Origin of the sequence: Pseudomonas monteilii NBRC 103158 = DSM 14164 (assembly GCF_000730605.1) — a bacterium.
GTDB classification, from domain to species: Bacteria; Pseudomonadota; Gammaproteobacteria; order Pseudomonadales; family Pseudomonadaceae; genus Aquipseudomonas; species Aquipseudomonas monteilii.
On the sequence record NZ_BBIS01000009.1, the window covers coordinates 112,818 to 221,566 of the forward strand.

General features: G+C 62.1%; 115 protein-coding genes and 10 pseudogenes (2 of these 125 cut by a window edge). 55 read left to right on the top strand and 70 right to left on the bottom strand.

All coding sequences use genetic code 11. From position 1 onward, the window contains the following. The 3 genes from PM2_RS04335 to ku form a co-directional block, all read left to right on the top strand. Positions 1-988 carry the 3' portion of a carboxylate-amine ligase gene (locus PM2_RS04335; protein WP_016714227.1) on the top strand. The gene continues 119 nt to the left of window position 1, outside the view, so the window shows 988 of its 1,107 coding nt (coding positions 120-1,107); the start codon falls outside the window, past its left edge; it ends in the stop codon at positions 986-988. A gap of 119 nt (positions 989-1,107) precedes the next feature. After that, a complete protein-coding gene (locus PM2_RS31860; RefSeq protein ID WP_182774216.1) occupies positions 1,108-1,245 on the top strand; it encodes a PSPA7_2676 family Cys-rich small protein in 138 nt (45 codons plus the stop codon). Between the two features lie 9 nt (positions 1,246-1,254). Then, on the top strand, positions 1,255-2,091 hold the full coding sequence (gene ku / locus PM2_RS04340; protein ID WP_016714226.1) for a non-homologous end joining protein Ku: 837 nt from the start codon (positions 1,255-1,257) through the stop codon (positions 2,089-2,091). Between the two features lies 1 nt (position 2,092). Here ku and PM2_RS04345 read toward each other — a convergent pair whose 3' ends face one another. Genes PM2_RS04345 through ligD form a run of 5 tightly spaced genes read right to left on the bottom strand, consistent with a single transcriptional unit; the run spans position 2,093 to position 7,605 of the window. Continuing rightward, positions 2,093-2,755 (bottom strand): glycosyltransferase family 2 protein, encoded by a 663-nt coding sequence (locus PM2_RS04345; protein ID WP_016714225.1) that lies wholly within the window; start codon positions 2,753-2,755, stop codon positions 2,093-2,095. After that, complete coding sequence (locus PM2_RS04350; RefSeq protein WP_019098226.1) at positions 2,752-3,351, bottom strand: class I SAM-dependent methyltransferase; 600 nt, start codon at positions 3,349-3,351, stop codon at positions 2,752-2,754. The genes PM2_RS04345 and PM2_RS04350 overlap by 4 nt, the downstream gene beginning before the upstream one ends. Further along, a complete protein-coding gene (locus PM2_RS04355; protein ID WP_019098227.1) occupies positions 3,348-4,118 on the bottom strand; it encodes a PIG-L deacetylase family protein in 771 nt (256 codons plus the stop codon). Before PM2_RS04355 ends, PM2_RS04350 begins: the two co-directional genes overlap by 4 nt. Further along, positions 4,115-5,140: an acyl-CoA dehydrogenase family protein gene (locus PM2_RS04360; protein WP_028698735.1), complete on the bottom strand. Its 1,026-nt coding sequence runs from the start codon at positions 5,138-5,140 to the stop codon at positions 4,115-4,117. Before PM2_RS04360 ends, PM2_RS04355 begins: the two co-directional genes overlap by 4 nt. Further along, positions 5,137-7,605, bottom strand: coding sequence for a DNA ligase D (gene ligD / locus PM2_RS04365; RefSeq protein WP_028698736.1), 2,469 nt, complete (start codon positions 7,603-7,605; stop codon positions 5,137-5,139). Before ligD ends, PM2_RS04360 begins: the two co-directional genes overlap by 4 nt. A gap of 153 nt (positions 7,606-7,758) precedes the next feature. Here ligD and PM2_RS04370 point away from each other — a divergent pair, with 153 nt between their 5' ends. Together PM2_RS04370 and PM2_RS29725 are read left to right on the top strand one after the other, a co-directional pair. Beyond that, positions 7,759-8,220: a hypothetical protein gene (locus tag PM2_RS04370; RefSeq protein WP_016714220.1), complete on the top strand. Its 462-nt coding sequence runs from the start codon at positions 7,759-7,761 to the stop codon at positions 8,218-8,220. Then, positions 8,217-8,447 carry a metallothionein gene (locus PM2_RS29725; protein ID WP_016714219.1) on the top strand — a complete coding sequence of 77 codons (231 nt, stop codon included), beginning with the start codon at positions 8,217-8,219 and terminating at the stop codon, positions 8,445-8,447. Before PM2_RS04370 ends, PM2_RS29725 begins: the two co-directional genes overlap by 4 nt. A gap of 97 nt (positions 8,448-8,544) precedes the next feature. Here PM2_RS29725 and PM2_RS04375 read toward each other — a convergent pair whose 3' ends face one another. Genes PM2_RS04375 through PM2_RS04395 form a run of 5 tightly spaced genes read right to left on the bottom strand, consistent with a single transcriptional unit; the run spans position 8,545 to position 12,848 of the window. Beyond that, positions 8,545-8,973 carry a hypothetical protein gene (locus PM2_RS04375; protein ID WP_028698737.1) on the bottom strand — a complete coding sequence of 143 codons (429 nt, stop codon included), beginning with the start codon at positions 8,971-8,973 and terminating at the stop codon, positions 8,545-8,547. Between the two features lie 26 nt (positions 8,974-8,999). Continuing rightward, positions 9,000-9,959: a lysylphosphatidylglycerol synthase domain-containing protein gene (locus PM2_RS04380; RefSeq protein WP_016714217.1), complete on the bottom strand. Its 960-nt coding sequence runs from the start codon at positions 9,957-9,959 to the stop codon at positions 9,000-9,002. Further along, a complete protein-coding gene (gene clsB, locus PM2_RS04385) occupies positions 9,959-11,161 on the bottom strand; it encodes a cardiolipin synthase ClsB (RefSeq protein WP_016714216.1) in 1,203 nt (400 codons plus the stop codon). The genes PM2_RS04380 and clsB overlap by 1 nt, the downstream gene beginning before the upstream one ends. Then, positions 11,158-11,931, bottom strand: coding sequence for an endonuclease/exonuclease/phosphatase family protein (locus PM2_RS04390; protein WP_028698738.1), 774 nt, complete (start codon positions 11,929-11,931; stop codon positions 11,158-11,160). The genes clsB and PM2_RS04390 overlap by 4 nt, the downstream gene beginning before the upstream one ends. After that, entirely contained in the window at positions 11,928-12,848 is a 921-nt protein-coding gene (locus tag PM2_RS04395) for a DUF72 domain-containing protein (RefSeq protein ID WP_033694580.1), read from the bottom strand. Before PM2_RS04395 ends, PM2_RS04390 begins: the two co-directional genes overlap by 4 nt. Positions 12,849-13,013: 165 nt before the next feature. On the opposite strand from PM2_RS04395, the gene PM2_RS04400 reads away from it, so the two are divergent. Both PM2_RS04400 and PM2_RS04405 read left to right on the top strand, forming a co-directional pair. After that, positions 13,014-13,394 carry a low affinity iron permease family protein gene (locus tag PM2_RS04400; RefSeq protein ID WP_016714213.1) on the top strand — a complete coding sequence of 127 codons (381 nt, stop codon included), beginning with the start codon at positions 13,014-13,016 and terminating at the stop codon, positions 13,392-13,394. 82 nt (positions 13,395-13,476) lie between these two features. After that, complete coding sequence (locus PM2_RS04405; RefSeq protein WP_219857509.1) at positions 13,477-13,641, top strand: DUF6021 family protein; 165 nt, start codon at positions 13,477-13,479, stop codon at positions 13,639-13,641. Positions 13,642-13,791: 150 nt separating this feature from the next. Here the strand turns inward: PM2_RS04405 and PM2_RS04410 are convergent, their stop codons facing one another. Beyond that, positions 13,792-14,331 carry a type 1 glutamine amidotransferase domain-containing protein gene (locus PM2_RS04410; protein ID WP_028698739.1) on the bottom strand — a complete coding sequence of 180 codons (540 nt, stop codon included), beginning with the start codon at positions 14,329-14,331 and terminating at the stop codon, positions 13,792-13,794. Between the two features lie 166 nt (positions 14,332-14,497). Between PM2_RS04410 and PM2_RS04415 the strand changes: the two genes are divergently transcribed. Beyond that, on the top strand, positions 14,498-14,740 hold the full coding sequence (locus PM2_RS04415) for a hypothetical protein (protein ID WP_016714210.1): 243 nt from the start codon (positions 14,498-14,500) through the stop codon (positions 14,738-14,740). After that, positions 14,737-15,534 carry an exodeoxyribonuclease III gene (gene xth, locus PM2_RS04420; protein WP_016714209.1) on the top strand — a complete coding sequence of 266 codons (798 nt, stop codon included), beginning with the start codon at positions 14,737-14,739 and terminating at the stop codon, positions 15,532-15,534. Before PM2_RS04415 ends, xth begins: the two co-directional genes overlap by 4 nt. Positions 15,535-15,579: 45 nt before the next feature. Here the strand turns inward: xth and PM2_RS29730 are convergent, their stop codons facing one another. The 4 genes and pseudogenes from PM2_RS29730 to PM2_RS04435 all read right to left on the bottom strand — a co-directional run bounded on the left by PM2_RS29730 (position 15,580) and on the right by PM2_RS04435 (position 18,323). Next, complete coding sequence (locus PM2_RS29730; RefSeq protein ID WP_080578119.1) at positions 15,580-15,828, bottom strand: hypothetical protein; 249 nt, start codon at positions 15,826-15,828, stop codon at positions 15,580-15,582. Between the two features lie 78 nt (positions 15,829-15,906). Continuing rightward, positions 15,907-16,371 carry a PA2171 family ribosome-binding persister protein gene (locus PM2_RS04425; protein ID WP_025753093.1) on the bottom strand — a complete coding sequence of 155 codons (465 nt, stop codon included), beginning with the start codon at positions 16,369-16,371 and terminating at the stop codon, positions 15,907-15,909. A 354-nt stretch (positions 16,372-16,725) separates the two neighbouring features. Beyond that, positions 16,726-17,073 (bottom strand): annotated as a pseudogene (locus PM2_RS04430) (SDR family oxidoreductase); the annotation flags it as partial. Continuing rightward, positions 17,070-18,323 (bottom strand): zinc-dependent alcohol dehydrogenase, encoded by a 1,254-nt coding sequence (locus tag PM2_RS04435; protein ID WP_016714206.1) that lies wholly within the window; start codon positions 18,321-18,323, stop codon positions 17,070-17,072. The gene PM2_RS04435 and the pseudogene PM2_RS04430, both read right to left, overlap by 4 nt. Positions 18,324-18,627: 304 nt before the next feature. On the opposite strand from PM2_RS04435, the gene PM2_RS04440 reads away from it, so the two are divergent. Further along, entirely contained in the window at positions 18,628-19,017 is a 390-nt protein-coding gene (locus tag PM2_RS04440) for an NUDIX domain-containing protein (protein WP_042131334.1), read from the top strand. Between the two features lie 15 nt (positions 19,018-19,032). Here PM2_RS04440 and PM2_RS04445 read toward each other — a convergent pair whose 3' ends face one another. The 4 genes and pseudogenes from PM2_RS04445 to PM2_RS04460 all read right to left on the bottom strand — a co-directional run. Then, positions 19,033-21,231 (bottom strand): xanthine dehydrogenase family protein molybdopterin-binding subunit, encoded by a 2,199-nt coding sequence (locus tag PM2_RS04445; RefSeq protein WP_028698742.1) that lies wholly within the window; start codon positions 21,229-21,231, stop codon positions 19,033-19,035. Continuing rightward, positions 21,228-22,229, bottom strand: coding sequence for an FAD binding domain-containing protein (locus PM2_RS04450; RefSeq protein WP_016714203.1), 1,002 nt, complete (start codon positions 22,227-22,229; stop codon positions 21,228-21,230). Before PM2_RS04450 ends, PM2_RS04445 begins: the two co-directional genes overlap by 4 nt. Next, complete coding sequence (locus PM2_RS04455) at positions 22,226-22,753, bottom strand: (2Fe-2S)-binding protein (RefSeq protein ID WP_016714202.1); 528 nt, start codon at positions 22,751-22,753, stop codon at positions 22,226-22,228. Before PM2_RS04455 ends, PM2_RS04450 begins: the two co-directional genes overlap by 4 nt. Before the next feature lie 117 nt (positions 22,754-22,870). Beyond that, positions 22,871-23,614, bottom strand: a pseudogene (locus PM2_RS04460) (thiamine pyrophosphate-requiring protein); the annotation flags it as partial. 273 nt (positions 23,615-23,887) lie between these two features. Between PM2_RS04460 and PM2_RS04465 the strand changes: the two are divergent. Further along, entirely contained in the window at positions 23,888-24,385 is a 498-nt protein-coding gene (locus tag PM2_RS04465; protein ID WP_016714200.1) for a hypothetical protein, read from the top strand. Between the two features lie 126 nt (positions 24,386-24,511). Here the strand turns inward: PM2_RS04465 and PM2_RS04470 are convergent, their stop codons facing one another. Genes PM2_RS04470 through PM2_RS04485 form a run of 4 tightly spaced genes read right to left on the bottom strand, consistent with a single transcriptional unit; the run spans position 24,512 to position 26,979 of the window. Beyond that, positions 24,512-25,750: an MgtC/SapB family protein gene (locus PM2_RS04470; protein ID WP_028698743.1), complete on the bottom strand. Its 1,239-nt coding sequence runs from the start codon at positions 25,748-25,750 to the stop codon at positions 24,512-24,514. Continuing rightward, complete coding sequence (locus PM2_RS04475) at positions 25,735-26,556, bottom strand: helix-turn-helix domain-containing protein (protein ID WP_016714198.1); 822 nt, start codon at positions 26,554-26,556, stop codon at positions 25,735-25,737. Before PM2_RS04475 ends, PM2_RS04470 begins: the two co-directional genes overlap by 16 nt. Before the next feature lie 2 nt (positions 26,557-26,558). After that, the gene (locus tag PM2_RS04480) at positions 26,559-26,807 is read right to left on the bottom strand and encodes a hypothetical protein (protein ID WP_033724122.1); all 249 of its coding nucleotides are present in this window, start codon (positions 26,805-26,807) and stop codon (positions 26,559-26,561) included. Further along, a complete protein-coding gene (locus PM2_RS04485) occupies positions 26,785-26,979 on the bottom strand; it encodes a hypothetical protein (protein WP_016714197.1) in 195 nt (64 codons plus the stop codon). Before PM2_RS04485 ends, PM2_RS04480 begins: the two co-directional genes overlap by 23 nt. Positions 26,980-27,182: 203 nt before the next feature. On the opposite strand from PM2_RS04485, the gene PM2_RS04490 reads away from it, so the two are divergent. After that, complete coding sequence (locus PM2_RS04490) at positions 27,183-28,109, top strand: universal stress protein (RefSeq protein WP_028698744.1); 927 nt, start codon at positions 27,183-27,185, stop codon at positions 28,107-28,109. A 27-nt stretch (positions 28,110-28,136) separates the two neighbouring features. On the opposite strand, the gene PM2_RS04495 is transcribed toward PM2_RS04490, so the two are convergent. Then, entirely contained in the window at positions 28,137-28,685 is a 549-nt protein-coding gene (locus PM2_RS04495) for a GNAT family N-acetyltransferase (protein WP_016714195.1), read from the bottom strand. A gap of 186 nt (positions 28,686-28,871) precedes the next feature. On the opposite strand from PM2_RS04495, the gene PM2_RS04500 reads away from it, so the two are divergent. Genes PM2_RS04500 through PM2_RS04510 form a run of 3 tightly spaced genes read left to right on the top strand, consistent with a single transcriptional unit; the run spans position 28,872 to position 31,820 of the window. Then, positions 28,872-29,786: a universal stress protein gene (locus PM2_RS04500; protein WP_016714194.1), complete on the top strand. Its 915-nt coding sequence runs from the start codon at positions 28,872-28,874 to the stop codon at positions 29,784-29,786. Between the two features lie 2 nt (positions 29,787-29,788). Next, positions 29,789-31,156: an MBL fold metallo-hydrolase RNA specificity domain-containing protein gene (locus tag PM2_RS04505; protein ID WP_016714193.1), complete on the top strand. Its 1,368-nt coding sequence runs from the start codon at positions 29,789-29,791 to the stop codon at positions 31,154-31,156. Positions 31,157-31,211: 55 nt separating this feature from the next. Beyond that, on the top strand, positions 31,212-31,820 hold the full coding sequence (locus PM2_RS04510) for a hypothetical protein (protein WP_016714192.1): 609 nt from the start codon (positions 31,212-31,214) through the stop codon (positions 31,818-31,820). A 176-nt stretch (positions 31,821-31,996) separates the two neighbouring features. Here the strand turns inward: PM2_RS04510 and PM2_RS04515 are convergent, their stop codons facing one another. Then, a complete protein-coding gene (locus PM2_RS04515) occupies positions 31,997-32,566 on the bottom strand; it encodes a GNAT family N-acetyltransferase (RefSeq protein ID WP_028698746.1) in 570 nt (189 codons plus the stop codon). A gap of 234 nt (positions 32,567-32,800) precedes the next feature. On the opposite strand from PM2_RS04515, the gene fnr reads away from it, so the two are divergent. Continuing rightward, positions 32,801-33,532: a fumarate/nitrate reduction transcriptional regulator Fnr gene (gene fnr, locus PM2_RS04520; protein WP_033740207.1), complete on the top strand. Its 732-nt coding sequence runs from the start codon at positions 32,801-32,803 to the stop codon at positions 33,530-33,532. Here the strand turns inward: fnr and PM2_RS31985 are convergent. Then, entirely contained in the window at positions 33,507-34,238 is a 732-nt protein-coding gene (locus PM2_RS31985) for a ferredoxin reductase domain-containing protein (RefSeq protein ID WP_028698748.1), read from the bottom strand. The genes fnr and PM2_RS31985 overlap by 26 nt on opposite strands. A gap of 194 nt (positions 34,239-34,432) precedes the next feature. Between PM2_RS31985 and PM2_RS04530 the strand changes: the two genes are divergently transcribed. Both PM2_RS04530 and PM2_RS04535 read left to right on the top strand, forming a co-directional pair. Continuing rightward, positions 34,433-34,993, top strand: a complete 561-nt coding sequence (locus PM2_RS04530; RefSeq protein WP_016714188.1) for an Hsp20/alpha crystallin family protein — start codon at positions 34,433-34,435, stop codon at positions 34,991-34,993. Between the two features lie 87 nt (positions 34,994-35,080). Then, a pseudogene (locus tag PM2_RS04535) lies at positions 35,081-35,413 on the top strand (phosphoketolase family protein); the annotation flags it as partial. An 89-nt stretch (positions 35,414-35,502) separates the two neighbouring features. Here PM2_RS04535 and PM2_RS04540 read toward each other — a convergent pair. Both PM2_RS04540 and PM2_RS29735 read right to left on the bottom strand, forming a co-directional pair. Further along, positions 35,503-35,928 (bottom strand): potassium channel family protein, encoded by a 426-nt coding sequence (locus tag PM2_RS04540; protein ID WP_016714186.1) that lies wholly within the window; start codon positions 35,926-35,928, stop codon positions 35,503-35,505. A gap of 27 nt (positions 35,929-35,955) precedes the next feature. Then, positions 35,956-36,411, bottom strand: a pseudogene (locus PM2_RS29735) (ATP-dependent zinc metalloprotease FtsH); the annotation flags it as partial. Positions 36,412-36,498: 87 nt separating this feature from the next. Here PM2_RS29735 and PM2_RS04555 point away from each other — a divergent pair. From PM2_RS04555 to PM2_RS04565, 4 genes and pseudogenes are all read left to right on the top strand, one after another. After that, entirely contained in the window at positions 36,499-36,753 is a 255-nt protein-coding gene (locus PM2_RS04555) for a hypothetical protein (protein ID WP_024086880.1), read from the top strand. Positions 36,754-36,758: 5 nt separating this feature from the next. After that, a complete protein-coding gene (locus tag PM2_RS04560; RefSeq protein WP_028698749.1) occupies positions 36,759-39,041 on the top strand; it encodes a heavy metal translocating P-type ATPase in 2,283 nt (760 codons plus the stop codon). 110 nt (positions 39,042-39,151) lie between these two features. Beyond that, a pseudogene (locus PM2_RS29740) lies at positions 39,152-39,421 on the top strand (TCP-1/cpn60 chaperonin family protein); the annotation flags it as partial. Between the two features lie 122 nt (positions 39,422-39,543). Next, on the top strand, positions 39,544-40,434 hold the full coding sequence (locus PM2_RS04565) for a universal stress protein (protein ID WP_016714180.1): 891 nt from the start codon (positions 39,544-39,546) through the stop codon (positions 40,432-40,434). A 15-nt stretch (positions 40,435-40,449) separates the two neighbouring features. Here PM2_RS04565 and PM2_RS04570 read toward each other — a convergent pair whose 3' ends face one another. Together PM2_RS04570 and PM2_RS04575 are read right to left on the bottom strand one after the other, a co-directional pair. Then, the gene (locus tag PM2_RS04570) at positions 40,450-41,409 is read right to left on the bottom strand and encodes a ribose-phosphate diphosphokinase (RefSeq protein WP_016714179.1); all 960 of its coding nucleotides are present in this window, start codon (positions 41,407-41,409) and stop codon (positions 40,450-40,452) included. 218 nt (positions 41,410-41,627) lie between these two features. Continuing rightward, the gene (locus PM2_RS04575) at positions 41,628-42,617 is read right to left on the bottom strand and encodes a universal stress protein (protein WP_028698750.1); all 990 of its coding nucleotides are present in this window, start codon (positions 42,615-42,617) and stop codon (positions 41,628-41,630) included. A 127-nt stretch (positions 42,618-42,744) separates the two neighbouring features. Between PM2_RS04575 and PM2_RS31870 the strand changes: the two genes are divergently transcribed. Continuing rightward, on the top strand, positions 42,745-42,867 hold the full coding sequence (locus tag PM2_RS31870; protein WP_371104868.1) for a universal stress protein: 123 nt from the start codon (positions 42,745-42,747) through the stop codon (positions 42,865-42,867). 34 nt (positions 42,868-42,901) lie between these two features. On the opposite strand, the pseudogene PM2_RS29745 reads toward PM2_RS31870, so the two are convergent. The 5 genes and pseudogenes from PM2_RS29745 to PM2_RS04595 form a co-directional block, all read right to left on the bottom strand. Next, positions 42,902-43,111 (bottom strand): annotated as a pseudogene (locus tag PM2_RS29745) (thiamine pyrophosphate-requiring protein); the annotation flags it as partial. A gap of 122 nt (positions 43,112-43,233) precedes the next feature. Then, complete coding sequence (locus PM2_RS04585) at positions 43,234-43,614, bottom strand: hypothetical protein (RefSeq protein WP_019098264.1); 381 nt, start codon at positions 43,612-43,614, stop codon at positions 43,234-43,236. Between the two features lie 91 nt (positions 43,615-43,705). Beyond that, a complete protein-coding gene (locus PM2_RS29750) occupies positions 43,706-44,056 on the bottom strand; it encodes a hypothetical protein (RefSeq protein WP_080693994.1) in 351 nt (116 codons plus the stop codon). A 213-nt stretch (positions 44,057-44,269) separates the two neighbouring features. Next, a complete protein-coding gene (gene chrA / locus PM2_RS04590) occupies positions 44,270-45,640 on the bottom strand; it encodes a chromate efflux transporter (RefSeq protein WP_028698752.1) in 1,371 nt (456 codons plus the stop codon). Then, positions 45,633-46,261 (bottom strand): annotated as a pseudogene (locus PM2_RS04595) (chromate resistance protein ChrB domain-containing protein). The gene chrA and the pseudogene PM2_RS04595 overlap by 8 nt, the downstream one beginning before the upstream one ends. Positions 46,262-46,444: 183 nt before the next feature. On the opposite strand from PM2_RS04595, the gene PM2_RS30650 reads away from it, so the two are divergent. Further along, entirely contained in the window at positions 46,445-46,621 is a 177-nt protein-coding gene (locus PM2_RS30650) for a hypothetical protein (protein ID WP_154670321.1), read from the top strand. A 35-nt stretch (positions 46,622-46,656) separates the two neighbouring features. Here the strand turns inward: PM2_RS30650 and PM2_RS30655 are convergent. The 3 genes and pseudogenes from PM2_RS30655 to PM2_RS04610 form a co-directional block, all read right to left on the bottom strand. Beyond that, a pseudogene (locus PM2_RS30655) lies at positions 46,657-46,815 on the bottom strand (YetF domain-containing protein); the annotation flags it as partial. Between the two features lie 110 nt (positions 46,816-46,925). Then, positions 46,926-47,429: a CinA family protein gene (locus tag PM2_RS04605; protein ID WP_025753052.1), complete on the bottom strand. Its 504-nt coding sequence runs from the start codon at positions 47,427-47,429 to the stop codon at positions 46,926-46,928. A 369-nt stretch (positions 47,430-47,798) separates the two neighbouring features. After that, a complete protein-coding gene (locus PM2_RS04610) occupies positions 47,799-48,656 on the bottom strand; it encodes an SDR family oxidoreductase (RefSeq protein ID WP_019098270.1) in 858 nt (285 codons plus the stop codon). Positions 48,657-48,852: 196 nt separating this feature from the next. Here PM2_RS04610 and PM2_RS04615 point away from each other — a divergent pair, with 196 nt between their 5' ends. Continuing rightward, positions 48,853-49,377, top strand: a complete 525-nt coding sequence (locus PM2_RS04615; RefSeq protein WP_016486361.1) for a hypothetical protein — start codon at positions 48,853-48,855, stop codon at positions 49,375-49,377. Positions 49,378-49,522: 145 nt separating this feature from the next. Here PM2_RS04615 and PM2_RS04620 read toward each other — a convergent pair whose 3' ends face one another. From PM2_RS04620 to PM2_RS04645, 6 genes are all read right to left on the bottom strand, one after another. Next, positions 49,523-50,017, bottom strand: a complete 495-nt coding sequence (locus PM2_RS04620; RefSeq protein ID WP_028698753.1) for a type II toxin-antitoxin system YhaV family toxin — start codon at positions 50,015-50,017, stop codon at positions 49,523-49,525. A gap of 608 nt (positions 50,018-50,625) precedes the next feature. After that, complete coding sequence (gene hxsA / locus PM2_RS04625) at positions 50,626-51,234, bottom strand: His-Xaa-Ser repeat protein HxsA (protein ID WP_019098273.1); 609 nt, start codon at positions 51,232-51,234, stop codon at positions 50,626-50,628. After that, positions 51,231-52,466 carry a His-Xaa-Ser system radical SAM maturase HxsC gene (gene hxsC, locus PM2_RS04630; protein WP_028698754.1) on the bottom strand — a complete coding sequence of 412 codons (1,236 nt, stop codon included), beginning with the start codon at positions 52,464-52,466 and terminating at the stop codon, positions 51,231-51,233. The genes hxsA and hxsC overlap by 4 nt, the downstream gene beginning before the upstream one ends. Then, positions 52,466-53,953 carry a His-Xaa-Ser system radical SAM maturase HxsB gene (gene hxsB / locus PM2_RS04635; protein WP_019098275.1) on the bottom strand — a complete coding sequence of 496 codons (1,488 nt, stop codon included), beginning with the start codon at positions 53,951-53,953 and terminating at the stop codon, positions 52,466-52,468. Before hxsB ends, hxsC begins: the two co-directional genes overlap by 1 nt. After that, positions 53,950-54,249, bottom strand: coding sequence for a His-Xaa-Ser system protein HxsD (gene hxsD, locus PM2_RS04640; RefSeq protein WP_019098276.1), 300 nt, complete (start codon positions 54,247-54,249; stop codon positions 53,950-53,952). The genes hxsB and hxsD overlap by 4 nt, the downstream gene beginning before the upstream one ends. A gap of 346 nt (positions 54,250-54,595) precedes the next feature. Further along, positions 54,596-55,510 carry a LysR family transcriptional regulator gene (locus PM2_RS04645; protein WP_014591302.1) on the bottom strand — a complete coding sequence of 305 codons (915 nt, stop codon included), beginning with the start codon at positions 55,508-55,510 and terminating at the stop codon, positions 54,596-54,598. Positions 55,511-55,716: 206 nt separating this feature from the next. Between PM2_RS04645 and PM2_RS04650 the strand changes: the two genes are divergently transcribed. The 3 genes from PM2_RS04650 (at position 55,717) to PM2_RS04660 (ending at position 59,987) form a co-directional block, all read left to right on the top strand. Further along, entirely contained in the window at positions 55,717-56,739 is a 1,023-nt protein-coding gene (locus PM2_RS04650) for a zinc-dependent alcohol dehydrogenase family protein (RefSeq protein ID WP_016714170.1), read from the top strand. 516 nt (positions 56,740-57,255) lie between these two features. Next, on the top strand, positions 57,256-58,635 hold the full coding sequence (locus tag PM2_RS04655) for a hypothetical protein (protein ID WP_016714169.1): 1,380 nt from the start codon (positions 57,256-57,258) through the stop codon (positions 58,633-58,635). Continuing rightward, complete coding sequence (locus PM2_RS04660) at positions 58,635-59,987, top strand: GntR family transcriptional regulator (protein ID WP_028698755.1); 1,353 nt, start codon at positions 58,635-58,637, stop codon at positions 59,985-59,987. Before PM2_RS04655 ends, PM2_RS04660 begins: the two co-directional genes overlap by 1 nt. Positions 59,988-60,051: 64 nt before the next feature. Here the strand turns inward: PM2_RS04660 and PM2_RS04665 are convergent, their stop codons facing one another. Together PM2_RS04665 and PM2_RS04670 are read right to left on the bottom strand one after the other, a co-directional pair. Further along, positions 60,052-61,353, bottom strand: a complete 1,302-nt coding sequence (locus PM2_RS04665) for an MFS transporter (protein ID WP_028698756.1) — start codon at positions 61,351-61,353, stop codon at positions 60,052-60,054. Positions 61,354-61,419: 66 nt separating this feature from the next. Further along, complete coding sequence (locus tag PM2_RS04670; protein ID WP_028698757.1) at positions 61,420-62,733, bottom strand: L-fuconate dehydratase; 1,314 nt, start codon at positions 62,731-62,733, stop codon at positions 61,420-61,422. A gap of 101 nt (positions 62,734-62,834) precedes the next feature. Here PM2_RS04670 and PM2_RS04675 point away from each other — a divergent pair, with 101 nt between their 5' ends. The 17 genes from PM2_RS04675 to ureG all read left to right on the top strand — a co-directional run bounded on the left by PM2_RS04675 (position 62,835) and on the right by ureG (position 81,190). Then, the gene (locus PM2_RS04675) at positions 62,835-63,782 is read left to right on the top strand and encodes a LysR family transcriptional regulator (RefSeq protein WP_028698758.1); all 948 of its coding nucleotides are present in this window, start codon (positions 62,835-62,837) and stop codon (positions 63,780-63,782) included. A 28-nt stretch (positions 63,783-63,810) separates the two neighbouring features. Beyond that, positions 63,811-64,758: a LysR family transcriptional regulator gene (locus PM2_RS04680; RefSeq protein ID WP_016714164.1), complete on the top strand. Its 948-nt coding sequence runs from the start codon at positions 63,811-63,813 to the stop codon at positions 64,756-64,758. Between the two features lie 191 nt (positions 64,759-64,949). Further along, the gene (locus tag PM2_RS04685; RefSeq protein WP_016714163.1) at positions 64,950-66,491 is read left to right on the top strand and encodes a UxaA family hydrolase; all 1,542 of its coding nucleotides are present in this window, start codon (positions 64,950-64,952) and stop codon (positions 66,489-66,491) included. Between the two features lie 35 nt (positions 66,492-66,526). After that, complete coding sequence (locus PM2_RS04690) at positions 66,527-67,585, top strand: Ldh family oxidoreductase (protein WP_028698759.1); 1,059 nt, start codon at positions 66,527-66,529, stop codon at positions 67,583-67,585. Then, the gene (locus PM2_RS04695) at positions 67,582-68,826 is read left to right on the top strand and encodes a fumarylacetoacetate hydrolase family protein (protein ID WP_371257718.1); all 1,245 of its coding nucleotides are present in this window, start codon (positions 67,582-67,584) and stop codon (positions 68,824-68,826) included. Before PM2_RS04690 ends, PM2_RS04695 begins: the two co-directional genes overlap by 4 nt. Before the next feature lie 99 nt (positions 68,827-68,925). After that, entirely contained in the window at positions 68,926-70,227 is a 1,302-nt protein-coding gene (locus PM2_RS04700; protein ID WP_019098283.1) for an MFS transporter, read from the top strand. A 73-nt stretch (positions 70,228-70,300) separates the two neighbouring features. After that, positions 70,301-71,950 (top strand): VRR-NUC domain-containing protein, encoded by a 1,650-nt coding sequence (locus PM2_RS04705; protein WP_028698760.1) that lies wholly within the window; start codon positions 70,301-70,303, stop codon positions 71,948-71,950. Next, positions 71,947-74,205 carry an ATP-dependent DNA helicase gene (locus PM2_RS04710; RefSeq protein WP_028698761.1) on the top strand — a complete coding sequence of 753 codons (2,259 nt, stop codon included), beginning with the start codon at positions 71,947-71,949 and terminating at the stop codon, positions 74,203-74,205. The genes PM2_RS04705 and PM2_RS04710 overlap by 4 nt, the downstream gene beginning before the upstream one ends. 227 nt (positions 74,206-74,432) lie before the next feature. After that, complete coding sequence (locus PM2_RS04715) at positions 74,433-75,347, top strand: site-specific integrase (RefSeq protein WP_016714157.1); 915 nt, start codon at positions 74,433-74,435, stop codon at positions 75,345-75,347. 279 nt (positions 75,348-75,626) lie between these two features. After that, positions 75,627-76,460: an urease accessory protein UreD gene (locus tag PM2_RS04720; RefSeq protein WP_028698762.1), complete on the top strand. Its 834-nt coding sequence runs from the start codon at positions 75,627-75,629 to the stop codon at positions 76,458-76,460. A gap of 9 nt (positions 76,461-76,469) precedes the next feature. Then, the gene (locus tag PM2_RS04725; RefSeq protein ID WP_003253929.1) at positions 76,470-76,772 is read left to right on the top strand and encodes an urease subunit gamma; all 303 of its coding nucleotides are present in this window, start codon (positions 76,470-76,472) and stop codon (positions 76,770-76,772) included. Between the two features lie 19 nt (positions 76,773-76,791). Beyond that, positions 76,792-77,109: an urease subunit beta gene (locus PM2_RS04730; RefSeq protein ID WP_016714155.1), complete on the top strand. Its 318-nt coding sequence runs from the start codon at positions 76,792-76,794 to the stop codon at positions 77,107-77,109. Beyond that, a complete protein-coding gene (ureC, locus tag PM2_RS04735) occupies positions 77,106-78,809 on the top strand; it encodes an urease subunit alpha (RefSeq protein ID WP_028698763.1) in 1,704 nt (567 codons plus the stop codon). The genes PM2_RS04730 and ureC overlap by 4 nt, the downstream gene beginning before the upstream one ends. Before the next feature lie 10 nt (positions 78,810-78,819). Next, positions 78,820-79,317 (top strand): urease accessory protein UreE, encoded by a 498-nt coding sequence (ureE, locus tag PM2_RS04740; protein ID WP_016714153.1) that lies wholly within the window; start codon positions 78,820-78,822, stop codon positions 79,315-79,317. An 18-nt stretch (positions 79,318-79,335) separates the two neighbouring features. Further along, positions 79,336-79,881, top strand: a complete 546-nt coding sequence (locus tag PM2_RS04745; RefSeq protein ID WP_016714152.1) for a HupE/UreJ family protein — start codon at positions 79,336-79,338, stop codon at positions 79,879-79,881. Beyond that, positions 79,881-80,555, top strand: a complete 675-nt coding sequence (locus PM2_RS04750; protein WP_028698764.1) for an urease accessory protein UreF — start codon at positions 79,881-79,883, stop codon at positions 80,553-80,555. The genes PM2_RS04745 and PM2_RS04750 overlap by 1 nt, the downstream gene beginning before the upstream one ends. An 11-nt stretch (positions 80,556-80,566) precedes the next feature. Continuing rightward, a complete protein-coding gene (gene ureG, locus PM2_RS04755) occupies positions 80,567-81,190 on the top strand; it encodes an urease accessory protein UreG (RefSeq protein ID WP_010953755.1) in 624 nt (207 codons plus the stop codon). 87 nt (positions 81,191-81,277) lie between these two features. Here ureG and PM2_RS04760 read toward each other — a convergent pair whose 3' ends face one another. The 12 genes and pseudogenes from PM2_RS04760 to mcpP all read right to left on the bottom strand — a co-directional run. Continuing rightward, a complete protein-coding gene (locus PM2_RS04760; protein WP_028698765.1) occupies positions 81,278-82,006 on the bottom strand; it encodes a DUF899 domain-containing protein in 729 nt (242 codons plus the stop codon). A 94-nt stretch (positions 82,007-82,100) separates the two neighbouring features. Next, positions 82,101-84,302, bottom strand: a complete 2,202-nt coding sequence (locus tag PM2_RS04765; RefSeq protein WP_028698766.1) for an LTA synthase family protein — start codon at positions 84,300-84,302, stop codon at positions 82,101-82,103. Between the two features lie 136 nt (positions 84,303-84,438). Further along, positions 84,439-85,719, bottom strand: a complete 1,281-nt coding sequence (gene fapF / locus PM2_RS04770; RefSeq protein WP_016714148.1) for a fibril amyloid transporter FapF — start codon at positions 85,717-85,719, stop codon at positions 84,439-84,441. A gap of 46 nt (positions 85,720-85,765) precedes the next feature. After that, on the bottom strand, positions 85,766-86,518 hold the full coding sequence (fapE, locus tag PM2_RS04775; RefSeq protein WP_016714147.1) for a fibril amyloid subunit FapE: 753 nt from the start codon (positions 86,516-86,518) through the stop codon (positions 85,766-85,768). A gap of 45 nt (positions 86,519-86,563) precedes the next feature. Beyond that, on the bottom strand, positions 86,564-87,244 hold the full coding sequence (gene fapD / locus PM2_RS04780; RefSeq protein WP_016714146.1) for a fibril amyloid maturation endopeptidase FapD: 681 nt from the start codon (positions 87,242-87,244) through the stop codon (positions 86,564-86,566). Positions 87,245-87,307: 63 nt separating this feature from the next. Continuing rightward, positions 87,308-88,759, bottom strand: a complete 1,452-nt coding sequence (gene fapC / locus PM2_RS04785; protein ID WP_016714145.1) for an amyloid-like fimbrin subunit FapC — start codon at positions 88,757-88,759, stop codon at positions 87,308-87,310. Between the two features lie 51 nt (positions 88,760-88,810). Further along, on the bottom strand, positions 88,811-89,389 hold the full coding sequence (gene fapB, locus PM2_RS04790) for a fibril amyloid subunit FapB (protein WP_016714144.1): 579 nt from the start codon (positions 89,387-89,389) through the stop codon (positions 88,811-88,813). A 1-nt stretch (position 89,390) separates the two neighbouring features. Continuing rightward, positions 89,391-89,831, bottom strand: a complete 441-nt coding sequence (fapA, locus tag PM2_RS04795; protein WP_028698767.1) for a functional amyloid chaperone FapA — start codon at positions 89,829-89,831, stop codon at positions 89,391-89,393. A 297-nt stretch (positions 89,832-90,128) separates the two neighbouring features. After that, complete coding sequence (locus PM2_RS04800) at positions 90,129-90,698, bottom strand: AAA family ATPase (protein WP_016714142.1); 570 nt, start codon at positions 90,696-90,698, stop codon at positions 90,129-90,131. Further along, positions 90,695-91,261 carry a nicotinamide riboside transporter PnuC gene (gene pnuC, locus PM2_RS04805; RefSeq protein ID WP_028698768.1) on the bottom strand — a complete coding sequence of 189 codons (567 nt, stop codon included), beginning with the start codon at positions 91,259-91,261 and terminating at the stop codon, positions 90,695-90,697. The genes PM2_RS04800 and pnuC overlap by 4 nt, the downstream gene beginning before the upstream one ends. Positions 91,262-91,354: 93 nt before the next feature. Next, positions 91,355-92,089: a methyl-accepting chemotaxis protein gene (locus PM2_RS31990; protein ID WP_411431212.1), complete on the bottom strand. Its 735-nt coding sequence runs from the start codon at positions 92,087-92,089 to the stop codon at positions 91,355-91,357. A gap of 138 nt (positions 92,090-92,227) precedes the next feature. Then, positions 92,228-92,989, bottom strand: a pseudogene (gene mcpP, locus PM2_RS31995) (methyl-accepting chemotaxis protein McpP); the annotation flags it as partial. A 300-nt stretch (positions 92,990-93,289) separates the two neighbouring features. On the opposite strand from mcpP, the gene PM2_RS04815 reads away from it, so the two are divergent. Further along, on the top strand, positions 93,290-94,120 hold the full coding sequence (locus tag PM2_RS04815; RefSeq protein ID WP_016714139.1) for an undecaprenyl-diphosphate phosphatase: 831 nt from the start codon (positions 93,290-93,292) through the stop codon (positions 94,118-94,120). Beyond that, positions 94,113-94,526 (top strand): DUF1294 domain-containing protein, encoded by a 414-nt coding sequence (locus PM2_RS04820; RefSeq protein WP_016714138.1) that lies wholly within the window; start codon positions 94,113-94,115, stop codon positions 94,524-94,526. The genes PM2_RS04815 and PM2_RS04820 overlap by 8 nt, the downstream gene beginning before the upstream one ends. 62 nt (positions 94,527-94,588) lie before the next feature. Here PM2_RS04820 and PM2_RS04825 read toward each other — a convergent pair whose 3' ends face one another. Both PM2_RS04825 and PM2_RS04830 read right to left on the bottom strand, forming a co-directional pair. After that, positions 94,589-94,948, bottom strand: coding sequence for an MmcQ/YjbR family DNA-binding protein (locus PM2_RS04825; RefSeq protein WP_028698770.1), 360 nt, complete (start codon positions 94,946-94,948; stop codon positions 94,589-94,591). After that, a complete protein-coding gene (locus PM2_RS04830) occupies positions 94,941-95,843 on the bottom strand; it encodes a LysR substrate-binding domain-containing protein (RefSeq protein WP_016714136.1) in 903 nt (300 codons plus the stop codon). The genes PM2_RS04825 and PM2_RS04830 overlap by 8 nt, the downstream gene beginning before the upstream one ends. A 133-nt stretch (positions 95,844-95,976) precedes the next feature. Here PM2_RS04830 and PM2_RS04835 point away from each other — a divergent pair, with 133 nt between their 5' ends. After that, on the top strand, positions 95,977-96,588 hold the full coding sequence (locus tag PM2_RS04835; protein WP_016714135.1) for an FMN-dependent NADH-azoreductase: 612 nt from the start codon (positions 95,977-95,979) through the stop codon (positions 96,586-96,588). Between the two features lie 45 nt (positions 96,589-96,633). On the opposite strand, the pseudogene PM2_RS04840 reads toward PM2_RS04835, so the two are convergent. Then, positions 96,634-97,503: pseudogene (locus PM2_RS04840) on the bottom strand (NAD(P)/FAD-dependent oxidoreductase); the annotation flags it as partial. 246 nt (positions 97,504-97,749) lie between these two features. Here PM2_RS04840 and PM2_RS04845 point away from each other — a divergent pair. The 4 genes from PM2_RS04845 to PM2_RS04860 all read left to right on the top strand — a co-directional run bounded on the left by PM2_RS04845 (position 97,750) and on the right by PM2_RS04860 (position 99,808). Beyond that, entirely contained in the window at positions 97,750-98,634 is an 885-nt protein-coding gene (locus PM2_RS04845) for an O-acetylserine/cysteine exporter (protein ID WP_016714133.1), read from the top strand. 69 nt (positions 98,635-98,703) lie between these two features. Continuing rightward, positions 98,704-99,024: a YbjQ family protein gene (locus PM2_RS04850; protein ID WP_016714132.1), complete on the top strand. Its 321-nt coding sequence runs from the start codon at positions 98,704-98,706 to the stop codon at positions 99,022-99,024. 138 nt (positions 99,025-99,162) lie between these two features. Further along, complete coding sequence (locus PM2_RS04855; RefSeq protein WP_003253897.1) at positions 99,163-99,351, top strand: hypothetical protein; 189 nt, start codon at positions 99,163-99,165, stop codon at positions 99,349-99,351. Between the two features lie 145 nt (positions 99,352-99,496). Continuing rightward, positions 99,497-99,808, top strand: coding sequence for a hypothetical protein (locus tag PM2_RS04860; RefSeq protein WP_016714131.1), 312 nt, complete (start codon positions 99,497-99,499; stop codon positions 99,806-99,808). 46 nt (positions 99,809-99,854) lie between these two features. On the opposite strand, the gene PM2_RS04865 is transcribed toward PM2_RS04860, so the two are convergent. Then, positions 99,855-100,187, bottom strand: a complete 333-nt coding sequence (locus PM2_RS04865; protein WP_003253895.1) for a hypothetical protein — start codon at positions 100,185-100,187, stop codon at positions 99,855-99,857. 301 nt (positions 100,188-100,488) lie between these two features. Then, the gene (gene ampC / locus PM2_RS04870; RefSeq protein WP_016714130.1) at positions 100,489-101,631 is read right to left on the bottom strand and encodes a class C beta-lactamase; all 1,143 of its coding nucleotides are present in this window, start codon (positions 101,629-101,631) and stop codon (positions 100,489-100,491) included. A gap of 119 nt (positions 101,632-101,750) precedes the next feature. Here ampC and PM2_RS04875 point away from each other — a divergent pair, with 119 nt between their 5' ends. Then, positions 101,751-102,743 (top strand): bile acid:sodium symporter family protein, encoded by a 993-nt coding sequence (locus tag PM2_RS04875; protein ID WP_372237738.1) that lies wholly within the window; start codon positions 101,751-101,753, stop codon positions 102,741-102,743. A gap of 47 nt (positions 102,744-102,790) precedes the next feature. On the opposite strand, the gene PM2_RS04880 is transcribed toward PM2_RS04875, so the two are convergent. Both PM2_RS04880 and PM2_RS04885 read right to left on the bottom strand, forming a co-directional pair. Then, positions 102,791-103,384 (bottom strand): eCIS core domain-containing protein, encoded by a 594-nt coding sequence (locus tag PM2_RS04880; RefSeq protein ID WP_016714128.1) that lies wholly within the window; start codon positions 103,382-103,384, stop codon positions 102,791-102,793. Continuing rightward, entirely contained in the window at positions 103,371-103,934 is a 564-nt protein-coding gene (locus tag PM2_RS04885) for a TetR/AcrR family transcriptional regulator (RefSeq protein WP_016714127.1), read from the bottom strand. The genes PM2_RS04880 and PM2_RS04885 overlap by 14 nt, the downstream gene beginning before the upstream one ends. Positions 103,935-104,023: 89 nt before the next feature. On the opposite strand from PM2_RS04885, the gene PM2_RS04890 reads away from it, so the two are divergent. Both PM2_RS04890 and PM2_RS04895 read left to right on the top strand, forming a co-directional pair. Continuing rightward, positions 104,024-104,755 carry an SDR family oxidoreductase gene (locus tag PM2_RS04890; RefSeq protein WP_016714126.1) on the top strand — a complete coding sequence of 244 codons (732 nt, stop codon included), beginning with the start codon at positions 104,024-104,026 and terminating at the stop codon, positions 104,753-104,755. 30 nt (positions 104,756-104,785) lie between these two features. After that, the gene (locus tag PM2_RS04895) at positions 104,786-105,400 is read left to right on the top strand and encodes a 2-hydroxychromene-2-carboxylate isomerase (protein WP_016714125.1); all 615 of its coding nucleotides are present in this window, start codon (positions 104,786-104,788) and stop codon (positions 105,398-105,400) included. On the opposite strand, the gene PM2_RS04900 is transcribed toward PM2_RS04895, so the two are convergent. The 5 genes from PM2_RS04900 to PM2_RS04920 all read right to left on the bottom strand — a co-directional run. Further along, positions 105,373-105,672 carry a DUF7693 family protein gene (locus PM2_RS04900; protein WP_016714124.1) on the bottom strand — a complete coding sequence of 100 codons (300 nt, stop codon included), beginning with the start codon at positions 105,670-105,672 and terminating at the stop codon, positions 105,373-105,375. The two genes, PM2_RS04895 and PM2_RS04900, sit on opposite strands and share 28 nt — an antisense overlap. A 2-nt stretch (positions 105,673-105,674) precedes the next feature. Further along, positions 105,675-106,220, bottom strand: coding sequence for a cupin domain-containing protein (locus PM2_RS04905; RefSeq protein ID WP_003248033.1), 546 nt, complete (start codon positions 106,218-106,220; stop codon positions 105,675-105,677). An 81-nt stretch (positions 106,221-106,301) separates the two neighbouring features. Further along, positions 106,302-107,507, bottom strand: a complete 1,206-nt coding sequence (locus PM2_RS04910) for an MFS transporter (protein WP_028698771.1) — start codon at positions 107,505-107,507, stop codon at positions 106,302-106,304. Positions 107,508-107,590: 83 nt separating this feature from the next. Continuing rightward, entirely contained in the window at positions 107,591-108,124 is a 534-nt protein-coding gene (locus PM2_RS04915) for a cytochrome b (protein ID WP_016714122.1), read from the bottom strand. Beyond that, positions 108,121-108,749: the 3' portion of a catalase family peroxidase gene (locus PM2_RS04920; RefSeq protein ID WP_028698772.1), read on the bottom strand. It continues 424 nt past the right edge of the window; only the last 629 of its 1,053 coding nucleotides appear in the window; its start codon lies off the right edge, out of view; the stop codon is at positions 108,121-108,123. Before PM2_RS04920 ends, PM2_RS04915 begins: the two co-directional genes overlap by 4 nt.

Below are 108,749 nucleotides of genomic sequence, written 5' to 3' on the forward strand. Positions count from 1 at the left end.
CCCGTGGTTCGCCGAGGAAATGTTCCACAGCCAGATAGAGGCCGCTTCGCCCATATTCGACGCACTGCATCAGGCGCGTGATTTCTTTGGCGAGCGGCGTCAGCGCCTGGCCCAGGCGCTGGCCGAGGAGGGCGCCGGCCTGTACGGCGCGGCGAGCCACCCCAGCGCCCGGTGGCTGCGCCAGCGTCCTCGTGGCACTGCGCACTATCGCCAGTTGTTCGACGATTACCAGCTGGTGGCCCGGCGCAGCCTGTTGAATGGTCTGCACGTGCACGTCGGCGTACCGGTGGGCATTGATCGGATACGAGTGATCAATCGGGTGCTGTACTGGCTGCCCTTGTTGTTGGCGCTCAGTACCTCGTCTGCGTATTGGGGCGGTGAGGATACAGGCTACATGAGCTACCGCCGCGCAGTGTGCGGGGAATGGCCGCACATGGGCCTGCCAGAGCCTTTGCCGGACTGGAGCGCGTACCAGCGCTACCGGGCATTGCTGCAACGGACCGGTAGCCTGGCCGAGGACGGTGATTTCTGGTGGGCGATCAGGCCCTCGCGGCGGTTTCCGACGGTCGAGCTGCGTATCTGCGATGGCTGCCCGCGGCTGGAAGATGCGCTGGCCGTCGCCGGCCTGTTTCGCCACCTGGTCGAGCAGGCGCTGGCCCGCCACGATGACCCCGCCAGCCGCGAGATGCGCTGGGTCACCCAGGAGAACTACTGGCGCGCCCTGCGTCAGGGCCGCCTGGCCACCTTCATCGGTGTCCACGAGCAACAGCCGGTCAGCGCCGAGGGCTGGCTGATGCAGTTGCAGCAGCAGTGCCCGGCTGACACCGCCGATACCGAGCGTTCATTCATTCAGGCCCGGCACATCCTGCGCGAGGGCAGCAGCGCCGATCGCCAGCGCCAAGCCTTCGCGCTGGCCAGTGAACAGGGCCTGGATAACCGCCAGGCGATGCGCGCAGTGGCCGGGCAGGTGATGCGCGACTATCGGTAGGGCCGGTGGCGAACCGCTGCCCTGATGGCCTGACTTGGAAATCCGGATAAACCTTTGCGGCGCTGCGCAGTCAGTTTCAGAAAGGGCCCGGATACTCAAGAGGGCTAGGGAGGTGGCTGATGAAACTCTTCTGTCTGCTGCGGGGCTGCCAATGGCGCAGCTTGGTGGTGTGTGAAGTCGCCGGGCTTCACTGCCAATGTTGCGAACGCTGTGGCGCGTTGCGCTACAGCCAGCCCGGTCAACCTTTCAATGTGTAGGAGCGGACCATGGCCCGGTCAATCTGGAAAGGCGCGATCAGCTTCGGCTTGGTGCACATCCCCGTCTCGCTGAATACCGCCGTGCGCAGCGAGCGTGTGGACTTCGACTGGCTGGACAAGCGCAGCATGGAGCCGGTTGGCTACAAGCGGGTGAACAAGGTGACCGGCAAGGACATCGACAAGGAGCACATCGTCAAAGGGGTGGAGTACGAAAAGGGCCGCTACGTGGTGATCAGCGAGGAAGAAATCCGCAAGGCCAGGCCCGAGGCGACCCAGACCATCGACATCTTCTCGTTCGTCGATGCCGGCGACATTCCGCTGCAACAGTTTGACACCCCCTACTACCTGAGCCCCGACCGTCGTGGCGGCAAGGTCTATGCCTTGCTGCGCGAGACCCTGCACAGCACCGGCAAGGTGGCCTTGGCCACCGTGGTGCTGCACACCCGCCAGCACCTGGCCCTGCTGCGCCCGCTGGAAGATGCACTGGTATTGATCACTCTGCGCTGGCCGGAAGAGGTGCGCGGGCTGGATACGCTGGAGCTGGACAAGAGCGTGACCGAGAGCAAGGTCGACAAGCGTGAGCTGGAGATGGCGCGGCGCCTGGTGGAGGACATGAGCGGGCAATGGACGCCGGATGATTACCATGATGCGTTTCGCCAGACCATCCTCGACCTGGTGGAGGAGAAGGCCAGTAAAGGCAAGATCGAGACCGTGGACAAAGGCGAAGGCGCGGCGGCGGAGAAGGGCGCCGACATCATCGACCTCACCGAACTGCTCAAACGCAGCCTCGGTGGCAAGACCAAGCCAAAGAAACCGGCGGCCAAGCGGCCACGCAAGGCCTCTTGAGCTACGGTAGCTGCCCCTCCAGCCCGCAGAGATAGTCCCCGAAGCCCTGCCGCGCGCGGCTGTCCACCCGGCTGCTGGTGGCCACGCTGTGCGCCGCGGTCCAGACGATCTGTGCGCCGCTGGCTTCAAGGGCCAGGACCAGTTGCACATCTTCATGCGCCGGCAATGGCTGGAAGCCGCCCACGCGTTCGTAGGCCTTGGCGCATACGCCGAGGTTGGCGCCATGGATATGCCGATGCCCTTCACGGGCCTGATAACGGCTGCGATACAACTGGCGTAACGCTGCGTTCTGCCACGGCTGCCAGCGTTCGATGTGCACCGTGCCGCACACCGCGTCCGCGTGCCATTGCAGCTGTGACACCAGCCAATGCGGGGGCACGCGACTGTCGGCGTCGGTGAAGGCCAGCCACTGTGCGCCGCGCTCGATCATCCACGCCGCGCCCAGGCGCCGGGCGATGCCGACGTTGCCGGCCTCCAGTTCCAGGGTATGCACGCCATGGCGGCGGGCGATGCGCGCGCTGGCGTCGACACAGCGGTCGAGCACCACCATTACCTCCACTGCCAAGCCCGCCGCTTTGGCTTGCGCCACAGCCAGCTTGACGGCGGCCAGGCAGTGCCCGAGGCGACGGGCTTCGTTGTGGGCGGGGATGATGACGGCGATCATGGGCAGGTCTCGTCAAGGTCCACCACGCTGGGTTGACACGACCAATATTCGAGCAGGAAGTCTGCCTCCTCGTGGCGCAGCAGTGGATAAAGTGGCAGATGCCGGGCGAGCAGGGCATGCACCTCGCGGCCATCCTGCGGGCAACCGGCGATGGGATGGCGCCAGTGGCAGGCCAGCAAACCACCGTCATACGCCAGGCTGGCCACCGACTGCTCGATCACCTGCAACCAGTCGGTGGGGTCCAGGTAGTAGCCGATCTCACTGAGCACGATCAGGTCAAACTGACCGCCCGGCCAGTCGCCCGGCAGGTGGCCCTGTTCGACATGGGCGTGGCTCACACCTGCAAGCCGCTGACGGGCCAGGGCCACGGCTGTCGCGTCGATGTCCTGGCACGACAGGCTGGCGCAGCGTTCGGCCAGCAGGATGCTCAGCTCGCCGTTGGCGCAGGCCGGCTCGAATACGCGCTCATAGCATTGGCGCGGCAGGCTGGCCAGGGTCAGCTCGCGCTTGCGCCGCTCGTACCAACGGGTACGAAAGGCCCAGGGGTCATCGCTGCCGGCGTACAAGTCGGCGAAGTACTGTGCGTCCAGGCTCATGTTGCCTCCGTTGACAGAAAGATCAGCTCGAATGGTTGCAACAGACAAGCCTGCAGCTGTTCTGGCACAACCGGGGGGCGATCACCATCGGGCTGCAACTGGCTGGCATGGGCGGCAAGGGCTTGGCGCTTGAGCGCCAGATGCTCATCGCACAGCTGCAGGCGGTGAGCCCGGGGCCAGGGCAGGCGCGGGTCATCGGGGCTTGCCCAGTGCCAGGCCCAGACCGGGGCCTCTGCGAGTTGTACACGCCTGGCCTGTGCCGCCTGGGCACAGGCGCGACCTGCTGCTTCGTGGTCGCAATGGCCGTCGCCGCGCCAAGTGGTCAGCAGCAGGTCGCCAGGTTTGAGCAACTGGTTCAGGTGGTTGACCAGGAAGGCTTCATCGTGGGGCAGCGCGCCATCCTTGAGGTTGAGTCGTCGCCAGTCGAGGCGGGTGAGATCCAACCCAAGCAATTGCAGGGCATGACGGCTTTCCAGTGGGCGCTGATGGCGCAGGCGGCGCTCTGGCCATTGTGAGGAATGCGGGTGGCTGCCTTCGCCATTGGTGGCAGAAACAAGCAGCACGTCCTGTTCTCGTCCCTGGAAGCTGGCCAGCAGCCCGCCGGCCATGAGGATTTCGTCGTCCGGGTGCGGAGCCAGCAGTACCAGGCGCCTTCCAGGTGGGCACAACTGCTCGGGCAGCGTCCAGCTGGCGCGGGCCAACTGAGCAGAATGCTGCCAGGCGCTCCATGGTGTGCCTTGCGCAGCCCGTATCAAGTTCTGGCTCATAGTTGCCATGCTCCCGCCGGCATGCCGGTCAGTTGCCGGCCCAACTCGGCCAGGTCGCGTTCGGCGTGGCTCTGGCGTATGTATACCGGCAGGTCGGCACTGAGCCGGGCGAAATGGCTGCTGCAACAGAACGGCGTGGCACCGAGCGCCCGGCCAGCATGCTGAATGACCTGCTCGACCGCCTGCTCGACCTGGGCGCGGGTGCGCCGCACCTGGAAGCTGGCGTCGTCCTGAGGGTGGAGGTCGATCCACGTGGCGCATTCGTGCAAGGCTGCGCGGGCACCGTACAAGGCTGCATCGACTGCGCCCAGATGCGCATCGGCATGCGGGTCGCGCCGGGGTTTGCGGCACTGTTCGCGAAGGTAGTCCGCCAGGGCCTCGGCGGCGCCATACCAGCAAGCGGCGATACCCGCGCCGCCTTGCCAGAAGCCAGGCCGGGACAGGTACTGGCCGGGCGAACCGATGGCCAGCCCTGGCGAGTCGTCGAATTCGATCACAACGCTGCTGGTGGCGGCCATGCCTACGGCCTGCCAATGCTCGGCCAGAATGCGCTGGCTGGAATGAGGTAATTCGATGGCCACCAACTGAGGCTGGTCGTCTTCCCAGGCAGTCAGCAGGGCACGGTCGATCTGCAACGCGCCCGAACACCAAGCCTTGCGGCCTTGCAGGCGTACGCGTTCACCGTCCCGCTCGACGATGTATGCCCGGGCATCCGGCGGCTCGGCGGCCCACACGCCCCAGATGCTGTTGCCGGCCTGCTGGGCGGCACCGCATTCGGCGAGGATCGCCAAGGCGTCGGTATGGCCTTCATAAAGTTTGGCCAGGCTCAGATCACACCCTGCGATCCGCGCCAAGGCCCGCCAGCGCTCCAGGGTGCAGCCCTGGCCAGGCAACGGAAGCACATCGAGCTGTTCGCCCTGCAAGGCCTGCATCAGTTCTATTAGCGAAGCGTCGCGTTCAATAGCCTGCGAACGGTGAGCAAAGCGGTGTAACAACGAATCGAAGTGGGTCAGTTCCATCATGCAATACCCAACTGCTTGCGCATACGCAACGTGATCGACTGGCGTGTCTTGCCCATTTCGGCCCACGGGTCTTCGACCTGTGCAAGCCGCGTGTGAAGGTTGCCGATGTTCCACTGGTTGGCACCCTTGAGCTGGCTCAGTTCCTCACGCCAGATCGGCACCGACACCGGCAGGCCCTCGCGGGCCCGCAGCGAGTAGGCGGCGACGGTGGTGGCACCCTTGCCGTTACGCAGATAATCGATAAAGATCCGCCCGACCCGGTTCTTCGGCCCGGACACGGCGCTGAGACGGTCAGGGAACAGCCCGGCCATGTGGTTGACCAAGGCATGGCTGAAGTCTTTCACCTCGTCCCAGCCAGTGCGTCGGGTCAACGGTACGACGAGGTGCATGCCTTTTCCGCCGCTAGTCTTGAGAAACACCTTCAGGCCCAGTTCGTCGAGCAAGGTAAGGGTCAGCTGGGTGGCCTCGAGCATGGCTTTCCAGGGCAGCGCCGGGTCAGGGTCCAGGTCGAGGACAAAGCGGTCGGGTTTATCGAAATCCTTGGTGGTGGCATTCCAGGTGTGCAGTTCAAGCGTGTTCATCTGCACCGCGCCCAGCAGGCTGTCGGCGCGGTTGAGCACCATGGCTGCCTGGCCGGCCTGGGCCTTGCTGTAGCTGAGCACCTTGGGAATGTGCAGCTGGCCGGCGTTTTTCTGGAAGAACAGTTCGCCGTCCAGACCATCCGGTGCCCGCACAAGGGCTACAGGCCGGTCCTTGAGCTGTGGCAGCAGCCAGTCGGCGACCTGAGCGTAGTACTGGGCGACCTCGCGCTTGGTGGCACCTGTGGTTGCGTCTACCACGCGGTCGGGGTGGGTCAGGCGCAGGGTGCCCAGGTTCTCGGGTTCTGTCTGTACTGCGCGCTTGGTGGGCATTGCTCGCTCCAGGTCGATGGCGGTGGCAGGTTTGTCGTCACGCAGGCCGTGGAACACCGAATGGCGAACGATGCCTTCGCGGGTCATCTGGGCATAGGCGACTTCTGCCAGTAGCTGTGGCTTGAGCCAATGCACGCCGCGGGCTTCGGCACCGGTGGGTGGTTTGGGCAAAGGCGATTTGTCTGTCTGCAACGGCTTGAGGCGGGCGTGAATGCTATCCAGGGTGGCCGCGCTGAAACCGGTGCCGACCTTGCCGGCATAGCGCAACGGGCCGCTTCCGTGGTCGTGCAGGGCCAGCAGCAGGGCGCCGAAGCCGTTGCGGCTGCCTTTGGGGTCGGTGTAGCCGACGATCACGAATTCCTGACGCTGCTTGCACTTGAGCTTGACCCAGTCGCTACTGCGCCGGCCAACGTAGGGGCTGTCGGCACGTTTACCGATCAAGCCTTCGAGTTCCAGCCGGCAGGCGCTGTCGAGCAATGACGCGACGGGCTCCTCAAAATCGGCGGAATACCTGATTACCTGCGACGCATGGCCTTCCAGCAACCGGGCGAGGGTTGCACGGCGCTGTTGCAGCGGCAGTGCTCGCAGGTCCTCACCGCCCAGCCAGGGCAGGTCGAACAGGTAGTAGGTGATGCGCTCGTCATGCTCGGTGTCGAAGGCATTCTGCAAGGCCTGGAAGTCGGCCACGCCGTTGTCGTCGACCACTACCATCTCGCCGTCCAGCCATGCCGAGTCGAGCCCCAGGGCCTTGAGCGCCTCGACCTGCCGGGGCATCTTCGCACTCCAGTCGTGGCCATTACGGGTAAACAGGCGTATATCGTCACCGTCGATACGCGCCAGGATGCGGTAGCCGTCGAACTTGACTTCGTAGCGCCAATCGCCGCTTGGCGGGGAAGCGACCAACGTGGCCAGTTGCGGCTGGAGCGCATCCGGCAGGGCTTTGGGGTCGGTTTTCCGCTTGTGCCTGACGGTGGTCGCCTTGCCCGGGCTGCGCGGGGGCAGGGTACGTTCGCTCAGCACGCTGTCCGGCAGGGCCTCGACAATGCTGTAGTCCGTTTCACTGCGCGCCTGCCCGTCATGGGACTTGACCAGCATCCACTGCTCTTTCTTGCCTGCCAGGTGAGTGCGGAACAGGTTCCAGACCCCCGACAGCTTCTCGCCCTGCAGGCGAAAGCGCAGCTTGCCCTTTGCATAGGCTTCGCGTGGATCGCCCTCGGGCTCCCAGACACCCCGGTCCCAGACGATCACATCGCCGGCGCCGTAGTGGCCTTCAGGGATGCGGCCTTCGAAGTTGGCGTAGTCCAGCGGATGATCCTCCACATGCACTGCCAGGCGCCGGACCTTGGGATCCAGCGAGGGGCCCTTGGGGATGGCCCAGCTCTTGAGGGTGCCGTCGAGCTCCAGGCGAAAATCGTAATGCAGGTGGCTGGCATCGTGCTTCTGGATGCAGTACTGCAGCGCATGGGCCGAGCGGGGGCGGGCGCGTTTGCCAGCCGGCTCGGGCGTGGCATTGAAGTCGCGCTTGCGCTGGTACTCCTGCAGGGGCTTGGCCATGACGGGCTCCGGAAGGGGTTGCGGGTCTCAGGATTGGGAGGTGGCGGCGCAGCGAGGAGTTCAAAAAAAACGCGGGACGGGGCTGGCAGAAACTCTGAATCATTTGCCGCTGGGGAGGGTCGACCGAGTGAAGCCCACTAACGGAGACCGTTCATGTCCACACCCAATGACCCAAGACCGCCCATTGAGATCGACGACATCGAGGACCGCATGGGCAGCGTCCACGAGCTGGATTTCAGCGAGCGCCGTGATGAGCGCCAGGGGCGTGTCGGCGACGAGCGTCCGGCGCGGGAGCTTGCCGAGGATTACCCGCCCCGGCGTGTCGCCGAAAGCGGCATGACCGGCGGCGAGGCGTTGAGCGACAGCCTGCACGAGGACAATGTCACCCTCGACGACCTGAGCCCGGATACGTTGTTCGATGAGACCGGTGCCCGCGATCCGGATGAGCCTGGCAGCGGCGGCCCGGCGGACAAGGCCTTGCGCCAGGTGGAGGCCCACGAGATCGGTGGCGGTTTCGGCCTGGACGAGGCCGAACTGGCCCGCTCGGCGCCGCTGGACGGCGAGCCGTGGACCGATGACGTGGTACCCGATGACGAAGGGAGAGAGCCGAGATGAACGAGCAACGCTGTTCCTGCACCCATTGTTCTTGCACCGCGGATGCCAATGCTGTGGTCCAGGATGGCAAGGCCTACTGCTGCGAAGCCTGTGCGACGGGCCATCGTAACGGCGAGCCCTGTCGTATGAGCGACTGCAAGTGTGGTGAGTTGGCTGAGTCGAAAGAGTCCAATGTCGATAATGCATTGGATGAAACATTCCCGGCGAGCGATCCGATTTCGCCATAAGGCCCAGTGGCTTACAGATGTGAGACGGGAGAGCGATAGGACGTCATTTAGATCATGTGGAACCTCACCCGTCACGCATCTGGTTTGGGTTACGCCCTCAATGGGTCTGCCAGACACCATTGTTGCGTTCGCAATCGCTGCGTGCCTGGCCCAGGCTAGGGGTGTCGTAGTAGTAGGTGATGATCCGCGCATCCTTGGGTAGTGCAGGGCGGGTGGCAGGCTCATCACGCCCAGCGGCATCGGGGTTGGCCAGTGTCTCCTGCGTCAGTGGCGCGATGCAGCTGCCAACGCTGCTGTCGGGGCAACGCTCAACACGACGCTTCTCGCTGTTCAACATCTCCTTGCTTTCGTTGCTGCACGACCAGGCAATCGCCTCAGCGGGCGTGTTGCTGTAGCTGTAACAGGTGTGTTGCTGCACCGGTTTGACCGCCTCGCTGGATGAGCGGGTGACCACGTCGCAAACTTCGGCCAACACCTGCCCGCTGCCAAGGGTGCCCAGCATTGCCATATACAGAGCGAATCGCATGATATACCTCCCGGGCACCAGGCCCGTCAGCGCTTGTCGAGGGCTGCCCCGGCCTGCCTGCGCAAGGCCTTGGCACGCTTTTCGAGGATCAAGTAGGTCACCACCGCCAATAGCAGCGGGATCAGGTAGTACAACGTCCGATAGCCGAGCAGTGCGGCAACCAGGGTGCCTTGCCCTAGCTGGCCATGGAGCAGCGCCAGGAATACGGCTTCCAGTACGCCGAGCCCGGCGGGAATGTGAGCGACCACCCCGGCGACGCAACTGATCAGCAACACACCCAGCACCGAGGGATAGAACAGCTCGGGCGGCAACAGCAGGTCAATCAGCGCTGCCATCAGCGCCCAGTTGCTAGCGCCCAGTGCCACCTGGCAGAGCGCCATACGCAGGCTCGGCAGGGTGACTTCGTGCCCGCGCAGCGCCCACGTGCGCCGCGTGGCGAAGGCACAGGCGCACAGGTAAGCCAACGCTACCGCCACCATCAATACGCCGATCAGGCGCAAGCCGCTGGCACCCACCGCCCAGCTTTCCGGCAGTTTGACAAAGCCCAGGGCGAATACCGTGCCGGCCAGCAGCAGGTAGCCCATCCAGTTGGTCAACAGCCCCAAGGTGAGGATGCGGGTGATGGTTGGGGTATCCAGGCCCAGCCGGCTGTACAGGCGATAACGCAGGGCAACGCCACCGACCCAGGTGGTGAAATTAAGGTTGAATGCATAGCAGACGAACGCTACCGGCAGCACCTGCCGGGCCGGCAGGCGGTGGCCGGTGTAGGCGCGGGCGAGCAGGTCGTAACTGGCGAATACCAGGTAGCTGCACAGGGCCAGCAGCAACCCCAAGGCCAGGGTCGAGGGCCGGTACGCCAGCAGCGACTGGCGGACTTCGTTCCAGTCCAGGTTACGCGCCAGGGTGAACAGCAGCGCGGGTATCAATACCAGGAACAGCACGGTCAGCAAGCGTTTGCCCCAGGTCTTCCAGCGTGAAGTGGCCATCAGGTCTTGCCCCCGTGGTAGTCGGCGGGGGCCTCGCCGTCGGCTTGCAGCGACTGCAGGCGCTGCCGGTGTGCCGGAAACCAGCCGGCGATCTGCGGGAAATAGCGCGTGATGTGGAAGCCCAGAAAGATCAGCGGGGCACGCCACCAGTAGCCGCGCACCATGCGCTCCAGCGTCACGGTCTTGCAGTGCTCCCGGCTCAGTTCGGTCAAGTGCTGGTACAGTTGTTCGTTGAACGCGGGGTCTTGAATCAGCAGGTTGGCCTCAAGGTTGAACGACAGGCTCAGTGGGTCGAGGTTGCTTGAGCCCACGGTGGTCCAGTGGCTGTCCACCAACGCAACCTTGCCATGAAGCGGCCGCTGGCAGTACTCATGGATGCGCACGTCGTCGCGCAACAGGTAGTTGTAGAGCAGCCGCGAGAGCGCACGCACCCAGCGCATGTCCGGTTGCCCCTGGAGGATCAGCGTCACCTCGACCCCGCGCCTGGCGGCGTTGCGCAGTTCGCGCAGCAAGCGGTAGCCCGGGAAGAAGTAGGCGTTGGCTACGACGATACGATGCCTTGCTTCACGGAAAGCCTGCAGGTAGCAGGCTTCGATATCGTTGCGATGGCGCTGGTTGTCGCGCTCCACCAGCACGGCGCTGGCCGGGCCTGAAGCGATGCCGCCCGCCTGAACCCCGCTGGCGGCATCCAGCACCGGTGCGAGCATGCGGCAGGAAGAAGCATGCACCTGGGCCACCACCGGGCCGACGACCTCCACCGCGTAATCCTGCTTGGCCTGTGGGCCGAAGTCACCCAGGTGGTCGGCACTGTAATTGATGCCGCCGATGAAGGCGCGTTGCCCGTCGATCACCAGGATCTTGCGGTGCAAGCGGCGAAACAGGTTGGTGCGCATGCCTACCAGCCGTGGTTGCGGATCGAACGAATGGAAACGCACCCCGGCCTCGGTCATCGACGAGATGAAATCGTCAGGCAGGTCGGCGGTGCCGTAGCCGTCCACCGCCACCTCGACCCGCACCCCGCGCCGCGCGGCATCGATCAGGGCGTGGCGCAAGGGTTGGCCGACTTTGTCATCGTAGATGATGAAGGTTTCCAGGAGGATTTCCTCGCGTGCCTGGGCCATGGCCTCGAATACGCGGGGGTAATACTGCTCGCCGTTTATCAGCAACTCGACGCGGTTGCCGTCGCACCAAGGCAGCTTCATAGTGTCACCTGCGCCACCAGCGGGGCATGATCGGAGAGGTGGGACCACGGGTATCTGGACAACACCCGTGCTTCGCAAGCTTGTGCGTTACGCAGGTAGATGCGGTCCAGCCGCAGCATTGGCAAGCGCGCGGGAAAGCTGCGTGCCGGTTTGCCGAAAGCCTCCGCCAGGTGGCCCGACAGCCTCGCATCTGCTTTCAGGCGCCAGTCGTTGAAGTCGCCGGCGACGATGACCGGCTCATCCGGCGGCAGGCTGTCCAGCAATGCCAGGAGCAGGCCGACCTGACGCTGACGATGCGCTTCACGCAGGCCCAGGTGTACGCAGACTGTGTGCACCTGTTCATGGCCCGGCACTTCCAGCTGGCAATGCAGCAGGCCCCGTTCTTCGTTGCCATGGACCGAAACATCCAGGTTGTCATGGGCAAGGATGGGGAACTTGGACAGCAGGGCGTTGCCATGGTCGCCATGGGGGTAGACCGCATTGCGGCCATAGGCGAATTGCGGCCACATGCTGTCGGCGAGGAATTCGTACTGAGGTGTCTGTGGCCACTTGGGATGGCGCTCGGCATGGTGTTGATGACTGCCATGCACCTCCTGAAGAAACACCAGGTCGGCGCCGGTCGAGCGTACCGCCTCGCGCAGCTCCGGCAAAATGAAGCGGCGGTTGAACAGGGTGAAGCCTTTGTGCACGTTGAGGGTCAGTACCGTCAGGTGATGTACGGCGGTCACCTTGTCGATGATGCAGCGGGGGGCGGGCAGTGTCGGGTTCATAGCGGCTCCTGCGGCTCGACGCCTGGTTCGGTCACCAGCTCGCCGTCAAGGCCTAGCTTGTCCAGCAGGCGGCGGGCATCGTAGGGGGCGTGGACTTTCTGGTCGTTGTCGAAGTAGCAGTAGACATCCCGGGAAGTGCGTTTTGCCGGGGCGCGGCGCACCACACGCTGAGCATCCTCAGGCTGGCTGCCCGCCGCCCAGGCCTGGATGCGCAGGCGCCAGCGGCGCAGCGCCCTGGCCGTGTAGCCGCTGCTGTACAGTTCGACATCGCCATGCAGGCGCAGGTACACGAAATCGGCCGTGAGCTCTTCGACATAGGGCCATTTGCCCGCGCTGTCGGCGACCACCAGGGCAACCTTGTGCCTGCGTAGCAGGTTGATGAAGGTGTCGCAGAGGAAGCTGGGGTGGCGGATTTCCACGGCGTGGCGAAGGCGCGCATTACCCGGCACGGCAGTGCCGCCGTTGCCTTGCAGGCGTTCGGCGGCGTGTCGCGCAAGGCTGCGGGCGGCTTTGCGGTCGCGTGGCAGCTTGGCCAGAAAGTCGCTGAAGCGCTGCGCGTCGAATTTCAGGTTCGGGGGAAACTGCCACAGGAAGGGGCCCAGCTTGTCACCCAGCAGCAAGGGGCCCGATGCGAAGAAGTTGGCAAGCGCCTCGTCGATTTCGCGGAGCCTGCGTACGTGGGTGATGTAGCGCGGCGCCTTGACCGAGAATACGAACCCCTCCGGTGTCTCGTCACGCCACTTGCCATAGCGCTCGGGCGTTTGCAGTGCGTAGAACGAACCGTTGATTTCGATGCTGTTGACTGCCCGCGAGGCAAACGCCAGCTCGTCGTCCTGGCGCAGCCCCTCGGGGTAGAAGTCCTTGCGCCATGGGCCATAGCGCCATCCGGAAATTCCGATGCGAATCTCGCTCACCATAAGTCCCTGCGCTCCTGTACGTAACAGTAGCGACAGGTACCGGGACCGGATTGTTCAGTGGGATTGACGAGTGGATGGCCATGCAAAAAGGGAACTTTACCGGTATTGCAATCCTCCACCGGATGCGTGGGTTTCACTGAGGTACACCCTGAAGGAGGCTCAGCCATGAAGTTTGATCGGTTTGCACAATGGCTAGCCAAACATAGCGGGCGGCCGTTGACCTTCATTATTGCCTTGATGCTGATCATTGCCTGGGGTGTAAGCGGGCCCTTGTTTCATTTCAACGACACGTGGCAGTTGGTCATCAATACGTCGACCACGATCATCACGTTCCTGATGGTGTTCCTGATCCAGAACACCCAAAACCGTGAGAGCGACGAATTGCACATCAAACTTGACGAACTGTTGCGCACTACCCAACGGGCGCACAAGGCGTTGCTCGACCTTGAAGACATGGGGCCAGCTGAACTCCATGCGCTTCGAAAGCGATACCAGCAACTGGGGGAGCACGACGAAGCGGGGCCAGACTGGGAGGACTCTCATTGACGCGTTCAAGCACACGCCATGGGGTTGTTCAGAAAGGGGCAAGACCATGACGGTGAAAAACTCACACTTCGCAGACCAGTTGATGAACAAACCCGACGATCAGCAGCAGAAAGGCCCCCATTCTTCCGATCATGCAACAACTGATCAGGACTTGGGTTTCGACCCGGACTCTCCGGATCTGGACGACCCTCAAGTGGACCCCCAAGGCCCCGCGAAACCACCCAGAGACGTGGAAAAGAAAGCGTAAGCCTGACTACCGTGGACGAAGGCCTGCCGCACGCATCCATCTGTTGCCCGGCGCGTCTTCCACAGCTCGACATGCCTGCCATGCCGGCGCAAACGGCGCTGGTTTGTTGAACTGGCAAACCAGGTGTTTGCCAGTTCACGGGTCAGGCAGCTAGCCAGCAAGGGCTTTGATCAGTTGCTCGCTGAAGGCGGGGATATCATCCGGCTTGCGGCTGGTGATCAGGTTGCCGTCCACCACTACCTCTTCATCTACCCAGTGGCCACCTGCATTGCGAATGTCATCCTGCAACGTCTTGTAACTGGTCATCCGTTTGCCCTTGGCCAGTCCACTCGATACCAGCAGCCAGGCGCCGTGGCAGATTACCGCCAGCGGCTTGCTGGCCGAGTTGTGGCTTTTGACCAGTTTCTGGGCGCCCGGTATCAGCCGGATGGTGTCGGAATTCTGGACCCCACCCGGTAGCACGATGGCATCGTAGAGGTCGAGGTGGGCGCTGTCGAACGTCGCGTCCACCGCAAACTCGTCGGCCGGCTTGTCATGGTTCCAGCCGCGGACAGTGCCTTCCTTGTCACTCAGTATATCGGTCACGGCCCCATTTTCCTGCAAGGCTTCACGAGGTCCGGTCAACTCCACTTGCTCGAAGCCATCGGTGACCAGAAAGGCTACGCGCTTGCCACTCAGTTTTGCAGTCATCGTTCAATCTCCGTTTTCGTCAGGTGTGAATGTGGGACGTCTCGGAAGGGGTGAGAAGTTCCAACGCACTGCTTCAGCGGTAGGGAGGCTGACCGGCTGACCGTTGCAGTTGAACATTGCGCGGGGCTTGAGCTCTCACTAGCAGAGATAGAACGAGGCGGCCGTCATGAGCATCGAACGCAGCATTCCTGAACTTGAAGCCTGGTACGCGCAGTACGACGACATCAGCTACCGGCGCGAATCGCCGGACGCCTACTACCATGAACTGGTTCGCACCGCCGAGGCGCTGCGGGACGATGGTGCCATTGACTGGGATGACTGGTTGGCGCTGAAGGCACTGGCCGACGAGGCACATATTCGGGCACTGGAAGATGCCGTGCAGGCTCACGTGAGTGACCCTGACGCATGAAAGCGCTGAAGATCGCCACCTTCAATATCAATGGCATCCGCAGCCGCCTGCCCGCGCTGTTGGCCTGGCTGGAGCGGGAGCAGCCGGACATTGCGTGTTTGCAGGAACTAAAGGCGGCCGATCAGCAATTTCCTCGCCAAGCCATCGAAGCGGCAGGTTATGGCTGCCTGTATCAGGGGCAACCCTCCTGGAATGGCGTGGCGATCCTGGCGCGCGATAGTGAGCCGCTGGAGGTACGGCGCGGGCTGCCCGGCATGCAGGACGATGAGCAGAGCCGCTATCTGGAAGCTGCGGTGCACGGTGTACTGGTGAGCTGCCTTTACCTGCCCAATGGCAACCCGCAACCCGGCCCCAAGTTCGATTACAAACTGCGCTGGTTCCAGTGCCTGATCAAGCATGCCCAAACACTGCAGGGCAGCCACCATCCTGCGGTGTTGGCGGGCGATTTCAATGTGGTGCCCACCGATCTGGACATCTATAACCCGCGCTCATGGCTCAAGGACGCGCTGCTGCAACCTGAATCGCGGGCGTGTTTCGAACAATTGCTGGCGCAGGGCTGGGTCGATGCTGTGCGTCACCTGTATCCCGAGCAGCGCATCTACACATTCTGGGACTATTTTCGCAATCATTGGGCGCGCAATGCCGGGCTGCGCATTGATCATCTGCTGCTCAACCCCAGTCTCAGCCCTTACTTGAAGCGGGCGGGCGTGGATGCCTGGGTGCGCAACGAAGCCAAGGCCAGTGATCATGCGCCGGTCTGGATCCAGTTGAGCGGGCGTCGAAAGCAATGCTAGAGGGGCACGACCTTCCGCTTATCCCTGCCCATAACATAAGTGTGGTCACGCCGTCGCTTCCAGTTGTGTATTTTTTCGCCACCCTCGCAGATTCATGGCGCAGAGACAGAATTGAAGGATGATCAATGCCCACGCTTCTGCTTGCCAGCCCCACACGGCCCACAATACGTTGCTTGCAATAAAGCAGCAGAAACCTGCCTTCCTCCGCCCCGGACGGCGCGAACCGATGCACCAGGCTGCCAGCACGGTCATCAACATCGCAGGCCATTCAAGTAACCCAATCCAATAATCCATGACACCTTCCGACTGATGGTGGGGTATGTGAAGCTGATTACCTGCCAGCGGCCTGAGCGCTGGCAGGTGATCGCTTGACTAAGCTGCTCGCTGCTCGCTCTTGAGCATCTTTTTCTGCATTTCCATGGTTTGCCCAAGCTCCTCGAGGGTGTCCTTGCTGAGCAGCTTCTTCGCGGTAGGGAAGAGCTCGCCTTCCTCTTCCTCGATGTGATGCTCCAGCAACTCTTTCATGACCTTGACCCGCCCCGCGAATTCGACGGTACCTGTGTCGGTATGCAGGAGGTCGGGTAAGACGAGGGCGTCGACAGTGCGGTGTTCTTCCTTGGCCTCGTAGTACATCTTCGCTTCTTCCTTGCCACCCGCTTGCTTGATGGCCGGGTAGAGTATTTCTTCCTCGAGCGCGGTGTGGATCTGCAACTCTTGCTCGATCCTGTGGAGTAACTCGGCCCGTTTCTTCACTGCGCGCTCGGTAGTGGTCGACAGCTCTTCGAGCAGCTTCTTCACGAGCTTGTGGTCCTGGATCAGTAAGTCGATAGCGTTCATGGCGTTCCTCGTCACGGATTAAATCAAGAACCTGCTCGTGGTGGAGTACACGCAGAAAGAAACGGTTCAATGCTTAAGATGGCTGGCATCCCCTCAGGCGCGCTCGCCGAAGAAGCGAACGTGACCTCGCAATGAGACCACGCTCATTCCTCGGTACGCAGACCTCCTCTAGCTATCCCTGCGTCGTGAATGTGTGAGTGTGAAACCCACAAGGATTCCCAGCGCCGCTGCGCCGATCAGCAGTGGCGTTATGTTTTTTGGCTTCCTCCAGCCTCCGTCGATACCCCTCCTGCCATTCGAAGGCTCAAAGAGTGCCCCCGATGATTCTTTGGCTTTGGGACTGCGATTTATCCAAGCGCCACTATCAGGCACTTCTCGTTCCGTACCCGATGCACCGGGGGCAACTGGGACAATGGTGTCACTGGCCTCGATCCGTGATAGCTCAAACGTGGTGCCATCGACCAGAGTCAACGTCAGCCCTTCGACCGTGCCTGCCTCCCGGTTTGGAAAAACGGGTTCACCTGCGGCATCCAGGCTGTCGTAGATGAAGCGGGTACCTTCAAGCCAGACCACGGCGGTGAGAAGCTCAGGGCCGAGATAATACTTCCCGTCCTGGAAGAAGCCTGGAAACTGATGAGCGCGCTCCACGTTTTCCACGCGATAGCGTTCGCCTGATTTCATGCCTGTCGCTTGATCGATCATGTTGAAAACCCCTGTAAGTGGCGCTCAGAACTGTCAGCCTTTGCTGTATTCGTCGGAAGTGGGCCCTGAGTGCCGGGTGCAGCGCCTGGCACGAGGATGACCTTGCGGCAGTTTTCCTGCTTCTGATCGAACATCTTGTAGCCCATGGCTGCTTCTTCGAGGGCCAGGCGGTGAGTGACGATCAATTCCGGTTGTAGACGTCCTGCTTCGATGTGTTCCAGCAGTTCAGGTAGGTATTTCTGAACATGGGTCTGGCCCATCTTGAAGGTAAGGCCCTTGTCGAACGCGTCGCCGAACATGAACCCGTGAATGAAGCCCGCGTACACACCGGGCACACTCACGACGCCGCCACGCCGCACGGCAGCAATGCTCTGGCGCAATGCTTTGCCACTGCTGCCTTCAATCTTCAGGGCCGTCATTACCGTTTCGGCAGTGCTGCCCTTGGCCTCGAAACCGACCGCGTCGATCACCGCATCGACTCCGCGCATGCCTGGCGTCTGCCGGATGATGCTGTCGGCTGGATCGTCGTCCTGCTCGAAATTGATCGGTATGACCCCGTAAGCTTCGCGGGCGTAGACCAAGCGGTAATCGTTGTCATCGACCATGAAGATGGTCTGAGCGCCGAGCATTCGCGCACAGGCGGCGCTCAGCAAACCCACCGGCCCGGCGCCGTAGATCGCCACCGACGACCCTTGGCCTATTTCGGCATTGATGACGGCCTGCCAAGCGGTCGGCAGGATGTCAGAGAGAAACAGTACCTTGTCATCGGCCAGCTCGGTGGGCACTTTGAACGGGCCAATGTTGCCCTTGGGCACCCTGACGTAGTCCGCTTGGCCGCCTGGGATACCGCCATAGAGATGGCTGTATCCGAACAGCGCTGCGCCCGGGGGAATGCGCTTCTTGTTGATGATCGCGCCCCGCCCCGTGTTGGTGGTTTCGCAGGCAGCAAACAGGTCGTGCTGGCAGAAGAAGCAACTGCCGCAAGCGATTACGAAAGGAATCACTACGCGGTCGCCGACCTGGAGATTGGTGACTGCATTTCCAGTGTCCTCTACGATGCCCATGAATTCATGGCCGAAGATATCGCCAGCTTCGGTTTCAGGAATTTTGCCTCGGTAGAGGTGTAGGTCGGAGCCGCAAATGGCTGTGGCGGTGACCCTGAGGATGATGTCGTCGTCTTGCTCGATGATGGGATCAGGAACGTTGTCGACCCTGACGTCGTTTGCTCCGTGGTAAGTCAGTGCTCTCATGAAAGTCAGCTCCTGCAGCCGCGTATTTCCGTTCTCGGTATGCAGGGGAAGCCACGGCGGACAGTAAAGTTCAGACCAACACGTCAGGCGGTACTGGTTTGCTGCGTACCCGAAAACAACGCGGGACGACAGAACCGCTAGAGAAGTCCGGCCCGGGTTGTCCCGAACCGGCGCCACGCAGGCGTTTATCGGGATTTAACTTGAACATTGCCACCGTTATGTCGGTCATCTAACGGACACACGGGCGATTTACGCTCGGCAAGGACCCTGCCGGATCCAGACCGGCCAACTTCAAGGGCAGCGCATGAAGGCAATGGACACTGCAACAGCGAAACGCAAAGGCATCAAGCTGCGCGCCACCATCATCTACCGCAAGGATGGTGAGGTTTTGTTCGTTCGCAAGCGCAAGGCCAAGTGGAACCTGCCGGGTGGCCGTGTCGAGCGAGACGAAACGCCGCTTGAGGCGGCTATGCGGGAGATGGCCGAGGAAACTGGCCTTGCGTTCGACGAGCTTCGTTACCTCACTATGTTCCGGGAGGACAAGGTCATCCATTATCTGTTCGAAGCCGGAAAGGCCGACGATAAGCCACGCCCTCGAAACGAGATCGAGGCTTGCCGTTGGATCAAGGCCAGGGATGTGGCGAAGCGCCGAGTAAGGCGCCCGATCAAGACCCTCCTGAAACGCTGCGCCTGATCATCCCAAGCCGTATCACATCACTTTGTCGAGCGTGATCGGGAATTCCCTCACCCGTTTGCCTGTGGCATGGTAGACCGCGTTGGCCACCGCAGCGGCCACCCCGACGACGCCGATTTCGCCCACGCCCTTGGACCCCAGTTCGTTGACAATGTCATCGTGCTCTTCAACGAAGATCACTTCGATATCCCCGCAGTCTGCATTGACCGGGATGTGGTACTCCGCCAGGTTGTGATTGACGATGCGGCCCAACCGGTGGTCGGTCAACGCTGCTTCGTGCAGGGCCATGCCCACCCCCCAGACCACGCCCCCCAGGATCTGGCTGCGTGCGGTTTTGGGGTTTATCACACGGCCTGCCGCTACAGCGCTGACCACTCGGGCTACCTTGATCGTGCCAAGGTCCTCGTCGACGTGGACTTCCACGAATACCGCCGAATGGGTGGCGGTGGAGAACGGTTGGCGCCTGGCGCCGGGCTCTGCGTTGATCTGCACTTCGAACGCACCGTCGGGGGCGCTGGCGACGATGTCTGCCATGGCCAGGCGATGACTGCCCGCGTGCAAATAGCCATCGGCGAAAACGAACTGCTGCCGGGGTGTGCTGGCCACTTGGGGGTACATGTTGCGCGCATGTTCCAGCACCTTGGTGCGCAGAACATGGCAGGCCTGGCGCACGGCCGAGCCCACCGAAGACACCGTGAACGAGCCGCCCTGAAGCGGTGCGGTGGGCAGTGAGGAGTCACCCAGCATGAAGGTGACGTCCTGCACCCTCGCGCCGGCAGCGTCGGCGGCGATCTGAGTCATGACGGTATAGGTGCCGGTCCCGATATCGGTGGTGGCACTGCTGACGGTAAGGTGGCCCCGGGCATCGATGCGCGCCTTGGCACTGGCCTTCATCTGCATGGCTTCCCAGACGCCGCCAGCCATCCCCCAGCCGACTAACTGGTTGCCACTGCGCATGCTGCGCGGTTGCGGATTGCGACCATGCCAGCCAAAGCGTTCGGCACCTTGCTGATAGCACGCCAGCAATTCCTTGCTGGAGTAGGGCTTGCCTTCGTTGGCATTGTTGTCGGTGAAATTGCGCCGGCGCAGGTCAAGCGGGTCAACCCGGGCTGCACAGGCGAGCTCATCCATGGCGCACTCCAGCGCAATCATCCCGGACGCGGCCCCAGGTGCCCGCATGTCCAGCGGGGTGTACACATCGAGCGAGGCCAGGCGGTAACTGAGCGCAACGTTATCGCACTGGTAAAGCATGCCGCTCCATTCGACCAGGTGTTCGGTGAAGTCCTCGAAGCGGGAGGTCTGGCCAAGCGCATCATGAGCGATCGCCAGCAAGCGCCCGTTTGCGTCTGCACCCAGGCGCATGCGTTGCTCGGTGCGGGGCCGGTAGCCAAAGGTGAACATCTGCTGGCGGGTCAGGGTGACGCGCACCGAGCGCTTCAGGTGCAACGCCGCCATCACTGCCAGCGGCAACTGGTACTGCGGGCGCAAGCCCGAGCCGAAGGCGCCGCCGACGAACGCCGCGCGCACACGAATGTTTGCCATGGGCAGGCCGAACACCTTGTGCAGGTAGTCCTGGCAGTTCTGCGTACCTTGGGTCTTGTCGTGGATTTCCAGAGTGCCGTCGGCCTTGTAGTGCACGGTCGAGGCATGGGGCTCCATTGGGTTGTGGTGCTCGTTGGCCGTCAGGTAGGTGGCATCCACCTGCAGAGGCGCCCCGGCAAACTGCCCGGCGAAGTCGCCACGCGGCGCCGGTGTTTCGGCGGGTGCCGCATGCGATTGTTGGCATGCGCCCAGGTCTGTCTGGTGAGCCTCCTGGGCATAGTCGATTTTGATCAGCGAGCCTGCATAGCGGGCCAGTTCGAGGGTTTCGGCGATCACCAGCGCCAACGGTTGCCCGCTGTAGAGCACTCGATCATTGAACAAGGGCCGAAACGGCGAGCCCTCGGCAGGGTCGGCATCGCTGTAGTCGTCGTCATAACTGGAGATAGGCGGACGATGGCCATGGTCGAGCACGGCGATAACCCCGGGCACGCGCATGGCCTGCGAGCTGTCGATTTCGAGAACCCGACCGCGGGCGATGGTACTGGACACGACGCTGCCGTGCAGCAGGCCCGTCTCGGGGTATTCGCCCGCATAGCGGGCCTGCCCGGTGACCTTCGCCACACCGTCCACGCGGTCCAGGGGCGTGCCGACTACGGGTGTGCTTGTGATCATGGTCGTGCCCCCCCGTTAGCGGCGCCGCGCGCCGCGTCATCCAATGCCCGCACGATTGCTCGCTGAGCGAGCTTCACCTTGAAACCGTTGTGGCTCAGGGGTTGTGCACCTTGCAGCAACGTTTGCGCGGCGCGGTTGAAGAGCGCTTTTGAAGGCACCTGGCCGGCCAGCAGGCGCTCCACAACCGGGTCCCGCCAGGGTTTGTGGGCAACGCCGCCCAGCGCCAGGCGCGCCTGCTGGATCACTTCGCCATCGAAGGTCAAGGCTGCAGCGACTGACACCAGCGCGAACGCGTAGGAGGCGCGGTCGCGTATTTTCAGGTAACGGTAATGGTGTTCGAACACCGGGGGTGGCAGCTCGATGCCTGTCACGAGCTCATCGAATGCCAGGTTATTGTCGCGCTCGGGGGTGTTTGCGGGCAGGCGATGGAAATCCGCGAAGGGTATCTGCCGTTCACCGGACGGCCCCTGTACGTGCACCACGGCTTCGAGCGCAGCCAATGCCACGCACATGTCCGAGGGATGGGTCGCGACACAGGCATCGCTGGCACCGAGAATGGCATGGATGCGGTTCATGCCTGTACGCGCAGGGCATCCGCTGCCAGGTTCACGTTTGTTGCAGGGGGTGCCGGTGTCGTAGAAGTAGTAGCAGCGGGTACGTTGTAGCAAGTTGCCACCGGTGCTGGCCATGTTCCTCAACTGCGGCGATGCCCCCGCCAGGACCGCGTCTGACAACAGTGGATAATGCCGCTCGATCAGCGGGTGCCATGCCAGGTCGGCATTGCTCACCCTTGCACCGATCAGTACGCCGCCGCCAGGGGTAGCGTGAATACCGTTCAGCCCAAGGCCGGAGATGTCGATCAGGCGCGCGGGGCGAACCACGTTTTCCTTCATCAGGTCGACCAGGTTAGTGCCCCCGGCGATGAAGTGCGAGCAGGCGTCAGCCAGGTTCACCGCTTCGCTGACTGAGGCGGGCTTGTGGTAGCTGAAGGGCGTCATGGGTGCTGCCCTCGTTGTGTCTTGGCCCCATTCGTCATCAACGGTAAGGCTTCTTCCACGGCTGCGACGATGTTGCCGTAGGCGCCGCATCGGCAAAGATTGCCGCTCATCTGCTCGCGAATGGCCTCGCGGGTGTCGGCACGTCCCTCGTGAACCAGCCCGACCGCAGAGCAGATCTGCCCTGGGGTGCAGTAACCGCACTGGAACGCATCGTGGGTGATGAAGGCGCGCTGCATGGGGTGCAGGACGTCGCCACTGGCCAGCCCTTCGATGGTTACCAGGTCGGCCCCGTCGCACATGATGGCCAAGGTCAGGCAGGCATTGACGCGCTTGCCATCGCGCAGCACCGTGCAGGCGCCGCATTGGCCATGGTCGCAGCCTTTCTTGGTGCCGACCAGATCCAATTGCTCACGCAGCAGGTCGAGCAAGGTGACCCAAGGATGCACCTGCAGTGTTCGGGGCTGACCATTGAGGGTCAGACAGATGGGGTGCTCCGCAGCCCCGTTTGAAGCGATCGCGGTCATGGTAGGTCCTCACGGTCAGGGTTCGCGCACTTTGCTGCGTCTCTTTTGTGCGACCGGGCCGGCAGATCAAACGTTCAGCCGGATCGCCGGGGTGCCGATCACTTCTTGCTTGACCAGCGCGCGCCAGGTTTCTACCTTGTCGCGCCAGCGCCGGTCGGTCTTGTGCTCAAGCAACGGCAACAGTGCGCGCAATGTTTCGCTGGCGTCGCCGACCAGGTTGACCTCCATCGGGCAGCGCAGGCTGAGCATGTCGGGTTGCAGGTCGATCTGCACGCCTCGCGCCTGGCCTTCCCTCGGCAAAAACTCGGAATAGGGAAAGCCGGAGCCGATCATCAGCAAGGTGTCGCAGTCGCTCATCAGCTGATAACTGGGTTCGGTGCCGAGGAGGCCGATCGACCCGGTGACCCATGGGAGGTCGTCCGGCAGCACAGCCTTGCCCAGTAGCGCTTTGGCCACCCCGGCGCCGAGTTTTTCGGCAATTGCAATGACCTGCTCTGTCGCCTGCAGTGCGCCGGCACCCACCAGTATCGCCACCTTGTGCCCGGCATTGAGCACCTCGGCGGCGCGCTGCAGGTCTTCGTCGAACGGCAGCACCCTGGGCTTGCTGTAGCCGATGCCGGAATGCACCGTACCGTGGGCCCTCGGAGGTTCGTTGTAGGGGAGGTCCTGCAGGTCGTTGGGCAGGATGACGGCGGTGACGCGGCGTTCGCCGACGGCCGTACGCACCGCACGGTCGAGCAGGTGGCGCACCTGCTCGGGGGGCGATGCCTGCTGAACGAACGCACCGGCAACGTCTTTGAACATCGACAGCAGGTCCAGCTCCTGCTGGTAGTGCCCACCCAATGCCGCCCGGGCCTGACGGGGCCTTGCTCAAGCACGTATCTATACGCGTTTCATACAGAGCCCGGACGTTCACTACTCGGCTTTTTGATCCTGATCAAGTGTGGCAAAGCTGCCAGTGCTAGTGTCCAGCTTAGTTTCGCCACGGGTTGTGCAGATGATCTGGCTCTAAAACCATCAAAGTAGGTTGCTACACATTACCCTGGTGCTATTGGTGCTGGTCTTCGGGGTTGCGGCAGGTCATGGCTGTTCTACCCAGTGCATGACTCCGCAGTAGTCCTTAAGGATGTCGCTATGAGTCTGGAGGAGCATGCACACCCGTTTAAACATCTGGAGATCGCCATGTACATCACTACCAGAACGCTTGTCGCCGCACTGCTGATCGGCAGCCCGCTTCTTGCCGTGGCTGTCGATGAACACCACCCCGATCAGGCTCCGGCGGGCGCCCAAAGCCAGTCGGCGTCAGCCCAGGGCCAGGAAAAGGTCATGGCCGAACAGGTACAAAGGATGCAGGCCATTCACGACAGGATCGCTGCCGCCAAGACCCCGGAGGAGCGCCAGGCGGCCATGCATGACGGCATGCAGGCGATGAAGGATGGACTGGGCATGATGCAAAACGGTTGTGCCGGAAAGGGCATGGGTATGCACATGAAGATGATGGACCCAAAGATGATGGAAATGATGATGAAAATGCTGGATCAGCAGGCCGGCATGATGAGTTCGCCATCCAACATGAAAGACATGCCCATGCAGCGCTCCATGGAGCCGCCAGCCCCGAAGCCAGCCCAATAATCATCCGCCGCGGTTCCGGTTCCGGCCTTGCCCTGCGGAGCGCAAGCGTTCCTGGCAAGGCCTCTCAATATGATGATTATGTTGTTAGGCAATAATGTCATTGGTAGAGGGCCTGCTGATACAACCTCAAATCACAAGCCCCAGCCACATTGCTCCGAGGATGATCAGTTGGCCGGGAACAAGGTATCGCGCAAAACTGAAGCCGCCGTTGGTCAGGGCCAATATACATTTGGTCAACGTGTTGCCGGACAACGCCAGCAAGCCTGGTATTACCAGACTCTCCACACTTAGCCTGCCTACAATGACCAGTGAGGCCACCGAGGCAATTGCTGCATGAGCATCGCCCATACCGCTGACGAAGGCCGCGATATTCACGCCATTGTGGCCAAGATGCTGAAGAAGAAATGCCGAGAACAAGGCGATGCAGGTCAGGGCGACGGTAATGATTAGAGCTGTCCAGAGGCTGAAGGCCCCGTCACCCCGATGTGCTGGCGAGCCTCCGGAGGTGGCACGCCAGGGGGCCAGCAGCAATACACCATAAACCACGGTGATCAAGGCGCCGAGCCCGATCGATGGTGCGAATGGTTTCAGCAGGCGTCGGTCGACGATAGCCAGCACCAGGGCGAATTGCGTGATGCTGGCGAGGTTGGACAGCACCGCTGCCGAGGCGAAGGATCTGGCAGCCGCCTGCTGCCGTCGAGCCTCGTGTGCCAACAGAGCGATAGTGGCAGAGCTTGAGGCAAAGCCTGACGCGATTGCGCTCATCGGCAAGCCATAACGCGGGCCCATCAGGCGCATGGCAATATGGCCTAATGCCCCAACGGTCATCAGCAAGACCACCAGGGTACAGATCGTGCGAGGGTTTAGCACACCGTAAGGTCCCAGGAAACGGTTCGGTGTCAATGGCAGTACCACCAGTGCTATCGTCAACAGCATCAAACCATCGCGCACTTCTTCTTCGCTTAGTTGTTGCAGCACGAAATGATGTAATTCACGCTGCAGTGCCAGCAGCACGGTCAGCACCACGCCTACCGCCGTAGCAAGTTCGGGGTCGCTCAAGCTCAGCGCGCCCAGTGTCAGCACCAGTAGCAGGGCGATTTCGCTGGTGACTTCGGGGTCTTTGTCGGCATGTTTGCGGTAATGCATGCACAGCATCAGCACTAGGCCAATGCTGGCGACCCCGACCAGCACCGGCCCGGCCAGCAACATGCTGACGTAGCCCAGCAGGGCGGTGATGGCGAACGTCCTCAGGCCGGCGGCGGCATGGTCTTCATTGCGGCCTTTCTTGCGCTCGCGCTCAAGCCCCACCAGCATGCCGACGCCTAGCGCCACAGCGCCGTGGCTGACATTCATCGTGTCGAGCATGGCGCCTTCGGAGTGTCCTTGGGCGCGACTTCCGCGCCGCCTTGCTCTAGGGCTATCAAGGCTGGCAGATCGAGTATCTCGACAAGCCTGCCACGCATACTGATGATGCTTAGCGCACGCAAGCGGGCGACCGAACGACACACGGTCTCAAGACGAAGTCCCAGGTACGAAGCCATGTCCTCCCGGGACATGCGCAGCATGAAGCCGTGGGCAGAATAGCCCCGGCTGACGAAGCGCCGTGACAACCCCACCAGGAAGCTGGCCAGGCGCTGTTCGGCGGTAAGGTTGCACAGCATCAGCACCCGCTCATGCTCGCGTACGATTTCTCGGCTCATCAAACGGTTCAGGCTTTGCTGCAGGACGGGAAAGTCGCGTGCCAGTGCCTGCAACCGGCGATAGGGGACAGGGCAAACTTCGCTGTCTTCCAGAGCAATGGCGTCGCATACGTGATGCTCGGTTGCGATGGCGTCGAGCCCAAGCACATCGCCCGCCATCCAGAAGTTGATCACCACGCCCTGGCCTTCGGCGCTGTTCAGGCTGGTCTTGAAGCTGCCACAGCGCACGGCATAAAGCGTCGTCAGCGGATCGTTGGCGTTGAACAGCGCGGCGCCTTTGCGAATGCGCATGCGTGGTCCGATCAGTGCCCCCAGGCAACTGTTGTCATACACGGGCAGACCGGTGGGCAAGCACAGCCCGCTGACACGGCACTCTGTGCACAGGGTTGCTAGCGGCTTGAGATGAATCGGGGTTGCCGGGCTCGACGCTGCAGGTTGGTCGAGCAAGGTCACTTTCAGTAGACCAGTCATTTTCAGGCCTCCTTCGCGCATCGTAGACGTGCCTGGGCAGCCATCCGTGCATTGGCTTTGCCAACGTTGCCCATATCTGGGCGTGGTGACCAGTCGGCGAGCATGTCCCGTGAATGGGGCGCGTTGAGGCGCGCATTCAACCGATCGACGAAAGCTTGCGCTTCGTTGTGCGTATTGAAGCTCACCCGGCAGTCGTCCATGCGGACCCACCAGCGATCCTGTTCAGGATTATTTTCGACGTAGATGTTCATGAAAGCCTCCAAAGAGCATGCATGCGCAAACCAACTGCAAATCCATGCGTAACGAAGGCATCCCTGCCGGCAACAGGGGGTGGGGTAGGGGCGTGATGGCCATTTTCATCACGCCATCGCGCTGGTTGGCGAATGTCTTATGGGCGACTTCGATGGTTTTCATGTGCGCCATGACACGCCTCCGGGGCATTCGATGATTGTTGTTGGTGTGGGGTCAGATTGCGCCGTTAACGGCCAGAAGCTTTGACCAGCATCAAATTTCCGCGCAGTCGGCGTTGCCGTCTGTCCGCCCAGTAATTCAGTTGATAAACATCAAATCCGCCAGGTGCGGGTGATGGATGATCCAGCAACACTCACCAACCGCTGAGGTGTGCCATGGACAACCCGCAAAGACTCCTGCTGATCGCCTCGCCCCTGATGCGGCGCACCCCGGTCTACGACCGTGCGGCTGCGCTGGCCAAGGCCAAGGGCATGGCCCTGCATATCGTTGCTTTTGACTATCTCGAAGGCCTTGCCACAGCGGGCTTGGTCAATGACCAGGCACTGGCTGTGATGCGTGAAGGTTATGTTCAGCAACACCGTGCATGGCTGGAAACCCAAGCGCTTTCGATGCGCCGTAACGGGGTCACGGTCACCACCGAAGTGGTATGGGTGCAGCATCCGCTGGACGAGATCCTCGTCCATCTGCGCGAGCAGCCATTCGCCCTGCTGATCAAGGCCTTCGAGCATGAACCCTGGTGGGTGCGGGCGATGTTCACCTCGCTCGACATTCAGTTGCTGCGCGAAACCCGCATTCCCCTGCATCTGGTGCATCAGGCCAGCCACGCGCTGCCGCGCAAGATTCTGGCTGCCGTGGACCTGTCCCGCCCCGAGGACCAGTTCGAGGGGTTCAACGACCAGATCATCAGCGAAGCGCTGAAACTGGCATTACAGTGCAACGCCCAGATCGAACTGCTATATGCCTACGATCTAGGGTCCATGTACCTGGACTCAAGCGGCAGCCGCGAGCATTCGTTTCTGTTCGATTCCAACCTCGCCCAAACACTGCACGAGGCGCAAAGCGAGGCCTTCCAGGCACTTGCCGAACGCAACGGTATCGCCCCCGAACACCGCCACCTGCGCCTGGGAGACCCGGCCAAGGTGCTGGCGCTGTTCATGGAGAACAATGATATCGATGTACTGGTCATGGGCAGCTACCACCATCACGGCATTGGCTGGTTCATCGGTACCACTACAGAACGGGTGTTGCATCGGTTGTCCAGCAGCATGCTGGTGATTTCACCAGAGCATTCCCAAGGCTGAGAGACAAGGCCCGAGAGGGCCTTGTTTTCAGGTGCGAAGATCGAGTTCGTGGATGATTTCGCTGACATCGCCACCCAGGTAGCGTGAGGCCCACCCCAGGGCCTTGGTCAGCCGGTGCATGGCGTAGTTGTTCGCCAGGTCCCTGGAGATCATGAAGTGAAAGCCATTGCGCTTTGCGGCTGCGATCAGGTGCTGCATCAGCAGCCGGCCCAGCCCCTTGCGTTGCCACTCTTCATTTACGGCTACGGCGCATTCGCACAGGAGGCTGCCGGGAACGCTGGCATACCGACTGACCCCGATCTGGCGCAACTGCCCATCTGCATGGACCAGGGCAACGTAGGCCTCACGCTGGTGATGATCCACTGGCATATGCTGCGCATCCAGGCTCGGGGCACCGCCGCTGAGCCCGGCGATGAAGCGCAAACGCCGGGTCTCGAAGGCGATCGTGCTGAGAAAACGGCGGTCCCTTTCCCGGTCTTCCTCGCGCAGGGGGCGGATCAGCACAGCAGTGCCGTCAGAAAGCTTTTCGATCCAATGCTCGCATGCGTCTGGCTTTTCAGTCTGCTGCCTGTTCATGTCGCCTCCCGCTTATCTGGTCGATGCTTGCCAGAGCTTTTGTACCGTGCTGGGCGGCGCCGGTTCTGACAATCGTCAAGTTCAGGCTCGGCTGGTGGTTTTCTGATCTGCATCAAGCGCGAACAGGCCTGCTTTCGGACAATCGCCTACATCATCACGCCAGACGCGCAAGCCCGGAGGTTCGCCATGGGTCAATATCGACAACTGCTGGTGCTGCTCACCGAGCTCGACCCGCATTCGGCCGCGCTACGCCGGGCCCTGGCCCTGGCGCATGTCAGTGGTGCCAGTGTGCATGTACTGGGCTTGTTCGAACCGACGCAGGAGCACCTGCTGCGCGAAGAGCGATTGAACGAGGCCGATATCCAGCGTCAGTTCGACCACTACCGTGTGCGGCTGGCTGGGTTGGTCGAGCGTCACCGTGGCAGCGGCATCGCTTTGACGGTTGACAGCTTGCAGGCAGAGGACATCCGCAGCCAGGCCATCGACTACATCAGCGAACTGCAGCCTGATATGGTCATCAAGGACAGCGAAGCGACGCCAACCATGGTGCGCCTGTTCAGCACGCCCCTGGATTGCGCGTTGATGCGGGGCTTGAAGGGCATCATGCACTTCGTACCGGCGGCAGCAGCGTCACTGCCCCAACGCGTGCTGGTCGCCGTTGACACTTCCTTCAGCGAAACGCCCGAGGTCCAGGCGTCCTTCAACCGTGGCCTGATCCGCGCCGCGCAGGCGCTTGCACTGCAATGCGATGCGCAGTTGCACCTGCTCTCGGCCTACAACCTTACGGGCGTGTTTGCTTCGGACATGAACGTCACCCAGGCGTGGATCGATGAGATGCGCAGTGCCCTGAAGGAGCCGTTCGACACCCTGGCAGACGCCGAGGGGGTCGCGGCGGAACGCCGCCACTTCATGGAAGGAGGCCCGGTTCAGGTGATTCGCGAGCAGGTCGCTGTGCTGGATATCGACGCGGTGGTCATGGGCGTCGTGCAGCCAAAGGGCCTGGAAAAACTGCTCGGCGACACCACCGAACGCATCGTCAGCCGCCCGCCGTGCAGCGTGCTGGCGGTTCACCCTCAAGCGGCCGAAACCCTGGAGCCCTAGCCATGCAACTGACCTTCCTCGGCGGTACCGGGACCGTGACCGGCAGCAAGTTCCTGCTGACCCGCGACAGCAGCCGCGTGCTGATCGACTGCGGGCTGTTCCAAGGCTACAAGCAACTGCGCCTGCGCAACTGGGAACCGCTATCGGCGGCGCTGCGCGCGCTCGATGCCGTGGTGCTGACCCACGCCCACCTCGACCACAGCGGTTATCTTCCGGTGCTCGCGAAGGAAGGCTATACCGGGCCGATCTACGCTACGCCGGCCACCTGTGCCTTGGCCGAGATCCTGTTGCTCGATAGCGCCCGGCTGCAGGAAGAGCAGGCCGAGCATGCCAACCGGCACGGCTATTCCAAGCATTCACCGGCACGCCCGCTTTACACCGCACAGGATGCAAAGCGCGCCTTGGCATTGTTGCGCCCTGTGGAGTTGCATCACCCGACCGTGATTGCGCCGGGGATGGAGCTGCTGTTGCGCACGGCTGGGCACATACTCGGCGCGGCGACGGTACAGATCAAGGTAGACGGCCAGACCGTGGTCTTCTCTGGCGACCTGGGCCGGCCACAAGACCCGATCATGCGCGCGCCGGAACTGATCAGGACGGCAGACGTGCTGCTGGTGGAGTCCACCTACGGCGATCGCCAGCATCCAACCGAGTCGACCGAGCAATTCCTGGCCCAGGTCATCAACCAGACCCTCCTGCGCCATGGCATAACCTTGGTGCCGTCGTTCGCCGTTGGCCGTGCCCAGTTGCTGATGTACTACCTGTACAAGCTCAAACGCGATGGCCTGATACCCGACATCCCTGTCTACCTCAACAGCCCTATGGCTACCGACGCAACCACCCTGTACCAACAGTTCAGGAGCGAGCATCGCTTGACGCCAGCGCAATGCGCTGCAATGTGCAGGGGCACGCATATCATCCGTACCGTCGATGAATCCCGGCATCTGGATCAGTTGCGTGAACCTGCGGTCATTATCGCCGCCAGTGGCATGGCGACCGGTGGACGGGTTTTGCACCATCTCAAGGCGCTGGCGCCCAACCCACGTAACAGCATCCTGTTCTCGGGTTTCCAGGCCGGTGGTACGCGCGGCGCCGATATCGTCGCGGGGGCGCGCAGTGTCCGCCTGCATGGCGAAGACGTGCCCATCCGGGCCCAGGTGCATGCCATGGAGAACCTGTCTGCGCATGCCGATGCCGACGAGATCATGGAGTGGCTGCGCGGATTCGCCCGCCCCCCTCGCCAGACCTACGTTATCCATGGTGAGCCGCACGCCGCCGACACGTTGCGGCGGCGGATCAGCATCGAACTCGGTTGGCAGGTGTACGTGCCCGAGTATCAGGAAACCGTTGCCATTGACCCAGTGCGCTAGCCTGGGCCGGGAGGTTGTCATGGAAACACAAGCAAGGTCGAAAATCCGGGCCTGGATGCATCGGCCACGGGGGAGCCTGGGTTTGATCGTGGCCATCTTCGCGGTGCTCGCCGTGTTCGCTGCCTACCGGGCGTTGAGCCCGAACTGGCGCCTGCCGATGCAACATCCACTTGTGGTGCTGGCTTTGCTCGCCTTGTGCGTGGCGTTAGGGTGGGTGGTGCAGCGTGGCGTGAAACGCACGGTAGCCAAGACCATATTCAATGGCCACGCCACGGGCTGGCAGGCTCGGCTTGCCTTCCTGCGCTCGGTCACCCAGGAGTCGAACGTGCTTTTGGGCTTGTTGCTGTTCCTGGCGTTGCTCGCTGGCGGCACGCTTTGGCTGGCGGGGCGCTCGGTGGACCGTATCGTGGAGAATTGCACAGACAGCCTGCAGGCCCGGGTGAACACCCTTGAGGATGAAAAGCTCACGGCATTGGTCGGCAAGCCGGTGTGTACCTGCCTGGCGCAAACGTTTCTCGACCGCAATGGGGTGATACGCCTGGCCTTGTTCGAAACGCCGATGCGGGAAGTGAGCGCATACAAGGCGTTGACGGCAGACGATGAACAGCGTTGCCTCGAACAGTTCGACCTGCTGCCTGAAGAGGCCCGGGTGACGGTGCCTTGAATGGTAGTAGTGCTTGCCAGTAGCTGAAACGACCGGCGCCCGACGCGGCGAACGCACAGCGAAGGCGGGGGAATCCGGGGCGGGCAACTCGTGCGGATGGGTATGGCCGGAGGTCGTGTGGCTTGAAGCGGACGGGGCAGCACGGTGGCTGCCCCAGGCACTGGCGCAACGGCGCTTCAGGTCAGGTTGAGGCGATGGATGACCTGGGCCGGATCATCCGGATCGGTGCTGGTGGTGAATCCTGCCGCCTTGGCCAGGTCGCGCATCGCCAGGTTGGCGGCTGAGTCGATCGAGTACATCTGCCGCATGCCCTTTGCCCGGGCATGATCGGTCAGGTGCTTGAGCAACAGGCGGCCCAGTCCATGGTGCTGCCAGCTGTCAAGCACCGTCACGGCGCATTCGCATTCATCCTTGCCGGCAATGGCGGCATAACGCGATATGCCCACCTCCTGCAGTTCGCCGTCCACATGGGCGAGGGCGACATAGGCGGCTTGTCGGTCCTGGTCGACCGCCATCAACTGGTCGAGCATTGCCTCACCGGGCTCCTTGATCTGGCACAGGAAGCGAAAATGCCGCGATTGCGGTGACAGCCGTTCGATGAAGGCCCTTTCGCGCTCCCGGTCCTTGGCTTGCAGCGGCCTGATCAGTACGTGGGTGCCATTGTCGATGGCTTCGATCCAATGCTCGCCCGCAGGCTTGGGAAACGAGGGGGCGGTGTATTGACGGGAGGGTTCTGTAGGAGCCATGGCAATGATCCTCGTGGGTCGGGAATGAACAATGGAGGTTCAGTTTCGACGCTCGACCCTTCGTGGACTTGATAGTTGTCAATTGCCCCGGTCGCCGGCCGCTGTCATCTGTCAGGCGGGGAACAACAGCGGATCATCCGGGCTGGCGCAACCCTTTGTCGGACAGCCAGAAGAGGCCAGGTGAACCAGCTAACTTGTATTAATACCCGCATGTAGAACAGCGGAGGCATGATCATGTCAGGCCCTCTGGATATGGGGGCAAGGCCCCATGTGAAGTGCCTTGCGTGTTCGTTGAGTCGGCTATGCCTACCCGCCAGCCTTAGTACCGAAGAAGTGGACAAGCTGGAGCGAATCGTGCGCCGTAACCGGCCTTTGAAGAAGGGCGAATATCTGTTCAAGGCCGATGAGCCCATGGAGCATGTGTACGCCCTGCGTTCAGGGGCCATCAAGAGTTTCCTGCTCGATGCCGGGGGCAACGAGCGGGTTACCGGCTTCGTCCTGCCGGGGGAGATGCTTGGGCTGGACGCTATCGGTGCCTGGCATTATCGAAGCTATGCACTGGCGCTGGAGGTTTCGCTGGTGTGTTCCATCAGGCTGGATCAGCTCGTCGACCTGTCGGGGCAGATCCCTGGCTTGCGCTACCAGCTGTTGCATATGCTGAGCCTGGGGATTCAGAGTAAGGACGAACACTTGCGTTGCTGCCATGGGCGAGCCGAGCAGCGGCTTTCGATTTTCCTGCTCGGCATGTCGGAGCGCTATCACGAACGCGGTCTGCGCGCAGACGTCTTCAACCTGCCGATGTCCCGAGGTGATATCGCCAACTACCTGGACCTTACCCTGGAAACCGTCAGCCGGTTGTTTAGCCGTTTCACCCAGGCAGGGTTCGTGAAGTGCGTCGGGAGGGAAGTTCGATTGGTCGACTTGCAAGGCCTACTGAACCTCAGCCGGCTGGAGGAGCCCACTTGAGCGCAGCCAGAACCCTGTCGTAGCGTTGGACCGGCCCATCCAGAAGGAGTTGATCCCCCCAGGTTGGCCGAGGCATATGATCGGACCGCAGCCAGATGCGCTGGGGAGAAACTCCTTTTTGCCAACACATGCGCGCCGCCTGCCGGGCCACCTGAGCCGGCGCGCAACCATAGACCGTATCTGGCTGGAACTCTTGCAATTGATGTGTCAGTTGCCGCCATCCGCTGGAGCTGTCGCGCGGCGCTTTCGCTTGCTTGTGAAGCCACGCCCGGCATTCGTTGGGCAGGCGCTCCAGCGGCAAGCCGTCGTGCAGTAACCGCACCTGCACCCAAGGCAGCCAGCAGCGGATTTCATCCAGCATGCACAGTAACGCCAATATTCCTTCACCACGTGTGATCGCCAGTAGCCGTGCGCTCTGCAAGGGCACTGGCCAGGCACTACCCAAAGGGCCTGAATACCCCAGAAGCTCGCCTGGCTGCCCCAGAGGGTGTGCGCTACGGGTGGTCACCAGAAACCGCCCATCCACCCCGGGCAGGCTGACGTAGCTGCAAGGCCAGCGCTCGGTACGATTGGCCAGCAGGCAATACTGACCTGGCATCGCCTCGCTGAACTGCGCGCTGCACAGTGCAAGGCGCAGGCACTGTTGAATGCCCGGGCCCGGTAGGGTTTCAAGCAAGCGGACACTTCTGCTGTCGTCCCGCTCCATAGTCGCCTCGATCTTGTCTGGCTGTGTCGCGCAGTTTTCAGGCTAACCGCATGTCAGAGCGGGACTTTGATCAGTATCAAATCGATAAACGATGGTGGCAGCCAGCTGATTGATAAAGGTCAAACGCAAGGTTGACTGCCAGCGCAATATCGAGGCGTCTCCCAGGGAGGCATTACTCATTAGAGGAGGGCGCCATGTCCGAAGCAGCGAAGAAAGTACCTGTCACTTCCGCAACCACCCAACCTGCCAAGGTTACGCCGCCAAGTACCGAAACATCGGACTTGTGGCGCCCATTCCAGCAGTTGCGGCGTCAGATCGACAGCCTGTTCGACGATTTCGGTCGCCGGCCATTGCGCATGCCGTTCAGCCATACCCCGTTCGATGTCGAGCCATTCTGGCGTCGTGAACTGTTCAGCCATTGCATGCCGGCGATGGATATCAGCGAACTGGCCGATGAGTTTCGCATCAGCGCCGAACTGCCTGGTGTGGACGACAAGGACATCGAGATCAAGCTGGTCAATGGCAACGTTGTGATCCGCGGCGAGAAGCAGGAAGCGGTTGACGAAAAGCGCAAGGAGTACCACCTGTCAGAGCGGCACTACGGCAGCTTCGAGCGGGTCTTCCAGCTACCCCGTGAAGTAGACGTGGAAAAGATTAATGCACAGTTCGCGAAGGGCGTGCTGCTGGTGCATCTGCCCAAGCGTGCAGAAGCGATTCACCCCGAAAAAGTGATTCCTATCAAAAGCAGCAAGTGATTGACCCGACCGATTTCAGGAGCAGGGATGCTCCGTCTTCGCATCCGAACCCATACGCGGGCGCGCCATCGACAAGAGGGGGCGATCATGAACGATTTTCCAGGTACCGAGGAACTCGAAGGATTGGATGCCTGCTGGCGTGCCGCGAACTACCTTACCGTTGGCCAGATCTATCTGCAGAGCAACCCCGTGCTGGCCACCCCGCTGAAGTTGGCCGACATCAAGCCCAGGTTGCTGGGGCACTGGGGCACATCACCGGGGTTGAACCTGATCTACACCCATCTGAACCGGCTGATCCGCCATTACGATCTCAACATGCTCTTCGTCACCGGCCCTGGCCATGGCGGCCCGGCCATGGTTGCCCAGGCGTACCTGGATGGCACCTATACCGAGCTGAACCCTGCGATAGAACGCAATGCGCAGAAAGCTGTACCTGATCGAGCATGGCGAAGACATGCCTGAGGTTGCAAAATGGCACTGGACGCCGCACCCAGACGACTGAGCAGGCGCTATTTGGCTTTCCAGTATTTCTGCATTTCGAGGAACAGGAACGACGCGGTCCAGGTGATCAGCACCAGGCCTGTCAATGCTTGCAGGCCGGTGAGGTACTTGAGATGGCCGGTAGGGGCGATGTCGCCAAAGCCTATCGTGGTGTAGGTGGTGAAGGAAAAGTACACGCAATCCAAGAAGCTGCCGTCGAAGTTGCCACTGAGCGAGCCCCAGCCTTCGGCGTGAGTCATTAGGTAATACACCAGGGCGAAACACCAGACCTCCAGTGCATGGGCCAGCAGCGCGCCGAATACGCCTGCAACGATCCGGAATCGGCTCCACAGTTTCAGCCGCGGTAGCCAGTCGTTCAGGCGCAGCAGGCATTCGTAGTGGATGATCACCACTAGGATCACCACCAGCATGTTGATCAATGTGACGGTGAGCATGGTCGCTACTCGGACTGGAACGGCGTGTCATTTGGCCGCATCGACCAGATTATAGATGGCAGGCTCCTTGGCCTGCGGCAGCAGTGCCGGGAATTCTTCCGGGGTGATGGTTTCCTTGGCCAACAACAGGCGTGCCCCAGTGTCCAGGTCGGCGCATCGTTGCTCGAGCAAGGCCCGGGCACGGGCGTAGGCGTCTTCCACCAGGCCACGAATACCCAGGTCGATTTCGCGTGCAGTCTGCTCTGACTAGTCCTTGCGCTCCTGGCGCAACAACGATTCGCCCAGGTAACTGGCCTGCTGCCGCTCCAGCACTGCCTGGCCCAGTTCCGTGCTCATGCCGAATCGGGTGATCAGCTGGCGAGCAATGTCGGTGGCGCGCCCCAGATCGTCGGCGGCCCCGGTGGACACCTGACCGAATACCAGGCTTTCAGCGGCTCGCCCGGCCATCAGTACGACAATCCGGTCGCGGAGCATTTGCGCGGCACGCTGAGGGAGATTGATAAATGTCAGGCTACGGTGGACGGCGATGCCGATACTGGGGGTGTCTTGAGCATGCGCGAGGGCACCAACATGCAACGCTATCTGCTTGCCGGATTGTCCAGCCTGCTGCTGGCATCGGCATCGGGCTGTACCCCTTGGCACGCTGAAGAATACGACGCGCGCCTGGAGTCGGCCGAGAACAATGCGGCTACCGCCCGGTTGCGGGCCGATCAGGTGTGCTACCGCATAGACCTGGTCGAGCAGACCGCCAACGAGGCGCTGCGCAGAGCGACCCAGGCACAGGAACAGGTCCAGCAGTTGCTCCAGCAGGCCAAACGCAAGTGACCGCCATGTCACGGCGATGGCTGGATCCAAGCTTGTTGATGGTCTGCGTTCTGGCCTTGCTGCTCGGAGGGCTGGCCTATGCGGCGCAACAGCCGACCTGGGCTGCGCTGATCTGGGCCGCCGGCAGCGCGATCATGGCAGCGGTGCTGGCGGTGGAAATGGCCCAGCGTCTGGCCAGGCGTGAGGCGGGCATTGACCTGATCGCGCTGATGTCGATTGGCGCGGCCCTGGCCCTTGAGCAGATGCTGGTAGGCGCAGTGGTTGCACTGATGCTTGCCACGGGCCGTGAATTGGAGACTCTCAGCTTGCGTCACGCCGAGCGCGAGTTGCGGGCACTGATCGACCGGGCCCCTCAGCGGGCCTGGATTCAAGAGCAGGATGGCTTGCGTGAGGTACCGGTGGACGAAGTCCGCGCTGGGCAGAGTGTACTGGTGCGCCTGGGTGAGATCGTGCCGGTGGATGGGTGGTTGCAATCCGAGCAGGCAACCCTGGACGAAGCTGCGCTGACTGGCGAATCGTTACCCGTCACCCGCCATGCCGGTGAGCCGGTGGCCAGTGGGGTGACCAACTCCGGTGCGCCGCTGCTGTTGCTGGCCACGCATACCGCGGCGCAAAGTACCTACGCTGGCATCGTGCGTCTGGCCGAAGCGGCACGTCAGTCACGGGCACCCTTTATGCGCCTGGCCGACCGCTATGCGCTGGCGCTGATCCCGCTGACATTGCTCATTGCTGCGCTGGCGTGGTGGGCCAGTGGCGATGTGCAGCGAGTGCTTGCCGTGCTGGTGGTCGCCACGCCTTGCCCGCTGATACTGGCAGTACCGATTGCCATCATCTCAGGTATTTCGAGGGCTGCACGGCGCAACATACTCGTGCGTGACGGCGAGGTGCTTGAAGCCTTGGCCGGCATCCGCCAGGTGTTCCTCGACAAGACCGGTACCTTGACCAGTGGTCATGCCCAGTTGCAATCGATCGAACTGAAGGGGCAAGGCGTACCCTTGCAGATGCTGCAGTTGGCCGCTTCGTTGGCCCAGTCATCGACCCACCCGATTGCCCAGGCCATCGTTCATGCTGCCCGCCTGCGCAACCTGACGCTGACCGCTCCCGAGCAGGTGCAGGAAAGCCCCGGCCAGGGGCTTGCCGGGATTGTTCAAGGCAAGGCCGTACGCTTGGGCGCCCTGACCTACGTGCAGAACGAGAAGGACGATGGCCGGTGGGCACAGGCGCGTTTGCAGCAACTGGACTACCTGGCCAACAGTGGCAGTTTCGTGGCGGTTGACGGTGAGTTGAAAGCGGTACTGCGGCTGGCAGATGACCTGCGTCGGGAAACCCCCCAGACATTGCGCCGCCTGCGGGCGCGCGGGATCGAAAAGATCGTCATGCTCACCGGTGACCGCCCGGAAACGGCGGAAATGGTTGCGCTGGCGGCGGGTATCGACGAGCTTCGCTCGGGGCTCTCTCCAGAAGACAAGATTCGCCTGGTGCAAGACGGCTGCCGCATGACACCCTCGCTGATGGTCGGCGATGGCATCAACGATGCGCCAGCATTGGCGGCGGCCGATGTCGGGGTTGCCATGGGCGCTTCTGGCGTCACGGCGTCTGCCCAGGCGGCCGGTGTGGTGTTGCTGGTCGATCGCCTCGATCGATTGGTCGATGCCTTGGATATCGCTCGGCACGCCGTGTACATCGCCCGGCAGGGGGTATGGGTGGGCATGAGCCTGTCGTTGCTGGCCATGCTGGTTGCAGCCGCCGGTTACCTGCCCGCGCTAATGGGGGCGGTTTTGCAGGAAGCTATCGACCTGTTGATCATCGTCAACGCCTTGCGTGCGCTGGGCCCCTTGACGGCCAGGCGTCGCAGTGGGCTTGCCATCGAGGACCTGGATCGGTTGCAGGATGAGCATCGGCAACTGGACGGGTTGCTGACGGAGCTGAGCCAGATGGCCTGCGACTTCGCCAAACGCCCCATCGAGCAGGCGCGGGACGACCTGGGCAAACTGGTCACCGGGCTGCATGACCTTCTGGAACGCCACGAGCACGATGACGAGCGTCGTTTGTATCCGCTGCTGAGCCGCTTCATGCCCGGCGAAGATCCACTGTCGGCGATGAGCCATACCCACCGGGAAATCTTCCGACTCATCCATCTTCTTTCTTGCATGAGCCAAGATTTCAGCCGGGCGGCAGCGAGCCCGAGCCCTGATGAAATCCAGCACCAGCTGATACGCCTGGACACCTTGGCCAAGTTGCATTTCGACCAGGAAGAAGCCCTGTACCGGTACCTGGATCAACGCTGAGCGCGGTGTTCAGCGCCCTGTAGGATTGATAAAAATCAAGCACCCAACACGGTGCGGCGGGATGCTGACAACAGTTGTTTTCTGCCCTGGCCTGAACGGGAGGCAATACCATGCCCCACAGCAAAATCCTGTTTCGCTCCGCAGCGCGGGAGAAAATCCTCAGTGGTGCCACCCAGCTCGCCGATGCCGTGCGCGTTACGCTAGGGCCCAAATCGAAATCGGTACTGATGCAAAGCAGTTGGGGTAAACCGACTGTCTGCAACGATGGCGTGACCATCGCCAAGCGCGTCTATCTACAGGATCCAGAGGAAAACCTCGGCGCGCAGATGCTGCGCCAGGCGGCCGAGCGCACTGGTGAAGCGGTGGGTGATGGCACCAGTTTCGGTCGCCAGCATCCTGCTGCTGACCGAGGCAACCATGACCGATATCCCGGAAAAGCCAGCACCTTTGATGCAACCCCCAATCCCTGAGTGATCGGGCGAACTGATCATCGGAGGCTACCATGAGCCACTATCAACGCCTGTTGCTGATCCTGCGCCCAGCATTGTGCCAGTCCTGTGCCTTGGAACAGGCTGCCGCCCTGGCCAGGTCAAGTTCGGCCAGCCTGCACATCGTGGGTTTGCTGGAGTCGCTGGACAACCTCAGGTTCCTGGAGACAGGTGACACTCAGAGCGAGCGGCAGGCTTACCTGCAATCCCAGCAGGACCAGCTCGAGGCCCAGGCCAAGGTGCTGCGAGCCTCGGGTGTGCAAGTGACGACGGAAGTCGCCTGGAGCAGCGATCTGCAGGCGGATATTCTCGAACACGCCCTGGAGATGCAGCCGGATGTACTGCTCAAGCAGGTCGAGCACGAACCGGCGCTCAAGCGGGCCTTCTTTACCCCGTTGGACTGGCAGTTGCTGCGCCATTGCCCGATCCCGGTCTACCTGTTGGGCGCCGCCAGACCGGCCTTGCCTCGTCAGATCGTCGCGGCGGTGGACGTGGCCGATCCATCGCCTGAGGGCCAGGCGCGCAATAACAGCATCATCCAGCAGGCCAATGCGCTGGCCTTGCAGACTGGCGCGCAACTAGACCTGCTGTGCGCCTGTGACCTGACCATGGCCTACATGGGCGACATGGGATATGGCGCCTGGGCCATTGGCGACGTCGGCGAGTCCTTGCGCCACGCCCTGGAGGACGATTTCAAGGCGCTGGCCGACCGCTACGGTGCGCCGGCCGAACGCAGGCACTGCCTGCTGGGCCGCCCGGTCGCGGTGCTGAGTGAGTATGTCGAAACCCACCCGGTGGACGTGATCGTCATGGGCAGGCCGCTTGCCCGGGGGTTGGACCGACTGTTCGGCAGCACCACGGAGCATGTGTTGTACCAGATACCCTGCAATATCCTGGCGGTGTAGGGCCATGCGTCGGGGTTATGCGCCCCAGCCCCGGCGGTTGGCAAGCAACTCGGCGACCAGCGCGCTGGTATCGACGATATCCAGCTGCTGCAGGTATCGCACGGGCAGGCGAAAGGGCGCGATGCTGTCGGCCACCAGTACCCGTTCGAATACACCGCTGTCGAATAGCTCGCCACCAGTGGTGAACAGGCCATGGGTGGCAGCGGCCAGCATGCGGCTGGCTCCGGCCTGCCGGCAGGCCTGGGCTGCGCGCAGCAGCGTCTGCCCCGTGCTGATCAGGTCGTCGAACACGATGACAGTGCTGCCTGCCACGTCACCCACCAGATGTTCGCCGGTCAGGCCCGCCTGCTGGCGATGCTTTTCCATCATGGCCATAGATACCGGGCGCCCCAGCAGGTCCGCCAGAACCTGGCGAAACTGCTCGGCGCGTTTGATGCCGCCGATATCCGGCGACACGACCGTGACTGTCTGCTCACCGAGCAGGGGGGCTAGGTGTTGGGCGAATAGCTCGGTGCATTGCAGGTTCCAGCTCGGGATTCGGTAGGCGTTGTCGAAGGCGCTGGGGTTGTGTACGTCCAGTGCCACCACGCGGTCGACGCCGCAGTTTTCCATCAGGCAAGCTACATGGCGGGTGATGGTCGCATCCTGAAACTCCACCTTGCGGTCCTTGCGGCCATAACACAGGTAAGGCGTGACAGCCGTCACCTGGCTGGCACCGGCGTCCTTGAGCGCACCACAGAAGAACAGCAACCGGCACAGCTTGTCGTGTGCGCTGTGGTGCGCGTCGCCATAGAGCGAGTGAAAGACGATGACCGATCGACCGTCGACCGATTCGCCAGGCCAGCATTTGTGTTCTCCGTCCTCGTAGTCGCGCTCTTCATGTGCTGACAGTTTCCAGCCCAGGCGTTGCGCCACGGCATTCCCATAGGCCTGGCTGCCTCGCAGGGCGAACAGTAACGGCGGTGTGTCATTCATACCCTGAGCTCCAGAGGTCGTTCATAGCAACATAAGCTGCATGGGGCTGTGCGGTTTGACGTTTATCAAATCGGACATAGCCAGCAGACAGACACTCGGCAGGTAAGAGCATGCCAAGGCCTGCGCCCCTGTACCCTGCATGGAGAGTACGCCAATGGACAAACACCAGAAAAGCCACAAGGACAAACTGGATGGCGTGAAACCAGGCGGGTGATCGTTCAACCGTGGATTGCCAGAATGCTGGAGTGAACCTTGTACAGGGTTTGCTCTGTAGTACTGCCAACGACCTTGCTCACCCCCTCGTGGTAGAGCGTACCCATCACCACCACATCGAAGCCATGCTTGTTCGCGTAGTCGCTGACCACGTTACGGGCAGCGCCTCGCACCAGGTGCAGGTGATCTGGCTTGATGCCGTAGCGGCCGCCGAACGTCGCCATGCGCTCGCGCGCGCGACCAGATATTTCCTCTACCAGCTTGTCAGTCCAGGCCACGGGTGCGGCGGCATAGGCAACGAAGCTGGTGCTGGGTTCATAGGCCTGCAGCAGATGCAGTTGCGCCTTGCATCGCTGTGCCAGTGCCTGCGCCGATTGCAGGATGTGGTCGTTGAGTTTGTCGATCACCGGGTCGTGCTCGACAAGATCCACGGCGACAAGTATGCGCGCTGGCAGCTTGGTTTCAGCCTGGGCCACCAGGTGCATCGGGATCGGGCAACGGCGCAGCAACTGCCAGTCCAAGGGGGTGAGCAGGGCACGGCTCAAGGCGGTTTCGTGCCTGATGTCCTTGATCACCATCTCCACCCGGTGCAGTTGGGCAAGCCGGACCAAGTCCGTGAGCGGGTCTTCATCGTCCAGTGTTTCGGCGTAGGCGGTAATGCCCAGTTCGCCCAGCGCCTTCACCTGGTCGGCGAGCCAAGCCTTGCGGTGCTCGGCGTCCTGCTTGCGGGCATTGCTGCGCAGCACTTGGTCCAGTGTGGCCAGGCGTGAGGGCAGTTGACTGAGCACCACCAGGTGCAAGGTGGCGCCTGTCGTACTGGCCAGCGCCTGAGCACGCGTCAGGGCAGGCGAGGGGTGTAGGTCTGGATGGCAGATCAGTAGCAGTCGCGAGTAAGCGTTCATGATGGCCTCCACGGCGATGGCAGCCTCGATGAAGGCCCACCGGTATAGGCCAAGGGTGACGCACTGAGACTTGATGGCCTTGATATTTATCAAGTGCCGCGATGCATCGGGCCATGGCATTGGCTCAAGCGTCAGGTGCCTCCTTGCACGTACTGAGCATCCACACCCCCACTGAGCCTGGCCTGCCCGAGCCAGGGCAGCAAGCTTCACAACCTTCAGCGTGGTGGTGGTCGGCGTGGTGCAGCCCAGACGCTGGGCCAAGCTGATCGGCGATACTACCGAACGGCTCGTCAATCATGCCCCGTGCAGCATTTTGACAGTCAGGCCCCCGTCAGCAGATTGATTCAGACCGTATCGCCGGCTCGGCCATGGCGAATCAATTCCACGCTGAAATCCTGGCGAATCTGCAGGTCGCGGGCGAACCAGTTGGCACAGGAGCCGGAGTCGCTGGTAATGATGGCGTGGTCCGGCAGGCGAGGGGACAGCTCATGGACCACGCGTTGCGGGTTGATCGGGTCAGCCTTGACCAGCGCGCGCTTGGCCACGGTCTTGTCCCACTGCGCACGCCAGGTTTCTACTTTGTCGCGCCGGCACCCACCAGTAGCGCAGCGGTCTGGCAGCTGGAGCCTGGTAAAAGCCGACAGGCTCGAAGGTGAACCGATAAGCCACAAGAATGCAGTGGGCCTTGCACTGGGCCAAAATTTTCCCATCACCCCAGTTTATGCAGGGCTTCTACCAATTGAGCCTTGTTCATGGTCGAACGCCCTTTGAGATCTTTGCTGCGCGCCTCCTTCATAAGGCTTTCCTTGCTTTGCGACTCCAGCGATGCGCGCGAGGTGCGTGAATGCCCCTGGCGAGACTCGGCGGCGCGTTTGGCTGAGTCCGTGCGTGCGGTCTTCTTCTCGCGCGACGGCGTCTTGCTCCCCGAGCCTCCCGGCTTTTCACCGCCACCGGAATGTTTGTTCACGGTGGCCCAGGCGCGCGCTTCGGCTTCGTCCTTGCCCACGCCCTTGTCCTCGTACGATTGCTCGATGTGCTCGGCCTTGCGTTTCTGCTTGTCCGTATACTTGTCCTTGTCACCGCGTGGCATGGCATTGACTCCTGAGTGAGTTGCTTGATCAATGGCGAAACTGAAACGCCGGGCCATGAACGGGAGATCCACCGCCATTCGGCCATTCCACCTAGCTGCCCGATCCTGCGCCTGATCCACTACCGGTTGAGCCACCGCTACCACTCGCCGGACCTGCACCGCTACCGTCCCCTCCGTTCCCGCCGGAGCCCGAGTCAGTGTCGGTACCGTCACCTCCCGTGTTGTCCGTTCCATTGTCATGGGTACCGCCATTACCCGTGCCCATGCCATCGGCTGGTGTTCCTGAGCCTGTCGCACCGCCTTGGCCGTTCATGTGCCCATTGCTGTGCGGTTGCATGCCCGGGGCACGTTGATCGTTCAGGTCTGTGGCGGCCAGGGCAAGTGGCGCCGCGCAACCCAGACACATGGCGAGCAGCAACGCGTACGTTTTTTCTGCGTTCATGGTGAAACTCCGTCTCTGGTTGTTCACCCTGTGTTCGGCCTGCCGTTTACCGAAGGGTGCCCTCAGGGCGACGGAAGGTTCTGATGCACAAAGGCCGGCTGTCCGGGTGAGGCGAGATCGAGGGGTTGCTACGCCACTTGTCTGGCTGCAGGCACTCCTGAGCCTCGCCCGCTTCTCAAGTTCAGGTGCAGATCGGCAGTGAGGCGCGTGGTTTCATGCCCGCAACAGGTGAACTGCCAGGCCGGCCAGGGCGCAAGCGAACAGTACTTCGATCACGCCCCGCTTGAAGCGGAACAAAGCGATCGCAGCTGCAGCTGCAATAGCCGCGCAAGGCCAGTCAAGCGCTCCACCAAAGCCTTTCGGCCAAAGCACGTGGTAGCCGAAGAACATGGCGAGGTTCAGGATCACGCCCACTACGGCGGCCGTGATCCCCGTCAGCGGTGCGGTAAATTTGATCGCGTTGTGGGTCGACTCTACCAACGGTCCACCGATGAGAATGAACAAGAAAGACGGCAAAAAGGTGAACCAGGTGACGAGGCTCGCCGCGACAGCGCCAGCAAGGAATGGGTGTTCGCTCCCGAACATCGGATAGACGTAGCCACCGACGAAGCCGACGAAGGCAACCACCATGATCAGTGGCCCCGGTGTGGTTTCCCCCAAGGCGAGACCATCGATCATCTGGGTGGGTGTCAGCCACCCGTAGTGCCCTACAGCGCCTTGGTAGACATAGGGCAATACCGCGTATGCACCGCCAAAAGTCATCAGTGCGGCCTTTGTGAAGAACCAGCCCATCTGCGTCAGGGTGCCGTCCCAGCCAAATGACAGCGTCAGCAACCCCATGGGCAGTATCCACAGGCCAGCACCGACCAGCAGCAACCGTACCAGGTGCCCCCAGCTGAAACGGGCATGCTCGGGGGGTGGCGTGTCGTCATCGATCACAGCCGGGCCAAAGCTGTTCTTCGCGGCCGCATGATTGCCGCCAATGACAAACTTGCGGGGAGCGAAGCGACCACCCACATAGCCGATGATGGCGGCCATCAGCACGATCAGTGGGAACGGCACGTTATAGGCGAAGATGGCTACGAACGAGGCGCCGGCCATGGCCCACAGCCAGCCATTCTTCAAGGCCCGTGAACCAATCCGGTGGGCGGCGTGGACGACAATGGCCGTGACCGCCGGCTTGATGCCATAGAAGATCCCCGCGACTACCGGTACCTCGCCAAAGGCGATGTAGACCCACGACAAACCGATCAGGATGAACAGCGAAGGCAGCACGAACAATGCGCCGGCAATTACCCCGCCGCAGCTGCGATGCATGAGCCAACCAATATACGTGGCAAGCTGCTGAGCCTCGGGGCCGGGCAGCAACATGCAGTAGTTCAGTGCATGCAGGAATCGCTTCTCACTGATCCACCGCCGGCGCTCGACAAGCTCTTGATGCATGATCGAGATCTGTCCCGCAGGCCCGCCAAAGCTGATGAAGCCCAACTTGAGCCAGAACAGGAAGGCTTCATATGAACTGATTGACGGCTGAGTTGCTTGCGACGGTGGTTGTTCAGTCACTGCGGGGCGCGTCTCAACCATTTTGGGCTTCCTCACTTGCGAAAGCCGTCAGCAGGCCATCAAAGATGCCTCCGGCGACCATTGTCAGTTGATCGTCATCGCCAATGCTCTCTCTCAATCCGGCGAGGACACGCTCGATACCGGATGCTTCGGAAGGTTGGTACCCCCCAACATCCAGGTAGTGGATAACACCTGCCAGGCGTGCCAAGCCTGGTTGCTGAACGGCAAAGCTCTCAATGAGGGTTTCGAAGGAAACACGGTGGCCAACGTGGCTGAACCTGGCCCCATCAAAATCGAAGCCGAGCGCATCGCTTGGGCAGTCACCGGGACTGGCCAGCCAAATGAATCGGGCGTCGGGATGGATGAAACGACGGATCAGCCAGGCACATGCCAACCGGTCTACCCATGGGCGCTTTCGCGTTGCCCATCGGCGACCTTGGTATTCCCTGCGCTCCAGATGATGGCCAGCACATCTCGCTCCACGGCTTGAAACGCTTCACGGCCCACGCTTTTTTCAGGCAGCAGGTATACGCCATCCCGCAAAACTGCGGCACCCGAGGCCTTCAGGGTTCTCCAGGCGCGCATTCGCTCGGTAGCCTTCGCCGTGGGCAAACCAAGGATCAATAGCGACCAATCAAGCATGTAAAGATCTCAACATAAAATATTTATTTGTTTACATTATGCAAGACCCACGGAAAAGCAATGACTGAGAAACAAAAGGGAAGAAGGCAGCAATGACTGAGCAGCGTGGGCATCCGATCGGAGCGCCTGTCAGCACCCTCACGCACCGCCCATGATGCGCTGGGAGGGGGCACCGGAACAGGCATGCCGGTGCTGGTTTCTCAATGCGGCTGTTATCGTATGTCTCAAGCGCTCATTCTGGTGATGATGGAAGAGGGTCAGATTTTCGATACCGAGCGAATGAGGGCCTGGCTGGTATCTCGTCGAGAACTGATGCCCGTCCCTACCATTGACCATAGCCAGGCGATATTGGCAGGTTGAACGGGCCAGGGCTCTACTGTGAGAAGCGCCGTGCCTTACTCGGCAGGAATGATCGAAATCTTTCCATTGCGCTCGACGATAGCGAACTTCACCTGCTCAATTTTTTCGATGCCTTGGCTGTCTCGTGCTCACTCGAGGATATCGTCCTCCGTGAGGCGCGCCCGGCGCTTCCGGTGGTGAAGAAATCGCCCATCCACATACCATCCCACGCGCTCGAAGCGCCAGACGCGCTGCTGCATCGGCATATCTTCTTGAACAGGGTGACGTCTGGATACCCGTTCATCTTCCGAGATGATCACAGACCTCAGGCGCGCTCGCCGCGTAACCAGCGCTGGTGATAGTGGGAAAGCCGGGTCAGCCCGAACAGGGCGCCTTGGCGCATGACCTCAGACCGCTCGCCGAAGAAACGTTGAGTGCGCGTGAAAACGGCAACGGGTTCGCCGGCAAAAGCCCAAGCAAAGCACATCGTCCCCGGTGGTATTCCGGACTCGGGCGCCGGCCCGGCTACCCCGGTGGTGGCGATCACCACATTGGCATCGCTGTCTCGCAACGCGCCCAAGGCCATTTCCCAGGCTACTGCTTCGCTGGTCAGGCCGTATCGCTCGATGGTTTCGGCGCTGACCCCCAGCAGGCGTTTTTTGGCGTTGGGTGAGTAGACGACATAGCCGCTTTCCAACACCTCTCCGGTACCCGGTATCGCCGCCAACAAAGCCACAAGGCAGCCCGCAGTGCACGATTCTGCTGTGCTCAAAACCAGTTTGTTGTTTTTGAGATAGCCGAGGGCGGCCAGTACAGGGTCGTTTTCCATTCCAGAGTCGACTCGCTTGTTTTGCGGTGGACGCGATCCTGGTGTGTTTGGTTCATCTCATCTATTGCCCGGCGATCTGGAGAAGTGAACCTGACATGAACTTTGCCCCCGCTTCGGCTTCCCTTGTTCAAAGGCAAAGGACAGGAGCGCAAGCTGATGAAACAGAGCGATAGGCAAAAGGAAGCGGGACAGACCAGGCCGCATGGGGAAGAGGAGCGAGACAACGATGCTCATCGTCCGGATGGATCCACCGGTACATCCCATGACTCGACAGCGCAAAAAACGGCCCGTGATCACCATCAGCACAAACGCTGAAACTGCCACATAAAAAAGAGGGTGAGGCTCGCCAGCATGGCGAGCCTCTTTTTGCTAGAGGATCGGTTTGCCGCCAGTCACAGCGTAACGTGAGCCACTGATGTAACTGGCCTCGTCGGAGCCCAGCAGCACGTAAATAGGCGCGACCTCCACCGGTTGCCCGGGGCGTCCCATCGGGTAGCTGGAACCGAAGTTCTTGACGGCTTCGTCCGGCATGGTGGCCGGAATCAAAGGCGTCCAGATAGGGCCTGGCGCGACGCTGTTGACCCTGATGCCTTTCTTGGCTAGCAACTGAGCCAAGCCGGCAGTGAAGTTGGCAATGGCCCCTTTTGTCGCGGCATAGGCCAGCAGGCTGGGGGATGGATCGTCGGAATTGACCGAGCTGGTATTGATGATCGAGCTGCCCTTGGGCATGGAAGGCAGGGCCGCCTGGCAAATACGGAAGATGGCGGTGATGTTGGTATCGAAGGTCTTCACCCATTCATCATCGTCGATTTCCTCCAGGGTCTCGTGGGCCATCTGGAACGCCGCGTTGTTGACCAGGATGTCGATGCGCCCGAACTGGCTGACGGTCTTTTCGACAATGTCATAGCAGTGCTGTTTATGCGCCAGGTCTCCGGGCAACAGCAGGCATTGACGGCCTGCGGCCTCAACCCAGCGCGCGGTTTCTTGCGCGTCGTCATGCTCATCCAGATAAGCGATGGCGACGTCGGCTCCTTCACGGGCGTAGGCAATCGCTACTGCCCGCCCGATGCCGCTGTCTGCTCCGGTGATGAGTGCAATCTTGCCTTCGAGTCGATTGTGGCCGGTATACGACTGCTCACCACAATCCGGGTAGGGCTCCATCTTGCGCTGTGAGCCAGGGACATTTTGAGGCTGCGAAGGGAAGGGCGGGGTAGGGAAGTCTCGCATGGTAGAAGCTCCTGCAGTTGAGAACGCTCATACCGGTTCGAAAGGCCTAGCCCCGGCGTGTTGGTTTCAATCTGCGGTTGGTACGACGAGCGGTGCGGGATATCAATCCAATTGAATTCCATGGCCCATCGCCTGTTCTACCGAATCCAGCTCCAGGCTCATCTCTGCGCCCGGAGCCCAATTCCAGGAGTACCGAGTGCCTCGAATCATTACCCCTACGACCCCTGAGCACGAGATCAGCGAACACAATGCCAGGATGTTCGGCTCTCCCAAGGAGCGTCTGGATTTTTACCGGCGTGAGATCCAGTACGAAACCAGCATCCTGGCCAACCGCACGGACGCCTACCTGGCGGCGCAGTCGTTTCTGGTCATTGCCTTCGTCTCCTCCATGGGAAACCTCAATCAAGGATGGGGCGAGATGTTCACCCTGATCGTACCGGCGTTCCTTGCCTTGCTCGGGGTATTGAGCTCGCTCAACGCCTGGCCTGGCATCCGCGCGGCGTACAACATCATCGATCACTGGCAGCTCAAACAAAGTCATTTGCTGCGCAGCGAGCCGTTGATGGGGCTGGCTTACGACGAATCGCCGCTGTTCTGCGAGGCGGAAACCTCGCGTGCAGGGCATCGAAAGTCATTGCTGTTCTCGCTACGGACGCCGTGGATCTTTCTGGTGTTCTGGGTGCTATTGGGTAGCTACTCGGTTTACATCCAGCTGGCCTGAACACGTTTGCTTGAAAACATGGCGGTAACGTTTTGAAGACTGAGGCCTTACTGACCGAGCGCCTCAACGCCCGAGGGCCGGGCGGACAAGAAGATGAAGTGCGAAACATTGGATTACAGTGGATGCACCGAGGGGAGGGCCGGTGTCAAACGTGCAATCCCTCACCCGGCCGCGCAGCTTGTACTTTGGACTCGTCCCAGTCGCTACGCGTTGCAGCAGTCAGCGCATCCCAGTCATCAGGAGGGTTGCCGCGGCCCAGCATCTTCTCGAATACGGCGTATGGATCGGATTTGCTGCCTGCGGACCGTAGGGTATTTTCGTCGTTGACCCATGCATAGACGATGACCTTGGATGTTGAGTCGTAGCGAAAGAACAGCCGAAAGCGCCTGCCGATTTTTGCCCGCCGCCAATGTCGGTAGGCGGTGACCAGCGTGTTGCCTTGGCGGAACTCATCACGGCCCGAGTCGGCAGGCACAGCCTCCATGATCAGATGGCTCAATGCCCGAAGCAGCTTGACGTTGGCGTTGCTTTCAAAACCTTGCGGGTCGTTCTGCTCGGCCCGGGCGGCGGCTTCTTGCAATTTGCGTAGCTGTAAAGTCACACCTTCTTGGAACAACAGTGTCCAGCCATGTCGCAGCATCAGATCGCGACCTCACCGTCGACATCTTCGTCCAGGTTTACAGAGTGGTTTGCGTTGGCGAGCATGGTTTGCGCCAAGTCTTCCAGGGACACGATCAGTCTCATAGTGGGAGTTTGAGGTGTCTAGGAAACCAGGGGCGATTCAAAGACAGAAGTGATCAGTTGAACAGCCTGCCCGACGACGCCTAAAGACTCTCAGGGTCGCCAAAAAACATTTTGACTTGGCTCTAGAGCAGTAGTTAGAGCCTGAAAAAATAGAATTGTGCCCCCAGTTTTGCCCCCATTTGCACCGGGTGTGCGAGTGATCGCGCATGGCGATTTCTGAAGCGGGGTGGGGTGGACGTGACTGGTATTCAGTGCGCCTCCGTATACTGGATGACCAACCAGAATCCGGCAAATCCCTGGTTATTCGATGAGTCGATATGCGAACTACTTAGCCCACCGAGATGAGACATATGGTGTGACGTCTCTGTCTTCTACCGCCTGAAGCTTGAAGTACTGCCCTTTGGCTTTCAGCGCATGGATGATGCGACATTGGGCATAAGCGGTGCCGTATGAGGTGCTCGGGCCTTGGTAGCCGGCGTCAAAAATCACATCAGCGCCAAAAACTTATGGAATCTTGATACCCAACGCATTCAGCGATGGTGTATCCATCCGGCCATTCACGGTCAGCCCACTGTCCATCTGAAAGGCCATCAACGCACCACGTGTCGCTTTGCCCATCACCCCATCAATGGAGCCTTGGTAATACTGTCGCACCATCAGCGCGGTTTGCACACGGGTGACCAGGTTGCTTTTCTGCTCATTGGTCGCGCGGCTCTTTGAAGTGCTCGAACTTGTCCCGCTGGTAGTGCCAGACGACTGATAAAGACTGTTGCTACTTGGGCTGCTGCTCGAAGCACTCGGCGCGCTGTAGCTTCGGGTACTGGTAGCGGGTGGACTGTAGTAGCGAGGTGCGCTATAGCCACCCGAGCCGCTGTAGTGAGAACTGTGCGAACTGTGGGACCGGTGTGAACTGTGTGAGCGATGTGCCGCATAGATGTTCACGGCGTCTGGCGCATTGAGCGTATCGGCAAATACCGGGGGCTGCAGCTTGTCGTTAGGCTGCCAGTTCGCATCGGCGAGCGGCATATGGCCCGTCTGTGCCAGGGCGGTACCTGCCATAGGCAGCAAACTGATCCCACTGATCAGGACTTTCCAGCGGTCAAGCAATTTCACTGTGCACTCCTTGCATAGGCGCTAAAGGCCTCGGTCGATAGTTGTTGTACGCCGCGGCTCTGCCAGCGGTCGGTGTGGGATTTGAAAAAGCCGGAGCAGTGGCTGACGGCAGCGCATTGCTGACAGGTATCGATGAACAGGTTCTTCCAGTCCGAGATGCTCTGGCGGGCGAAACGCGAGAGGTGGGCCGGGATCAGGCACAGGGGCAAGTTGTAGATCGAAACCGGCACTCCGCGGTTGAACAGGAAATACACTGCCTGGCTCAACGACTCCTCATAGTCCAGCGGGTCAATCCACAGCTCTTCATAGTTCTTCCTAGCCAGGCCGGTACTTTCGATACCCATCAGCGCAACATGCCGCACGAAGGGCAGGTTCCTGAACACGTAGTGGGCGAGCTCCGGCAAGCGTGGCGTGGTCAGGCGATTGAGCACCACGCGTATCTCGATGATCTGGTTGGCACGCGCCAGGTTGTAAAGACCTTGCAGGGTTTCGCTAAACGCGCCGGGAGCCTGCACCACATGGTCATGGTCTTCGGCATTGTCGGCATACAGCGGAATACCCCAGCTCAACTGAGGGTGGTCGATAGTAGAGAGTGCTCGGATCCAGCTCGGATCTTTGAACAGGCGACCATTGCTGAGCACATGAATGGATTTCTGCGGCAAAACGGCTTTGCACTTGGCCAGAGTTTCGAGTAGGCCGTCGCGATAGAGTGTTGGCTCGCCGCCGCTGATGCCCAGGTTTTCCTCGCTCGGGTCCATCAGGTCGATCAGCCGAAGGTTTTCCTCGATGTGCCAACGGTCATCGATATCTTTGGGCGGCTGCGAGCACATCAGGCAGAGGCTGTTGCAACGATCGGTCATGAACAGCAGGTTGCTGTCCGAGCCTCGTCGATACAGCACTCGTACCAAAGCGTTGCCTGGTGTGATGGCAATGACATCGCCGGGCTGCACGACATCGGCATCTTTGGGTGTGTGCAGGTGTAGCCGCTCGCTGTCGAAGTCGCCAATCAATGGCTCTGGGGTCAGGAATCCACCCACGGGCAATGAAAGCAGGTTCGGGCTCCGCAGCCGTTCTTGGTTTGGCAGCCAAAGCAGCAGCTCACCGACCTCAGCGTTTCCGGCACATACAGCCAGGCCTTGTTCGATAAACTCATCCAGGGTGATGACTTTGAGCAGCTTTGGCTCATCCAGGTGATGGATTTCGAAATGGGTATCTTTGCGCAGCATCGCCATCAGCCCCTGTAACCCGGGAACCGAACATCGCTGTAGGAGCGCCTGTTCAACCAGGACAACAACACCCTCTGCGCGTTGTCGTCGCCATCGCGAAGCAGGCCGAATAAATGCTTCAGCAGTCCCATGTTCTTCTTGCAGAAGCTGCTGAACACCCGGTGTCCGATTGGGTCACCTTGGCGAGCATAGTGTTCAATGGGGTCTGCGCCGCAGTAGGGGACCAGTGCGCAGTCCGAGCAGCCCGGCAGTGCCTCCGCAACACCACTGGCAAGCAATGCCTCCATGACGGGCGATGCCAGTAGTTCAGACAAGTGTTGCTGTACGGTGCCGAGCCTCAAGCCATCTTCACCCATCTCCAGTAACATTCGGGCTTCGTCCGAGGGATAGACATAACCGTCATAGTTGTAAACCAACGCCGCAGTGCCTGCGCCAGCAGGGGAGCGCAGGTCCACATAGCCGGAGGAGAAGGGCGTGAGGATGTTCTTCAGCAGCAGGCTCGTGTAACTCTCCGACAGGTACACGCCCTGCTGGTTGATACGCAGCAAATAGTCCAGTGCCTTCTTGTAGAAGGCCAGGTATCGCTCAATCGGATAATCAAGTCGATGGGCACTCTTGGTGGCAAACCCATAAGGGCTCAGAGGCCGAAGCGAGATGCTGGAGAAGCCCTGGCTTACATACTCATCGATGATCGCTTCAGGTTGTTCGAGGCTTCTTGAAGTCAGCGTGGTCAGCGCGGAAACTGCATCATGGCCAAGGCGCTGACGGACCCACTGGATGCCTTTTACAGTGCGTTCGTAGGAGTCTCGTGACGGGGTAGGGCGGTTGGCATTGTGCAAGGGCGCCGGCCCATCGAGCGAGGTCGAAAATTGGATGCGATTTTGTTCTGCGAAGTCGAGTATCTCCTCCGTCAGGTGGTGCAGCGTGGTGGTGATGACGAACTGGATATCCCGTTGTTCGACCACGTTCCGTTCAGCGACCCATTCGACAATCTGGCGGACGCGCTCGAAGGCCAGAAGCGGCTCGCCACCCTGAAACTCCACAGTCAGGGCGGGAGCGTTCGATTCGAACAGGCGATCGACCGCCGCCTGTGCATCCGCTTCCGACAGGTCGTGGCCGGATCCTCCCAGAGGGGCTCGCGACACCTGGCAGTACTGGCAGGTGTGGTTGCAGCGCAATGTAACCACGAACAAGTGCAGTGCAGGGCCCTGGAAGAGGAAGTCCTTGCGGCTGCGATACTGTGCGGCCATTTCCGGGAACGGGTCGTGGCGGCCTGGTTCGTAGATGAAGTGGCGGGCCAGCAGGTCCTTGTAAAAAGGCGTACTTGCTTGAACGTCGAAGTAACTGAGAGCTCGTAATTGCGCGTCGTTCACGTGCATGTACTCACCGGTATCGGAGGTGAGCAGGATGTCACGGTCATGTCCCGTGTTCATGCGCATGAATCGAAAAGGCAGCAAGCGGTAGTGCTTGGCGTCTGTCGCAATCAGTGTCACTGCGAAACCCCACATCCAGCGAGTGCGGCTCGGGCCAGGACTTCGCGCAACCCTGCTGTTTCGCGGTTGATATGGTCGCGTAGGGCGAAGTCGTTCAGATGCTGGAGGATCAGCGAGTGAGCCTGCTCCGGGGAAAGCGTTAGCCTTGCTTCGGCGGGGTGGGCCGTGAGACTTATCTGATTGGTTTCAATACCGACCTGGATCGTGACAGTGTCGGCAAGGGAATAAGCGGCGCGTTGCACCACGCTAAGCGGGTAGGCTGCGCTGTCGAGTTTCAGCGTGACTGGCCATGTCATCGGAACCGGTCCTTCAAATCCGTTGGGAACGTGTGGATTTTGCCGGTTGACGAGGCATTATGCCATCATAATTTTTTACATTTGCACGCATTTGTCCAGCGTGGTTGGTGGTGCGCTCACTGCGGCTCGGCCATTGATACGAGGTAGGGCCGAGGGTTCATATCTCCCTCAGTCCACCCATCCTCATCAATAGCCTGCTTGGCCTCAGGCTGGGGGCATCCTTTTCAAACCATCCAAAGCATGCCCTCAAATATGCCCCCAATGTAGCAATCCACTGGAAGTGAATGGAGCTCCATGGTTTGTGGAAAGGCAGAATTGATCAGCTGAACAGCCTGCCAGACGACGCCTAAAGACTCTCAGGGTCGCCGAAGAACATCTGTATCCTCGACCGCAACCACCTTTCCGCCGGGTCATTATCCTGCGCTCCACGCCAAGCCATGTGCAGTTCGAAACTGCGCACGGGTATCGGCAAGTCCTCGGCACGCAACCCTCCCGCCGCAGTCAGTGCATCGGCCGTGTAGTCCGGCACCGTCGCCACGATATCCGTGCCCGCCAGCAAGCTCCCCAGCCCGTTGAACTGCGGCACCGCCAGCACCACATGGCGCTTGCGACCAATTTCTTCCAACGCTTCATCGATAAACCCGGAAAGGTCTCCGGCAAACGACACCAGTGCATGCGGTCGCGCACAGAAGTCGTCCAGGGTGATGCTGCCGGGCACGCTGTCGGCCCGCAGCAGTTTCGGCATGCTGCGGCGCAGTACTTTGCGCTTGGCGTTGGCCGGCAGTTCGCTGGTGTAGCTGACGCCCACCGAAATCTCGCCCGAAGCCAGCAACGTAGGCATCAGCAGGTAATTGACCCGCCGCACCACCAGCACGATACCAGGCGCTTCCGCGCGAATGCGCTTGAGCAACTGTGGCAGCAGGGCGAACTCGGCGTCGTCTGACAGGCCGATGCGGAAGACGGCATTGCTGGTGGCGGGATCGAATTCGGCCGCGCGGCTGACCGCCGTGGAAATGGAGTCCAGCGCCGGCGACAGCAGGGCGAAGATCTCGTGGGCCCGCGCTGAGGGCTCCATGCTGCGGCCGGTGCGCACGAACAGCGGGTCGTCGAACAGGTTGCGCAGCCGCGACAAGGCCGCACTGATGGCCGGTTGGCCGAGGAACAGTTTTTCCGCGGCACGGGTCACGCTGCGCTCGTGCATCAGCGTTTCGAACACGATCAGCAGGTTGAGGTCTACGCGACGCAGGTCGTTTCGATTCATCGGTGCGCTTCGCCTAAAGTGGGGCAGGGGTGAATCTTAAGGCCAAAGGCTGTTACCCTGCACGGGTTTAGGGGGACCAATTGCAGGGAAAGTGAGGTGCCCAATCGATGACAAGCATGTCGACTATTAATGACCGCTGATGGTCTAACCGGTAAAGCCCGGATAGAGTCAGTGGTAATTAGAGGTTCACAAAGGCGAGGTATGCGATGTCCCGCATGATCCGTTTCCACAAGTTCGGCGCTGCCGATGTGCTCCGTTGCGAGGAGCAGGCCGAACCGTCACCCGCTGCCGACGAGGTTCAGATCCGCGTCCAGGCGGTTGGCGTCAGCTGGTATGACGTGCTTTGGCGCCAGAACCTGGCGCCGTCCCAGGCACGGCTGCCTGCGGGGATCGGCCACGAAATGGCCGGGGTGGTGACGGCGGTCGGTGAAGGGGTAGAAGACATTGTCGTCGGTGATCGGGTTGCCAGCTTCCCGGCTACCAGTGCCAACGACCACCCGGTGTATGGCGATGTCATCGTGCTCCCGCGTTCAGCCATTACCCGCTACCCGGATGTACTCACCCCGATCGAGGCCAGCGTGCATTATACGCCGCTGTTGATCGCCTATTTTGCCTACGTCGACCTGGCGCGGGCCAAGGCCGGGCAGACTGCGCTGGTCACCGACGCCAGCCATTGCGCCGGCCCCGCCTTCGTGCAGCTGGGCAAGGCGTTGGGGCTGAAAGTGTTTGCGGCCACCAAGGAAGCGGAACAGCGTGAGTACCTGCTGAGCCTGGGCGCCGACAAAGTGATTGTCACCGAAGAGCAGGACTTGCTGCTGCAGGTTGGCAAGTATACCGAAGGCCGCGGCGTGGACATGGTTCTCGATGGCATGGGCGGCCCGCAGATGTCGCTGCTGGGCGATGTGCTGGCACCGCGTGGCAGCCTGGTGCTGTATGGCCTGCAAGGCGGCAATCAAACGCCGTTCCCGGCGTGCGCAGCTTTCCAGAAGAACATCCAGTTCTATGTGCATTGCATCGGCAACTTCACCGGCAAGCCAGAGCTTGGCATCAGCCAGGACCAGGTGGCATTGCAGCGCGCCTTGCGCGACATCAACCAGTTTACCGCCGACCAGTTGCTGACACCGCAGATCATCAAGGTGTACCCGTTCGAGCAGGTGGTAGAGGCGCATCGCTACATGGACCAATGCCCGTGCGGCGGGCGGGTGGTGCTGGACATGGCACAACACTGACGGTTGCATGCGTTACTGAAAAACCCGGGTGAGCCCCGGGTTTTTTTGTGTCTGCGGGGTGGGTGTGAAACTTTAAAAATAGGAACGTTCCTACAGTTGAATGTGACAAGTACTACATCTAAGCGGGGTGGTTTTTAGTTGTCGGAAATATTCCGCCAAATAATCTGGCTTGAACGCATTCACCATGCGCTTCAATGTGCGCTCGTACTTCTGGTGAATGGTTTTTTTACCGCGATCTGTATCTTCAAATCGCTCTGCATCCCTCGATAATGGCCCGGTAGTAGTTTGCGCAAGGAGCGTGAAATGAGCATGGCTACGCCGAGGCCAGGGCAATGTGTGTTAGCGATAGGTCATCGTGGCGGAGGGCTTTTTTCGATGGCTTGGCCAGAGTGAAGGGTTACGTCATTACTTCCATTTGATTGTAGGCAATTTCTTCTGGGTAAGTTTGGCGCAGGTTCAAGCTCAATGCAGTGGGCTCGGCATGTGTCGGCTGAATGAAGTGGGTGAGGTGATTTCGTGACAGCTATTCACGACCAGGCAATGCATTACGTCTACGAACAAGTGCTTGAACGCTTGCTGAACCACATGTCACAGGCGCAGCGTGCTTCTTTGCAACTATTGATACAACGGCTGCTGGTTGCGGCGGGCGGGCTCGAGTATATCGGTACCTTCCGTTTGCAGGTGTTGCAGGGCAGCGATCGCCACAGTGCCAGGCTGTTGGCGATGCTGCGTGCCGCACAATTGAGTATTGCCCTGCGTGCGCCGGTAACCTTCCAGCTGCGGGTGCTGGTGGTCAGCTTGCCGGTTGCGGACAGCGCCAGGCTGGACGCGCACGAGCTTAGCTTCAGCGCACTGTTCATGCAGGATGACCCCCGGGTGCAGTTGCAGATGATCGAGGGTGGCGCAGTGGTGCCGTTTCGCCGCCAGCCCTCGGCCAGGCCCGAGCGTTGGGCACTGGCGAAAGACGCTTTGTTGATGTTCGGCCACTTGGTCGACGCCAGGCCTGAAGCCTTACTGGGTAGCCGTCTGCACCTGGAGCTGGCGGGGGCTATAGGTTTTGCGCTGCAGTCACAGGCACCAGCCGATGCATTGGTCACCGCCATACCCGGTGCCCAGCGGCGCCGATACCTGGCATGGGCCCGGCGTAACCTGCGCCTGTCCGGCGAGCACGGCCCGTATGCGATGCACCAGTGCCTGGCGGTGCTGGCCCAAGGTCTGGGCCGGTTGCATGGGGTTGTCGGGGGCGCCCCCAATCGCCAGCCGGCATTGGGCGGCGCATCGGAAAGGGAGATGGTGCGGCTGATAGCCCTCGATGACCTGCTACCGTACGTAGTCGAAGCACAGCCGCTTGATAGCATGCTGGGTTGTAGTATCGAGAACGCCCCGGGTGCCTGGCCACTGTCGGCATTCGTCGATCCGCAAGCCACGGCACAGTTGCACGAACTGCGTGCACGCAGCCTGGACCCCCAGTCCAGCCGCCCCGCGCTGCGTCTGGCCGGGCAGTCGGGCGGTAGCAAGCAACACGAAATACACCAGCCGCAACTCGGCAAAACCTACGGCCTCAATCAGACGCAGCTGGTGTGCTTGCTATTCAGCCCTTTTGCCCGGCAAGGGAAGAACCTCGAACGTTTCCTGCAGTGCCGGCATGCCGATATGTTGGTGGCGTTGCCGTACCTACACAGGGCGTTGCAGGGCAAACCCTGCCCTGATGCGGTGAAAGCCTGGCTGGTGAACACCAGTGGCCTGCCGCTGGTGCAGTTGCGGGCTATTTATAGTGGGCAACTACCGCTGACCGCCTGGCGCCTGCTGAACAACCTCGCCCGCCGCGACGTGCATTTGAGGTTGATGCCTCGGCAGGCGTTGGGGCTGCGGCGCGGCTTTGCGGGGTTGTCCTGATGGGGCGAGTGGCCCCCGGCGAGTTCGCGTATCGCCAGGTATATCGCTACCTGGAAGCCATGATCGATCAGGCGGCAAGCGGTGGCCCATGCCGCTTGCCGTCACTGCGCACACTGTCCCGACGGCTGCGGGTGTCGTTGGCAACGGTGCAGAGCGCCTACAGCCTGCTGGAAGAGGAGGGCCGCGTACGCTGCTTGCCGAGGTCTGGTTATTACGTACAACACGCTTGCAAAGTGCAAGCCGTGACCACGCCCAGTCTGCCACCCCCCGTGCAACCGCTGCTGGAGCGTGCCCTGTTTGGCCACGAACGGCGTTTCGCCCGCCAGCGTGACCGCAGCGTGGAGCCCTGGGGGGCGCTTGGCAGCACCCGCCTGCGCAGTGCATTGGCAGAACGCTATACCCGTTCTTCCAGCCAGTACTGGTGTCGCGATGACGTGCAACTGGCACCTGATGTGCCTGCGTTGCTAGAGACGCTGATGGCGGCGCTGGCCTTGCAGGGCGGTACCGTGCTGGTGCATTCGCCCTGTTGCCGGCAAGTGCTGCTCGCCCTGACGCGTGCAGGCATACGTGTGCTGGAGGTGCCACCGGATGCCCGTGGTAATCCTGACCTGCACACCTTGGCCACGCTGCTGAGGAGCGAGCCTGTAAAGATGCTGGTCATGCCATCGTGCCTGGGCATGCCGCAAGGGCGGCTGGTTTCACCGTATTATCAGCAACAGCTTGGTCTGTTACTAGGCCAGCACCCTGTTTGGTTGTTGGAAAACGATCTGGACAGTGAGCTCTGTTACAACGGGCCACCCAAAAAGCGCCTGCGCGACTGGGTCGACCCGCGCTGGCTGCTGGTGATGGGCGCGTTCGAGTCCACGGTCGGTGCCGAAGCACCGTATGCCTATTTGTTGAGCAAAGACACCGTGCTGACCAAGGCGTTTGCCGAACGCGCGTTTCGGCTTGCGCCACTGCGTCTGCAGGCGCTTGCGCACATGCTCGACAAGGGAGAAATGGACGTACAACTGGCACACCTGCGCACAGACCTGCAAAGGCGCACTCACGGCCTGGCGCATGTGCTTGCGCTGCAATTTGGCCAACAGGTGAGGTTTGAGATGCCGCAAGGTGGGCACATGCTGTGGGTTTGCTTTCGCCAGCCGCTGGTATGGGAGCGTGTCGCCGTAGCCTTGGCAGGTTCAGCGTTGCATGCAGTGCCGGGCGAGCAGTTCTGCCTGCAGGGGCGTTACCCGCAATACCTGGCGTTGATGTGGCCGGGCGGGCTGCCCGACGACCTGCGCCAAGCGGTGGAGCGTTTGGCGCGGGCGCTGGAGCAAGGCTGCCGGCGCCGTGCCCGCCTCTCACATTGAGATCGAAGTGCCTGCAAGTGCAGCACAAGGCTGCGCTTGCAGGCGGTGCAAGCGTGCGTATTGCTCAGTGTTGCTCCTGCCCCTGGCGCAGGCGGGTGCTGACCAGTGCCGCCACTACCAGCAACGCAGCAATGATCCACAAACCATTGCGGGTGCTGCCGGTGGTCTGCTCGATGAGCCCCATTACCGAAGGCCCGACGAAGCCGCCAAACAGGCCACAGGTGGTAACGAAGGCCAGGCCGGCCGCCAGCGCATTGCCGCTCAGGCGGCTGGAGGGGAAGACGAAGATGATCGATTGCACCACGAACAGCATCAGCGCCGTCAGGGAGAACCCGATCAGGCCAACGAACGAGTTGGCCAGCGAGGCCAGCAGCAGCCCGGCCGCCATGGTCAGCAGGCCGGAGAACAGCAAGGTGCGGCAGCGGCGTGGTGAGGTGGCCAGCCGTGGGAAGGTGGCGGCACCGATGGCGGCGGCAACCCATGGCACCGCGGTCAGCAGGCCGACCTGGAAAGGCGATAGCGCAGCGTATGTGCCGATGATGCCCGGCAAGAAGAAAATCACCGTGTAGATGGTGATCTGGTGCACGAAGTACACCACGATCGCCAGCCAGATCTGCCGGTCGCGGAACATCTGCCCCAACTTGCTTTGCTGTGGCGCGGCAGCCCGCTCCGCAGCCAGGCGGCGTTCGATAGCCTTGGCATCGGCGGCCGACAGCCAGGGCGCCGATGCGGGGCCGTCCGGCAACTTCTTCCACACCACCAAGGCCAAGGCCACGGCAGGCAGGCCCTCGAGCACGAACAGCCATTGCCAGCCGTGCCAGCCGAGTACGCCGTCCATTTCCAGCAGGGCACCGCCCAGTGGCCCGCTGAGGATATTTGCCAGGCACACGCCCAGCAGGAAATACCCCGTAGCACGGGCGCGCTGTTCGCGGTCGAACCAATAGGTCAGGTACAACATGACTCCGGGGAACAGGCCCGCTTCGGCTACGCCCAGCAACAGGCGCATGATGTAGAACGAGGTTTCACCCTGGACGAAGGCCATGCCCGCCGAAAGCAAACCCCACGTAATCATGATGCGGGTGATCCAGAAGCGCGCGCCCACCCGATGCATGATCAGGTTGCTGGGCACTTCGGCCAGCGCATAGGTGAGAAAGAACAGGCCGGCACCCAGGCCGTACGCCGCTGCCGACAAGCCCAGGTCGATGCCCATGCTGGCTTTCGCCAAGGCGATGTTGGTGCGGTCAAGAAAGCTCATCACATAGACGACGATGAGCAGCGGCATCAATTTGCGTAACAGCAGGCCGTTCAGGCGCTGCTCTGTGGTGGCGGCAGGGGCCGAAGCCGCTGCACGGGTGAGGGTTGTCATTGTTTTTTTCCCCGTGAAATGTGCTGGTGGCGTGCCGCGTGACCGCGACACGCCAAGGTCTGTGGGTCAGGAGCGGTTGATGTCGAGCCACACTGCGCCGTTGGGGTACTGGTAGCGCTCCAGGGTTTCAGCGTGCATTTCGATGCTGTAGCCCGGGCGTTGTGGCGGCATGTAGCGCCCGCGGCGGATCACCACCGGGTCGATGAAGTGCTCGTGCAGGTGGTCGACGTACTCCAGCACCCGGTTGTGCAGCGAGGCAGACACTGCGATGTAGTCGAACAGGGCGATGTTCTGCACATATTCGCACAGCCCGACGCCACCCCCGTGCGGGCACACCGGTACGTCGTACTTGGCCGCCATCAGCAGCACGATCAGCACCTCGTTCAGGCCGCCCAGGCGGGCAGCGTCCAGCTGGCAGAAGTCCAGCGCACCGGCCTGGAACATTTGCTTGAACATGACACGGTTGTGGCAATGTTCACCGGTGGCCACGCCAATCGGCGCGATGCGTTGGCGAATGGTGGCGTGGCCGAGAATGTCGTCCGGGCTGGTCGGTTCTTCGATCCACAACGGTTCGAAGGCGGCCAGGCGGCGCATGTTGGCGATCGACTCCTCGACCCCCCACACCTGGTTGGCATCCATCATCAGGGTGCGCTCCCAGCCGATTTCGTCGCGCAGGATAGTGGCACGGCGAATGTCTTCTTCCAGGTCGGCGCCGATCTTCTGCTTGATATGGGTCCAGCCATCTTCCACGGCCTCGCGGGCCAGTTTGCGCATTTTTTCTTCGCTGTAGCCCAACCAGCCTGGCGCGGTGGTGTAGCCGGGGTAGCCTTCACGCAGCATCTGTGTCTCGCGCTGGGCTTTGCCTGGCGCCTGGCGTCGCAGCAGGGCAATGGCTTCTTCGGGGGTGAGCACGTCGGTGACATAGCTGAAGTCCAGGCAGCGCACCAGTTGCTCCGGCGTCATGTCGGCCAGCAGTTTCCATACGGGCTTGCCTTCGTGCTTGGCCCACAGGTCCCACACGGCGTTGATGATGGCGGCCGTGGCCAGGTGGATCACGCCCTTTTCCGGGCCCAGCCAGCGCAGCTGGCTGTCGCTGACGGTAAAGCGGTGCCAGAAACCACCCATGTCGGCGGTGATTTCATCGAGGGTGAGGCCGACGATCAAGGGCGCCAGTGACTGCACCGCGGCCGCGCATATCTCGTTGCCGCGGCCGATGGTGAACGTCAGGCCGTGGCCTTCGAGGGCCTCGGCGTCGGTGTGCAGCACCACATAGGCCGCAGAATAGTCGGGGGCGCTGTTCATGGCGTCTGAGCCATCCAGCGACAGTGAAGTGGGGAAACGGATGTCACGTACGCTGAGGTGGGTAATACGAATGCTCATGGTCGGCTCTTGTTCTGTTCAAGCACTGGGAGCGCTGACTGTAGGTTGTCGAGCGATACAGGCATAATCGCCAAATCTTAACCAGCGATACCGGATTCGATATGTCTCGCTTGCCGCCCGATAACGCCCAGGCGCCTGCCAGCCTTGGCGCACTGAAAATCTCCAGCCGGCAGATCACGCTGCTCAATGCCTTGGGCGAATTTGGCAACCTGCGCCGCGCTGCGGCAGCGATGCACACCACGCAACCGGCGGCCAGCCTGTTGCTGCAGCAACTGGAGGAGCGTCTTGGCGTACGTCTGTTCGAGCGTTTGCCAAGGGGCATGCAAGCAACGCTGTACGGCGAGGTGATGATCCGCTACGCACAGAACGCGTTGCATGAGTTCGAGCATGCCCAGGCGCAAATCGCCGAGCTGGCGCGCGGGGCCTTGGGCCTGGTGCGCGTGGGCAGCGTCATGGGGCCGGTGCCGGGCGTGCTGACCAAGGCGATACTGGCTTACAAGCACAACCACCCCAAGGTACGCATCGCCCTGGAAGTCGGTACCAGCGATACCTTGCTGCCCGCCTTGCTGCGCGGTGACTTCGACATGGTGGTGGGGCGCCTGCCGGACCAGAGCGACAGCCAGGCGCTGAACATCGAGCTGTTCGAAGGGGGTGAGCAGATGCGCGTGATTGCCCGCGCAGGCCACCCCTTGGCCCGCGCCACCGGGTTGCAGCTGGCCGACCTGGTGAGCCTGACCTGGATCCTGCACCCCATCGGCAGCCCGATGCGCCGCCGCGTCGAAAGCGCGCTGCAGGCCGGCGGCATGGTGCAGTCGCTGGACATCGTCGAAACCGCCTCGATCCTGGCAACCACGGCCATGCTCGAAGCCTCTGAAATGATTGCAGTGGTGCCCAATGACGTAGCCGAGCACTATGCCCGCTATGGGATGGTCGCCATCCTGCCGGTGGAACTGCCACTGGCCATGGCCAACCTCGGTGTACTCACCTTGCGTTCACGGCCCCACTCGGTTGCCCTCGATACTTTGCTGCGCTACTTGCGGGCGCAATGACCTTCACCCAGCATGAGGCCCTGCGTCTATGCCGCCGGACATGACCCATTCCAGCTTTTGCAACTGGATTCGCTACAAGCACCTGGTGCTGATCGACACCCTGGCGCGCACGCGCAACATGCATGCAACCGCCACCCGCATGAACCTTAGCCAGCCGGCCCTGAGCAAGATGCTGCGCGACCTTGAGGAGCAGTTCGGCTTCGCCCTGTTCGAGCGCTTGCCGCGCAGCATGCCACCTACCGAACTGGGCGAGTACGTGGTGCGTTACGCTCAGGGTGCGCTGGCCGAGTCGCAGCAGTTCGTCGACCAGGTCAACCGCCTGCGCAACGGCGGGCACGGCTTTATTCGTGTTGGCGGTATCTTTGCCGCGACTGCATTGGTTCTGCCGCAGGCCATCGCCGCCATCAAGGCGCGCAGCCCGTTACTGTCGATTGAAGTGGTGGAGCACTCCAGCGATCACCTGCTGGCCATGCTTGAGCAGAACAAGCTGGACATCATGATCGGCCGCTTTACTGAGGAACGCTTCAGCCAGCTGTTCGACTTCCAGCCCTTGGAGCCCGAACCTTTCAGCCTGGTAGTGAACAGCGAGCACCCGCTCAACCAGCTCGACAGCACACCCCTTGAAGCGCTAGGCGACTGGCCGTGGGTGCTGTACCCGGTGGGCACGCCGATCCGCAACCGCCTGGAGCAGGCGTTCCGGGTGGCCGGTATCGCCACGCCTGCCGACAGTGTCGAGACCATCTCCATGCCGATGTTCCTGCAGCTGCTGCAATCGGCACCGATGATTGCCATGTTGCCGCGCTCGATGGTTGCCGCACAGCTGGCCAGCGGGCAATTCAAGGAGCTGCGCAGCCCCTTGCATGTACCTGCGTTGGAGTATGGTGTGGTCACCCGTAAGGAGGAACCGCTGAGCGCTTCGGCTCGGGCGTTTGTCGAGATCCTGCTGGAGGGCGCGCAGCGTCGCAGGGCCGTGTAGAGATAGCCCCGGGGGGCGTGTAGCGCAGCCCTCATGGTCGCACAGGTGATTGATAATCAGGTGCTGAAATCCTCTTGCGATAACTTCAGGTTATCGCTTGATCGGATCATCTCATTGGGAATGCCACGCAAGGCTTCTTAAAGTGGCCACAGCCATAACAAGAAGTCAGCCGCACTGCCCTGAGAGGTCCCATGCAACTGATTGCCAAATCCGGTGACCCTGCCGTCATCCGCTTGAACCCGCTGGACAATGTACTGATCGCCCGTCAGCCGCTGCCGCAAGGCCTGCGTCTGGAGGCCGAGGCGATTACCGTGCGCCAGCCTATCCCCTCGGGCCACAAGCTTGCCACGGTTCGTGTGGAGCAGGGCCAGCCGCTGCGCCGGTACGGCCAGATCATCGGTTTTGCATCGCAGGCCATCGACGCCGGCGACCATGTGCATGTGCACAACGTCCAGATGGGTGACTTTGCCCGCGACTATGCCTTCGGTGTCGACACCCGCAGCCAGCCGGGCAGCGCAGCGCAGTTCCAAGGCATCGTGCGCGCCGATGGCCGGGTCGCCACTCGCAACTACATCGGTATTCTCACGTCGGTGAACTGCTCGGCCACGGTAGCCCGGGCGGTGGCCGACCATTTCCGCCGCGACATCCACCCCGAAGCGCTTGCCGATTACCCGAACATCGACGGGGTGGTGGCCCTGACCCACGGTGCCGGCTGCGCCGTGGACCCCAGCGGCGAAGCCCTTGGCCTGCTGCGCCGAACCCTGGCCGGGTACGCCGTGCATCCCAACTTCGCTGCCGTGCTGATCATCGGCCTGGGCTGTGAAACCAACCAGATTGAAAGCCTGCTGGAAACCCAGGGCCTGCAGGCCAGCGCACAGTTGCGTGCCTTCACGATCCAAGGCATCGGTGGCACCTCGAAAACCATAGCGGCAGGCATCGAGCAGGTTCGCAGCCTGCTGGCCGAGGCCAACCAGGTGAGGCGTCAACCGGTCAGCGCACAGCATTTGGTAGTCGGCCTGCAATGCGGCGGCTCCGATGGCTACTCGGGGATTACCGCCAACCCCGCACTGGGCAATGCGGTTGACCGCTTGGTGGCCGCCGGTGGTACCGCGATCCTTTCCGAAACCCCGGAAATCTACGGCGCCGAGCACTTGCTGACGCGCCGCGCAGTCAGCCGTGAGGTGGGTGAGAAGCTGGTGGCGCGCATTCGCTGGTGGGAAGACTACTGCCAGCGCATGAACGCCGAACTGAACAACAACCCTTCGGCCGGTAACAAGGCAGGCGGGCTGACCACCATCCTCGAGAAATCCCTGGGCGCGGTGGCCAAGGCGGGTTCCAGCAACCTGGTCGACGTGTATCAGTATGCCGAAGCCGTGCGCGCACAAGGCCTGGTGTTCATGGACACCCCCGGCTACGACCCGGTCTCGGCCACCGGCCAGGTGGCCGGCGGGGCCAACCTGATCGCCTTCACCACCGGTCGAGGCTCGGCTTACGGCTGTGCCCCCGCGCCGTCGATCAAGTTGGCTACCAACAACCGGGTGTTCGAGCACCAGCAAGAAGACATGGACGTCAATTGCGGTGGCATTGCCGATGGCTCCACCAGCATCGAGGAGCGGGGTGCGTACATCTTCGATCAGATGCTGCGCATTGCCTCCGGGGCGCGCAGCAAGAGCGAACAGCACGGCTATGGGCAGAACGAATTCGTGCCCTGGCAGATTGGCGCCGTGACCTGATCGTCCGCTCCCGTCCCATTTTCGAGGCAACCGTAATGACCCAACCCACACGTTACAACGTGCAAGCGCTAACCGCCTTTGTCGAGCAACTGTTCGTAAAAGCCGGTGCCGATAGCGAAGTCGCCCAAGTGGTCACCCGGGTGCTGCTCGAAGGCGAACTGCTCGGGCACCGTACCCATGGCCTGAACCTGGTCAGCCGTTACATCGATGGCATCCTCAGCGGGCAGGTCAAGGCCCGCGCACAGGCGCTGGAGCACGTGTCGGACAGTGGTATTTCCAGCGTGTTCGATGGCCACTATGTACTGGGGCCATACTGCGTCAGCCGTGCACTGGACTGCGCAGCCAAAGGTGCGACCGCGCAGGGCATCGGTATCGCCGTGGTGCGCCGGGCTTCGCACATAGGTTGCCTGGCCGCCTACCTGAAGCCCTATACCGACCAAGGCCTGGTGGCCATGGTCTACTCGTCGGACCCGTGTGTGGCGTTGGTCTGCGCCCATGGCGGTATCGACCCCGTGTACACCCCCAACCCGATTGCTGCCGGTATACCGACCCAGGGCGAGCCGATACTGCTGGACGTCAGCATGTCCACGGTCACCCTCGGGTTGGTCGGCCAATGCCGCGATGCCGGCAGCCGCCTGCCCCACCCGGTGCTGGTGAGCAACGACGGGCAACTGAGTGACGACCCGCGCGATTTTTTCACTACCCCGCCAGGCAGCATCCTGCCTCTGGGGGGGCAGGCCTTTGGTCACAAAGGCTTCGCCTTGGCGCTGCTGGTCGAAGCCCTGACCTCGGGCCTGGCCGGTCATGGACGCAAGGACGAACCCACCCAGTGGGGCGCCTCGGCCACTGCCGTGGTCATTGACCCGCGCTTCTTCGGTGGCCTGGAGGCGTTCACCCACGAAACCAGCTTCCTTGGCCGCCTGATTCTGGCAAGCCGCCCGCTCGATCCCGAACGCCCGGTACGCCTGCCCGGGCAAGCCGGCCTTGCCCTGCGTCGCCAGGCACTGGCGCAGGGCGTAAGCCTGTCGCCGCAGTTGATGGCCGACCTCGACCGCCTGGCCGGGCTGATGGAACTGCCGACATTTTCCCAATGATGCACAGTAAGGGTACACAGATGACTGATGATCGATCGAACACCCATCAACCGCTACCGCTAAGTTTTGATGCCAGCGTGTTCGACAGTGGCAGTTGGGTAGGGCGCGTCTGGTTGCCGGAACAGGGGCCGGCGGTGGTGCGGGTGAAGGCTGGCGCCGTCTACGATATCAGCAGCCATGTGGCGACGGTCTCGGCGCTGCTTGAAGTGGATGACCCGGCCGCATACCTGCGTGCCTTGCCGTTGGCCGAGCCGCTCATTGCGCTACCGGCGTTACTGGCCAACAGCGACCCCGCCCGGCGCGACCCGCGCCAGCCATGGCTGTTGGCACCCATCGACCTTCAGGCGGTGAAGGCCGCGGGTGTGACCTTCGCCACCAGCCTGCTGGAGCGTGTGGTGGAAGAGCAGGCCAAGGGTGACCCGGCCAAGGCCGATGCGATCCGTGACACCTTGGCCAGCCGCATTGGCGCCGACCTTTCGCAGATCGTGCCGGGTTCGGCTCAAGCCGAAGCGCTGCGCAAGGTGCTGGTGGAGCAGGGCCTGTGGTCGCAATACCTGGAAGTGGGCATTGGCCCGGATGCCGAAGTATTCACCAAGGCCCAGCCGCTGTCGGCGGTTGGCCATGGCGCGGACATCGGCATCCACCCCAAGTCCAGCTGGAACAACCCGGAGCCGGAAGTGGTGCTGGCGGTGTCGAGCGATGGCAGTATCAAGGGCGCCATGCTCGGCAACGACGTCAACCTGCGCGACTTCGAAGGGCGCAGTGCCTTGCTGCTGTCCAAAGCCAAGGACAACAACGCCTCCACTGCATTGGGGCCGCTGCTGCGGCTGTTTGACGAAAGCTTCGGGCTGGACGACGTTCGCACTGCCGAGGTGGACCTGCGGGTGGAGGGTGAAGACGGTTTCGTCCTGTCGGGTCGCAGCTCCATGCGCCAGATCAGCCGCGACCCCCAAGACCTGGTGCAGCAGACGCTTAACGAAAACCATCAATACCCCGACGGCCTGGTGCTGTTCCTTGGCACCCTGTTCGCGCCCAAGCAGGACCGCGACCAGCCGGGCAACGGCTTTACCCACAAGCCGGGCGATGTGGTGAGCATCAGCAACCCGCAACTGGGCACCTTGTGCAACCGCGTGACCACCAGCGACCTGGCACCGCAATGGGCGTTCGGCCTGCGCGCGCTGATCGACAACCTCGGCCGGCGTGGCTTGCTGGAGGTTGCAGCCACTGCACGCAGGCCCTGAACGACACGCTGCGCCAGGGAGGGGCGCAGCATCAACGAGGGATCGCCAAGGCGCTGACAGCGCGGCAACAATAATAATAAAGGTCGACACATGAACCCTATGAAGAAGTACCAGCGCATCACCGTCGTGTTCCTGCTGCTGATCGGCATCGTCAACTACCTGGACCGCAGTGCGCTGTCGATCGCCAACACCTCCATCCAGAAAGACATGATGATCAGCCCTTCGCAGATGGGCATTCTGTTGTCGGCGTTTTCCATCGCCTATGCCTTTGCCCAACTGCCGATGGGCATGATCATCGACCGCCTGGGCAGCAAGATCGCCCTCGGTGCCTCGTTGCTGGGCTGGTCGGTTGCCCAGGCTGCGTTCGGCATGGTCAGCAGTTTTGCCGGTTTCATGGGCCTGCGGGTATTGCTGGGGATTGGCGAGGCGCCGATGTTCCCGTCGGCCGCCAAGGCTTTGTCGGAGTGGTTCGATGCCAACGAACGCGGCACGCCAACCGGCGTGGTGTGGTCGTCGACCTGCCTTGGTCCCTGTCTGGCACCGCCGTTGCTGACGCTGTTCATGGTCAACTTCGGCTGGCGCGGCATGTTCATCATTACAGGCGTGATCGGCGTGGTACTGGCGGTGTGCTGGCTGAGCTTCTACAAAAGCAAGGCGCGATACCTGGCCGAGCTGGCAGCCGAAGGCAAGCCGCTGCCGGGTGAGCACCAGGCGCCCGCGTCCTCGGTGCACGCGCCGAAGCCTTCTTACTTTGCCGGCTGGCTCGACCTGTTCAAGCACCGCAGCACCTGGGGGGCGGTACTGGGCTTCATGGGTGTGATCTACATGCTGTGGCTGCACTTGACCTGGTTGCCGGGTTACTTCGAGCGTGAGCACGGCCTGGACCTGTACAAGACCGCCTGGGTCGTGTCGCTGGCCTACGGTTTTGGCGCGGCAGGTACTATCGTTGCCGGCCGCTTCTGCGACTGGCTGGTAAAACGTGGCATGAGTGTGCTGGGCAGCCGCAAGTTCAGTGTCATCACCGGCCTGGTGCTGGCAGCACTGTTCACCTTGCCGCTGTCGTTCGTCACCGGCCTGACCGGCTGCATCATCCTGCTGTGCCTGGCGCTGTTCAGCATCAACATGGCCAGCGCAACCGCCTGGATGATCGTCAACACCATCGTCGACAGCCAGCGCGTGGCCTCGTTTGGTTCGATCCAGAACTTCGGCGGTTACATCGCCGGCTCTGTCGCGCCGATCGTGACCGGCTTCAGCATCCAGTATTCGGGCTCGTTCACCACGGCGTTCATGATCAGTGCGGTGGTGGCGCTGTGCTCGGCGGTGGCTTACTTCCTGCTGCTGCAGGCGCCGCTTGGCAGCGTGAAGGCCGAGGCGGGGGACATGGTCACCGCGACGGAGTGACCCACGGTACTTGCCAGGCGTGCTGGTCTGTATGTATAACCAGTAGTTGTTCCAGCCGCCTGACTCTGTACTTGTGATTGCTCATTCCGTCGACGACCCGTTCTACTACCTGCACAATTTCCGCCAGGTGCTGCTGTGGGTAGAACAGCGCTACCAGGACCTGCTCGATGACCAGGAGCTGGCGTTCATCCAGGCCTTCAACCATCTGGAGGCGCCCGCTCAGGCCTTGATGGTGCGCATGGTCATGCGCAAGGGCGAGTTGTTTCGCAGCGACCGGCTGGACTACGTCGAAATCGGCGATACCACGCTGGCGCTGCAGCCGTTGCAGGCGCTCGGCTGGGTACGGGAGCCCGAGCAACTGGCACTGGAGCAACTGTTCGCCTTGCTTCGCAAAGACGAGCTGGCCCGTTGCTTCGCCCCGCAATTGAGCCGCCCCCGCGCCGCCAAGCAGGATCTGCTGGCACAGCTGCAACCCTTGGAGCTGGCTGCCCGGCCACTGAGCGAATGGTTCCCTGACAGCGAGGTACGCATTGTCCAGTGGTGCCTGCAGCCCCTGTGCGACCGCATGCGTCTGCTGTTCTTCGGCAACCTGTACCAGGACTGGTCTGACTTCGTCCTCGCCGACCTGGGGGTACTGCGTTACGAGCAGGTACCGTTCAGCCACGATTCACGTGCCTTGCAGCAACGTGCCGAAGTCGACCTGGCCATGGCGCTGCACCAGTGCGCCGAGCGCCTGGAGCAGGGCGGCGACCCGCTGCCAATCCTCGCGGCGTTGCAGGGCCTGCACAGCGACAACCCCTGGCTGGCCCGGCGCCATGCGCGGTTGCAATTCGCCCTGGGCCAACACTGCGAGCGCCTGGCTGAATGGGACCTGGCCATGGCCGTGTATGCGCAGTGCAACCATGCCCAGGCACGTATCCGCCAGGTGCGGGTGCTGGAGCGCAGCGAACAGTGGCCCCAGGCCCACGCATTGGCGTTGCAGCTGGCTGCGGCACCTGCTAATGCGCTGGAAGTGCAGGCGCTGGAGCGCATGCTGCCGCGCCTGGCGCGAAAACTCGGCGGCCCGCCACAGCGGCGCCAGCGGGTTGCGCCACTGGAGCTGATCGAACTCGAACTGCCCCGCGAGCACGCAGCACTCGGCGTGGAGGAAGCCGTGCGCCAGCATCTGGCACAAGCGGGAGGCCAGGCACACTACGTGGAGAACACGCTGTTCAACAGCCTGTTTGGCCTGTTGTGCTGGGAGGCCATCTTCGCTCCGGTGCCCGGCGCGTTCTTCAACCCGTTCCAGGCAGGGCCGCAAGACCTGCACGACAGCGACTTCCAGCAACGGCGCAGTGCGCTGTTCGATCACTGCCTCGGTCGGCTCGACGAGGGTAGCCATCGCCAGGCGATTCTCGACTGCTACAAGGCCAAGCAGGGTTTGCAGTCGCCATTCGTGTTCTGGTCCATGCTCAGCGAGGAACTGCTGGAACAGGCCTTGGCTTGCCTGCCGGCGGCCCAGTTGAAGCAGTGCTTCCTGCGCCTGTTGCAGGACATTCGCAGCAACCGTGCCGGCATGCCCGACCTGATCCAGTTCTGGCCCGAGCAGGGCCGTTATCGCATGGTCGAGGTCAAGGGGCCCGGTGACCGCCTGCAGGATAACCAACTGCGCTGGCTGGAATTCTGCCGGCAACACGGACTGCCGGTCGCGGTGTGCCATGTACGCTGGAGCGAAACACCTTGAGCTACAGCGTGGCGGTGCGCGCCTTGTGCGAGTTCAGTGCCAAGGTCGGTGACCTGGACCTGCGCTTCACCCCGTCGCCCACCGCTCAAGAGGGCATTGAAGGGCACCAGCGGGTAGTGGCACGGCGTGCTGCCGGCTACGAGTCGGAGATTACCCTCGAAGGCCAGTTCGAAACCCTCAAGGTGCGCGGCCGTGCCGATGGTTACGACCCGGCCAGCAATCGCCTGGAAGAGATCAAGACACACCGTGGCGACCTGGCGCGCCAGCCGGCCAACCACCGGCAGTTGCACTGGGCGCAGGCCAAGGTTTATGGCTGGCTGATGTGTCAGGCACGTCAACTGTCGGCCATCGAGGTGGCGTTGGTGTACCTGGACGTCGACAGCGATGGGCAGACGCTGTTCAGTGAGCATTTCACGGCTACTGAACTGCGGGCCTTCTTCGAAATCCAGTGTCAGCGCTTTCTGGGCTGGGCTCAATGCCAGCAGCAACGTTTGGCCGAACGCAATCAGGGCCTTCAGGCACTGAGCTTTCCCTACCCACAGTTCCGCCAGGGCCAGCGGCAATTGGCCGAAACCTTGTACAAGGCGGTGAGTACCGGCCGTTGCCTGATGGCCCAGGCCAGCACCGGCATTGGCAAGACCCTCGGGACCTTGTTCCCGCTGCTCAAGGCCATGGTGCCGCAGCAGCTGGACAAGCTGTTCTTTCTCACGGCCAAGACGCCGGGCCGGGCGCTGGCGCTGGACGCCATGCGCCAGATTACCGATGCAACGCCCCAGCCCGCGTTGCGCACACTGGAGCTGATCGCCCGCGACAAAGCCTGCGAGCACCCGGACAAGGCCTGTCATGGCGAGTCCTGCCCATTGGCGGCGGGCTTCTACGACCGCTTGCCGGCGGCGCGCGAAGCGGCGGCAGCACTGCCGTTGCTCGACCGCGCCAACCTGCGTGAAGTGGCCTTGGCACATCAGGTATGCCCGTACTACCTGGGCCAGGAGATGGCGCGCTGGGTCGACGTGCTGGTCGCCGACTACAACTACTACTTCGATGCGCATGCGCTGCTGTACAGCCTTGCCCAGCTCAACCAGTGGCGCGTTGCCGTGCTGGTGGACGAAGCGCACAACCTGGTCGAGCGTGGGCGCGGCATGTACAGCGCCAGCCTCGACCAGGGCCAGTTGCTGGCATTGCGCCAGCGCAAACCACCCGGGCTTGGCAGTGCGCTGGACCGGCTGAACCGGCAATGGAACGCGTTGTACAAAGAGCAGCGTGCGCCGTATCAGGCCAGCGAGTCGTTGCCCGAAGGCCTGCTGCGTGCCTTGCAGCAGTGCATTGGGTTGATTCAGGATCAGATGAACCAGGCGCCCGCGCACATGGACCCGCAGGTGTTGCAGTTCTTCTACCACGCCTTGCAATTCACCCGGGTGGCCGAGCTGTTCGACGAGCACTTCCTGTTCGACATCAGCCAGCGCCAGGGCCCACGCAAGCGCCGGCTGGCTACGCTGTGCCTACGCAATGTCACCCCGGCGCGCTTGCTGGCCCCGCGCATGCAGGCGGCGCGTAGCGTGACGCTGTTTTCCGCCACACTGAGCCCGCGGCATTTCTACAGCGACCTGCTGGGCATGCCAGCCGACACCGCCTGGCTGGAAGTGGCCGCGCCGTTTCGCGCAGAGCAACTTGAGGTGCGGATTGCCAGCCAGGTGTCTACCCGTTACCAGCAGCGTCACGCCTCTCTGGCGCCAATCGTCGAGCTGATTGCCCGGCAGTATGAGCGGATGCCGGGCAACTACCTGGCCTTCTTCAGCAGTTTCGAATACCTGCAGCAGGTGGCAGGGCTGTTGGCAGAGCAGCATGCGCAGATTCCGCAATGGGCTCAGGAACCGGGCATGGACGAGGCGGCCCGTCAGGCATTTCTCGATCGTTTTGTCAGCGACGGGCAGGGCATCGGCTTCGCCGTATTGGGCGGTGCTTTTGGTGAGGGGGTGGATTTACCTGGCACGCGCTTGATCGGCGCGTTTGTCGCAACACTCGGGCTGCCGCAGGTCAACCCGGTCAACGAGCAGTTCAAGCAGCGCCTTGGGCGGCAGTTTGGTGCGGGGTTCGATTACGCCTATCTCTACCCGGGGGTGCGCAAGGTGATCCAGGCGGCGGGCCGGGTTATCCGAGGTGACCAGGACCGTGGCGTACTGGTGCTGATTGATGAGCGCTTTGCCGAGCCCCGGGTGCAGCAGATGTTCCCAGGGTGGTGGCCGACGGCCATTTAGTTGGCTGGCAGGCTTGGCGCCGTACGGGCGGCCCTTGACGCTGTAAATGGGTTAAGATCTGGCCCGTGTCAGTTATAAAATCCATGAATATCAAGATGATGGCACTTCTTCGGGTTCGAATGGCGTGCGCTTGAAACGTCATTGGCCCTCGTTCATCAATCGTTTCAACTTGCTTGAGATGCTGGTCGGCTCAATACCGGCCGCCGCTTCGCTACAGGATTCACGTTTTGTCCGATCTCTCCAACAATCCGCTGCTGCAGTACATGGCCCGCCTGGCCCCATCCAGCCAGCAAACCATGCGCTACATCCTTCAGGACGCCGCCGACCGGCTGGGCTTTGTCGACTGCAACATCGTCGATGTGCCTTGGCATCGGCTCGAGCCCGGCCATGTGATCGCGCTGGTGGCTGCCCTGCGTGCCGACGGATACGCCCCCAACAGCTCGTCGCTGTACGTCAACGCGATTCGCGGCGTGATGAACGAGGCCTGGCGCCAGGGCCTGATCGATCATGAGCAACTGTTGCGCATTCGCGAGGTCAAGCCGGCCACTGGCACCCGCCTGCCACCCGGGCGCAACTTGCGGCGCAGCCTGATTCGCGAATTGATGGACGTGTGCGCGGCCGACCCTCGGCCGCAGGGCGTACGCGATGCCGCGATCATTGCCTTGCTGTACGGAACCGGCATGCGCAAGTCGGAGTCGGTCGACATCGACCTGAACCAGGTCGATTTCGAGGCGCGCAGCCTGCAGGTGGTGGGCAAGGGCAACCACCAACTGGTCAAGTACGCCCCACCGTGGGCATTCGAGAAGTTGCAGGCCTGGCTCGACCTGCGCCGCCAGGACCTGCCTGCCGGTGCGGAGGATGACCCGTTCCTGTTCAACCGCATCCGCCGTGGCAGCCACATTACCCGGGCGCGCATTACCAAACATGCCATCTACTACATCGCTCGCCAGCGCGGGGCGCAGGTGGGGGTGAAGATCATGCCGCACGACTTCCGCCGGGCATTCATCACCCGGGTGATCGAAGAGCATGACCTGTCGATTGCGCAGAAGTTGGCACACCATGCCAATATCCAGACCACGGCCATCTATGACCGCCGTGATGACAACGAACGCCGCCGTGCGGTGGACCGTTTCGACTACTGAGTCTTGATGTGTTTGGGGCCGCTTTGCAGCCCCGATTGCACTTCTGTAGGCACCGAAACAGGGCCAGTGCGCGCCCCCGCTTTGTGCGCCATTCCCCCATATGCCCTGTGCCAGAGCGGCTACGAAAAAAGTTTCATCTGCCTTCACCTGCGGAGTTGGCCCGCAAACTGCTATATCCAGCCTGCGAATTTGATCGAGTGGTCAGGCCGTGCGCGCTAGCAGCCGCCCGCGCCGGACCCTCTAAACGGCCAGCAGGCCACGGATTTCAGGGGCCGCAGGATGTCGCTCGCGGAGCAGATCGAACAACAACAAGACGATGCAGGCTGGAGCGCCCACCTGCAGTTGCGCTTTGTCAGGCGCGACGACGTGACCCGCCTTGGTGCGTGGCGCCATTTCGGACCTCTTTTGGTGCAGCGGCCTTTCTATCCTGAAGGTGCGCCGTGCCATGTCTATGTGTTGCACCCGCCGGGTGGCATTGTCGCCGGCGACCGCCTGGAACTGGATATCCACCTGGAACCTGGCAGCCACGCGCTGCTGACTATGCCCGGCGCCAGCAAGTTCTACCGCAGCATCGGCCCCACCGCACGGCTGACCCAGCGTTTTCGGCTGGCGGCTGGCAGCACCCTGGAATGGCTGCCGCAAGACAGCATCTTCTTCTCCGGCGCCCGCGCCAGCCTCGACAGCCGTTTCACCCTGGAACCCGGGGCGCGGCTGCTGGCCTGGGAAACCTTGTGCCTCGGCCGCCCGGTCATGAGCGAGCGTTTCGAGCAGGGCAGGCTGGACAGCCGTTTGCACATTGAACTGCCCGACGAAGTCGGCCTGCACGAACGCCTGCGCATCGAAGGCGGGCGCCTGGACAAGCTCGCCGGTCACCCGCTGCTCGCCACGTTCTGTGCGGCACCGGCCGACCAGGTGGTGCTGGAGCAGGTTCGCCCACTGCTGGATGAACTGGACACCCCGGCCGGCGCGACCCTGCTGGGGTCGTTGCTGGTCATCCGTGTGCTCGACCACGACAACCAACACCTGCAACGCACCCTGCAACGTCTGTGGCATGTGCTGCGCCCGGCCGTCCTCGGCCTGCCAGCTTGCCCACCACGCATCTGGGCCACCTGAGAGAGCGCCATGGAGCTGACCCCAAGAGAGAAAGACAAACTGCTGCTGTTCACCGCTGCCTTGCTGGCGGAACGGCGCCTGGCCCGTGGCCTGAAGCTGAACTACCCGGAAGCGGTGGCGTTGATCAGCGCCGCCGTGCTCGAAGGCGCACGCGATGGCCGCACTGTGGCCGAGTTGATGAGCCTCGGGCGCGAAGTGCTGACCCGCGAGCAGGTGATGCCCGGCATTGCCGAAATGCTCCACGACGTGCAGGTCGAAGCGACCTTCCCGGATGGCACCAAGCTGGTGACCGTGCATGACCCCATCGTCTGAACCTGCCAAGGAGCCCCGCATGATCCCAGGTGAAATCCAGGTCGCTGCTGGCGACATCGAACTGAACAGTGGCCGGGAAACCGTCAGCGTCAGCGTGGCCAACCACGGTGACCGGCCGGTGCAGGTCGGCTCACATTACCACTTCTTCGAAGTCAACGACGCGTTGGTGTTCGACAGAGCGCCCACTCTGGGCTTTCGTCTGGACATTCCGGCCGGCACTGCCGTGCGTTTCGAGCCAGGCCAGGCGCGCACCGTGCAATTGGTGGCCTACGCCGGCAAGCGTGAGGTCTACGGCTTCCAGGGCAAGGTGATGGGTGCGCTGGAGGGCAGGGTATGAGCCGTATTTCCCGCCAGGCCTATGCCGACATGTTTGGCCCCACGGTGGGCGACCGCGTGCGGCTGGCCGACACAGCGCTGTGGGTTGAGGTAGAGAAGGACTTCACGATCTATGGCGAAGAAGTGAAGTTCGGCGGCGGCAAGGTGATCCGCGATGGCATGGGGCAGGGCCAGATGCTGGCCGCCGAAGCCATGGACCTGGTGCTGACCAATGCGCTGATCATCGACCACTGGGGTATCGTCAAGGCCGACATTGGCATCAAGCACGGGCGTATCGCAGTGATCGGCAAGGCCGGCAACCCCGATGTGCAGCCGGGCGTGAACGTACCGGTCGGGCCAGGAACCGAAGTGATCGCGGCCGAAGGCAAGATCGTCACCGCCGGCGGTGTGGACTCGCATATCCATTTCATCTGCCCGCAGCAGGTGGACGAGGCGCTTAACAGTGGCGTCACCACCTTCATTGGCGGCGGCACCGGGCCGGCCACCGGCACCAATGCCACCACCTGCACGCCCGGCCCCTGGTACCTGGCGCGCTTGCTGCAGGCCGCCGACAGCCTGCCGATCAACATCGGTTTGCTGGGCAAGGGCAATGCCTCGCGGCCTGAAGCGCTGCGTGAGCAGATCGCTGCGGGCGCTGTCGGCCTGAAACTGCATGAAGACTGGGGCTCTACGCCTGCAGCCATCGACTGTTGCCTGGGCGTGGCCGAGGAAATGGACATCCAGGTGGCGATCCACACCGACACACTCAACGAATCCGGCTGCATCGAAGACACCTTGGCGGCCATCGGCGACCGCACCATCCATACCTTCCACACCGAAGGTGCCGGCGGTGGCCATGCGCCGGACATCATCCGCGCGGCGGGGCAGGCCAACGTGTTGCCTTCCTCGACCAACCCGACCTTGCCGTACACGGTCAACACCGTTGACGAGCACCTGGACATGCTGATGGTCTGCCACCACCTGGACCCAAGCATTGCCGAGGACGTGGCCTTTGCCGAATCACGCATTCGCCGCGAAACCATTGCGGCCGAGGACATTCTCCATGACATGGGTGCCTTTGCCATGACGTCGTCCGACTCCCAGGCCATGGGCCGGGTCGGGGAAGTGGTACTGCGTACCTGGCAGGTCGCGCACCAGATGAAGCTGCGCCGCGGGCCTCTGGCACCTGACACCGCCTACAGCGACAACTTCCGGGTCAAACGCTACATCGCCAAGTACACCATCAACCCGGCACTCACCCATGGCATCGGCCACGAAGTGGGGTCGGTGGAGGCGGGCAAGCTGGCCGACCTGGTGCTGTGGTCGCCGGCGTTCTTCGCGGTCAAGCCGGCGCTGGTGATCAAGGGCGGAATGATCGTCACCGCACCCATGGGCGATATCAACGGCTCTATCCCCACGCCGCAGCCGGTGCACTACCGGCCCATGTTCGGCGCCCTGGGCGCGGCGCGGCATGCCACACGCATGACCTTCCTGCCCCAGGCGGCCATGGACCGCGGCCTGGCAGAAGAGCTGAACCTGCGCAGCCTGGTAGGCGTGGTCAACGGCTGCCGCCGGGTGCGCAAGCCGGACATGGTCCACAACACTTTGCAGCCGCTGATCGAGGTCGATGCGCAAACCTACCAGGTCCGTGCCGATGGCGAGCTGCTGGTCTGCGAGCCGGCCAGCGAGTTGCCGCTGGCTCAGCGTTATTTCCTGTTTTGAAGGAGCACCGATGATTGTCTTGACCCGCCGCATCACCGAGCCCGGCACGCTCACCGAAACCGGCACCGTCACCCTGGATGTGGACAGCCGTATCAAGAGCCGCCTGCGTGTGACCCTGGACGATGGCCGCGAGGCCGGCCTGATGCTCGAACGCGGCCACCTGCTACGCGGGGGAGAGTTGCTTGCCGATGCCGATGGCAGCCAGCTGATTCGCGTGCTGGCGGCACCCGAAACGGTGTCGACGGTGCGCTGTGCCGACCCGCACCTGTTGGCCCGTGCGGCCTATCACCTGGGGAACCGCCACGTGCCCCTGCAGATCGAGCCTGGCCTGCTGCGTTTCCAGCACGACCATGTGCTGGACGACATGCTGCGTGGTCTGGGCCTGACGGTGGAGGCCGAACAGGCTCCGTTCGAGCCCGAAGCGGGCGCCTATCAGAGCGCGCCGCATGGCCACAGCCATGCCCACGGCAACGATCACCCGTTCGTTCGCCTGCCTGCCCATTCCTGAACTGCCCTGGAGCAACCCATGAAAAAGACGTTCGCCCTGTTTCTACTGATGCTGGCGCTGCCGGCTTTCGCTCACCCTGGGCATGACAGCAATCCGTTGCACGATGGCCTGCTGCACCCGCTGACGGGCCTTGACCACCTGCTGATGCTGTTGGGCACTGGCGTACTCGCTGCACTGACCCGGCGCAGCCTGACACTGCCCCTGGCAACCCTGGCGGCGATGTTTGGCGGGGCAGTCTGTGGCCACCTGTTCGGTGACGTGCTGGGCATGGAAACCCTGATTGCCGGGTCGCTGCTGGTGGCCGCCGGGGCGGTGCTGCTACCGAGCCGGCAGTTGCTGCTGGCCATGGCCATGCCGGTGTTTGCCCTGTTCCACGGCTGGGCCCATGGCGTGGAAGCCACGCCGAGCGCGTTCTGGCAGTTCAGCGCCGGCTTTGTCACGGTCAGCGGCTTGCTGTTGGCGGCGGGCTTTGCCATCGGGTGCCTGCTGCGCCGGCACAGTGGCCTGCAGAAAGCCTTCGGTGGTGGCCTGCTGGCCGGTGCCGCGCTGGTGCTGGCCGGTTGATGGACAGCGACCTGGCGTTGCTGCGTCTGTTGCAGCTGGCCAGCCCCGGCCTGCCGGTGGGCGGTTTCACGTATTCGCAAGGCCTGGAGTGGGCGGTCGAGGTGGGCTGGGTGAAGGGCGTGGACGGCTTCGCAGCCTGGCAGCGCGTGCAGGTCGAAGACACCTTGGCTTGCCTGGACTGGCCGGTGCTGGCGCGCTTGTATCACGCTTGTCAGGCCGAGGACGCCGAGGCCTTCGGCCATTGGAGCCGCTTCTTGCTGGCCAACCGCGAAACCGCCGAGCTGCGCCTGGAAGAGCAGCAGCGTGGTGCGGCGTTGGCGCGTCTGCTCGACGGCTGGCAACTGGGCCAGGCGTCGGCGTGGCGCGCCAGCCTTGAATTGACCCAGTTGGGCGGTATGGCCTGGTTGGCTGCGCACTGGGGCATTCCACTGCGTCAGCTGGCCCTGGGCCATGGCTTTGCCTGGCTGGAAGGCGCGGTCATGGCCGGGGTCAAGCTGGTGCCGTTCGGCCAGCAGGCGGCCCAGACCTTGCTGCGCGACCTGGGCACCGAATTGCCCGCTGCACTTGACCAGGCACTGGCGCTGGCCGATGACCAGCTCGGTGGCGGCCTGCCATTGCTGGCCATTGCCTCATCGCGTCACGAAACCCAATACACCCGTTTGTTCCGTTCCTGAGGACTGCCTTCATGCAAAGCTATCAACAACCCCTGCGCGTCGGTGTCGGCGGCCCGGTCGGCTCTGGCAAGACCGCACTGCTGGAAGCGCTGTGCAAGGCCATGCGCGATCACTACCAGATTGCTGTAGTTACCAATGACATCTACACCAAGGAAGACCAGCGCATCCTCACCGAAGCCGGCGCCCTGGAGCCGGAGCGGATCGTGGGCGTGGAAACCGGTGGTTGCCCGCACACGGCCATTCGCGAAGACGCCTCGATGAACCTGGCCGCCGTTGAGGCGCTAGCACGCAAGTTCGGTAACCTGGAGGTCATTTTCGTGGAAAGCGGCGGTGACAACCTCAGCGCCACGTTCAGCCCGGAGCTGGCCGACCTGACTATCTATGTGATCGACGTGGCTGAGGGCGAGAAAATTCCACGCAAGGGCGGCCCGGGCATTACCAAGTCGGACTTCCTGGTGATCAACAAGACTGATCTGGCGCCCTATGTGGGGGCTTCGCTGGAGGTGATGGAGCGCGACACCCAGCGCATGCGCCCGCAGCGGCCGTGGACGTTCAGCAACCTGAAGAAGGGCGAGGGGTTGCAGGCGGTGATCGACTTTATCGTCGAGCGCGGGATGCTAGGCGTTCGCGGCTGATGTGATGGATCGAGTGCTGGCTGGGCCGTGGCGCGGTCATTGTGGGAGCGGGAAACCCGCTCCCACAGGGTTTCGTGCTGGGTTGGGTCATTTGTGGCAGCAGTGAGGTTTATCTGGCTGCCCTTCATACCGGTCATGGTGCCGTACCCAGTCCATGGTCCCGCCTTCGTTGCGCCCCAGTGGCGCAATGTCCAGGAAGTTGTAGGTATTGACCAGAATGTCCAACCCACGGGCATAGGTCGAGTAGGTGTGGTAAACGCTGCCGTCTGCTTCACGGTAGAACGCACTCAGGCCAGGCAACTCGCTTTCACTGCCGTCATAAGGCTCATAGTTGTACTGCCGTTCTCCCTCGCTGCCCACACTGACGCCGAAGTCCTCGTTGAAACCACTGCCCTGTGACGAGTACCACGGGAACTGCCAGCCCATGCGGCGGCGAAACGCCTGAAATTCGGCATAGGGGGCCCGTGACACCGCCACCAGCGACACGTCGTGGTGCGCCAGGTGCAGGTTGGCGCCGTCAAAGTGGTCGGCCAGGAACGAACAGCCGGGGCAGCCTTCGCTCCAGCCTTCGGCGAACATGAAGTGGTAAAGCAGTAGCTGGCTGCGGCCTGCGAACAGGTCAGCCAGGCTCAGTTCGCCGTCCGGCCCCTGGAAGCGATAGCCTTGCTCGACCTTGACCCAGGGCAGGGCGCGACGGGCTGCGGACAGCGCGTCGCGGTGGTGGGTAAAGGCCTTTTCGTGCAGCCACAGTTGCCGGCGTGCCGCCAGCCACTGGCTACGGGAAACCACCGGGTGCCTGCTTTCGCTTGTGCTCATGGTGCTGTCTCCACGCTGGGGGTTCACACACTAGTCGAGCACGCGTTTGCCGATTCGACAGGCACCGGTAGCCGGGCGATGAGTGGTTATCCGCTCAGCCCGAATGGGCAATGTGGCCCTCGGTCAGTTCATCTGCGGCGTCATCCTCTCCGGGCAGTGCGGTGATCACGCTGAAGTCGCTGACTTCCACCTTACCGCCGCCATACCCCAGCAAATGGAAGGAAAACGCTTTGCGCTCGGTCGGGTTGTCAAAGCTGAATTCCATCTCCAGCGGTTCGTCGGCGGTGACCTTCACCTCGGCAGGCAGGCCCAATGGCACGTCCTGCTCCAGTTGCTTAGCCTTGAGCTGAATGTAGGCGACACGCTTGGGGTCCAGCGAGCGCACCTTCACCCGCACGCGAGTGTGCGAGCCTTCCGGCATTTCAAGGTACTGGGCGCCGATAAGGTTATCGGCCCAGTCATCGTGAATGCGCTTGCGCAGCTTGATCGGCGAAGGGCCGCCGAACTGGTAACGCAGGTTGAGCGGGGTTTGCAGCAGGGACTGGTCGAGCACCCCGGCCAGGGCGCCGATCTGCTGGCCGAGCAGGCTATCGCCCTGGCCCAGATAGCGGGCCTGGTCGGCAATGAAGCCCTCGCTGGCGTAACGCCGGCAGCGCTGCTGGAAGTCACATTCGGTGAAGACGCCTTGGCCGTTGTGATAGCGCAGCATGCCATTGGTGTAGGAAATCATTTCGCGGCCGGTATCGTAGTCGCGGTACAGCGAGCGACCACCAAGCGCTATTGGAATGGGCAGTGCAAAGTAGTCGAGCACGGAGGTGGCCAGGTCGATATGGCCGTATGTGCCGCGCTTGATGTGGGGCAGTTGCGCCTGTTCCGGTGCCAGGGTGAGGTTGAAGCCCCAGGACGAGGCCAGGCGCACACCGTCGATGCCGTGGGACTCGTCGGAGGTCACCACAACCAACGTGTCCTTGAGCACGCCCTGGCGTTCCAGATTATCGAGAAACGCCCCGAGCGCATCGTCCAGGTAGGCCACCGCAGCCTGCTTGGGCGTGTCATAGCGTTCCAGGTACTCGGCGGGTGCCGAATACGGCTGGTGCGTGCCTACGGTGAGCAGGGTCAGCATCCAGGGTTTGTCCTGCTTTTGCAGCTGGCCGACGTAGTCCAGGGCGCCTTCGAAGAAGGCCCGGTCATCCTTGCCCCAAGGGAAGTCCAGGTAGTTCTCGTTGCGGAACCACTCCAGGCCGTGCACCGAATCGAAGCCGATGTGCGGCATGATGCGGTCCTTGGCCATGAAGCGCAGGCCGGCACCTTGCAGGTAGTGGGTGGTAAAGCCGGCCTGGCGCAGTTGCGCCGGCAGGCAGGCCTGGTTGCGTTCGTTCTGGGTTAGCAGCTCGACGCCCTTGGGCGTGCCATTGGCCAGTTTGTCGTAGTCACCACACAGCATCGCGTACAGGCCGCGGATGGTCTGGTGGGTGTGCAGCACGTAGTCCGGGGTGTTCATGCCGCGCTCGGCCCACTGGCTGACCTTGGGCATCAGGTCTTCGTCGAAGCGGCTGTGCAGGGCCTGGCGATTGGGCCGCAGGTAGGCCCCGGGGATACCTTCCACCGTGATGACCAGCAGGTTGCGAGCACTGCCTGGCCCGGCCAGCAGGCGCTGGCCATGCAGGTCGGATTGCGTCAGGCCGCTGCTGGCCAGCGGCGTGAACGTTTGCGTGCGGCCCATCCAGCCCTCGACCTTGCGCTCCAGGGTGCCGACTCCGGCAGACATCAATTGGTGGGTGAGGTTGTATTGCCGCCATTGATCGGCGTCGCTGGGTACCAGCTGCTGGCTGCCCCAGTGGGTAGCGAACAGCAGCGCGGGAACGGCCCAGGCCTTGCGCGGCAGCGGCTGGCTGCGCCGGGTGCGGCTGCGCCACGCGCAGGCCAGCCAGGCCAGCAGGCCTGCGCCCATTACCCAGGGCAGCCAGGCATGGGCCAGGCCGCCGCCGGTAGAGTTCTCCATGAATTGCGGGTCGACGAGGTACGTCAGGTCAGCGCTGGTGGGCAATCGGCCCACCGCGCTCACGAGTTCGGCCGAGGCCACCCACAGGGCAGCCCAGGCCAGCAGCACGGGCAGGGCCAGCCACCATGGCCGGCGGTGCAGCAGCAAGACCAGCAGGCTGCCGAGGGCGAGGTCGGACAGGTAACCGAGCGGGTTGGACCAACCCAGCATGGCGCGCGTACCCAGTGGGATCACCAGCACCAGGGCTGCCAAGGCGGCAAGCCGGGTACGTGGGTGGTCGGACAGGTTCTTCACAAAAACTTCCCTTTTGCCATTAAATCGTCATGCATCTGTGCTTGATGATAACAGGCCGGGAAGTGGAAAGCGGTTGGCTACAAGGCTGGTAACCAAAAGCCATGCCCGCTTGCACGGGCCTGGCTGAAGGCAAGTATCAGAAGTAGTAGGGGAATTTCAGGCTGAAGGAGAAGTCTGGCGCATCATCGGTCAGACCAATGGACAGGTTGGGGACAATGGTCAGGTTGTTGGTGGCGGCGAAGGTCATGCCGATGTTGAAGTTGGCGGCGTTGTAGTCACTGTTGGAGATCGATTGCCAGTCACCACCATCCGGTTTGATCTTGCTCTTGCGGGCGAACTGGTCGGACACCGAGAACGACATACTCATTTTTTCGTTCAAGGCGAAGGCAATGCCACCACCAATTTGCCAGGAGTCGCCGAGCTTCACGTCTCCCGGCACCTTGCTGTTGACCTGTGGGCTTATGTCGCTGAACGAGTCTTGCATGTTGTAGGTGTAGGACAGGCTGCCAAACAGCACGGCCGGGTCGAAGGTCTTGACCAGCGAGATGCCCGGTGTGATCGACCACACACCGTTACCGGTCGGCAGGCTTTCCGGTACTGCCAGGTTACTGTTGCCGTCGACCTCGCGGAGCTTGATGCCATAGGGGTCTTTGCCGGTCGGTGCCTTGATACGCAGGGTGGCTACAGCGTCAGGCCAGGTCTCGTCCTCGTCGATGAACTTGTACGCTACGCCAACGTTGATGTCGCCGATTTCCGGGTCACGGGTCACGCTGGCGTCGGAGGTGCTGGCCCCGGCGCCACCCGCGCCGCCGGATGAGTAGGTAGACTCGCGGTACACAACGGGCACGTTGATATCGAACTGCCAACGCTGCGCCAGGTTGTAGCGCGCGGTCATGTCCAGGGTCCAGTTGTCGGCCTTGATGCGGTCCAGGTTGATACTGCCGAGGAAAATCGAGTCCAGCGCCAGGAAACCGTTGAGCGTGAGCGCACGGGTATCGTAATGGGTGTAGGTCAGGCCGGTTTCGAAGCTGAACTTGCCGCCACCGAAGAAGCCGCTGGCTTCGTCATACAGGTTGGACACACTTTGTGCCGGCTCCGAGTCGGCGGTGAGTGCCTGGCCGTAGGAGCTGCCGGTGGTGCCCGGCGCGCCGGATGCGACAGTCTGTGCCCCCTTGACCCCTTCAGCGGGGGATTTAACCAGGCGTTTGGGTTGCGCTGCCGCCGGGGCTTCCTCGACCTGTCGCACGCGCTGTTCCAGCACCATCAGCGCTTGCTGCTGGGCTTCGTAACGGCGTTTAAGCTCGATCAGTTCCTGCTTGAGGGCCTCGACCTGTGGGTCGGCAGCTGCGTAGAGCATTGTGGCCGGGGCCAGGGTAGTCAAACACACAAAAGCGTTGAGCGTTAAAGATCGGTGCATGGATTTGCCGTCCCTTCCGACTACTTTTGATGAGACTGAGCGTAGATCAGTATCCGAAGGTGCGAAGACCTTTGAGCTGGTCGAGGCTACCGTTCAGCGAGGCGGCCGTTGGCACGCTTTCACGCATGACCACATTCAGGGAAGTGACGTTGTTGACCAGGTTGCCATTGCCGAGCAGCGTCGAATTCTGCATCAGGCCGCCCTGGGCCAGGCGCTGCACGCTGCTGCCCTGGTTATTGCTGGCATTGATATTGAGCTGCACGCCCACGCCGGTCGAGGACACGCTGAGCGAGCCGGCGCCGTTTTCACCGACCAGGGTCTGGCCAGCGGCCAGTACCTGGCCTTGCTGCTGCACGGCGGGGGCCTGGTTGGCTTTGGTGACGTTGATATCAACGTTGTTGTAGGCCGTATTGTTGTCACCGGCTGCACGCACTACCTGGGTGACACCCTCGGTGGTGGTCAGGCCGTTTCCACCTGTGACCACGCCCGTGCCCGCAGAAGCGGCACCGCTCGACGTGGCACCGGTGCCTTTTTCGTCGATCATCGAGACATAGAACTGGGGCTTGATGGTCGACTGCTGAACTTGCAGCGTGGATGTCGCCCCGATCACGTCCCCTTTGGCATTTTGCCAGGTGCTGGACATGACAATCCCGAAACTCACGATGCGCCCCGGCATCACATAGCGGCCACGCAGGTTGGCCAGCTCCTGGTCCTTGAGTTCGATGGGTTTCAGCGCCTCGGCGTGGCTTGGCAGGCTGGCGGCCAGGCAGGCCATGGCCAGCCACAATGAAGTCTTCATGAAATGCTCCCTGGAGCCTCATGCTCCTTGTCATTCGAACAGTCGTTAGAAGAAGTCGCTTTTGATGAAGCCGAAGTCCAGCAGCTCGGTGTCCTTCACTGGGGTGAAGTTGTTCACCCGGCCCTTGGCAGTCAGTGGCAGGGGCGGGTCGAGCAGGACATTGTTCTTGTCGTACCCTTGGCCGATCACAGCGAAGATGATGCCGTTCCAGCCCTTGAGGAAATCATCGATCTTGTAGCGCTTGTGGCCTAGCACCGGGTCACCGATGTACACCCAGCCTTTGTCGACCTTTTGCATGACCACGAAATGCTTGTAGCCGCGCACGTCCATCAGCACCACGACCGGGATGCGCACACTGTGCAGGGTGTCGGGTGCTACCCGGTAGCCGCGGGCACGCATCCCCAGGCTTTCGACGTAGCGTTTCATGTCGAGCATCGAGAAGCCTTGCGTGCGCACCAGGTTCTGGTCGGCGTGGGCCAGCATGCCTTCGATGATCTGATGTTCGTCCACATCCAGCCAGTAGGCCTGGCGCAGGATGGTCGCCAGCGCGGCGGCGCCGCAACTGAAGTCGGTTTTTTGTTGCACCAGGTCGGCGAACTTGCGTTCACGCACGCTCTGGATGGGTTTGAACACCACGGCGCCGCCCGGCAGGACGGACAGCGGCATTTGTGCGGCTTCGCTCACGCTGGCTAGGCACAGCAAAAACGCCAAGGCAATAATGCGCATGATCGGATGCCTTCCGGTGGGTGTTGAAGAAAGGCCCCCCGAAGGGGGCCTCAAGCGCAGCGTTTAGAACGAGGTGTTGGAAATGGCCAGCGAGTTGCTCTGCTGGTTGCCCACACCGGCTGCCACGTTCACGCCCAGGTTGCCGCTGCCACCGTTGACCGAACCGCTAAGGGTTGCAGTATTGGTAACAGGGTTGGCCCAGCCGGTCGGGGTCAGCACTTGGAAGGACACAGTATTGCTCAAGTCGTAAGCGCTGCTTTCGCTGTAGCTCTTCGAAACGTCGTTCGAGGATTGTTTCGATTTCTCGCCAGACTTTTCAAACGCCGAGGCCGAAGCATTCTCGTACGAAGAGTCGTGAGACTTGGTGTACGAAGAGTCTTTGGACTTGTCGTAAGACGATTGGCGCGTCTTGTCGTAGCTGGAGTCGAAGGCTTTCTCGAACGACGAGTCGTATGCACTTTCGTGCGACTTGTCGACCGATACGTCCAACGATGCACTGAGCGAGCCATCGAAGGTGCTGGAGCGGGTGCGTTCGCGGCGGCCATCATCGGTGGTGAAGGTGCGCGTAGCATTGGCTGCGGCATCCAGCGAAGCGTTCAGGCTGGCGCTGCTCGACGAGCTGTTGCTGCCACTGGCAGAGCCACTGGCATTCCAGCCGTTGGAACCGCTTGCCGACATGCTGCTGGAGCCACTGGCGTTGCTGGATTTCGAGCCGCTGGAGTTCCAGCCGCTAGAGCCGCTGGAGCTGGCGCTTTGCGAGCCGGCCACGCTGAAGCTCGACGAGGAGCTGCGGTCGTCGGTCGAGTTGAACGTACCATCACGCGAGCTCGAACCGCTGGCCGAGGTGGTGATGGTGATCGTGTCGACGCGGTAGGTGCGGTCCGCGCTGTTGTTCACGACCAGGCCTGGCCCGTCCTGTTCGGCAGAAGCCGTGGCAGTGGCGTTACCCAGAGGCGCACCGGTGTTGGCGATGGCCATGGTGTTTTTCTGTTGGTTGAGGTCGCCACCGGCGATGTTGATGCCGATGTTGCCCTCAGCCCCGCTGGCCGAGCCGCTCATCACAGCAGACGACTGGGTCGAATAGTTGTCGACCCGGTTGTTGTCGCTGGTTTGCACGACATCGGCAGTAGCACTGGCCATGCCGAACACGAAGCTGTTGTCCAGGCTCGACTCGGAGCCGGCGTTGGCAATGGCTGCGGCGTTATCCTGCTGGTTGCCGTTACCGGCCGCCACGTTGATACCGACGTTGCCACTGGAGCCTTCGCCCGACTGGTTCATCTCGGCTTCGTTGATGGTGCCTTGATTGCTGATACGGTTATCGGTGCTGGTTTGGGTATCCCAGGCATTGGCCGTTGCATACACAGGGATTTTGGTTGGAGGAGGCGTGTGATGACCATTGTTATGGTGGCCGTTGTGGTGGTCATTGCGCCGATCGTTCTGCCCAGCTTGTACAGCAACAGCCATGACCGCAGCAATTGCGAACACCAGAGGCTTGATTGCCATCGAGGGTTTCATGGTGATTCTCCGTACTCTATGTTGGTTAAGTGTCGTTCTTAACTGAAAGGGTCAATCCGCGACCCGGATGCTCAAGGTGTTGGCCATTCGGTTTCCCACCCCGGCACTCTGGTTCAACTGGATCACCCCGCGGCTACCGGTGAAGGCCTGGTCACTGGTGGTGACCTGGCGATGGCCTGTTGGGGTGTCAGTTGGACCGGAGTTGTTGAGCAGCGCCACGTTCTGTTGCATGAGGACGCTGTCGTCGATGCTTTGCGGTTGAGCACTGAGGGTTATGCTCAGGGCATTGGCTTGCTGGGTATTGGCGCCGGCACTCTGGTTGACGCCCAGCGCACCACTGCCGTTGCTGAACGCGTTGCCTTGAATGGTCGAGCGGGCATCCATCGTCGGGTCGGCGGGTGTGTTCAGCCGTTGCCGGATCTGCGTGCTGGCATTCGCTTCAGGCCCGACAGCGATGGCCCGCGCATTGGCCTGTTGCTGTTTGTCGCCGGCGGCCTGGTTGACGGAGAGGTTGCCCTGATAGCGACTGCCCGAGCTGTCGATGTTGGCATTGTTGATGACGGGAACCAGGGAATCGGCGAAGCCTGGCGTACTGCACAGGGTGGCCAGAATCAGCAACATGTGCTTCATGTCACTTGCCCCCGCCGGTCAGGATCTGCAACGGCGCGAGGCCGCGTTGCACACTTGAGTTGACCATGTTGGAGATGCCGTTACCCGCGCCCCCCGTGCCACGGCCGCCTGACAGGATGGGCAATTGGTTCTGGTTGCCGAGGTTGCCCCCCAAGTTGTTGGTCTGCTGGGTAATCATGTTGCTGATGCCGGCGCCACTGCTGATGCTGGCGAAATCGCCATCGCTCAGTTCGTTGGTTTGCTTGAGCACGTGGGCAGAAGGGTTGGCGTTGACAGTGGTCGGGCTCGGGTCAGGGATCAAGGGCGGGATCGTCGCGTTGCGCACCTGCACGTCGCGCTTGATGATGATGATTCCTTTGTCTGCGTGGGCCGTGAGGCTCAATGCCCCCAGTACACAACCCGCCAACAACAGGTGATAGAGGCGTTTGTCACTCTTCCTCACGACGGCAACTCCTTCTTTGAGCGCTGGCCTTGTTCAGCGATGCAAAGGACAGAGCAGATGGTGTGCCGCTTTTGATAATCGTTTTTAGATCAGACAGTTAGGGCAAGAGGCTGACAAACTGCGGCGCATTCTGTCTCAGCGGTGAAACAGCCAGCCGTGAGCGTTGCTGGCCAAGCCAGCTGTGGCCTTGATTGGAAGGGTTTTTGCAGGGTTGTTTCATGGGGTTGACACTGCCCCCGAAACGGGGGGAAGGCCCGCAATTCCGGGGGCTTTGCCCCACTAGAGTGTGTCAGTGGGTTAACACTCGGTCGGGCAGGATGGCGCATCGCTATCAAGAAGCGTAGCAACGGCTTGCAAGGCCAGCAACTGACGCTGTGGCCAATTGCCCTCAAGTATCTGGTGCGCCTGATTGTGCTGTTTCAGCCAGGCCAGGCTGTCGTCGAAAAAACGCTGGCGGTCGTTGATGTCGGGTTGGCTGCGCTGGCCATCGGCAACCCAGTCCACCCCCTGTGGGCTCAGCAGCAGGTGCAGGTCGTAGTGCCGTTCAAGCAAGGCTTGTTCCAGCCAGGCCGGGCAGTCATTGAACAAGGCGCGGCTCCAGAGCATGTTGCTGAGCAGGTGGGTGTCGAGGATCAGCAGCGGTGGCGCCTGTTCGCGCGCCCGGTCTTCCCAGGCCAACTGGCCGTGTGCGATGGCAGGGATATCGGCATAGCAGGTATCGCGGCACTCCTGGTCGATGAAGTGGCGCACGTACTCGGCCACCACCACGCCGCCGAAATGCGCCTGGATCACACCGCTGAGCCAGCTCTTGCCGCTGGATTCGGGGCCGCACAGCACCAGGACCTTCATGGCGTGTTGTGTGCTCATGGTTGCGCCAACGCCGGGTCGCGGCGCCATTCCAGCCAACCGCGCACGGCAATCAGGGTGAGCACGGCAAAGAAGCCTGCCGTGAAGTACAGCTGCTGGTGCAGGTACAGGCCTACATAGACGATGTCTACGGCCACCCACAGCGGCCAGCATTGCAGGCGCTTCTGGGCAATCCACAGTTGCGCCACCAGACTGAAACCGGTCAGGGTGGCGTCGAGCCAGGGCAGGACGGCATCGGTCCAGTTGGCCATGGCCGTGCCCAAGGCTGCGCTCAGGAGTACCCCGGCAGCCAGGCCGGCAAATAACGCTGGGCCTTGCAGGCGCGATACCTGGCGGGCGTCCTCGGTGCGGCCGGGGCGTTTCCATTGCCACCAGCCGTACAGTTGCAGGATGGCGTAGGCCAGCTGCAGCAGCATGCCCGAGTACAGCTTTACCTCGTAGAACAGCCAGCCATAGATCAGCACCATGACCAGGCCGATTGGCCAGCACCAGGTGTTTTGTTTGACCGTGAGCCAGACAGCGGTGACGCCGAGGACGGCGGCGATGAGTTCAAGGCCGGACATCGGCGATCCTTGGAGACTGCGGGAGAGGGCCGCGATTGTAGCGGGTCGGCCAGGGAAGGTGTAGGGCGCAAAGCGCCCCCGGCATTTTGGCAGTTATACTCGGAACTGCCGCAGTAATTGCTCTAACTCTTCGCTCAACTGCCCCAATGCCACCCCGGCATCGCTGGACTGGCGCGCCGCATCGGCCGTCTGCTGGGACAGCCCGGCGGTATCCAGCACATTGCGGTTGATCTCCTCGACCACATGCGACTGCTGCAAGGTGGCGCTGGCAATGGAGGCATTCAGCGCGGTCAGGTTGGTCAGTGCCTGGTTGATAGCGTCCAGGCTCGCACCGGCTTCTCGGGCCTGCTCGACGGTTTGGCGCGAGGCTTCGCTGCTGGTGTCGATGGCTTTGACCGCTGCGTCCGACTGGCTTTGCAGGTGTTCGATCATGGTGTGGATCTCGGCCGTCGATTGTGCGGTGCGCTGCGCGAGCAGGCGAACTTCGTCGGCGACCACGGCAAAGCCACGGCCTTGTTCCCCGGCCCGTGCCGCTTCGATGGCAGCATTCAACGCCAGCAGGTTGGTCTGCTCGGCGATGGAGCGGATGACATCGAGCACACCGCCGATGCGCGTGCTGTGGCCGGCCAGATCGCGAATCACCTGCACGGCCTGGTCGATGGTCAGCGACAACCGGTCGATCTGCGCCAGGCTGCTATGAATCGCTTGCTGGCCATGGGTTACCTGCTGCTGTGCGGTGCGCATTTCCCCGGCGGCCTGTTCGGCAGTCTTGGCCACGTCCTGCACGGCATAGGTCACCTCGTTCACGGCGGTGGCTACCTGGTCCATCTGTAGCGATTGTTGGGCGCTGTGCTGCTGTGCGGCGCCTGCATTGTCGCCGACGTGCCCGGCGGACTGGGCCAGCGCGTGGGCCGCCCCTTGCAGCTGGCCGACCACACCCTGCAGCTTGCCGTTGAAACGGTTGAAGTGCTCGCCCAGGTGGGTGATTTCGTCACGGCCGTGGGTGTCCAGGCGCCGAGTCAGGTCGCTTTCGCCGCTGGCGATATTGCCCATGGCCTGCACAGCCTCCTGCAAGGGGCGGGCAATGCTGCGCGCAATCAGCAGGACTACCAGTGCCATCAGCAAGGCAATACCCACACCCACCAGCGAGGCATCGCGCAACTGGCGGGCGAATTCGGCCTGCACGTCATCGACGTACACGCCCGAACCGATGATCCAGCCCCAGGGTTTGAACAGCTGGATATAGGAAGTCTTGGCCACCGGCTCGCTGGCACCGGGTTTGGGCCAGCGGTAGTTGACCGGCCCTACACCCTGCTGGCGGGCCAAGGCGACCATTTCGTTGAATACGGCAAAGCCGTCGGGGTCGCGAATGGCAGAAAGGTCCTGGCCATCGAGCTTGGGGTTGGCCGGATGCATGATCATCTTTGGCCCCAGGTCGTTGATCCAGAAGTAGTCATCGTGGTCGTAGCGCAACGCACGTACCACCTGCAGTGCCTGTTGCTGGGCGGCTTCGCGGCTGAGCGTGCCGGCCGCCTCCAGCCCTTGGTAATAGGCCAGCACGCCAGCGGCGGTCTGCACCACATGGCGGGTTTTTTCCGCTTTGGCCTGGTAAAGGTCACCGTGGATCTGGCGCAGCATAAGCAGCCCCAGCACCACCAGCATGGCCACCGCCACCACAAGGATCAGCCACAGGCGCCGGCTGATCGACATCGATCTTAACGTGTTCATCCAGGAGCTCCCGCATTGTTCTTTTTATTGAGGTGCATCCAAGCATGCTTTGCGACAGGCCCCCACTCGACTAATGGCTAAGTGCTATCTTTGAAATAGTCTGCAGCAGGTCGCGTAAAGCGATTGCAAAGGCGCTCTGCTAGGATTTCGGCCGCGCAAGATGAAACCTTTAGCGAGCGTGAACTTTTCTACTGGCGTTGCGCCCAACAGTCGCTGTAAAACAGCCGGGCCGCGTGCGGCAAATTCAAGCAAATCAAGAACAAGGGGCCCGCAGCAAGCGGCGCTCCATCCGGGGGAATGATGGATTTTTGGACTGCCTTTCAGGCAATCATCTTAGGCGTGGTCGAAGGGCTGACAGAGTTTCTGCCGATCTCCAGTACCGGGCACCAGATCATCGTCGCCGACCTGATAGGTTTTGGCGGTGAGCGTGCCATGGCATTCAACATCATCATTCAGCTGGCAGCGATCCTGGCGGTGGTGTGGGAGTTTCGTGGCAAAATTTTCGAAGTGGTGTTTGGCCTGGCCAGCCAGCCCAAGGCGCGGCGTTTCACCGGCAACCTGCTGTTGGCGTTCATGCCGGCGGTCGTACTGGGCGTGCTGTTCGCCGACCTGATTCACGAGTACCTGTTCAACCCGATCACCGTGGCGGCGGCATTGGTGGTGGGTGGCGTCATCATGCTCTGGGCCGAGCGCCGCGAGCACCGCGTGCAGGTGGACCATGTGGACGACATGCGCTGGACCCATGCGCTGAAGATCGGCTTCATCCAGTGCCTGGCAATGATTCCGGGCACTTCCCGCTCGGGCTCGACCATCATTGGCGGCCTGCTGTTCGGCTTGTCGCGCAAGGCCGCGACCGAATTTTCGTTCTTTCTGGCGATGCCGACCATGGTCGGTGCGGCGGTGTATTCGGGTTACAAGTACCGTGACCTGTTCCAGCCCAGTGACTTGCCGGTGTTTGCGATTGGCTTCGTGACGTCGTTCATCTTCGCCATGATCGCCGTGCGTGCGTTGCTCAAGTTCATTGCCAACCACAGCTACGCGGCGTTTGCCTGGTATCGCATTGTGTTCGGCGTGCTGATTCTGGCGACCTGGCAGTTCGGCTGGGTTGACTGGTCGACAGCTCATGGCTGAGGTGTTGCGCGGGCAACGGGCGGAGGGCGTACGCAATGTGCGCCTGAAACTGCTGCTGTTGGGGGTATTGTGCCTGTTGCCCGGGTTGGGCGCTGCGCGCATGGCCTGGAACGACCAGGCCTGGTGGCCGTTGGCGCTGTACCCGGCCATGAGCCTGATCAGCCTGTTGCTGTATTGGCAGGATAAGCAACAGGCGCGTACCCAGGCCTGGCGTACGCCCGAGAAAGTGCTGCATGCCAGTGAGCTGTTGGGTGGCTGGCCGGGGGCGCTGGTGGCGCAGCAGGTGTTCCGGCACAAGACCCGCAAGGTTTCATACCAGCTGGTGTGCTGGGGGATTGTGCTGGTGCACCAAGTGTTCTGGGCGGACTGGCTGTTTTTTGAGGGGCGTTATCTGCCCTTCACTTGAGCGCAGCCTGTACCGGCCCCTTCGCGGGCTTGCCTGCGAAGGGGCCAGTACAGGCTGTCTATCTATATCACCAACCCCACCTGCAAGCGCTTCGGCAGCCGGCGCACCACCAGTTGGTGCGAGCGCTGCAACATATCACACAGCTCATCACGCCCCATGGGGTAGGGCAGCGCCATGCTGATCCATTTTGCCCGCGCCAGATAGGGCGCTGGTCGTACCCCTGGGCGGTCGCAGTAGCCGAGAAACAGTTCATCGGCCACCTTGAACGACAAACCCGCACCGGCCAGGTCGAGCACGGCGAACATCTTGTTGCCCGCTACTGAAAACACCCGAATGCCACCCCATTTGTAGTCTTCTCGCGCACCCGGCAGGCTCAGGCAAAACGCCGCCACTTGGGCTTCGCTCATCTTCCTTTCAGACATACCGCTCTCCACAAGCTTCGAATGACGCTGCCAGGTGATCGATCCACACCCGCACAGCGGGCAGCAAACCACGCCGGTGCGGATACACGGCCTGCAGATACCCGCCCGGCAATGACCACTCGGGCAGCAGGCGCACCAGCTCGCCGCGTTCCAGTTCTTCTTCGCAGAACATGCTGGGCAGCGCAGTGAACCCTAGTCCGGCCCGTACAGCAGCATTACGTACTACGAAATCATCAATGGCCAGGCGCGGCTCCAAAGCAATTTCCTGCTGCTTGCCCTGTGGACCGAGCAGGCGCAAGTGTACCAAGCGGTCGGCTTCGGCGGCCCCCAGCACGGGCAACGACGCCAACTCTGCAGGTTCGCGAATGTGATCGGCAAACCCGGGGGCAGCCACCAGCTGCATTTGCGCCTGGCGAAGGCGGCGGGTGACCAGCGCCGGGTCTTCATCGCCCAGGTCACGCACGCGCAGCGCTACGTCGATGCCTTCGGAAATCAGGTCGACCCGGCGGTTGAGCAGCACCATGTCCAGTTGCACCAGCGGGTACTGCTCAAGAAAACGGCTGATCACATCTGGCAGGAACGCGTGTGCCAGCGCCACCGGGCATGACACCCGCAAGCGCCCGCGCGGTTCACTGCTCATGCTGGCTACGGCTTCATCGGCAGCTTCGGCTTCCAGCAGCATGGCCTGGCAATGATGCAGGTAGCGTTCACCTACTGCGGTGAGCTTGAGCTGCCGCGTGGTGCGTTGCAGCAAGCGCGTGCCAAGGCGTTCTTCCAGCTCGGCGATACGCCGCGACAGGCGCGACTTGGGGATACCCAGCTGGCGCCCGGCTGCGGCGAATCCACCGGCTTCGACGACGCGCGCGAAGTAAAAGAGGTCGTTAAGGTCTTGCATGGGCCTGTCTCACTGTTCCACCTGTGGGACAAACTAACGCATTTTTGCCTCCTTATCAGCCATTACGCACCCCGCTAGGATTCTCCCCATCGTGATCGCCCACTGGCGCGGTCTTCAATCACAGGAGAGTCCCATGAAACTGTTGCACATCGATTCGAGCATCCTGGGCGACAATTCCGCCTCCCGCCAGCTAAGCCGCGAAGTGGTCGAGGCCTGGAAAGCAGCCGACCCAAGCGTGGAAGTGGTTTACCGTGACCTGGCCGCTGACGCCATCGCCCACTTTTCCGCCGCCACCTTGGTAGCTGCCGGTACCCCTGAAGACATGCGCGATGCTGCCCAGGCTTTTGAAGCCAAGCTCAGTGCTGAAACCCTGGACGAATTCCTGGCTGCTGATGCTGTAGTCATTGGCGCGCCGATGTACAACTTCACAGTACCGACCCAACTCAAGGCCTGGATCGACCGCGTGGCAGTTGCCGGCAAAACGTTCCGCTACACCGAAGCTGGCCCGGAAGGCCTATGTGGCGACAAGAAGGTGGTGCTGGTTTCTACCGCCGGTGGCCTGCACGCTGGCCAGCCGACGGGCGCGGGGCATGAGGACTTCCTGAAAGTGTTCCTGGGCTTCATCGGTGTCACCGACCTGGAAATCGTCCGCGCCCATGGCCTGGCCTATGGCCCGGAACACCGTAGCCAGGCGATTGACGCTGCCCAGGCTCAGATTGCCAACGAGCTGTTTGCTGCTGCCTGATGGCAAGCATGGGGCCCGTCACGGCCCCATTGCCGGTAAGCCGTGTCAGGCCACCGGAATACTCGGATCAGCCGCCGCCAAAGCGGCTGTACGATCTGCCGCTGGCGGGTAGATCCACACGGAGTTGATCTGCGATTTCAACACCTTGGCCTCCGGCGGCGCCACCGCACGCGCCCATCCTTCGGTATACACCGCGCCCCAGGCGCCCAGGTCCAGGCAGGTTACGTACTTGGGTTGGCTGTAGGTTATAGGCGCCACGCCAATCAACTCGGCCGCCGCATCATTGCCCTTGACCTTGAGGTTGCCATCCACATGCAATCGGCCCTGGCGGTCGCGCTCGCCGGTGATCTGTTCGGTGAGCGGGTTGGCCTTGAAACCTACTGTCCAGACCACCGTACTGGCATCGATGCGCTGGCCGTTGTCCAGCAGCACGCCGGCAGGGTCTACCGAGGCCACCGTGGCACCACAGATCCATTCCACGCCCAACGCCTCGCAGGCCTGTTCGATGGCCGGGCGAATGCCGTCACCCAAGGCGGCACCGATTGTTGCGCCGCGGTCGACCACTACTACGCGTAACGCGGCGTCTTCACCCCGGATTTTGCGCAGCCGCGCTGGAAGTTCGGTTGCCGTTTCGATGCCGGTAAAGCCGCCACCGGCCACTACCACGGTGTTGCGTGCCGGTGTGTCGGGCAAGCTGGCCAGGGAGTTGAGGTGGGCTTCCAGGCGTGCGGCGCTGTCGATCTTGTCGACATCGAAGACGTGCTCGATGCCGGCCATGTCAGGCCGGTTGAGCACACTGCCACAGGCCATGATCAGGCGGTCGTAGGGCAGGGCACACTGGGTGCCACTGCGGGTGCGGTAGCTGACGCGGTGGGCCTGTTCATCAATATGGAAAGCTGTGCCTTGCACGAAGCGCTCCTTTTCAAGTTCGGTTAACAAGGTAGACCATGTTGCGGGGCAACGATGTTACGAACGCCTGCAGGCGTGCTTCAGAATGTTGGCGGGTGATCACCTGGTTACCAAGGCTGACCGCATTCGCACTTCATGCAGTAACAGTCACTGTTGCGCAACCCTTGGCCACAACTGTGCTGGTCGCAGCCGAAGGAATAGCCTTATGCTGTAACGAAATATGTCTAGAAAAGCCTGAAGAAGGAACCCGCAATGCCGCTCAAGGACCTGCTCATCGCCCTGGTGGTGATTGTCGCCTGGGGAGTCAACTTCGTGGTCATCAAGGTTGGCCTCGATGGCTTGCCGCCGATGTTGCTGGGGGCATTGCGCTTCTTGTTGGTGGCGTTTCCGGCCATCTTGCTGGTCAGGCGGCCTAAACTGCCGTGGCGCTGGCTGATCGCCTACGGGGCCACCATTTCGCTGGGCCAGTTCGCCTTTCTGTTCCAGGCCATGTACAGCGGCATGCCGCCAGGGCTGGCCTCGTTGATTTTGCAGTCGCAAGCGTTCTTCACCCTCGGTTTCGCGGCATTGTTCCTGGGGGAGCGGCTGCGCTTGGCCAGCGTGCTGGGGCTGCTGGTGGCGGCCAGCGGCCTGGCATTGATCGGCAGCGAAGACGGTGGCCATGTACCCATGCTGGCGCTGGTGCTGACCCTGTGCGGCGGTGCCATGTGGGGCCTGGGTAACATCATCACTCGGCGGTTTGGTTCGGTTGACCTGGTAGCACTGGTGATCTGGGGCGGCCTGATCCCGCCGTTGCCGTTCCTGGCGTTGTCCTGGTGGCTGGAAGGGCCTGAGCGCATTGGCCATGCGCTGGCCAATATCAGCTGGAGCTCGGTGCTGGCGTTGGCGTACCTGGCCTTTGTCGCCACCATGCTTGGCTACAGCTTGTGGAGCAAGCTGTTGTCACGCCACCCGGCTGGCAAGGTGGCACCTTTTTCGTTGCTGGTGCCGGTGATTGGCCTGAGTTCGTCGGCATTGCTGCTGGGCGAACGGCTGACCGCAACCCAAGGTTGGGGGGCATTGCTGGTGATGGTCGGGTTGCTGGTGAACGTGTTTGGCGCGCGCGTTGGCCAACGCTTGCGCGCGGCCAACGCGTAAAGCGGCCCCATCTGCCGGACTGCGCTCTGTTAGAATCGGCCTCTTTTGCCAGGCCAGCGGAGCGCACCCATGATCATTTCCACCACCAGCCAGCTCGAAGGCCGCCCGATTGCCGAATACCTGGGCGTGGTCAGCTCCGAATCGGTGCAGGGCATCAACTTCGTGCGCGATTTCTTTGCACGCTTTCGTGATGTGTTCGGCGGCCGTTCGCAAACCCTGGAGAGCGCGCTGCGCGAGGCGCGCGAGCAGGCAACCGAAGCACTCAAGGCTCGGGCACGCCAGTTGCAAGCCGATGCGGTAGTGGGTGTGGATTTCGAGATCAGCATGCCGTCGGTACAGGGCGGTATGGTCGTGGTATTTGCCACCGGTACGGCAGTGCGCTTGAAGTAGAGCGGGTTGCCACTGGTCGGCTGCCGGAATCTTGTCCGGGCGGTCCGCAAATGACCAGCTAGTCTCATTTTCACAGGCCGCGTTTCCTGGGCAGCTCTTCTGGTTGCCGACGCGACCGCCACTGGAGGGAGACAGGGCATGAGCGAATCCTTTTTCGAAGACCTGAATGACGCGTTCCCTATCAACAGCCAGGTGCGTTGCGGCCAGGCGGCCTTTCGCCTGGGCTTCGCCCACATGACGCTGGATGATTCCGAACAGCTCCAGCCTGCACACCTGCAGCGCAGCAAAAAAGGCCGCTTCATGCCGCGGGTTCCGCTGAAGAAGTGAATCCCGCCCCCCCGGACATGACCCCGCTGAATGGCGGGGTTTTTATTGCGCTTTGTTGATCCGCCTCATGGCATTGCCGGGTAGCACTCGCCGGCTGGCCGAGGTTGTGGTTTTCTGGCGGGGCATTCCAGTAACGGAGGATTGAATGCTCATGCGAGTCAGGGAAAAGACCTATTGGCAGTGGGCCGACGCCCAACTGCACAGCCGCAGCCACGATGAAGCCCTCAGTGACGGCACCACGCTGGATGTGCAGGTGCGCCTGTCGCGCCTGGGGGCCACCCAGCTGTTTTTGGGGTTGTACGCTGGAGATGGGCGTGCACTGCTGGAGGAGTACTACCCGACACGGCCGGGCGAGACCATGACCCGCGCCCTGGTATGGGGTGTCGACCGCGCCCGGGCGATGGCAACCGGTGCCTTGCCCTTGCCAGAAACCTGCAGCCGGCGGCGCCAGGCATGAAAAAGCCCGGCCAAAGTGGGCCGGGCTCAGGTAAAGGCGGGAACCCTCAATTGAGCGGTTCGATCACCTTGACTGCCTGCTGCTCACGGGCAGCGGGCCATTCTTGTTGCAGGGTCTGCAGCACGCGGCCAACGAACTCGGTGTCGGCGGCGGCCTTCTTGCCGACGTAGCCCTGGCCACGGCGGTAGACCTTGAAGCGTGCACGCATGCTGGGCAGGTGCTCTTCAAATTCATCTTCGACGGTGTTCGGTGGCAGGCGGTCGAGGCGCACTTCACCGGTTTGGCTGACCCACAGCAGGTGGTCGTCAAGGCTGTCTTTGCGCACGGCGAACAGCTGGGCCAATTGGTCGATAGTCGGATTGTTGTTCAAGTTCATCATAAAGCCCCCATTACCCATTCGTAGGTGATTTTCACAGTTGGCGCTATCACGGTGTAGCGCACTACCAAGGCTGCTACAGCAGCATCGCAACAGGGGCTTTCTCACGCTGCCTTTTGGACAGTTTCCCTCTCCACGGACGGCCTGCGTTACCGCGCAGGCCGTCTGGAACACCCTTGCCACCGCTCCCGATCGGGGAGACGGCTTCATCATGCACAAGGGCGATGAACGGCGTCAACCATTTTGTAGTGAATATTTTTTGGCACTACATTTCTGTCGTTTTGTTCGACAATCGCTGCTCGTACTACAGGCCGGACAGTATCTCGAAGGCGGCGCGCACCCGCGCTTCGTTCGGGTAGTTTCGGTTGGCCAGCAACACGATAGCCAGCTGTTCGGAAGGCACGAACGCGGCGTAGGCACCAAAACCGTTGGTTGAACCGGTTTTGTTGTACCAGGCAGCCGGCTGGGCGGGCAGGGCCGGTTGCAAGCGTGTGGTTGCCTGGGGTTCACGGATCAGCCGCGGGCTGTTGCCATCGACCAGCGTGGCCAGGGTTGCCGGGTAGGGGTAGCGTTCCCAGCCCAGGCCCTGCGTCATGGCGCCGACCTGGAAGTAGCCTTGCTGGGTGATGTCGATGGCTTTCACCAGTGTCGCTGGCAAGCCTTCAGGCTGCATATGCAGGCGCACGTAACGTAGCAAGTCGCTGGCACTGCTCTTGATGCCGTAGGCTTCGTCGGCGTACGGGCCGGGGCGGACGCGCACCGGTTTTTCGGCGGCATCGTACCCTTGGGCATAAAGGCCCTGGGCGCTGGCCGGGATGTGCAGGTAGGTGTTCTCAAGGCCCATTTTCGGCAGCAGGCCTTCGGTCATCAGTGTGGCAAATGGCTGGTGCTGCGCGCGGGCGGCAAGGTCACCAAACAAGCCAAGGCTAGGATTGGAATAGCAGCGTTGCGTACCGGGCTTGGCGTGGGGCTGCCAGTGTTGGAAGAAATCGACGACCTGCTGCGGGGTTTGCACCGCATCCGGGAACTGCAAGGGCAGGCAGTCGGCACTGTAGGCGCCCAGTTCCAGCACCGTGGCGTCGCCGATGGGCGTGCCGGCCAGCGCCGGGTGGTAGCGCTTGGCCGGCGCTGTGAGGTCCAGCTGGCCCTCGGCACTGGCCAGTGCAGCCAGGGTGGCGGTGTAGGTCTTGCTCAGCGAACCGATCTCGAACAGCGTGTCACGGCTCACCGGCACGTTGTCGGCCTTGCTGGCCACGCCGTAGCTGAAGTAGTGCGCGTGGTCGCGGGCGTAGATGGCCACGGCCATGCCGCTGATGCCTTGCGCCTGCATCAGTGGGCGGATGATACGGTCTACCTTGGCTTGCAGCTGGTCATCGGCCTGGGCGTTGGCATGGCCCAACGTGAGGGTAATGGCGGCCGCAAGCGCGGCCAGGCGGGAGAGGGGCATGGTGGGATCCTTTTGTGGCGTGTGTCCGTTGAGCGATACCGGTGGGGGTTCCGGCGTTAGCGGCGAAAAGCCGCAGACCTTATCGTTTGCCCTTGCACAATGACAAGATGGACACAGTGATGAAGTATTTGCGCATGTTATTCGACAATTTCACCCTGGCCTTGCTCGGGGTGGTGCTGATTGCCACCGTGTTGCCTTGCTCGGGCGATGGCGCAGTGTATTTCGGTTGGCTGACCAACCTGGCCATCGGCCTGCTGTTCTTCCTGCACGGCGCCAAGCTGTCGCGTGAGGCGATCATTGCCGGTGCCGGGCACTGGCGCCTGCACCTGCTGGTGTTCTCCTGCACGTTCGTGCTGTTCCCGCTGCTGGGCCTGGCCTTCAAGCCGCTGTTCGTGCCGCTGGTGGGCAATGAACTGTACCTGGGCGTGCTCTACCTGTGTGCCTTGCCGGCTACCGTGCAGTCGGCCATCGCGTTCACTTCGCTGGCCCGTGGCAATGTGCCGGCGGCCATTTGCAGTGCTGCCGCGTCCAGCCTGCTGGGCATCTTCCTTACCCCGTTGCTGGTGATGATGCTGCTGGGCGCCAGTGGCGACACCGGCTCTGGCCTGGATGCCGTGCTGAAGATCACCCTTCAACTGCTGGTGCCGTTCGTGGCGGGGCAGATTGCGCGGCGCTGGATCGGCGCCTGGGTCAAGCGCAATGCCCGTTGGCTCAAGGTGGTGGACCAGGGCTCGATCCTGCTGGTGGTGTACACCGCCTTCAGCGAGGCAGTCGTCACCGGGCTGTGGCACACGGTATCGCCGCAGCACCTGGCCGGGTTGTTCGCCGTGTGCGGGATTTTGCTGGCGGTGGTGCTGTTTGGCACTCGCCTGCTGGGCAAGATGCTGGGCTTTGACCTGGAAGACCGTATCACCATCCTGTTCGCCGGCTCCAAGAAGAGCCTGGCGACCGGCGTACCGATGGCCCAGGTGTTGTTCGTGGGCAGCGGCATTGGCGCGATGATCTTGCCGCTGATGCTGTTCCATCAGATCCAGTTGATGGTCTGCGCGGTGCTGGCGCAGCGTTATGCCAGCCGAGAGCAGGTGGCAGAAGAGGCATCGGCGGCGTCCTGAAAAACCAAGCGCAGCGGGCGCGCCCACAGCGTCGCGTACCGCTGCAGCTATCTGGCCTGGCCCGAGCCGTGTTCGCGCAATGCCTTGCCCACCTCTGCCTCGATCTTGTAGGCCGGTCCCTCCAGGTCGTCGTAGTTGCGCGTATAGCGCCGGGCGAATTCCTCTACCCCCAGTTCCTGATATTGCTGCACATGCTTGAGCTCATGCGCCCACAGGGCAACGTTGTTTTCGGCATCGTCGGCCCGGCGGAAGATGATCGTGTCGATCAGCGTCACAGCGTTCACATCAGGATTTTGCAACAATGCATTGGCCGCGCTCATCTGCTGTTCGTCACCCACCCGGAAGCGCGCTGCGTCAAGCACGGCAAAGTCGTACCAGGGTTCGAGTTGCGCCCTGATATGCAGCGGGATCGGCTCGACGCCGTTGGCGGTGGCCTCATCCCTGGCCTGGCGCAAGGCGAACGTCAGGCTGGAAGACGCCATGACCTCCACATCCTTGAGAATCTGGCCGGCCTGACCAGGGTCTATCGGCGCACAAAAACACCCCATCAGGCACACTTGGTATTGCCCGGGTGGGCACGCTTGATCGGCAAGCGCGGGCAGCGCCAGCGTGAGGCCCAGTAGCAGGCTAATCCGCTTCATGCAGGGCCTTTTCGACAAACTGGCGGCTTGCGTCCAGCACCTGCGACTGCACACGCTCAGTGGCCAGCATACGCCCGACCATCAACGCACCGACGCATTGGCTGATGAGCACCCAGGCCAGTTGATCATCCTCCAGTGTTGCACTCCAGGCCTGATGCAGGCTGACCAGCCAGTGCTCGGCCTCTTCGCGCACGGGGGCGGCGGCCCGGGCGATTTCCACACCTAGCGGCGGCAGCGGGCAGCCACCCTCGGCATTGTGCAGGTGTGCCAGGCTCAGGTACTGCTGCAGGCAACGGCCCAGCCGCTCGCGGCTTGCCCCCGAACTGGCCAGGCGTGCCAGCGGGCTGTTGCACAGCTCCTGGCGCACCACTTCAGTGAACAGGTCGTCTTTGGACGGGAAGTGGTTGTAGAAGGCGCCGCCGGTCAAGCCGATCGCTTTCATCAGCCCGGCCACGCCGGTGCTGGAAAAGCCTCCCCGCTTGGCCAGCGCGCCGCTGCTGGCCAGCAGCCGCTCGCGGGTTTGCTGTTTGTGTTCATTGGAGTAGCGCATTGACATGCCTCTGCTGGCGGGCTTGACGATAACCGCGATCTTAACATAGCGTTCGTTTACTAAACGATCATTTACCAATGGAGACAGGCATGGCAGAACAACAAAAAGCAGTGCTGGTGATTGGTGCGGGCGACGCCACCGGGGGTGAGATTGCCAAGCGCTTTGCCCGCGAGGGTTATGTCGCTTGCGTGACCCGGCGCCAGGCCGAAAAACTGCAACCGCTGCTGGAGGAAATACACGCTGCCGGCGGCAAGGCCCATGGGTTTGGTTCTGATGCGCGCAAGGAGGATGAAGTGGCCGCGCTGGTCGAGACTATCGAGCGTGATATTGGCCCTATCGAGGCGTTTGTCTTCAACATCGGCGCCAATGTTCCCTGCAGCATCCTTGAAGAAACCCCGCGCAAGTACTTCAAGATCTGGGAAATGGCCTGCTTTGCCGGTTTTCTCACGGCTCAAGCAGTTGCCCGGCGCATGGTCCAACGTGAGCGTGGCACCATTCTGTTCACTGGCGCCACCGCGGGCACGCGTGGTGCAGCCGGGTTCGCCGCTTTTGCCGGGGCCAAGCATGGCCTGCGTGCCCTGGCCCAGAGCATGGCGCGCGAGCTGGGGCCGCGGAACATCCATGTCGCGCATGTGGTGGTAGACGGGGCCATCGACACGGCATTCATCCGTGACAGCTTCCCCGAGCGTTACGCCCTCAAGGATCAGGATGGCATTCTTGACCCCGCGCACATTGCCGACAGCTACTGGTTCTTGCACGCCCAGCCGCGAGATGCCTGGACATTCGAACTGGACCTGCGCCCCTGGATGGAACGTTGGTAAGCCCCTCTCACCCAGCAAGGACCGAAACCCATGCACAACACTGTCGATTTCTATTTTGACCTGGGCAGCCCGGCCAGCTACCTGGCCTGGACGCAACTGCCGGGCCTGTGCGCTCGCCAGGGTGCCACACTGCGCTACCGGCCAATTTTGCTGGGAGGCGTTTTCCAGGCGACTGGCAATGCTTCGCCGGCCATGATCCCGGCCAAGGGCCGCTACATGTTCACCGACCTGGCGCGCTTTGCCGCACGTTATGGCGTGCCGTTCGGCATGCCGCCGGGGTTCCCGGTCAATACGCTGAGCTTGATGCGCGGCGTGATCGGCACCCAGTTGCATTCACCGGAGCGGTTCGAGTCGTTGCTGTCGGCGCTGTTCAATGGGCTGTGGGCGCAGCGGCGTAACCTGGGCGACAGCGCCATTCTGGATGAAGCACTGACAGCGGCAGGCTTCGATCCAAAGGCTTTTCACGCACTGACGGCTGACGTTGAAGTGAAGGCGGCGCTCAAGCAGGCGACCGAGGCGTCTGTGGCGCGTGGGGTATTTGGTGCGCCGACCTGTTTTGTGGGTGAGGCGATGTTCTTTGGGCAGGACCGCCTGGACTTTGTCGAGGAGGCGTTGAGTCAAGGGGCTAGCAGCTTTTCCAGCTGAGTGCGCTCCCACAGGCTTAGCAGGTCGACCGGGTTGGTGCCGTAGCGCTGCCAATCTTCGAGCCCGGCTTGCTGGCCGCCCGGGGCATGGCAGTGGACGCAGTGTGCAAGGCCTTCGGCATCCATGGCCAACGTCAATCGCCAACCCTGAATGCTCACATCGACCAGGCTATCAGCGTGGCGTGCACACACTTCAAGTGGGTGCACGCCCAAGGCTGCGTTGCGCAGGCATTGATAAATGTCGCGCGTGTTCAGCGAGGCCCGTTGCGTCAAGGTCAGAAATTCGCCGGGGTGTTGGCGCTGATGATCTCGGCCTCGTCCGGGCCAATGTTCTTGAAACTGTGCGGCAGGGTAGTGGGAATGTAGTAGCCATCGCCCGAGTTGAGGACGCTGACCTGGCCATCGACCCACAGCTCCACGGTGCCGCGAGTGACCAGGCCACATTCTTCGCCCTCGGCATGCACGATTGGCTCGCCCGAGTCGGCGCCGGGGGCATACAGTTCGCGCAGCATGCGCATCTGTCGGCCTTCGACACTTGCACCGACCAGCAACATGCGCAGGCCGTTGCGGCCCAAGTCGGGCTGTTCGCCACCCCGGAACACATAGCGCTCTTCACGCACCGGCTCGTCGAAGCTGAAAAACTCCGCCAGGCTCATGGGAATGCCTTCAAGCAGTTTTTTCAGGGAGCTGACCGAAGGGCTGACGCGATTCTGCTCGATCTGCGAGATCGTCGAATTGGTCAGCCCGCTGCGACGGGCCAGTTCCCGTTGGGAGAGGTTGTTGCGTTCACGCACCAGTTTGAGTCGCGTCCCCGTGTCCATAGCCGCCTTGTAATCAGAGGTGTCAATAATAATGAGCGATGCGCATTAAAACACACTCTGCGCGCTTGCGCGCTGTGCTTCTCAAAGCCGCTGTTCACGCGGCATCGGCCACAACCCGACCAGTAACAACAGCACGGCCACGGCCAGGAATGGCAAGCACGGATCGAGCGCATACACCAAGGTACCGGCCAGCGGCCCGATCACGGCGCCCATGCCTTGTGCCGCGCCAATGGAGCCGGCTGTAGCGCCTTGTTCAGACGCCTGCATGGCATTGGCCGCCAGCGCTGAGAACGACGGGAAGACAAAGCCCATGCCGGCTGCCGCGACGAAGTAGCACGCCCATAGCCAAGGTGCGGTAGCCGCGAGCGAGCCGCAGGCAAAGCCTATGGCCGAAACCGTGGCGCCTACCCGGATCATCTTCAGCGGCGGCCATTCCAGCTTGCGCAGCAGTATCTGCGACAGCATCAGCGCCACGCCTACGGTAGTCAGCGCGATGCCGGCGGCCTGGGCCGCTTCTGCCGGGCCCAGGTGCAGGCGGTCGAGGGCGAAGAAACCGACGACGATCTGCGACACGGTGACACTGAGCATGGCGCTGAACGCCACCAGTAAGGGCCGGCGCAGGCGCGGGTCGCCTAACCGCACCGGGCTGGGGGCGTGGCTGTGGGGCAGGGCCTGCGGCTTGAGGGTGAACAGCAGCACAAGGAAGGCGCTGGCCGGCAGCAGTGACATGATATGGAATGGCAGGCTCAGGCTATGCCGCGCCAGTAGCGCAGCCAGCGCTGGCCCGACCACCAGACCGACGGCGTTGGCCGCCCCTAGCGAGGCCATGGCGCGCGCGCGCCGCTGCGGCTCGACATGGTCGGCGATCAGTGCGTTGCAGCCTACCGGAATGGCGGCATAGAAAGCGCCGATACAGCCGCGCGCGACCATCAGGCCGAAGAAGGCCAGGGTCGCCCCTGGCATGAAGCGCAATGCACCTTCAACGAACAGGCACAATAGCCAGTACGCCAGTGTGAACCCCGCAGTGCCCAGCAACAGAATGCGCCGGCGGCCCAGCCGGTCTGAAGCCCGGCCCCAGGGCCGGGCCAGCAGCACCCAAACCACGCCGGCCACCGTTACGGCGGCCCCGGCCTGCCAGGTGGCCATGCCGAGTTGGCGGGCGATCGGGCCGATCAGGGCGACGAAGGCCATCATCGACATGGTACAGGCCATGTTGGCCAGCAGCAGTGGACGCAAGTCCAGCGTGCTGGCAGGTAGGAAGGTTGCAGAATCCTTTGCGACGTTCATGGGCAGTCCAGGGTAGTGCGGCAAGTGAAAGCCGATCTTATTAAGAACGGTTATCGTTTGTCGAACCCCTGGGCTGCTACCGGTCAGTCGCTGCGACGCAGGGGGCCAGGCCACATGCTACGCAACACGCCGTCGCGGCGCACCCACGCGTGCATCAAAGCCGCCGCCACATGCACCAGCACCGTGGCGAACAGCAGGTAGCCAGCCCAGCCATGGGCCTGGCGCAGCACGGCATACAACTGCAGGTTGTGCGGGGCGATGGCGGGCAAGCCCAACGGGCGAGGGTAGTCGCCGGCCGACAGCATGGCCCAGCCCAGCAACGGCATGGCCAGCATCAGGGCATAGAGCAACAGGTGCGAGGCCCCGGCGGCCCGGCGCTGCAGTGTCGGTAGCGCCTGCGGCAGCGGCGGGTGAGGCACGGCCAGGCGTACAGCGATGCGCAGCACGACCAGTACCAGCAGGGCCAGGCCGGTGGCCTTGTGCAGGCTGATCAGCACGGGGTGGCGCGGTGACAGGTCGGCGACCATGCTTACGCCGATGAACAACATGGCCAGGATCAGCACGGCCATCAACCAGTGCAGCAAACGGGCGAACGGGTGGAAGGCTTCTGGTCTCATGGCTGGGCTCCGGTGCTGAGCGATTCACGGCTGCGACGATTGAACGATTCCGAATAGGCGGCGGAACGGGCGGCGAGAATCGGGTCGCCTGACGCCTCGATGCCGTGTGGCAGAATCAGCGGGTCGAAGTTGAGGTCGCGGCAGGCTCCTTGTTCCGGGGCGTCGACGTGCTCCAGCACCAGGGTGCCGGCGTCTACACTGCGCCGCTCGGTGGGCCAGGGGCGGGCAGGATCGTCCACTGCATCGCCCGGGTCGGCCAGCACCAGGCGCAGCGTCCAGCGTAGCGGGGCTTGGGCCAAGCGCTGCTGCAGGTCGTGTTGCAGGAACTGCTTGTCATCTACTTGGGCAGGCAACGCGGCAAACGCGGCTTGCGGCTCAAGCTGCCAGCGCACCGGGTGGGCCACCCCGGCCGGGTCGATCAGGCGGAAGGCATTGATGCTGTGGTATTGCGTGCTGGCGAAGCTGTCGCTGGGCTTGTAGCTGGCCGCCCATTGGCGAAACGCCGCGCTTTCCGGGTGGGCAGCAAAGAACGCCTGTAGCCTGGCGGGGTCCGGCTTGTGGGTGGTTGGGTCTGGTGCGCCCGCCAGCACTTGCTCGTAGAACCCTTGTGGGGTGCTGACCGCCA

What these genes read in the sequence shown, in the direction of transcription:
- PM2_RS04415 (WP_016714210.1), top strand. Translation starts at nt 14,498, where the DNA reads ATGAGCATCGAACGCAGCATTCCTGAACTTGAAGCCTGGTACGCGCAG.
- PM2_RS04435 (WP_016714206.1), bottom strand. Translation starts at nt 18,323, where the DNA reads ATGAGAGCACTGACTTACCACGGAGCAAACGACGTCAGGGTCGACAAC.
- PM2_RS04475 (WP_016714198.1), bottom strand. Translation starts at nt 26,556, where the DNA reads ATGACTGGTCTACTGAAAGTGACCTTGCTCGACCAACCTGCAGCGTCG.
- PM2_RS04370 (WP_016714220.1), top strand. Translation starts at nt 7,759, where the DNA reads ATGTCCACACCCAATGACCCAAGACCGCCCATTGAGATCGACGACATC.
- PM2_RS04815 (WP_016714139.1), top strand. Translation starts at nt 93,290, where the DNA reads ATGGATTTTTGGACTGCCTTTCAGGCAATCATCTTAGGCGTGGTCGAA.
- PM2_RS04375 (WP_028698737.1), bottom strand. Translation starts at nt 8,973, where the DNA reads ATGCGATTCGCTCTGTATATGGCAATGCTGGGCACCCTTGGCAGCGGG.
- PM2_RS04395 (WP_033694580.1), bottom strand. Translation starts at nt 12,848, where the DNA reads ATGGTGAGCGAGATTCGCATCGGAATTTCCGGATGGCGCTATGGCCCA.
- PM2_RS04700 (WP_019098283.1), top strand. Translation starts at nt 68,926, where the DNA reads ATGAAGAAGTACCAGCGCATCACCGTCGTGTTCCTGCTGCTGATCGGC.
- PM2_RS31860 (WP_182774216.1), top strand. Translation starts at nt 1,108, where the DNA reads ATGAAACTCTTCTGTCTGCTGCGGGGCTGCCAATGGCGCAGCTTGGTG.
- PM2_RS31990 (WP_411431212.1), bottom strand. Translation starts at nt 92,089, where the DNA reads ATGGACCAGGTAGCCACCGCCGTGAACGAGGTGACCTATGCCGTGCAG.
- PM2_RS04410 (WP_028698739.1), bottom strand. Translation starts at nt 14,331, where the DNA reads ATGACTGCAAAACTGAGTGGCAAGCGCGTAGCCTTTCTGGTCACCGAT.
- clsB (WP_016714216.1), bottom strand. Translation starts at nt 11,161, where the DNA reads ATGAAGCTGCCTTGGTGCGACGGCAACCGCGTCGAGTTGCTGATAAAC.
- PM2_RS04485 (WP_016714197.1), bottom strand. Translation starts at nt 26,979, where the DNA reads ATGGCGCACATGAAAACCATCGAAGTCGCCCATAAGACATTCGCCAAC.
- PM2_RS04820 (WP_016714138.1), top strand. Translation starts at nt 94,113, where the DNA reads ATGGCTGAGGTGTTGCGCGGGCAACGGGCGGAGGGCGTACGCAATGTG.
- PM2_RS04730 (WP_016714155.1), top strand. Translation starts at nt 76,792, where the DNA reads ATGATCCCAGGTGAAATCCAGGTCGCTGCTGGCGACATCGAACTGAAC.
- PM2_RS04860 (WP_016714131.1), top strand. Translation starts at nt 99,497, where the DNA reads ATGCTCATGCGAGTCAGGGAAAAGACCTATTGGCAGTGGGCCGACGCC.
- PM2_RS04680 (WP_016714164.1), top strand. Translation starts at nt 63,811, where the DNA reads ATGCCGCCGGACATGACCCATTCCAGCTTTTGCAACTGGATTCGCTAC.
- PM2_RS04720 (WP_028698762.1), top strand. Translation starts at nt 75,627, where the DNA reads ATGTCGCTCGCGGAGCAGATCGAACAACAACAAGACGATGCAGGCTGG.
- PM2_RS04470 (WP_028698743.1), bottom strand. Translation starts at nt 25,750, where the DNA reads ATGCTCGACACGATGAATGTCAGCCACGGCGCTGTGGCGCTAGGCGTC.
- PM2_RS04850 (WP_016714132.1), top strand. Translation starts at nt 98,704, where the DNA reads ATGATCATTTCCACCACCAGCCAGCTCGAAGGCCGCCCGATTGCCGAA.
- PM2_RS04515 (WP_028698746.1), bottom strand. Translation starts at nt 32,566, where the DNA reads ATGGCTCCTACAGAACCCTCCCGTCAATACACCGCCCCCTCGTTTCCC.
- PM2_RS04565 (WP_016714180.1), top strand. Translation starts at nt 39,544, where the DNA reads ATGAGCCACTATCAACGCCTGTTGCTGATCCTGCGCCCAGCATTGTGC.
- PM2_RS04915 (WP_016714122.1), bottom strand. Translation starts at nt 108,124, where the DNA reads ATGAGACCAGAAGCCTTCCACCCGTTCGCCCGTTTGCTGCACTGGTTG.
- PM2_RS04875 (WP_372237738.1), top strand. Translation starts at nt 101,751, where the DNA reads ATGAAGTATTTGCGCATGTTATTCGACAATTTCACCCTGGCCTTGCTC.
- PM2_RS04685 (WP_016714163.1), top strand. Translation starts at nt 64,950, where the DNA reads ATGCAACTGATTGCCAAATCCGGTGACCCTGCCGTCATCCGCTTGAAC.
- PM2_RS04555 (WP_024086880.1), top strand. Translation starts at nt 36,499, where the DNA reads ATGCAACGCTATCTGCTTGCCGGATTGTCCAGCCTGCTGCTGGCATCG.
- PM2_RS04665 (WP_028698756.1), bottom strand. Translation starts at nt 61,353, where the DNA reads ATGACAACCCTCACCCGTGCAGCGGCTTCGGCCCCTGCCGCCACCACA.
- PM2_RS04660 (WP_028698755.1), top strand. Translation starts at nt 58,635, where the DNA reads ATGGGGCGAGTGGCCCCCGGCGAGTTCGCGTATCGCCAGGTATATCGC.
- hxsC (WP_028698754.1), bottom strand. Translation starts at nt 52,466, where the DNA reads ATGGCGATGCTGCGCAAAGATACCCATTTCGAAATCCATCACCTGGAT.
- PM2_RS04495 (WP_016714195.1), bottom strand. Translation starts at nt 28,685, where the DNA reads ATGAACAGGCAGCAGACTGAAAAGCCAGACGCATGCGAGCATTGGATC.
- PM2_RS04670 (WP_028698757.1), bottom strand. Translation starts at nt 62,733, where the DNA reads ATGAGCATTCGTATTACCCACCTCAGCGTACGTGACATCCGTTTCCCC.
- PM2_RS04560 (WP_028698749.1), top strand. Translation starts at nt 36,759, where the DNA reads ATGTCACGGCGATGGCTGGATCCAAGCTTGTTGATGGTCTGCGTTCTG.
- PM2_RS04880 (WP_016714128.1), bottom strand. Translation starts at nt 103,384, where the DNA reads ATGAAGCGGATTAGCCTGCTACTGGGCCTCACGCTGGCGCTGCCCGCG.
- PM2_RS04620 (WP_028698753.1), bottom strand. Translation starts at nt 50,017, where the DNA reads ATGCTGCGACATGGCTGGACACTGTTGTTCCAAGAAGGTGTGACTTTA.
- PM2_RS04610 (WP_019098270.1), bottom strand. Translation starts at nt 48,656, where the DNA reads ATGCGAGACTTCCCTACCCCGCCCTTCCCTTCGCAGCCTCAAAATGTC.
- PM2_RS04345 (WP_016714225.1), bottom strand. Translation starts at nt 2,755, where the DNA reads ATGATCGCCGTCATCATCCCCGCCCACAACGAAGCCCGTCGCCTCGGG.
- PM2_RS04450 (WP_016714203.1), bottom strand. Translation starts at nt 22,229, where the DNA reads ATGACGCCCTTCAGCTACCACAAGCCCGCCTCAGTCAGCGAAGCGGTG.
- PM2_RS04725 (WP_003253929.1), top strand. Translation starts at nt 76,470, where the DNA reads ATGGAGCTGACCCCAAGAGAGAAAGACAAACTGCTGCTGTTCACCGCT.
- PM2_RS29750 (WP_080693994.1), bottom strand. Translation starts at nt 44,056, where the DNA reads ATGAACGCAGAAAAAACGTACGCGTTGCTGCTCGCCATGTGTCTGGGT.
- ampC (WP_016714130.1), bottom strand. Translation starts at nt 101,631, where the DNA reads ATGCCCCTCTCCCGCCTGGCCGCGCTTGCGGCCGCCATTACCCTCACG.
- PM2_RS04750 (WP_028698764.1), top strand. Translation starts at nt 79,881, where the DNA reads ATGGACAGCGACCTGGCGTTGCTGCGTCTGTTGCAGCTGGCCAGCCCC.
- chrA (WP_028698752.1), bottom strand. Translation starts at nt 45,640, where the DNA reads ATGGTTGAGACGCGCCCCGCAGTGACTGAACAACCACCGTCGCAAGCA.
- hxsD (WP_019098276.1), bottom strand. Translation starts at nt 54,249, where the DNA reads ATGACATGGCCAGTCACGCTGAAACTCGACAGCGCAGCCTACCCGCTT.
- PM2_RS04540 (WP_016714186.1), bottom strand. Translation starts at nt 35,928, where the DNA reads ATGCTCACCGTCACATTGATCAACATGCTGGTGGTGATCCTAGTGGTG.
- PM2_RS04865 (WP_003253895.1), bottom strand. Translation starts at nt 100,187, where the DNA reads ATGATGAACTTGAACAACAATCCGACTATCGACCAATTGGCCCAGCTG.
- ku (WP_016714226.1), top strand. Translation starts at nt 1,255, where the DNA reads ATGGCCCGGTCAATCTGGAAAGGCGCGATCAGCTTCGGCTTGGTGCAC.
- PM2_RS04355 (WP_019098227.1), bottom strand. Translation starts at nt 4,118, where the DNA reads ATGAGCCAGAACTTGATACGGGCTGCGCAAGGCACACCATGGAGCGCC.
- ureC (WP_028698763.1), top strand. Translation starts at nt 77,106, where the DNA reads ATGAGCCGTATTTCCCGCCAGGCCTATGCCGACATGTTTGGCCCCACG.
- PM2_RS04350 (WP_019098226.1), bottom strand. Translation starts at nt 3,351, where the DNA reads ATGAGCCTGGACGCACAGTACTTCGCCGACTTGTACGCCGGCAGCGAT.
- PM2_RS29730 (WP_080578119.1), bottom strand. Translation starts at nt 15,828, where the DNA reads ATGGATTATTGGATTGGGTTACTTGAATGGCCTGCGATGTTGATGACC.
- ureE (WP_016714153.1), top strand. Translation starts at nt 78,820, where the DNA reads ATGATTGTCTTGACCCGCCGCATCACCGAGCCCGGCACGCTCACCGAA.
- PM2_RS04440 (WP_042131334.1), top strand. Translation starts at nt 18,628, where the DNA reads ATGAAGGCAATGGACACTGCAACAGCGAAACGCAAAGGCATCAAGCTG.
- PM2_RS04360 (WP_028698735.1), bottom strand. Translation starts at nt 5,140, where the DNA reads ATGATGGAACTGACCCACTTCGATTCGTTGTTACACCGCTTTGCTCAC.
- PM2_RS04605 (WP_025753052.1), bottom strand. Translation starts at nt 47,429, where the DNA reads ATGGAAAACGACCCTGTACTGGCCGCCCTCGGCTATCTCAAAAACAAC.
- PM2_RS04855 (WP_003253897.1), top strand. Translation starts at nt 99,163, where the DNA reads ATGAGCGAATCCTTTTTCGAAGACCTGAATGACGCGTTCCCTATCAAC.
- PM2_RS04905 (WP_003248033.1), bottom strand. Translation starts at nt 106,220, where the DNA reads ATGGACACGGGGACGCGACTCAAACTGGTGCGTGAACGCAACAACCTC.
- PM2_RS04390 (WP_028698738.1), bottom strand. Translation starts at nt 11,931, where the DNA reads ATGAACCCGACACTGCCCGCCCCCCGCTGCATCATCGACAAGGTGACC.
- PM2_RS04885 (WP_016714127.1), bottom strand. Translation starts at nt 103,934, where the DNA reads ATGCGCTACTCCAATGAACACAAACAGCAAACCCGCGAGCGGCTGCTG.
- PM2_RS04745 (WP_016714152.1), top strand. Translation starts at nt 79,336, where the DNA reads ATGAAAAAGACGTTCGCCCTGTTTCTACTGATGCTGGCGCTGCCGGCT.
- PM2_RS04510 (WP_016714192.1), top strand. Translation starts at nt 31,212, where the DNA reads ATGCATCGGCCACGGGGGAGCCTGGGTTTGATCGTGGCCATCTTCGCG.
- PM2_RS04690 (WP_028698759.1), top strand. Translation starts at nt 66,527, where the DNA reads ATGACCCAACCCACACGTTACAACGTGCAAGCGCTAACCGCCTTTGTC.
- PM2_RS04405 (WP_219857509.1), top strand. Translation starts at nt 13,477, where the DNA reads ATGAACAAACCCGACGATCAGCAGCAGAAAGGCCCCCATTCTTCCGAT.
- fapC (WP_016714145.1), bottom strand. Translation starts at nt 88,759, where the DNA reads ATGAAACCCTCGATGGCAATCAAGCCTCTGGTGTTCGCAATTGCTGCG.
- PM2_RS31985 (WP_028698748.1), bottom strand. Translation starts at nt 34,238, where the DNA reads ATGGAGCGGGACGACAGCAGAAGTGTCCGCTTGCTTGAAACCCTACCG.
- PM2_RS04400 (WP_016714213.1), top strand. Translation starts at nt 13,014, where the DNA reads ATGAAGTTTGATCGGTTTGCACAATGGCTAGCCAAACATAGCGGGCGG.
- pnuC (WP_028698768.1), bottom strand. Translation starts at nt 91,261, where the DNA reads ATGTCCGGCCTTGAACTCATCGCCGCCGTCCTCGGCGTCACCGCTGTC.
- PM2_RS04645 (WP_014591302.1), bottom strand. Translation starts at nt 55,510, where the DNA reads ATGAATCGAAACGACCTGCGTCGCGTAGACCTCAACCTGCTGATCGTG.
- PM2_RS04465 (WP_016714200.1), top strand. Translation starts at nt 23,888, where the DNA reads ATGAGTCTGGAGGAGCATGCACACCCGTTTAAACATCTGGAGATCGCC.
- PM2_RS04830 (WP_016714136.1), bottom strand. Translation starts at nt 95,843, where the DNA reads ATGCAAGACCTTAACGACCTCTTTTACTTCGCGCGCGTCGTCGAAGCC.
- PM2_RS29725 (WP_016714219.1), top strand. Translation starts at nt 8,217, where the DNA reads ATGAACGAGCAACGCTGTTCCTGCACCCATTGTTCTTGCACCGCGGAT.
- fnr (WP_033740207.1), top strand. Translation starts at nt 32,801, where the DNA reads ATGTCAGGCCCTCTGGATATGGGGGCAAGGCCCCATGTGAAGTGCCTT.
- ligD (WP_028698736.1), bottom strand. Translation starts at nt 7,605, where the DNA reads ATGGCCAAGCCCCTGCAGGAGTACCAGCGCAAGCGCGACTTCAATGCC.
- PM2_RS04910 (WP_028698771.1), bottom strand. Translation starts at nt 107,507, where the DNA reads ATGAACGTCGCAAAGGATTCTGCAACCTTCCTACCTGCCAGCACGCTG.
- PM2_RS04530 (WP_016714188.1), top strand. Translation starts at nt 34,433, where the DNA reads ATGTCCGAAGCAGCGAAGAAAGTACCTGTCACTTCCGCAACCACCCAA.
- PM2_RS04570 (WP_016714179.1), bottom strand. Translation starts at nt 41,409, where the DNA reads ATGAATGACACACCGCCGTTACTGTTCGCCCTGCGAGGCAGCCAGGCC.
- PM2_RS04490 (WP_028698744.1), top strand. Translation starts at nt 27,183, where the DNA reads ATGGACAACCCGCAAAGACTCCTGCTGATCGCCTCGCCCCTGATGCGG.
- fapB (WP_016714144.1), bottom strand. Translation starts at nt 89,389, where the DNA reads ATGAAGCACATGTTGCTGATTCTGGCCACCCTGTGCAGTACGCCAGGC.
- PM2_RS04505 (WP_016714193.1), top strand. Translation starts at nt 29,789, where the DNA reads ATGCAACTGACCTTCCTCGGCGGTACCGGGACCGTGACCGGCAGCAAG.
- PM2_RS04425 (WP_025753093.1), bottom strand. Translation starts at nt 16,371, where the DNA reads ATGAACGCTATCGACTTACTGATCCAGGACCACAAGCTCGTGAAGAAG.
- PM2_RS30650 (WP_154670321.1), top strand. Translation starts at nt 46,445, where the DNA reads ATGCCGGTGCTGGTTTCTCAATGCGGCTGTTATCGTATGTCTCAAGCG.
- PM2_RS04895 (WP_016714125.1), top strand. Translation starts at nt 104,786, where the DNA reads ATGCACAACACTGTCGATTTCTATTTTGACCTGGGCAGCCCGGCCAGC.
- PM2_RS04380 (WP_016714217.1), bottom strand. Translation starts at nt 9,959, where the DNA reads ATGGCCACTTCACGCTGGAAGACCTGGGGCAAACGCTTGCTGACCGTG.
- PM2_RS04890 (WP_016714126.1), top strand. Translation starts at nt 104,024, where the DNA reads ATGGCAGAACAACAAAAAGCAGTGCTGGTGATTGGTGCGGGCGACGCC.
- PM2_RS04500 (WP_016714194.1), top strand. Translation starts at nt 28,872, where the DNA reads ATGGGTCAATATCGACAACTGCTGGTGCTGCTCACCGAGCTCGACCCG.
- PM2_RS04585 (WP_019098264.1), bottom strand. Translation starts at nt 43,614, where the DNA reads ATGCCACGCGGTGACAAGGACAAGTATACGGACAAGCAGAAACGCAAG.
- fapE (WP_016714147.1), bottom strand. Translation starts at nt 86,518, where the DNA reads ATGAAGACTTCATTGTGGCTGGCCATGGCCTGCCTGGCCGCCAGCCTG.
- PM2_RS04760 (WP_028698765.1), bottom strand. Translation starts at nt 82,006, where the DNA reads ATGAGCACAAGCGAAAGCAGGCACCCGGTGGTTTCCCGTAGCCAGTGG.
- xth (WP_016714209.1), top strand. Translation starts at nt 14,737, where the DNA reads ATGAAAGCGCTGAAGATCGCCACCTTCAATATCAATGGCATCCGCAGC.
- fapF (WP_016714148.1), bottom strand. Translation starts at nt 85,719, where the DNA reads ATGCACCGATCTTTAACGCTCAACGCTTTTGTGTGTTTGACTACCCTG.
- PM2_RS04455 (WP_016714202.1), bottom strand. Translation starts at nt 22,753, where the DNA reads ATGACCGCGATCGCTTCAAACGGGGCTGCGGAGCACCCCATCTGTCTG.
- PM2_RS04845 (WP_016714133.1), top strand. Translation starts at nt 97,750, where the DNA reads ATGCCGCTCAAGGACCTGCTCATCGCCCTGGTGGTGATTGTCGCCTGG.
- ureG (WP_010953755.1), top strand. Translation starts at nt 80,567, where the DNA reads ATGCAAAGCTATCAACAACCCCTGCGCGTCGGTGTCGGCGGCCCGGTC.
- PM2_RS04835 (WP_016714135.1), top strand. Translation starts at nt 95,977, where the DNA reads ATGAAACTGTTGCACATCGATTCGAGCATCCTGGGCGACAATTCCGCC.
- PM2_RS04650 (WP_016714170.1), top strand. Translation starts at nt 55,717, where the DNA reads ATGTCCCGCATGATCCGTTTCCACAAGTTCGGCGCTGCCGATGTGCTC.
- PM2_RS04825 (WP_028698770.1), bottom strand. Translation starts at nt 94,948, where the DNA reads ATGTCTGAAAGGAAGATGAGCGAAGCCCAAGTGGCGGCGTTTTGCCTG.
- PM2_RS04695 (WP_371257718.1), top strand. Translation starts at nt 67,582, where the DNA reads ATGATGCACAGTAAGGGTACACAGATGACTGATGATCGATCGAACACC.
- PM2_RS04675 (WP_028698758.1), top strand. Translation starts at nt 62,835, where the DNA reads ATGTCTCGCTTGCCGCCCGATAACGCCCAGGCGCCTGCCAGCCTTGGC.
- PM2_RS04445 (WP_028698742.1), bottom strand. Translation starts at nt 21,231, where the DNA reads ATGATCACAAGCACACCCGTAGTCGGCACGCCCCTGGACCGCGTGGAC.
- PM2_RS04480 (WP_033724122.1), bottom strand. Translation starts at nt 26,807, where the DNA reads ATGAACATCTACGTCGAAAATAATCCTGAACAGGATCGCTGGTGGGTC.
- PM2_RS04800 (WP_016714142.1), bottom strand. Translation starts at nt 90,698, where the DNA reads ATGAGCACACAACACGCCATGAAGGTCCTGGTGCTGTGCGGCCCCGAA.
- fapD (WP_016714146.1), bottom strand. Translation starts at nt 87,244, where the DNA reads ATGCGCATTATTGCCTTGGCGTTTTTGCTGTGCCTAGCCAGCGTGAGC.